We start from the raw sequence: 96284 nt of genomic DNA, 5'->3' as shown, positions 1-96284 counted from the left end.
AACTCGAAGGAGCTTGTCAATACATTTTGTAAAATTTAAACGTTTCACTTGATTCGTTCCTAATACAACCATATACGGTGCCAGTAAAAAGGAAACGTCGTTTTCCATAACCCCCTTTAAAACAACGCCTCCTTCTATCGAGAGCTATCGGCAAAGCATAAAAGATGCACCGTATCTTTATAAGTAACTATACAATACATAAATATAAACGTCACGCCAATTTCAGAAGGAATCATACCATTCACATCAGCCCCAATATCACACTATGAGAAAAAAGGCCACCAACTGCGCAGCTCATACCTATAATATGAAGTAGTTGCCCCAATCATTCCGCAAGAAGACCCTCTCATTCGTAATGAGAGGGTCTTAGATTTAGAGCATGTTAGTATTCTCAAGCCCAAATTAGAATCCTGTTCTGCTGAATATCAAGATTCTTTTAGATAGAAGATTCACTGCCTCTAACAACTATATCGAAAGTCGACCTTAGGCAATAGATGCTGTATATTAACTAATCCATATGCTGGCCGCCATTGATATCAATTTCTTCACCGGTAATATAAGATGCTTCCTTAGAGGCCAGGAATACAATAGTATCCGCTACTTCTTGAGTTTCTCCCGGACGCCCTACGGGAATGCCATCAATGATTTTCTGCGCTTGTTCCTGAGGCAAAGATTTCCAGATTTCGGTATTAATGAGGCCGGGGCAAACACAATTGATAGTAATCCCATATTTGCAAATTTCGCGGGACAAATTTTTAGAAAAAGCTAACACCCCCGCTTTAGAGGCCGAATAATGGGCTCCCCCAAAAATTCCACCACCACGTTTGGCTGAAACAGAAGAAAGGTTTACAATCCGACCATAACCGGCCTCCATCATAGGTTTCATGCAGGCTTGGGTGCACAGGAAAAGGCCAAACATATTGACATTAAAAATCCGTTTCATATCATCTAATGTCATATCTTCCACGGTAACCTTCTGAGATATCCCGGCATTGTTAATAAGAACATCAATCCGACCATACTTGTTCATAACTCGTTCAACCATTTGATCAACCGATTCTTTGCTGGTCACATCGAGTAAAATACCTTCCGCTTTTCCGCCCTCATCTACAATGATTTTAACGGTCTCATCGACGCCCACTTTGTTAATATCCGCAATAATAACGGTGCCGCCCTGTCGAGCAAATGTTTTTGCGATAACTCGTCCAATACCTTTTGGCGAACCGGCCCCCGTAACAATAACAACTTGATCCTGAAAATCTAACATAATAACCGCCTCCAATTATAGGATAAAAAACTCACTATATTATGATTAACCAGCCATCATCATTAATGATATGTCGTGGTTACACTGTGTTTATCATTCAATTCATTTTCACGCAAGACATCATATTTTTTTGATTCCTGCTCCTCACGATATTCATTATCACGCAAGGCTTTCCCGGTTTGTTTTACACAAACCATAATAATGATAGAACTGATAACCATGCAACCAGCTAAAAATAAGATTCCCGCATTAAAGACTCCTGTCGCCATGCTGATATAGCCCATTACATAAGGCCCCATAAATCCGCCCAGATTGCCGACACTGTTAATCAAGGCAATGCCTGCCGCAGCAGCAGGCCCCGATAAGTAGGCCGGCGGAATGGCCCAGAAAGGTGAATAAGCGCCATAAGCCCCTGCCAATGCAATAGCATATACGAGCAATCCCAAAACGAGATTCGATTGTGCAGCATAGAGGCTGACAGCCATCCCGACCGCAGAAATAATTAGACAAACAGCAACATGATACCGACGTTCATCCGTTTTATCGGAATGCAGCCCATTCAAATACATAACGATGGCCGCAAATAAATACATGGCCCCAATGATCCAACCGATTGCCGTCGTACTGAGAGACTTTGACATCTCCTGAACCAACATCGGCAAAAACATCACAATACCGTAGTAGCCACACATCCAAGTGAAATAACCGACAGCCAGGACCAACACGTCTCTCTCTTTAAGTGCAGCTAAGAACGACATCGATTTCTTAGACGCTTTTATTTGTTGCTCTTCCCGGATTACGCCCAGAAGCCAGTGTTTTTCATCAGCGTTTAGCCATTTCGCATCCTCAATCCGGTCATCTAAGTAAAAGAAAACGATAATCCCCAAAATTATAGATGGAATTGCCTCTAAAATGAACAGGGATTGCCATCCATGTAGTCCTAAAAAACTTGCCTGCAGCAGATACGTTGAAATCGGAGATCCAAAAGCGCTTGCACACGGAATTGCGATCATAAAACCGGCAATAGCCTTTGCATGATGCTTGGTTTGAAACCAAGTGCTCAAATACCAAGCCATGCAAGGGAAGAAACTCGCTTCACAAACGCCTAGGAAAAATCGAACAACGTAAAATTGAACATCCGTAGTAACAAAGGCAGTCAGGCACGATACCAACCCCCATGAAACCATAATTCGGGAAATCCATCGGCGGGCACCGAACTTGGTCATGAGCGCACCGCCGGGAACTTCTAACAAAAAATAACCCAAGAAGAAAATCCCTGCACCAAACCCAAACACGGCGCTGGAAAACCCCAAATCAGAGTTCATCTGCAAGGCTGCAAACCCAATATTTACACGGTCAAGTATCGAAATAGCAAAGCAGATGAATAAAAAGGGAATAAGTCTCCTCGTTACTTTCTTTACAGTACTCCTCTCAATAGCCGTTGTATCCATAATATCTCCTTTAAAAGCAACCTACTTCACAAAACCTTTAGCCTTTTCTACAATATTTTCGACAGTAATCCCATTTTTAGCCAATAGGCGTTCATAGGGTGCTGATTCGCCGAATTGATCGCGGATGCCAATCCGTTCTACTCTGCCTTTGCCCATTTCAGCAGCCACTTCACAGACAGCACTGCCTAATCCGTTAAAAATATTATGGTCTTCTACGGTAATAATGTTGCCTATATTTTCAAGGCAATCTTTCACCGCTGCTACATCAAGAGGCTTGATCGTATGCATATCAAGGACCTTTGCTGAAATTCCTTCACGAGCCAACTCTTCAGCCGCCAAAATCGCCAATCGAACGGTATCTCCATTAGCAATAATAGCTACGTCAGTTCCCTCCTGGACCAGATGCGCCTTGCCAATTTCAAAGGTAGTATCTTCATCATAGATTACCGGAATGGCGTCACGAGTAAAGCGAATATAACAAGGACCGTACATTTCAGCCACAGCGGCTGTCAATTTTTTTGCTGAAACATAGTCAGCCGGCATAACGATGGTCATATTGGGAATCGTACGCAATACCCCCATATCTTCAATGGCTTGATGACTGGCTCCATCGTTAGCCGGTGTCACGCCGCCGTGTGAGCAGGCAATTTTAACATTCAAATTAGGATAGCAAATTTCTTGCCGTATCATTTCGCACATTCTCAAAGATCCGAATACTGCATAAGTTACTACGAAGGGAATTTTGCCGGTCGTTGCCAATCCTGCCGCAACACCGGCGGCATTTTGTTCAGCAATGCCAACGTTTACATGTTGTTTGGGATAGGCCTTGCCAAAAGTTGTAGATTTGCAGGACTTTGCAATATCAGCGTCAACAACATAAATATCCTTATTATCTCTTCCCAGTGCAACAATTTCTTCACCAAAACCTTCTCGAGTCGCTTTCTTTCCCATGTCCATCATGATTCCATACCCCCTTCGAGTTCTTCCATCGCTTGTTTGTATTCTTCATCATTAGGTGCTACACCATGCCATTTGCAACTGTTTTCCATGTAGGAAATGCCTTTGCCTTTGACCGTATGAGCAAAAATGCAATGGGGCTTCTTATTTTTACGCATACGGATCAAATCTAAGGTATGCACAATTTGTTCCATATTATTACCATCAATTTCATAGACATCAAAACCGAAAGCTTCAAACTTCTTACCAAGATCGATATTCGGCATGACTTCATCTGTCGTTCCATCGATTTGAAGATTATTATTGTCAATAAATACAATCAAGTTATCTAATTCATACTTATGAGCCGTTTGGCACGCTTCCCAAATTTCCCCTTCTTGGCATTCACCGTCTCCAACAGCTACAAAAACGCGATAATCTTTATTTTCGTTCTTGCCGGCAATCGCCATTCCAACAGCACAAGCCAATCCCTGTCCCAGAGATCCCGTAGAAATGTCAATTCCCGGGCATTTTTTCATATCCGGATGGCCCTGCAATTTGGACCCTTCTTTACGGAGCGTATGTAAATCTTCTTCGGGAAAATACCCCAAAGTCCCTAAGGCAGCATATTGAATCGGGCAGACATGTCCTTTAGAAAGTACGAAGCGGTCACGATCTGGCCATTTAGGATTTTTCGGATCGATATTCATTTCCCGAAAATAACATGCGGTTACGAAATCAGCGACCGATAAAGCTCCGCCGGGGTGACCTGACTGTGCTTCATAAATCATCCTTACGGCCTTTTTCCGCAAATCAACGGCTGTACGTTCTAACTCCTTTACGCTTGTGTTCTTCATAATTAATCACCTCTTATAAAATTTCTCATGGTTTTTCATCCAACGATCAACGTAGGACCTTTCTTATGCTGTAATAATATCACCGCAATTACAATTTGTCAATACAATTATTCAATTTTAGAAAAAGGCGAAATCATCGATGATACGGCCGACAGGCAGTAACAACTACCCGTCTAAGGCGCCTTCGTCATAGAAATAGCTTTTCCGAATAATACTTTCCGCATTGTCAATATCTTTATTTTTAATAGCGTTCAGCATTTCAACATGGGTTCGATACACTTCTTCCGAACCTTTTTTAGACCGCAGCATATGGGTAAGCGTCTTGTATCGTAAAGAAGTGGTCAACAGCCTTGTTACATGACATATTTTTCCAAACAATGAATTGTGAGTAATAAGTGCCAAGGTTTCATGAAAGGCATCATCGGCTGATAAAACGCCATCAAAATCATTTGCAGATAATTTCTTTTTTAAATCTTCCAAACGCGCTTCCAATAACTTGATATCTTCAGGTGACGCTTTCTCAATGGCCAATCGCAGCATACCAAAATCATTCCATTCACGCAATTCCATCAAGGAATCCATAGATTCTGCATCATCCAAAATAATTCCATATAACAAAGGATCAATCATTCCATCGGTAAATCCATTCGTCACAAAAGTGCCTTCCGGTCTTCTGATCTCTAAAACGCCAAACGAAATGAGAATCTTAATAGCCTCCCGCACAGAATTTCTAGCAGCCCCAAACGTAGCCGCCAATTCCTTCTCTGTCGGGATTTTATCTCCGGGCTGCAATTCCTTATTAATTAATGCCTGTGTCAATCGATCAACGACTTGTTGTACGACAGACTTCGTATTGATTGGTTTTAAATACTTTTGTGTTTCTTCCACCATAATAAACAGCTCCTATAAACAAGTTCAGTTTTCAAGCAATCTTGCAAAATAAAAGGTATCTCATCTCCCAAAAAGAAAAGCCATGATTAAATGTTCATTGTTCTACCGTCTGTTTTTCGTTTTATTATACTATATTTCCTATAAATTAGACAATGTGTCATATTTCACGGAATAACCCTCTGTCGTTTTACATATCTAAAAGCCGATCCCCTCACCGTCAGAAAAATATCTCACTATGAGAAAAAAAGTGTTGACAACAGGGTATCACATGACTATAATATAAGAGTACTTGCCACTATAGCTCAGCTGGCAGAGCATCTCATTCGTAATGAGAGGGTCGTAGGTTCGAATCCTATTAGTGGCTCCAGTAAAATCAAGGCTTCCGAGAAATCGGAAGCCTTTTTTCTTTGTATCTGACGGTATTTGGTGGCCCTATTTAGAAATAATCAGCGCCGTTTATTTGTATAAAAAAGCATTGTGTCAAATCTTGGGATGTCTTATTTATTACAGGGGATTCCCTGGGTCTCCCGCTAAAAAGCCCTCAACGGGCGTTTAAAGGGTCAGACATTTCACAGCCTAAGTAGGAAAATCTCCCCTATGAAATCACTCATTATGGGCTTCATAGCGCTCCAGTCCGGGGTAGTCTTCGTCATAGTACAAATCCCAGGCGTTGTCGTAGGGACGAATCTTTCGAGCATCCTTTCGAATATCCTCCAAGTCGTATGGCTGTCCTGATTTTCTGGCCTGCTGCCACGAGATCTGATTTAGGACTATCTTCCTCAGTTCATCGTCGAGGACATCCTTATAGGTTATAACGACGTTCTGGATCCGATTCATTCCCTCCGGCAACACGCCGGGAAAGAGGCCGCCTTTATAGACAGTCCTCATACCATAGAGGCAGTCTAAGGTCAGTGTCAAGGCTTCCTCCGAGGTCCTGACGGGAATTTCGGGAAAGACCGGTCCTTTATCTCCGGCGAGGATGATCGTTTCATACAGCGGGCAGTCCATGACAGCTAATTCTTCCCGCTGAGCCAAATACAAGAGGGCGTTTCGCCGCTGCGGAACTTCGGCAAGGCTTATATCCTTCTCCTGTAAATAGCGGCCAATCAGGTATTTCTCAATGTTTTTGATGTCATCCATGGCGTTCTCCTTTTCATTATGAAGCATAATCACATGGGTTCATACTACAGAACCCGGTCCTGCGTTCAAAAAACGGCGCAGGGATATAAAATATCCATCGATAACAGCAAAAAATGGGGTTGATTCACATCCCCATTCCAACACCCACACAAAATATCTTTTCCCTTATCAGTTAGTAGTATCTTACCATACGCTCATTGCAAATGCAAAGAACTGCTCGCTCTGATAGGTTCGACGATGCCGCATCTGCATGGCTGCCTCAAAACAGCATGCAGATTATCGTTTCGAAAGCCTGCCAACGGAACAGGATATTCCAATAAAAAATTTCCGAGCAATCTTTTTCAGGTTACTCGGAAATAAACTACTGCCCTTTGGCCGCTATAACGGCCTATATATGTTACACCTTGTGAATTCAGCGAGTCATGAAACCTCCGCTTCCCTTACAGTAAGTCCACGCTGACTTTTACGACTACTTTTCGAACGGTCATCGATTTTCCCGATGCGCAGGCAGGGCGGTGGACATCTTCCGGGAAGAAGATACTGAAACAGCCAGGTCTAGCTTCGACGAAACCTTCATTTTCGACTTCTTTATAGAAAATTAAATCGCGTTCATCATCTCGTTCTGCCACTTCATAGTTTCCGGTATCCGGTGTAAACCCCAGTTTTTCCTTCCCGGAAGCCAAGAACTGAACGTCGATGTATTTTTCGTGTACTTCCGGGCGCTGTTTTTCAGCGGGCTTCGTTTCGGTATCAAAGACTTGTGCATAGATGTCTTTCCCTTTAATTTCATAGACCCCCGGTTCCATGGTTGTAAAATCATGGCTTTTTAAATACTCAAGAGCCTCTTCAATGGCACTCGGAAAGACGATACTTCGGTTGTTTGCATAAAGAGATGAAAAGATCATAACATACCCCTCCCAGGAATAATTAATATAAATGCTTGATTCATGTATAAACGGCGATGTTCCATCGCATGAACCCTTTTAACCCAAAACAAAATACCCAGGTATTTCATTTCGATGCTCCCTTTGAACCCTAGTATACATAGATTTTAGCGTCCTATCAATATAGAATCAGATCCGTCGCATAAAAAACAGAGCAGACGAAATCGTCTGCTCTGTTTTCATATTTGAGAAACTTACGATTTTTATCGTAACGATAAAAATCCAGTCTTACAAAGTCGCGACGGGATTCGAAGTCCCTTTCTGCCACCCTGACCACCGAGGATCCGGTTATGAATCAAAGGTTTCCAAGATTTTCTCTATTGTTTCAACATTGTCGATTTTCCCGGCAGCCTTGTTTAAATGACAGCAAACTTGCAGATTCTTTTGAATGAATTCCCGCTCCGTCATTGGGTCTTTAAAGTAGTGTTGATACATATAGGAAACGTTGCACACCTTCGGCCTCGTCGCATAAATGGTGCAGCGATTCGTTCTTTTATCGAGATACAGGCAGACGCCGTCGGCATCTGTGCTCGAAGCTAATTGGGGAACTTCTCCGGCATGGCGGCAGCATTCGCCGCACCGGATACAGGGAAAATTCATTCTGGCTGCCATGACCTTAATTCCGGTAATTTGGCCTTCGCTCCGTCGATAATCCGCAAAGCCCTCTCATCGACGGCTCCGTCTTTAGTAATTATGGCAGTCCGGACAATCGGTACAATCGCTTGGAAAGTCGCCATACCGGCGGCAACGTTTTGTTTGACATCCACCGGATAGCTCCGATAATCGGTTCCGTATTCTCGGATTCCCCAGTCCATCTCCTCCGTCAAAGACGATAAGAGAGGCCTTAACTTATGGAGCATGTCCGTATACATCTGAGCCACATCACGGATTTTATAACAGCCATCTCTTAAAACTGCCAACTCTTCAGCAATTTCACGAGCCTTGGCCAAATTGCTGCGAGCATTATCTAAGTTAGCCGACGCCTTGGAACTTAACGTAAAGCCTAAAACGGCCAAGGCCGGACCTGCCACAAGGCCGCCTAAGACCATGGTTCCCCCGGCAATGCCGAGACCGCCGGCAGCCAGTGTCCCGCCGCCTAAGAAAGCTAAGGTCGCATTGGTAGCAGCCGCTCCGCTTAAGCTGGCAATGGCCGTCCCCGTAGACGCCGCACCAAAAGACATGACGCCGCCATAGGCACCAAAGGCCGTTAATGCCCCGGCCGCCGAACCTTTGAGGGCTCCGGATGCCATAGAAAATGCAATGGTTTCCAATTTTTTCATTTCAACATACGCTTCTTCATTCCATTCCAGCTGCCCACCAAAATCGACGGAAAAAGAATCGTCTATATGATGTATCTTATTGAACGTCTCTCTAAATTCGGAACACTCATTCGTTAAGGTATCCGCGCGCTCTTTGCCTAATATGGTAACGGATTCATTCGCCGTCCGACGAGCTCTATCGGCAGCCCCTTTGGCATCGTCGTAAATCTTCCGGGCTTTCTCGTTTACATCCTGCGCTTGATCATTCTTCTGTTTGGCACCAACGGCCTTTACAACGCCGGTAACGCCGGCAGCCACACCAAGGCCAAGACCAATTAAAACAGGGATAGGCATAGTCAGTTCCTCCTTCATCAAAATTTAAAGGGTTCCGGATTGTTCATCAACCGGTCAAATTCTTCAAATGAATCAAATTTAGTTTCTCCGCCAAATTTACGCGTAATCGTATTGGCTCCGGCCATAAAGCCATCGATATCTCCGATTCCCATGGACATCTTCATATCGGCAAAGGCAGCATCAAAGGTATTTCGATATTCCGCAAGGTGTCTATCGGCAATTTCGTTGATTTCTTGGCGGTATTGTCGTATGGCTGCAATCGCTTCCTCGCATTCACGCTCTATCCGGATTCGTTCTTCCCTGGCAAGTTTGGCTTCTTTTAAGGCTGCCATCAATTCCCCATAGCAAGCACTGGCTAGTGAATAGCCGACCATGCCGCCGACGAGCCCGCCCACAAGCGGGATAGGAATCAACAGCTGACCTGCTGTCGCATACGCCGCCGAGGATGAAATAGCAAAACCATTTTTCCCCATCTCTTGAAGGCATTCCGCTCCTGTAATCCTGCCGTTCATCCATTGCCAGATCGTATCGGCCGAGGTGACTGCCGTTGAGACAACCTGGGCCGGTAAATTCGTTCTCGACAAGGTCCGAACAAAGGACTGGCTGGCATTGCGCATGACAGCAATGGCCGCCGTACTGCCATAGGCCGTCACATAAGCGCTCCCAGCAGCTTTTCCCGTCGTCAGAGCCGTATCTTTCAGGGCTTCTGACGGGCTTTTATTGCCTCTTACTACCTCAATCATATTTTTCAGACCGCTGATGGTTCCACCGATACCGGCCCCATATTTAGCCGCATTGACGCCTGCATCATGACTCAGGCGGTGAATATCCTTGGCCGTAGACAGGCGGGGATTCTTCCGCGCTTCCATAGCATCTGCCTGAGAGACACGGGATTTTTTCAAGTTCTGCCGAGTCCGTTTCAAGTCATCGATCTGCGCCTGTTTTTGTTTCGCAACGGCCATTTTTCCCTGACGTTTAGCCGCTTCTACCTGTTTATTCAAATCGGCAACATTTTTGTCGATTTCCCGGCAAACGCCATCGTAGAAATCAGACGGTACCTCCATGGTTACATTGGCATCGCGATATTTTTTATATTTCCCGGACATCAGCTTATCCAAGCATTCTTTCGGATTCTTTCCGACGAACTTCATCTGCGAACCCGACCCGGGTATTATATTTCCCTTTGCATCCACCTCTACATGGTCATACAAAGGATCGTTTACCCGACCGATATCGTCGGTCCGCACTTTTCGTGACCCATCTTTCTTGAGGATTCGATCGGCATTTTCCCGAGCCGTCTCCTTTACCTCTGCAGAAAAGCCGGCCTGCTGTTTGAGATTCTGTTCCTTATACTGCGGATTTACCTTACTCTTAGAAATATCCTTTAGCCCTCGTTTAAGGGCTATTCCTGTTTCATGGTCAAATCCTTCATAAGCTACCATGTGTTCCTTGCCGGCGGCACCATGGAGGAGTATATCCTCAGCCATTCCCGCATTGGTAATCCCTGAAATAGCCGTATCGATCTTCAATTTTTTAGTTGATTTGTCTTCTTTGGACTTCTTTTTCTTCTGCATACGTCTACCTCTGTGCGTTACAGCTAGCGCATAATGACCTCATGTACTTCCTGATAGATATGCGCCAGATCCTGTACCAGTGTCATCATCCGCTCCATATCGACAGGTGAAACCGATAAAAAGGCAGCGGCCTGTTCCATCAAAACTCGTTCATCTTCGGCGTATTCTGAGTCGGCAAAGGCAATGCCCAGCAACTCAAACAGGAGCATCTTCTTTTTCGTTATATCGAGATTTTGGAATTTTGCAAGTTCCGCCACAAAGTCGACGACTTCAGCCTTAGTGATATCCGCTTCTACTTCCGTTTGATACAACTGAAATTTTTCTCTTTCGTCGTCTTTGACTTCATGGTCGGCATACATCATCGTATATGCCAAATTCAAAAAGATTGCCTGTTCTTCCTTGCTGAATTGTCCCAAAAACATGGTCGCTTCCTCCTTTTGATAATCCTCATAAAGAACATAAAATCATAATGCTTTCATTGAAAGAACCAAAAGAAATACCTGACGTCCCAATAACGGCGGACAGGCGATATAAAAAGCAGACTAAAAAGTGAATACTATTTATCTTATATTATATCAGAAATCAGGTTAACCCCCAACATCGCCGCTGGAAAAGACGAGGCATGGTATCTCGCGAAGGAATCGATCTATGTAAACAGATTTACACGAGCAAAGAAAGTCAAGTCGATGAGTCACGCTCGCAAATAACCGTCTATAGGCGAAAAATTTCGTCGTAAGGAAGCCTCGGCGCAAAAATATCATGCAGTAACGGTTTCTGTCACGAAACAGGTAAACAAAAATCGCCTCCCCATAGATAGGAAAAGCGATGTCGTATTTTTCTTGTCGATAAATAAATTAAATTCACAGACTGGAAGCAGTACCGATTTTTTTCGCGCCAAAACTATAGCAAAGCCATCTCAAGCAGAAAACCTTTACCATTTCTCCGCATCAAAGGGGATAATCGGTGTCGGGTTATCCCCGTGGTCCCCAATCATTTTTTCCATCCAAATGACATCATACCACCGGCCGAATTTATAGCCGCTGTGATGAAAGTGAGCGATCTGGTCATAGCCTAAGCGCTGATGAAAAGAAAGGCTGTCATTGGTCAAATACGGGTCTTTCGGATCCTTTGCAATGGCGATGCAGGTGTTGATGTTCAGAATTCCCATCTCTTTCAACACTGCTTCCAAGGCTTCATAGAGCGGGCGGCCGATTCCGGACCGTCTGGCATCTTTATCGATGTATATCGTCGCTTCAACGGACCAGGCATAGGCCTCCCGACTATAAAATTCATGGGCATAGGCATAACCGACTACCTTGCCGTCTTTTTCTGCCACCAAGTACGGATACCGGGCAAGGATCGTTTTTCGCCGACGTTCCATTTCCCGGGCGTCCGGAGCCTGATACTCAAAGGTAATGGCCGTCTGGTTTACATAATAGGCGTAAATCCGTGCCAGGTCCGCTGCATCTTCTTTCCGGGCAGTACGAATCCTTACTTCCTGACTCATCTTAACCATCATTTCCTTTCACTTCTTTTGTTTCCCTTAGCCTCAAAAACAGATTCCTTAAAAGGACATCTGTCCTTTGGAAATCGATAAAACATAGTATAGCACAATCGGAATCGCCCGTCCATAAACAGCCTGAATCGCCGGCCGCCGCAGTAAAGAATAAAATAGGAGCCATCTGACAGTGCAGATATCCTGCCTGTCAAACGGCTCCTGATCAAGTCGATATACACCGGTACTACGCAAAAAGCTTCTTCCACCACGGTCGGTTATTGGTTTCCGTCAGCTCCTGACGCAGTCTGTCGCGTTCTGCCTCAACGGAAGACAGTTTTTCCTGAAGCTGTTTTTGCTCTTCTTCAATAGCCTGACCTTCTTTTTTCAGTCGGTCTACTTCTCCCTGAAGCGCTTCTGCCTGATCTTTATTTTGCTGCCCCTCTAGGGCCTTGACTTTCACTTCGGACAATTCATGCTGCTTGGCAATGAGATTTTGCTGCAGGCTGATGACCTGCTGCTGGGCCGTATTGAGATCCTGCTGGGTTTTGAGCAGCAAGATACGGAGGTTATGGGACTCTTGCTGCGCATTGGACACCTTTTCGCTTTCCAATTCCGTAATCGTCGCCTGGTCGTGAAGCCCGCGCAATTGGTCTAAAACGCGGACAGCTTCGGTATCAAAAGACCATTCGCCCTTCTGTATCGTAGCATGTTCTTCCCCATCGTGGTTAATTTCGTCTAAATGTTTCTTGACGAACTGAATGATGCCCTGACGGGTCTTGATATTGTAGCGGTCCATTAAATCCTTTGTTGTAATCACGTATCTTCTCTCCTCGCATTTACTACAGTCATTTTCGATTTACCAAGCTCATGATTTTAAGAAATAAAGGGCTCAACCATGCCAATCAGCACAATGAAAACGCATCTAAATTCCTTTCTTTTAGTTTACACCATCTTATTAAATAATGCAACTCTCACAAGCAAATTTGTCATAAATGAGGAGATTCTGCAAGGGGTGACCGCCTTCCAACGCGCTAAAGGTAAACGTCTTTAAATGGAAAGCTGTACAAAATTTTGGCCAAAACGCAGATATTCACCTTGAGGAAGTTTGTAAGCCCGCGAAATGGAAGCCCCATCGGTCGGAACCGTCGGCGTCGATTCCCAGCCATACGCCTTGGCATAGGCCGCCGCCGTATCTGCAGCCCCCAGTCCCGACTGCTCGAATTTCAAATCACTGCCGTCGTAAATCCGTACGCCAATGACGATGCCGGCTCGAAGGTAAACGTCCATGTGGTGACTGCCGAAGATAAGGCGTGACGTATCCTGATCAGGTACAGTGCTGTCAGCCTGTCCGTAAGCAGCTTCCAAGTCGGATTGGGTCATCCCTAAGTAAACGCCGCCAATGGATTCGTAGTGATCGCCATGGATAGATCTCCGCAGTGGCGTCGTATTGTCCATGATGAGATATTGGTGAGACTTATGACCCATCAAGTCCAGGCTCATGACCCGATCCCCGGCCTGTTCACGAATGGTAAACTTCCCTTTACGAGGATAGCCGTCGGTGTAGTCTTCGATATCTGTAACGGCAGAACCGTTGATGGCGGCGCCTTCGACAGTCAGTACTAAATCGCCTTTGGTATTATACCAGTCTCCGGCAGCCGGTGCCAGCCAATCGGCGACAGTCTGATTCGGCTGAGCCTGGGTTGTCGAAGCGACGGTCACCTGCGGTTCGGCCGCTGGAACAGCCGCCTCTTCGGCAGCACAAACGGCTGATAAACTCATCGTCATCAGCGCACACAGAACCATGTTTTTTGCTATTTTTTTCATGCTAAATCGCTCCCTTTGTTGACTTCTTGCAGCCCCTTATTATACGCTTCTTCCTAGAGGAAAACAATAGTTCCCACGCCTGTTTATCCTTGTTTACGAAGCACTTCCATTCCCGGCGTTCAAACTTCGTAAACAACGGCAAGGATGTTTACAACATCCCTCCATCAAAATTATACTTAATCGGTCAGCTTTTCATTGACATAAAGAGGCGCATCTTTTATAATAAATAAATTGCAGTCTATCTTGTAGTCAGGAACGAAAGAGGAGCAATTAATGAATATACTGGATTTGATCTTAATAGCCATCGGCTTGTCGATGGATGCTTTTGCTGTATCCATCTGTAAGGGCTTATCCCTTCGCAACGTCAAATGGCATCATATGATTATTGTCGGTTTATGGTTTGGTGGATTTCAGGCATTGATGCCTTCCATCGGCTATATTTTGGGCAGCTTTTTTATTGAATTAATCGACGCCTACGACCATTGGGTTACCTTCATTCTCCTGAGCGCAATCGGTCTTAATATGATTAAAGAGTCTCGTGAAGCGAGTGGCAGCTGCAACCCGTCCCTCCAACCATATACTATGCTGATGCTGGCCATTGCAACGAGTATCGATGCCTTAGCCGTCGGCGTCACCTTCGCCTTCATGAATATACAGGTGATTCCCTCGGTTACAATCATCGGGGTCACGACCTTTCTGCTCTCTGCCATTGGCATAAGGGCCGGCGGATTATTTGGGAACCACTATAAGAGCAAAGCCGAACTTGTCGGCGGCGTCGTTCTCATCCTTATTGGGTTAAAGATTCTCCTCCAAGGTCTGGGCCTCTTCTAAAAGAAGTATTGGCATATATTCCGGCCTAACATCGTTATCAAAGCACAGCAGTGATCGTCTCTGCTGTGTTTTTTTATATCTTAATTGTCAACTTTAATAACACAAATAATGATTGACAATTAAATTTTGACCTCGTATAATCATAACTATCGTGAACCAAATCACAAGTGCTCAGGTTTACAATTATCCAAAAAGGAGTGGTTTCATGTCTTCATCAGCCTTGTCTGCACGCCGCTGTACTACGCGGGACTTGGTTCTATTCGCCTTATTTACAGCCTTGATTGCCATTGGGGCCTTTATCCGAATTCCCGTGCCTTTCTGTCCCTTTACCCTGCAATTATTGTTCACAACACTAGCCGGATCCATCTTAGGCGGTCGTCGCGGTGCCGCTTCCGTCGGCGTCTATGTTCTCTTAGGCTTAGTCGGTCTGCCGGTCTTTACGTCAGGCGGCGGCCCGTCTTACATCTTCCAACCGACCTTCGGCTATCTCCTGGGCTTCATCGGCGGAGCCGGATTGACGGGATATTTGGCTCACCAAAGTGCCCACCCGTCCTTGAAGGATCTCCTCATGGCTAATTTCGCCGGCCTGGTCGTCATTTACACCGCCGGCATGGCTTACTTGACGATGATAAACAACCTCTACCTGGGAACCCCCATCAGCCTGTGGACCTTATTCGTTTACTGTTTCTTATTACCCATTCCCGGCGACATCTTTTTATGTATTGTCGCGGCCTTTCTGACCCGTCAAATACAGCGAAGCCTGCCTCGTTAGAAAGGAGTTAATTCACCATGAGTAAAGGATTATTTATTACCGGAACCGGTACAGATATCGGCAAGACCTATGTAACGGCCCTCTTAGTCAAGACGCTGCGTCAACACGGCTACGACGTCGGTTACTACAAAGCCGCCATCAGTGGAGCCCCGACCGTCGCCGACAGTGACGCCGGTTTCGTCAATAAAACGGCCGACATCGGAGAAGATTCGGAGCTTCTCTTATCCTACCTCTACAGCCATGCCGTATCGCCCCATTTAGCCGCCCGTTGGGAAAAGCGCCCCATTGAAAAAGAAGTTATTCTCCGCGACTGGCAAAAGGTAACGGACCGTTATCCCTACGTCACCGTCGAAGGGAGCGGCGGCATTATCTGTCCCCTTCGAGACGATGAACAGGCCTTTTTCCAGTTAGAAGACGTCATTCACTGGCTGAACCTGCCGTCCCTCATCGTCTGCCCCGCCGGCCTCGGTACCATTAACGGAGCCGTCCTGACGGCCTTCTATATGAAAGCAAAACAGCTCCCGGTCCAAGGCTTCATCGTAAACCACTATACGGGAAGCTCCATGGAAAAAGACAATATCCGCATGATTGAAAAGTTAAGCCAAAAACCGGTATTGGCCGTTGTCGCCGATAATGACGAAATCATCGACGCCGATGCCGGGCAGTTGATTCAGTTATACCAGTGAGGAGGATGTTTACATGAATTTACTTGAAGCCGATTTAAAATATATCTGGCACCCGGCCCAGCAGATGAAAGATGCCGAAGTATTCCCACCCGTCGTCATCGACCATGGTAAGGGCTGTTATCTCTACGATACAAACGGCAAAGAATATATCGATATCATCAGTTCCTGGTGGTGCAATCTCTTAGGACACAGCAATGAAGAAATCAACGACGCCATCAAGGATCAGCTCGACAAATTGGAACACGTTATCTTTGCCAACTTCTCCCATCGTCCGGCCATCGAACTGTGTCAAACCCTGCTGCCCTTGCTGCCCAAAGGCCTGACTCATTTCAACTTTACTGACAATGGATCCTCGTCGGTCGAATGTGCTTTGAAAATGGCCTTCCAATACCAGTACCAGAAGGGACATCCGAAACGGCAGCGCTTTATGTGTTTGTCCGAATCCTACCATGGCGAAACAATCGGCGCCTTGTCCGTAGGCAGCATGGACCTCTATGCTCAAATGTATAAGCCAATGATGATGCATAACATTCACTTCGATGGCCTCGACTGCTATCGCTGTCCCTATGGCAAAACTCGCGAGAACTGCGATTGTGAATGCTTTATCGGTGCCGAAAAAGCTTTTGCCGCCTATGGAAAGGAAACAGCCGCCCTCATCGTCGAACCGATTCTGCAGGGAGCTGCCGGCATGCGTATCTATCCGCCGGAATATTTACGGCGCCTGCGCAAACTCTGTGACCAGTACGGCGTCCTCCTCATCGACGACGAAGTCGCCGCCGGCTTTGGTCGAACGGGAAAGATGTTTGCCATCGAGCACGCCGGCATCAGCCCCGATATTCTCTGTACGTCCAAAGGGCTTACCGGCGGTTATCTGCCCATGTCTCTGACGATTACGACCGACGCCGTTTACCAAGCCTTTTACGGGGATTTCAACACCCATAAGGCCTTCGTTCACAGTCACACCTACGCCGGCAACCCCTTAGCCTGCCGTGCCGCTCTGGCCGTCCTAAAAATCATGGAGCGAGACGACATACTAAAAAAAGCTGCCGAGAAAAGCATCTACCTTCATGAAAAGCTAGATGCTGCTCTCGGCAGCCATCACAACGTCGGCGAAATTCGCCACATTGGCCTGATCAACGCTATTGAATTAGTAGAAGACAGAGCAAGTAAACGCCCGTTCAATCCGGAAAAACGCTTAGGCTGGCACATTTTCCGCAAAGCCATGGATTTGGGATTAGTCCTGCGCCCTATTGGCGACATCCTTTACTTTAATCCACCCTTGACCATCGAAAAAGAAACCATGGACGAAGCCGTCCGTCGCTGTGCACAAGCTGTTCACGCCGTATTGGGTGACGATTAAGCCGTCAGGGCCGCATCTAACGCCGCCTTTACATGAGCTTTAATTTCATCGTAAGACTGGCCCGGCTGGGCTTCATACAGTTTTTCAGTACCGATGAACATAGACGGTACGTAATAGTAGGAATGGCCTTTTACCGCTTCGGGATTTTCCGTTTCTTCATACCAGTCAACGGTAACCTTGCGGTATTCCGGATTTTCTTCAATCAATTCAGCAAGGGCTTCTTTAGCACCTTTACAGTACGGGCAGCTATGTAAGTAAAAAGCAGTAATATTTTTCAAGATAATCCGCTCCTTTCAGGGAAATAATCAAAGGTCATGAGAATGATGGTGGCCTTCATGATGACCATGGTGACCGCCTTCGTGGCCATGATGGCCACAGGACGGGTTGGGGTTAAACTCCAAGGTTCCGGCCAACAAGGCTTTGACAGCTTCATCAGCACTGCCTGAAACGCCGCCATACAATTGGATGGAAGCATCGGCCAGAGCCTTTCTGGCACCGTCACCGATTCCTCCGGCAATGACCGTCGTGACGCCCAAAGACGTTAAAAAGGATACCAGTGCACCGTGGCCTTGACCTTCCGTATCGACGATACGAGTTTCGACCAGGCGCCCATCTTCAACATCATACAGTTTAAACTGTGAGGAATGGCCGAAATGCTGGTATACATCACCATGTTCATAGGTAACAGCTATCTTCATCATATCAGATTCTCCTTAAATACGCCATAACTTGACGAATTTTTTATATTTCTATTTTCAACATATGTCATCAATCTTTTCCTAAGTATATGACATATGTCAGTATTTGTCAACAAAAACAAAAGGCTGTGAAGAAAGGATTCACCCTCTCTTCACAGCCTTTTGCATTAGCCGCGGGAAATGACGACCGTCGGTGTTTTATCGCCTTTTACAGAATACATATTATAGACGTAATCCGGAGTTAAACTGCCATTTAAGTGGAATAAAGAATAGGCGTTAGCCGCGTTTACGTACACGACATCACTCTTTACATAGCCCGGCGCAATCCCATAAGGACTGGTCAGAATGCCTTGCTGCGGATTCCAGCGCAAATCCAGGTCAAGGGCTGTCGCAACGGCTACAGACGGCAAATAGATTTGATCGTTTTTGCCAAGAGCTCGTTTAGACAGTTTCGTTCCATTAACCACCAAGTCATAGGCTTTGGCAACGTAGGTCACATTGCCGTCAGAACGATTTATTTTATCCGAAATCTCTTTGAATTCAGCAAAGTCTTCTACGACATAGCCGGCCAGGGCTTTCTTTACCTGCGCTACACTTAAGGCCTGCCAGCCGTAGCCGTCCGGGTAGACGTAGTAGGATACGGCGTGATCAGGACTGACATCGATGACCAAGCGGTCATAATATACCGTAACCGGCGTCCCGATCGATACGTATTGATACAGGTCTTCCACGTCGGGCTCCTTCATACGGATGCAGCCATTCGAGACGTAGCCGCCGATAGAACCGGGATTGTTCGTCCCGTGGATTCCGTAATTGCCATGAAACCCGATCCAGCGATATCCAATCGGGTTATCCGGGCCGGATGCGATTTGGATGCTCGTATCGTCAGGATCGATCCAGGTCGGATTCACCTCTTTATTCTGTACCTTATAAAAACCCGTCGGCGTCGGTGTCGACGTCCGGCCTACCCCGACAGGATACATTTTGATTTTTGTATCGCCTTCATAAAGGGTCAGTATGCGGCTGGCTATATTGACGCCGATTTTTTTCTCCGTCGATTTTTTAACAGCCTTTTCGGCCTTCGGTTGAGCCTTGGAAGCAGCCTGGGTCACCGTCTTCTGCGAAGACGTATTTGAAGTCTGTGGTGCAGCCGCCGGTTTTATTTCAACCTTCACCGCAAAAGGAGGCGGTGCCGTTTTGAGTTCTTCCGCATGTACCCAGGCCGCGCCTGTACTCAAAGCAAAGGCACAGGTTAAGGCCACCATTTTCTTCAGCAAAAAAATCCCTCGCTTTCAGGTAAAACGAATTTACTTTCATTTACAGTTGTTTAATTACCATCCATATCCTCTTCCCGGCCGCAGCCATTCAAGATCAAATTGAGCAGGACGGCCGTGATACTCCCCAAAGTAATCCCGCTGTGGAGAACGATATTGGCCCACGACGGGAAGCTGTGGAAGAAATTCGGCGCCGTCAGGGTAATCATGCTGACGCCGATACTGACGGCAACAATCATCAAGTTGTAGGTGCCGTCAAACTCGACCTTGCTCAGTGCTCGGATGCCGCTGGCAATGACCATGCCGAACATGGCAACGCCGGCGCCGCCTAAGACGGAATTCGGAATCGATGCTACGACGGCAGCCATCTTCGGAAAGAGACCTAAGGCAATGAGAATGATGCCGGAAGCGGCGACGACGAAGCGGCTCTTGACGCGGGTAACGGCAATCAAACCGACGTTTTGGGCAAAGGCCGTATACGGGAAGCTGTTCAAGATACCGCCGATGACCGTCGACAAGCCGTCAGCCCGAAGGCAGCGCGACAAGCGGTCACGTCCGATAGGAGTGCCTACGATCGACCCGATAGCGATGCAGTCGCCCGTCGTTTCTACCATAGTGACGATCATGACGACCATCATCGATAAGATGGAGCCGATGTCAAAGGTCGGAAGGCCAAAGGAAAAGGGCGTAACCAGACCAAACCAGGAAGCGTTTCCGACTTCCGAAAAATCAGCCTGTCCTAACGCCATGGCAATAATCGTACCGCCGATAAGGCCTAACAAGACGGATACGTTGCTCAAAAATCCTTTGCCGCCGCGATAAATGGCAATGATAATAACCAAAGTAATGAAAGCGAGGAATAAATTCATCGGCGAGGCAAAATCAGGCGCCTTTGGATTCCCACCGCCCATCCAGTTTACAGCGACAGGCAGAAGGGTAATCCCAATAATCGTAATGATAGTCCCCGTAACAACGGGCGGGAAAAATCGAATGAATCGGCTAAAAAACGGAGCAATCAAGAAAGTAAACAAACCGGCAATGATGATGGCCCCATAAATCGCCGTAATGCCGTGTTCGGCCCCGATAAGGATCATCGGTGTGACCGAGGCAAAGGTAACGCCTTGAATCATGGGAATGCGCGCCCCGACTTTCCAAAAACCCAGAGTCTGGATCAAGGTCGCAATCCCGCAGGAAAACAAATCAGCATTGATCAGGTGGACCAATTCCATCGGCGACAGGTGCAAAGCCTGGGCTACAATGATAGGTACGGCAACGGCACCGGCATACATCGCCAGGACGTGCTGCAGCCCATAAGCAAACAGTTGGCCAGTCGGCAGCATTTCGTCGACGGGATGAATCTGTGCGGTTCGTTCTTCATTCATTTGTAAAAGTCACCTCATGTTCAGAATAAATCAGCACCATCGCGAGCCGTATTCCACGACTGTATATGGCAGTACCGTTATAAAATAATAGCAATGACTCCATTATACCATCGCCGCAAAAAAATCAAAGCGCATCATTATATTTTACCTATTCTTTACATATTCTTTGCAAAATACTGATATATCCCTTATATAATGTTTTTCATGTCTGTATAGGAGGAATAACTATGTTCAGTATCAGCAATAAGCACGAAGAATTCTTCGATTATCTCGTAGCCAATGCCCAAAATTTCCATCGCGGCGCCGTCATTGCCAACGAAGTTATGCAAGACGTTTCCACGATTTCACTCCACTTAAAAGAAATCGTAAAATTAGAACATGAATCATCCAAAACCAATCAAGATATCATCTTCAAGTTGTCCCGCGTTTTCATCACACCAATCGACCGCGAAGATTTCTATAAATTGACCTGCCAGCTCGAAAACAGCATCGACTCTCTTCAGGGAGCTTTAATGCGTACCAGCATGTACCACGTTACCACAGCTCCGGAGGCTGCCGTAGCCATGACCGAGCAGCTGGTCCTCATGGGGGAAGAAATGAATAAGATTTTCTCCCTCTTAAAAGACATCGACCGCAACCAAGCTAACCTCATGCGCCATGCCGAACGCTTAAACCGACTGGAATCGGAAATCGACCATCTTTACAGACAGGAAATTTCCCGCCTGTTCAGCGGTGAAGAAAAAGACCTGCTCAACGTCATCCGCTGGAAAGACATCCTGGGGACGCTGGAAGAAGCTTCGGACAACGTCGAAGCCCTGGCAAATACCGTTAAAGAGGTGACCATGAAGTATGCTTGATACGTCGCTTATTATCATGGTCGTCATCCTGGCCCTTGTTTTTGACTTTATCAATGGTTTCCACGATACGGCCAACGCCATTGCCACCTGCGTATCGACGCGAGCCATTCGGCCCGGCATCGCCATCATCGGCACTGCGATTTTAAACTTCCTCGGCGCCATGATTTCGACGGGCGTCGCCAAGACGATTGGCGGAGATATCGTCGTTTCGCCGACCTTAATCAATGAAATGATCATCATTGCCAGCCTCGTAGGCGCTATTATCTGGAATCTTCTTACTTGGTGGGTCGGCATGCCGTCCAGCTCATCGCACGCCCTCATCGGAGGCATGATCGGTGCCATCATGGTTTCTGCCGGAGCAGCGGCCCTCAACGGCTTCGGGATTTTAAAAATCGTCTTATCCCTCATCATCTCGCCGATATCGGCCATCATTACGGGCTTCATCATCATGAAGATCATCTTCATGGTCTGCCATTCCTTTAAACCGGCCAAAGTAAACCTGGTTGCCAACCGGCTGCAAGTCGTATCAGCGGCCCTGATGGCCTTTTCTCACGGTTCCAATGACGCCCAGAAATCGATGGGTATCATCACCCTGGCACTGGTATCCGGCGGTTTTATCACCAGCCTGGAAGTCCCTGACCTGGTAAAATTCCTCTGCGCCCTGGCCATGGCCTTGGGGACGAGTGTCGGCGGCTGGAAAATCATCCGCACCGTCGGCGGCAAGATTTTTAAAATGCACCCCGTCCACGGCTTTGCCGCTGACTTAAACTCAGCTGTCGTCATCTTCTCAGCAACCTTGCTGCACCTGCCCGTATCGACGACGCACGTCGTTTCCGGCTCCATCATGGGCGTCGGGTCGGCCCAGCGAGTTAAAGCCGTCCACTGGAGCGTCGCCCGTCAGATGGTCACGGCCTGGGTCATGACCATCCCCTGCACAGCTGTCATGGGTGCCTTATCCTACTTCATCCTGCAGCACCTGTTTTTCTAAGAGTTTTCTTGTCCTTATTTTATGACTTGGATCTGATCTTTCACGTCCCGTTCGATTTTTTCCCGATGAGGCGCTGCATACAGGCCGGGCATACCGCCGGTATGGAGCAAGATGACTTGGCGTCCCAACTTGATTTTCTTTTCCTTAATCATCGACAGGACACCGGCAAACATCTTCCCCGTATAGCAGGGATCGAGCAAAATGCCTTCATGACGGGCCATGGTATAAATGGCTTCCCGAATCCTCGGTTCCGGCTCATTGTAGCCCTTGCCGACATATCCCGTTTCGACGTGGAAGTCACCTTCAAAATTAAATCCGTATTCTTCTTTGGCCTGCGTAAAGTAGGCCTTTAATTTTTCCATATCAAAGGGCATGACGGCAATGCCGATCAGCTTTAAATCAGATTCAATCGATTTAAGCCCGCAATACAGTCCAAGATAGGTCCCCATACTGCCGACGGGAACGTAGACCGTAGCCCCGCTGATTTGCTGTTCTTTAGCCTGGGCATCGAGCTCGCGAGCGCAGTCCATATAACCGAGAAGGCCCGTCGTATCGCTGCCGCCCATGGGGATGAAGTAAACTTGTTCACCCTTCTTTACTTCGGCTTCGATGACCTTTTTGGCCGTTTCTTCCAATTGAACATCTTTGTCGCGGCCATCATCGCGCTTCAAAACGACGCGGGCCCCAAAGATACCATCTAAGAATAAATTGCCGCTCAATTCAGCTTCGGGCTCTCCGACGGTGACGATGATGCAGTGCAGACCGAATTTGGCCGCTATAGCCGCTGTCAACCGGCCGTGGTTGGTCTGGGGTGCTCCGACGGTAACGATGGTCGTGGCCTGAGCATTCAAAGCTTCAATCATCAAATACTCTAATTTGCGCAGCTTGTTACCGCCGCCGCCAAAGGGCGTTAAATCATCGCGTTTAATGTATATTTCGCGAAATAACTCCTGTGACAAGCCGGATAAATACTGGAGCGGCGTCGGTGCCGTGTCTAACAAGGAAAGTTTTGGTTTCATCGGTTTCATTGGGGAATAATACCTCCTTTTGTTTTCTCCATCCTATCATATTTTAGACGAGAAGAAAAGAAATGCCCTTTACCAGGCAGCCACGGTCCCATCTGCCCGAGGCTCCGTTCCCCCGGCCAGCACGCCCGCTTCACTGCGCCAAATAATCTGCCCCCGGCCATAGGTCTGAATATCGCCTTTGACGACGATATCATGGCCCCGTGCCCGCAGTCCGTCGATGACATCCTGCGGCATATCCGGCTCGACTTCAATCGTTTTGCCGCCGACCCACTGCCAACGAGGCGCATCAAGGGCCGCCTGGGGGTTAAGGTGGTAGTCAATGGTATTCAGCAAGACTTGCAGCTGTCCCTGGGGCTGCATAAAGGCTCCCATGACACCGAAAGGACCGACAGCCTTCCCATCTTTCGTCAAGAAGCCGGGAATGATCGTGTGGTACGATTTTTTTCTCGGGCCGAGACAGTTGTCACTGGCTGTGTCCATGGAGAAATTATGCCCTCTGTCATTGAGAGAAATACCGCGACCCGGAATGACGATGCCCGAACCGAAGCCATTGTAATTGCTTTGGATGAAAGACACCATATTTCCGTCACTGTCAGCACTGCACAAGTAAACGGTACCGCCGGAGTTTACATCGATGGCCTCCGGCATCAAGGCTTGGTCGCGAATGATTCTTCGACGCTTTTCGGCATACGAATCAGACAACCAGTCGGAAACGGCCGTCTTCATAAACCGCGGATCGGCAATGTACTTTCTTCCGTCGACAAAAGCCAATTTCATGGCTTCAATCTGACGGTGAATCGATTCGGCATTGTCTCGTTGTTTATCAAAAGTAAACCCCTTTACAATATTGAGTGCCATGAGGACGACTAATCCGTGTCCGTTGGGCGGGATTTCCCATACATCATAGCCCCGATATTCGGTGTGAATCGGATCTACCCACTGGGGGCGGTATTCCGACAAATCAGCGTCGCGAAGAAGGCCGCCTGTTTCGATGGACCAGCGAACTATATCTTGAGCCAGTTCGCCTTCATAAAGGGAGCGGCAATGACTGTCGCGCAGGAGTTCCAACGAGTTCGCAAGGTCCGGCAGGGTCAGGATATCTCCTGCTTGGAGCGTCCTTCCTTGGGGAAAGAAGGTATCAAACAAGGGGCGAAAAAGCGGATCCTCCCGATAATCTCGAAAGGCGTCGGCACTGTAAGCCAGCATGGCGGCCAAATTAGGCATGACCACAAACCCTTCCCGAGCATAGGTGATGGCCGGTTCAAATAATTCATTAAACGGGAGTTTACCGAACCGGCGATGCACTTCGGCCCACGTCGCAGGCGCTCCGGGCACCATGACCGGGTACCAGCCGCGCAGGGGCATTTCCTCATATCCTTCAGTGACTAATCGGTCTCGCGTCAGGGCTGCCGGAGACCAACCACTGCCATTGATACCGTACAACTGCCCATCCATCCAAAGGAGGGCAAAGGCATCGCTCCCCAAACCATTGCTGGTCGGTTCCAAAACGGTCAGGCAAATGGCCGTCGCCAAAGCTGCATCAACGGCGTTCCCCCCTCGTTTCAACATATCGAGGCCGGCCTGGGCAGCCAAATGCTGAGACGTGCAGACCATGCCCCGGCGGCCGTAAACTACCTCTCGATGAGATCCATAAGGGTAGACAGTACCATCAAAATTCATAAGACCTTACTCCTTTTCTAAAAAATACTAAGCGGAAACCCATCTAAAGAAAGACTTCGACAAAATTCAGACAAATCCTTGTCCGCCACCTTCACGAACGGCTTTTTTCTCGTTATAATAGTAATTGCATCATGCATTTCGAGAAGAATTTACAAGGTAAGGAGTAGAAGCAAGTTGAAACGGTGTATGTTAATCATCAACCCTACAGCAGGGCGTGAGAGAGCAAAATACCACAAAGAAAATTTAAGACGCCAGTTGGAGAGCATGTTCGACGACGTGGAATTACGAGAAACAGAGCAGGCAGGAGACGCCACCCTATGGGCAAAGGAAGCTGCCCTGATCGGATTCGATGCCGTCTTCTCTATGGGCGGTGACGGAACCCTCAACGAAACGATAAACGGACTGGCCCAGGCCAATAAACCGATCGACTTCGGATTTATTCCCTTGGGAACCATCAACGACTTGGCCAGGGCCTTAAACATCCCCCTCCACCCGGAAGTCGCTATTGATATCCTGCCGCGCTGCAAGACCGTCAAAGTCGATATTGCAAAAGCCAATGACCGCTACTTCATCAATACCATTGCCACCGGAATCATGCCCGAAGCCGTGGGCCACGTATCCATCGAGCAGAAGACCCGCCTCGGCCCGTTGGCTTATTTTCTGACCGGCATCAAAGCCATGCAGGCCCATGAAACATCTTTATTTAAAATCACGACGCCGGAAGGTTCCTCCGTCTACCGATCGCCCCTCATCGTCGCCATGCTGACCAACTCTGTCGGCAGCTTCCGCAATCTGGCACCCCAGGCGCGAGTCGATGACGGAAAGATTTGGCTGGGAATCTTTAAAGATTTCAACTACCTGGATTTAATCAAGGTCATTCCGGAATTTTTATCCGGACAGCCCCTGACCTCGGAATTGATGACCTTAAAAGCCTTGGAAGAAGTTCGCATTGAACTTCTGAGCGATCATCCCCTTTCAACCAATATGGACGGAGATTCGGGCCCGTCTTTTCCCCTCGATATTAAGGTTCTTCCATCCTTCTTATCGGTCTACGTTCCGGAGTAAACAAGCAAAAAAAGGAGTTTACATGTTTCTAAAAGGAAATTTTCTCTATACCCCATCGCTAGCAGAATTCATCATCCTTGAAAATCAATATATCCAAGTCGAAGACGGTAAGGTCCTGGGATTTTTCCAAGACCTTCCGGCTCATGCAGCCCCTTCATCGGTCGTCGATTACGGCAAGGACATCATCATCCCGGCCTTTATCGACCTCCACATCCATGCGCCGCAGTACATCAACCGCGGCTTGGGCTTTGACGAAGAGCTCCTGCCTTGGCTGGAAAACTATACCTTCCCCACGGAAGGCCGCTTTTCCGACACGGACTTTGCTGCCCGTGTTTACCGTGCCTTCTTGGCGCGTTTAAAAGCCGAAGGGACGCTATGTTTTTCGGCCTTTGCCACCATTCATAAGGAGGCCACCTGGGACCTCATGCGCATTGCCGAAGATATGGGTTTAAAAGGCTACGTCGGGAAAGTAAACATGGACCAGAACAGCCCGGACTACCTCTTAGAAGATACAGAACGCTCGTTAGCCGATACAGAAGAACTCGTTCTCCGCAGCCGCGAAGAATTAGACCGCATTCGCTTCATCGCGACGCCGCGATTCGTCCCGTCGACGACAGAAAAGCTGATGACCGGCCTCGGCCGCCTCTGCGAAACATACAATCTTCCCGTCCAGTCCCATTTGTCAGAAAACCGTCACGAAGTCGCCTGGGTCAAAGAGCTCCACCCGGACCTGCCGTCGTACACTGCCGTTTACGATGCTTTTGGGCTGCTTCGCCCACATAAAACGCTGATGGCTCATGCCATCTATCTGTCTGACGAAGAAAAGCGTTTACTCAAAGAAAAAGACGTTTACTTAACGCACTGCGCTCAGTCCAATGCCAATCTGACCAGCGGCATCATGCCCCTTCGCGAAAATTTAACCAAGGGCCTCACCTGCACCATCGCCAGTGACGTCGCCGCCGGCCATACCCCGGCCATGAACAAGCAAATCGCCTTGAGCCTCGAAATTTCAAAGCTCTATGCACTGAATCATCCGTCAGAAAAAGCCCTCACCATCGGTGAAGGCTTGTACTTGGCCACGAAGGGCCCCGGCCGTTTTTATGGAAATACAGGCAGTTTCGAAACAGGCTTCAATTTTGACGCCTTAGTCATCCACATGGACGATGATATCGAAGGACTGGAACGGACCCCCTTTGAAAAGCTTCAGCAATTCATTTACGACGGTGACGACCGCAACATCGTCGCCCGTTATGTAAACGGAAAGAAAATTTAATCGCAAAAAAAAGACTGTCGCTCAGCGACAGTCTTTTATATTATTCAGCCGTGTACGGCAAGAGTGCGATAGCACGTGCGCGTTTGATAGCAACAGTCAGTTTACGCTGATGTTTAGCGCAAACGCCGGAAATACGGCGCGGCAAGATTTTACCGCGTTCTGTTGTGAAACGGCGAAGCTTTGCAGTATCTTTGTAATCGATCAGTTCAGCATGATCAACGCAGAAGCTGCATACTTTTCTTCTCGGTTTTCTCGAGCGATCTCTTCTCATGTATAGTTTCCTCCTTCAAGAATTAGAAGGGGCGTGTCTGACCTTTTAGAATGGGATTTCTTCATCTGTGCTGGAGCCCATGCTGTCAAAGCCGGCACCGGCAGCAGCCGGTTTCGGCTGCGCTACACTGGCAGACTGTGCCGGAGCAGCAGCTTGCTGATGTTCTGATCCCATTGTCTGGGCAACAAAGTCGCAAACGACTTCCGTGCGATACCGTTTCTGACCATCCTGGCCGTCATAAGAACGGACCGAGATACGGCCTTGAACGAAGACACGGCTGCCTTTGGTCAAGTTATTGCCACAGTTTTCCGCCAAATTACCCCAAGCAACACAAGGAATAAAATCAGTTAATTCCCGCGGTTCTGAACTGCCGGTCGGAACATACGACCGCGTGCAGGCAACGGTAAACATAGCGACAGCCCGTCCGGTCTTCGTAAAACGGATTTCCGGGTCCCGAGCCAGATTCCCTAATAATTGTACTGAGTTCATACCTTTGCGCCTCCGGTTATTCGTCGATCTTGACGATCAAGTGTTTCAGAATAGTATCGTGGATCTTGATGACACGGTCGATTTCTTTGATGACTTCAGGTTCGCCTTCAAAGTTAATCAAAACGTAGTAGCCATCAGCCTGTTTCTTAACAGGGTATGCCAGATGGCGTTTCCCCCAACGATCTACCTTTTCGATACTGCAGCCGTTCTTGGTAAGAAGGTTCGATACCAATTCAACGATGGGATCTACTTCTGCTTCTTCGACCGGTCGTGCAATAAACATGACTTCGTACTTGTTCACGAAATCACCTCCTCTTTTGGACATATGACCCTTCCCGAAGAAGGGTTAGGAGCTTGACACAAATCAAGCTTTTTAATTATATCACAGACCTATACGGAATGCAAGAAAAAAAGACAGCCTTTCCGCCGTCAAAAGCAGGAAAGACTGTCTTCAGTTACATTTATTTAAAGTAGTTTACGCCGGATGTGAAGATGGGTTGGAGCTTATTGCCGTCAATGTTTTTAAAGACATCGTCGGCGCTGAACCGTTCCGTATGAGCCATCTTGCCGAGGACACGACCGTCGGGACTGGTAATGCCTTCCACGGCCAGAACCGATTGATTCGGGTTGTATTCGCTTTCATAAGAAGCTTTGCCGGAAAGGTCGACGTACTGCGTTGCAATCTGACCCTTGGCGGCGAGTTCACGAATCTGTTCCGGCGTCGCAATAAAGCGGCCTTCCCCATGGGAAATAGCGACGGTGTGAATATCACCGGCTTTACAGCTGCTGAACCAAGGGCTCATGACCGAAACGACTTTAGTGTCGACCATGCGGGACAGGTGACGGCCGATGGAGTTGTACGTCAAGGTCGGGCTGTCGGCCTTCAAAGGCTGAATCTTGCCATAGGGCAGGAGACCGAGCTTAATCAGAGCCTGGAAGCCGTTGCAGATGCCGAGGGCTAAGCCATCGCGCTGATACAAGAGACTTTCAAGGGCTTCGGACAGGGCCGGATTCCGGAACAAGGTGGCAATGAACTTGCCCGAACCTTCCGGTTCGTCACCGGCACTGAAGCCGCCGGGGAACATGATGATCTGTGCCTTGGCCATGCGTTTTGCCATTTCTTCAATCGATTCGGCCAGGTCCTGCGGCGTGTTATTGCGAAGGACCATGACATCTGTCGTTGCGCCGGCCCGTTCAAAGGCAGCTGCCGAGTCATATTCGCAGTTCGTTCCCGGGCAAACGGGAATAAAGACGTGCGGAGCGCCAAAGGCTTCACTGCGGCGAGGACCATAGGTGGTAAACAAGGGCAGTTCGGCGTCGCCTTGGCCATCCTTATCTTTAATCGGGAAAATCTGATTCAGCGTTTTTTCCCAAGCTTCCTGAAGGTCACTCAAGGCAATCGTTACGCCGTCGGCCGTGATATTTGCCGACGTGGTCGTCTTGCCGACCAGGCTGACCTGCTCGCGTTTACTCCATGCGGCAGCCGTCGCACTGTCGGTTTCAACCAAGAGGGCGCCGTAACGGAGGTTAAACAGTTCCTGTACATCAAAGTCTGCATCGACGTCGAAGCCGATTCGGTTGCCAAAGGCCATCTGAGCCACAGCAGCTGCGATGCCGCCTTGACCGACGGCATGCATGGCTTTGACCCTACCGTCGATGACGGCTTGATGGAGGAAGTCACAATGCTGTTTAAAGGTATCGAAGTCCGGCATCCCTTCGCCGTCACGCGGCAAATCGAAGAGGAGGACGGCATCGTCAGCAGCCTTAAATTCCGGCGATACGATATGATCGGTATGTTCCGGTGCAATGGCGAAAGAGACGAGGGTCGGCGGAACGGTGAGGTGTTCAAAGGTACCGCTCATGCTGTCCTTACCGCCGATGGCGGCGACTTCCATGACCTGCTGAGCGACGAAGGCACCGAGGAGGGCGCTGACCGGCTGCCCCCAGGCCGTTTCATTTTTGCCCAGGCTCTGGAAGAATTCCTGCATCGTAAGGTATACTTTCTTACGGTCGCCGCCGAGGGCAACGAGTTTAGCAATGGACTGGATGACGGCATAGAGAGCACCGTGGAAGGGGCTCCAAATAGCGAGGTCCGGATCGTAGCCGTGGGTGAAAATGCTGGCCGTCGTCGTATTCCCGTATTCTACGGGAATCTTAGCGACCATCCCTTCGACCGGCGTCTTCTGATATTTACCGCCGAAAGGCATGAGGACCGTGCGAGCCCCGATGGTGCTGTCAAAGCGTTCGGCCAGGCCTTGTTCGGAGGCGATGTTCAAGGTTCCCATCGTATCGAGCCAGGTCTTAGCGACGTCTTTTACATCCGGTGCCTTGAAGAAATCCTTATCTTCCGGTGCCGTGACCAAAGCCTTGCGCCGCTGAGTAACGCCGTTGGTATCGAGGAAAGCCCGAGTAATATTGACGACGTTCTGATCGCGCCAGTGCATGACCAGCCGCTTGGTATCGGTAGCCACGGCGACAATCGTCGCTTCCAGATTTTCTTCAGCAGCATATTTCATGAATTTATCGACATTTTCCGGGGCTACGACGACGGCCATTCGTTCCTGAGATTCAGAAATAGCCAATTCCGTTCCGTCGAGGCCTTCGTATTTTTTGGGAACTTTATCGAGGTTGATGTCGAGGCCGTCCGTCAATTCGCCGATAGCGACGGAAACGCCGCCGGCGCCAAAGTCATTGCAGCGCTTGATAAGCGTCGTGACTTCCTGGCGGCGGAACATGCGCTGAATCTTTCGTTCAGTCAGGGCGTTCCCTTTTTGGACTTCAGCACCGCACGTTTCCAAGGATTCAACGGTATGTTTCTTGGAAGAACCCGTGGCACCGCCGCAGCCGTCACGGCCGGTCTTGCCGCCGAGGAGGATGATGATATCACCGGGAAGAGGTTCTTCACGAACGACGTTCTTCCGCGGAGCTGCACCGAGGACGGCGCCGATTTCCATACGTTTGGCGACGAATCCCGGGTTGTAGTATTCCTTGACTTCACCCGTAGCCAAGCCGATCTGATTGCCATACGAGCTATATCCCTTGGCAGCGCCTGTCGTCAGTTTGCGCTGCGGCAGTTTGCCGACCAGTGTATCCTGGACAGCCTGACGAGGATCGCCGGCACCGGTTACGCGCATGGCCTGATAGACGTAGGAACGGCCGCTCAAGGGGTCGCGAATACAACCGCCAAGGCAGGTCGCAGCGCCGCCGAACGGTTCGATTTCAGTCGGGTGGTTATGGGTTTCGTTTTTAAATAAGAGCAGCCATTCTTCTTCGACGCCATCGACATCGACGGGAATAATGATCGTGCAGGCATTGATTTCTTCCGATTCATCGAGATTATCGAGTTTACCGGCAGCTTTCAATTCTTTGACGGCGATGGTGGCCATATCCATGAGGGTTTGAGGTTTCTTGCGGTTCAGGTTTTCCCGCGTCGTCTTATACGATTCATAAGCCCGCTGTATAGGAGCCGTAAAGGTTCCTTTTTCAAAAGAAACGTCCGTCAGTTCAGTCATGAACGTCGTATGACGGCAGTGGTCTGACCAGTACGTATCGATGACTCGGATTTCGGTAATCGTCGGATTCCGTTTTTCTTCGTCGCGAAAGTACGTCTGGACGAACTTCAAATCGTCGAAGCTCATAGCCAGGCCCATCTGCGCCGAAAGGTCGGTCAAGGCCGCATCATCCATGGAGATAAAGCCTTCGACAGTAGGGACGTCAGCCGGCTTTTCCCAAGCCAGTTCCAAAGAAGTCGCCGGTTCCAAAGAAGCTTCACGAGCTTCAACGGGGTTGATGCAGTAATTCTTGATTGCCGTAACATCGCTATCCGACAATTCGCCGGACAGGACGATAACCTGTGCCGTCCGAACGAGGCTGTCATTTTTCATGGTCAGCATCTGCAGGCACTGAACGGCTGAATCGGCACGCTGGTCATATTGACCGGGCAGGTATTCGACAGCCAGGACCGTATCGCCTTCACGAGTCGGCAGTGTATCGTAAACGGCATCGACAGGCGGTTCCGAGAAGATCATATTTTTAGCCGCTTCGAAAGCCGCATCATCGAGACCGGATACGTCGTAGCGGTGGAAAATGTGAATATCAGTTAACCCCTTTATCAACAAGTTTTCCTGTAAATCAGTGAGTAATCGCTTTGCCTCATCAGCAAAAATACCTTTCTTGGCAACATACAAACGTCGAATAGACTGCATGTCATAACCTCCCTCAAAGATAGATACTTATCAATAGACAACCTTAGTATACCCGTTTTAAATCCATAAGTAAACTTAGAATTTTGTTGACTTGCCTATGAAATCGTATTAGACTAGTACTATTATAGTAGACAAGGTTGACCATTTCTCATCACCAGGGAGGACTCGGAAGTAATGGAAGAATTGAAACAGCGAATTTTACAAGACGGTCTGGTTATTGACAATCGTATCTTAAAGATCGACAGCTTTTTGAATCAGCAAATCGACACGGCTCTTATCAATCATGTCGGCCAGGAATTTGCCCGCCGTTTCAAGGATGTTCACATCGACCGCATCATCACCATTGAATCTTCAGGCATTGCCGTCGCTTATGCGGCATCCCTTGCCATGAACAATTGCCCGGTCGTCTTTGCCCGCAAAAAAAAATCACTGCTCACCAAGGGTGAACAGTATACGGCAAAAATTTACTCTTATACGAAAGAAGAAGAGTACACGGCAACGGTCTGCAAAGACTATCTCCATGCAGGGGAATCGGTTCTCATCATCGACGACTTTTTGGCCAGCGGCGCCGCAGCCGTCGGTCTTACGCAGATTGCGGCTCAGGCCGGCTGCACCGTTAAAGGCATCGGCATCGTCGTCGAAAAGACCTTCCAGACCGGTCGGGAAACCCTTGAAAAAGCCGGTTTCCGTGTGGAATCCTTAGCCAGAATCGCCCGCTTTGAAAACAACACGCCCATCTTTGTCGAATAAGGAGACTTATCATGCGCGCTCAATTTTTTGACGGCTTCGATTTTGCCACCTTCAAACTCAGCATTGTCGCCATCGAAAAGGTCGACGACTTCTTTAATATCGAAGATTTCGGCCTTCATCCCATCATGTATAACGAAGCGTGCCTGCGCGGATATACAGCCGTCTTCGGATTTAACGACGAAAAAATGCTGACCCTTCATAAGTTATTGACCAACAACAACGGCATGGAGCCCCCGGCTATCGACGGCGTTCTGCCTGAAGCCTTTCATTCTCCGGCCGGCGACCTGAAATACGACCTCGAACACGTCATCGATTACAGCGGCTCCATCTTGATTGCCAACGGCTTCATCGACAAATACTTCGTCCCCTTTGGCTTCCAGCTCCCCCATGCCTTCCGCAAAATCTACGAGTTGACCTTCGATAAGGGCTTATTCGTAAAAGTACAGGACCGCTCCCAAGAAGCGCAGGAACTTCGCATCGAATACGAAGAACCCTTGCCGCCCAAGAAAAAAATGCAGATGAAATGGGGCAAATTGACTCGCAAGTCGGAAGAATACGGGTTCGACGACGAGACGATTGCCCAGTATATGGATTTAAGCTACGACACAAAGTATTTATTCGGCCGCGAATAACGGCGAATCATATCGCTTCCGAAGTCGGGCCATAGCACTTGTAAATTTCACAGGCATCGACGCAGCGGTTGCAGCGAAGGCACTTGGTCATGTCGACACGAGGCCGTTCAACCCCGTCGGCACAGGTTTCCATGGACAAGGCGTCGTACGGACAGATACTGATGCAGCAGCCGCAGCCTTCACACTCTTTCCGATTAAAATAATCGGGAGACACCAATTCATCAATATGGGTTTTACTCATGTTCATTCCCCCTTATTATATACAGTCCTATTATATCAAATATGACCGAATAAAACCGTTGCAAAAACAACAAGCCCTCAAAGGCAGCCATGCACTGGCAGCTTTTGAGGGCTTTCTTATGGTTAAAATCACATTGATAATCTGAAGCCTTCATAAAAACACGCACGCCATTGAAGACTAAACGTCGTGTAAATGTCTTTACATCAGATCATCTGGGTGCATTTTTCCGGCGTAAAGACCATGACGCGATTGGCAAAATCGCACTTGTCGTGCATTTCTTCAAAAAGCGGCCCTGACGACAAGAATTCAGACGTCCCGATGAGTAGGAAGCCGGCGCCCATTCCTAAAAATCACCTTCCGGTCAACTTAGAGGTCTTAGGCGAGACTTTAAACGACCTGGTAACCCCATAAAAAACGCCTGCCTTACGTCTTCTGTAAGGCAGGCACGTTTATTTTCAGTTTACATCATTCAATTATTTGTCGAGTTTTCCCAAGGCCTTGGCTACGATGCGGGTCAAGAGGGCGACCGTGTCGAGTTCCACCGATTCGTCGGCACTATGGATGTCGTGGGTCGTCGGCCCGACGGAAATGATATCGAGGTCTTGATTCATGGAGAACAGATATCCCGTTTCAAGGCCGCCGTGCATGGCTTCAATGCGAGGATCTCTGCCGGCTTCTTCACGATACACGTCGGCAAACAAGGGAACCAGTTTACTCTTGGGATTTTCGGCCCAAGCCGGTTCCGGCGTAGCCAAGTCAATAGTGCAGCCTGTAAGCTCTGCAAAAACGGGCAGGGTCAGGGCAAATTCACGTAAACGGCCGTCAGACGAGGCCCGCGGGAAGTACTGAATGGCGACGACGTCTTCTTCCGTGCGAATCGTCCCGATATTAGCCGACAAATCCGGCAGTTTGGGCAGCATCTGATTCATGGCAAAGACGCCGCAGTGGAGGATGTTGAGCAGGTTTACGACGGCTTTGGTATCGTCTTCAGAGAATGCCTTAGCCGGTACATCGGCTGCCGTTACGACGAAGTGAGCCTTCGATTCCACACTGCCGTAAACTTCAGCGATCTGGGCCTGTTCTTCCTGAACCGCCTGTTTAATGGACGATTCGGCTTGTTCGTCAGCCGTTACAATGACAGCCGATGCCTGGGAAGGAATGGCATTGGCAGCAACGCCGCCTTCAATAGAAGCCAGTGTATAAGCGATACCGGCCTGTGCGATTCGGCGCAGGGCTAAACTCAAGGCTTTGATGGCGTTACTCTTACCGCGATTGATGGTTTCGCCGGAATGGCCGCCGACAAAGTCTTTGGCTTCAATGGTAAACGCCTGTTTACCTTTCGGTGCCTGCCAATGGATGGGGCGGTTGAAGTGGGTATGGACGCTGCCGGCCGAACCGACGCCGAGCATGCCGATATCTTCAGAGTCACAGTTGATGATATACTTTACATCCTGAACGTGTTTCGGGTCCAAATTCATAGCCCCGGTCATTCCCGTTTCTTCATCAATCGTAAAGATGAGACGAAGCGGTCCGTGCTGAATGTCCTGCTGAATGAGGTACAGCGACAGGGCTACGGCAATGCCGTCATCGGCGCCGAGGCTGGTACCGTCGGCACGGAGGATATTGCCTTCACGGACTAATTTTATTTCACTCGTCAAGGGGTCGAAGTCGACGCCCGGTTTGGCGACGCAGACCATATCCATATGGCCCTGAAGGACCGTAATCGGCCAAGATTCACAGCCTTTGCTGGCCGGAACATTAGCAACGATATTGTAAACGTCATCTTGAATGACGTCGGTAACGCCTAATTCACGAAGGCGGCTTACGATGTAATCGCTGACGGCTTTTTCATGATGAGACGGACGCGGATGTTTGGCGAGTCCTTTAAATTCGGCAATAATGCCTTCAATAATTTCATTATCATGCATAGTATAACGCTCCCTTCAAAAGTAGCTTTCTACTTGTGTAATCGCTTTTTATTATACCACGGCGGCCCTTTTCAAGCTACAATTCCATAATGTAGAATATAAATTGCGAAAAAGTAATTATACAAGCTAATTTCCGTGTCCAGTGTACATTTTGATATATGACAAATGCACAAAAAATGAGTATAATATAATTGTTATTGTGTTAGTACATTTTTGTACTCATTAATTCTTATTTGGGAGGTTTTTCTATGAAACCACAATCAAACTTGACTGTGAACTACCCAAGTATGCCGGAATTAACCGCCCGCGGGATGATTCTCGGGGCCCTGATCACCGTTATCTTCACGGCATCCAACGTATACTTGGGCTTAAAAGTCGGTCTGACGTTCTCCTCGTCCATTCCGGCTGCAGTCATCTCCATGGCAATCCTGCGCATGTTCAAAGATTCCAACATTTTGGAAAACAACATGGTACAGACGCAGGCATCAGCTGCCGGCACCTTATCTGCAATCATTTTCATTCTGCCGGGCTTGCTCATGTTGGGATACTGGCAAGGATTCCCCTTCATGGAAACGTTACTGCTCTGCGCCTGCGGCGGTTCTCTCGGGGTCTTATTTACGATTCCCCTCCGCCGTGCCATGGTCGTCAACAGCGACCTGCCTTATCCGGAAGGCCGAGCTGCTGCTGAAATCTTAAAAGTCGGCAGTGAAATCCGCAAAGAAGAAGCGGCCGGAGAAACGGGAACTAAAAAGGAAACGGGCATGAAAGACATCGTCGGCGGTACTGCCCTGGCCGGCCTGTTCAGCATTTGCTCCAACGGCTTCCACGTCCTCTCCTCGGAATTCAGCTACTGGCTCCACTTCGGCAAAGCCGTCACCCAGATTCCGCTCGGTTTTTCAACAGCCCTTCTCGGCGCCGGCTACCTCATCGGCATCACCAGCGGTATCGCTATCTTAGTCGGTACCCTCTTGTCCTGGTACGTCTTCGTTCCCTATCTGACTTCGATGCTGACGCCGGCTGAAGGCCAATCGGCAGCTGCTTTTGCCCAGACAATTTGGGCTCAGAAAGTCCGCTTCATCGGTGCCGGTTGTATCGGTATCGCCGCTGTCTGGACCTTAATCCGCTTGGCCAAACCGGTCGTCGACGGCATTAAAATGTCGATCGACGCCCTTCGCGCCAACGACACGGAAGAAAAGAAGCAGCTCCACCACACGGATATCGATATGACGCCGAAATCGGTCGGCCTCGTATTCCTGGCTATCCTTATCGGGCTGTTCATCACCTTCTATAACTTCGTAAGCAACGCCGGTCTTTCCTTATCGGTCACCCTCATGTTTATCGTCATCGGCATCTTAGTCGCCATCCTCATGGGCTTCTTCGTCGCCGCTGCCTGCGGGTACATGGCCGGTTTGATTGGCACGTCCGCCAGCCCAATCTCCGGTATCGGCATTCTCGGCATCATCATCTCGTCCTTGGTCGTCCTCGGCCTCGGCTCTTCAGCCGGTGTCTTTGAAACCCTCCAGGGAACCCAGTTTGCAACGGCATTGGCTATCTTCATCACCAGTGTTATCGTCAGCATCGCTGCGATCTCCAACGATAACCTGCAGGACCTCAAGACCGGCTACATCGTCGGTGCTACACCGTGGAAACAGCAGGTCGCCCTCATCTTGGGCTCTATCGTCGGCGCTATCGCCATCGCTCCGGTCCTGAACCTCTTGTATCAGGCTTACGGCTTTACGGGTGCACTGCCCCGTGCCGGCATGGATCCGACTCAGGCCCTGGCAGCTCCGCAAGCAACCTTGATGACGACCATTGCCCAAGGTATCTTCAGCGCCAGCCTCGACTGGAATTACATTCTCTTCGGCGTCGGCGTCGGCATCGTTGCCATCATCATCGATTTACTGTTAACGAAAAACACGAAAGCCCTGGCCTTACCGCCCCTGGCAATCGGTATGGGCATTTACTTACCGCCTACCCTTGAAATTCCTTTGGTCATCGGCTCCGTTATGGGCTACTTCGTCAATCGTTCCTTGAAAGCTCGTGCCGCTCGCCGCAGCCCGGGCCATGAAGAAGAAGATGTCGAAGCCTGCAACCACCGCGGCGTCCTCTTTGCTTCCGGCCTCATCGTCGGCGAAAGCCTCATGGGCGTCATCATCGCCCTGCTCATCGTCATCGCTGTCACCTCCGGCGGCAGCGAAACCCCCTTGGCTTTGGTTGGCAAAGACTTCCAGTCGACAGCCGATATCCTCGGCCTCATCGCCTTCATTGCCATGATCGTCATCTTCATCCGTCACATCTTCATCACCAAGTTCACTCCGGAAAACGGTTCGAACAAGTAATTAAGATATACGGTGTATTAAATTTCTGTTAGAAATTAAAAAAGTTTTTCTAAAAAAATCCTCGCTTCGATTATCGTCTTCGCAGCGAGGACTTTTTTTGTATATTTTTGAGCAATCGCGTATAATAAAAGCAAGCATTCCAACCCATTATTGATTCACCAGAAGGAGGTCCTTTCTTTGCACTTTCCCAAACTTGATAAACAGTCCTTAACCGAAGGCATCATCATTCCCGAAATGATAAAAGTCCGGCAAAGCTTCCCGTCACAGAACCTGGCCGATCCCATTGGCCAATTAAAGGAGCAGCTCTACTCTCTCGATGAGACAACCATTAGATCCTTGGAGGGAAAACGCATCGGCATTACAGCCGGAAGCCGCGGCCTCCCGCATTATAAAGAGCTTATGAAGGTCCTCTGCGATCAGCTCAAGGACTGGAAGGCAACCCCCTTTGTCTTCCCCGCCATGGGCAGTCATGCCGGAGCCACGGCAGAAGGCCAAAAAGCCCATCTGGCCCAATTCGGAATCAACGAGGAGTACCTCGGCGTCCCGGTATTATCGACCATGGACGTCGTCACCGTTGCCACCTTGGACGATGGCTTTCCGATTTACTGCGACAAGAATGCCTATGAAGCCGACGGCATCATTTTATTTAACAAGATTAAACCTCACACCCACTTTAAATACGAGCACGAATCGGGTCTCTTGAAGATGATTTGTATCGGCTGCGGGAAACACAAAGGGGCTTCGGCCTTCCACGGACGCGGTTACGATACCTTTGGCCCCAACTTGGAACGGGTAGCCAAGGTATTCTTAAACAAGGTAAACGTCGTCTTTTCCGTCGGCATGGTTCAGAGTCCCAGCGACGACATCGCCGCCTTGGAAGTCATCCCTACGGATAAATTTTTCGAACGAGACGCCGCCCTGCAGGCCCTGGCAAAAGAACAAATGCCGCGCTTAAAGCTGCCTCACATCGATGTCCTGATCGTCGATGAAATCGGCAAGGAAATCAGCGGCACCGGGATGGATCCCAACATCACCGGGCGGACAGAACGATTCAGCCAAGAAGAAGCCTTTCGTTCACTGGCTCCGGACATCGAACGAATCGTCATCCTCGACATTACCGATGCCTCTCACGGAAACGGCTCGGGCTGCGGTATGGCTGACATCGTCAGTTACCGTTTTGTCAACAAGATGGATTTTGCCTCTGTTTACACCAATTGCATTACAGCCAAATCATTCCGCATGGCCTTGCTGCCTCTTTACGGCAATAGCGACAAAGATGCCATCGAAATGGCCATGGCCCATGCCTTTCTGACGGATCCCAATAAAGCCAAGGTCGTGCGCATTAAGAATACCCTGAAGCTGGAAGAAATCGAGTGCTCCACCTCCTGCCTGGAAGATATCGAAGGCCGGTCCGATATGACCGTCATCTCCAAGCCGTTTACTTGGACGTTTAACGAAGAAGACAATTTATGGTAACCAAAAAGCATTGCCCCAAGTCCATTCTGAGGCAATGCTTTTTGTTTAAACTATCTTATTATAACCCTTTATGGCCTACTTTATCCATCCAGGCGAAGAGTTCTGCCAGGTCATAATCACCGCCATGGCCTTGTCCCCAAGGAGAAGCAAAGTCTACTTCATAGCCGGCCTGATGCAGCCTAAGTGCAAGGACAGCCGGAACGGCAATAGCCGTATCCCGATCGGCCTCGCCGTGACGAATACGCCAATATTTAGCCGTCTGAACATGGGACTTGCCGATATAGTTCAAAGGATTGAGCAGCTTTACGATGGCCTTATCCGCCGTCGTTGCCGTCGTCAGAGAATGGCTTTCCCCATAGTCGGTAAAGTGCTGTTTATCGATCGATGCCGTCCCGAATTCCTGATTTTCTCCGGAGCTCAAGTCCAAAGCATCGAAAGCCGGAGCCGCCTTTAACCGCGTGACGTCACGAGCATAACCGGCTAAATCCATATCGACAACCTTTCCGTCTTTAATCGTCAGCCACGATTTAGAAGATAAATCGATTCCTTGGTCCAGCGCCGTTTGAGCAGATGCCATGTAAATCGATTTAATGTATTCTGCAAAGGATCCCTGTCCATTTTCATCAAGGGTCAAGGCATTTCCGTCTTTATCGACAAGGTGCAGTCCGTTAATGTAATCGGGGTAGGCAGCTTTCAACTCTTTAGAAACCTGCTGCTGGGCCGCCGTCATCTCAGTCCCTGTCGTCGCCTCCATAGGCGCATTATCAGGGCGATTCATAACAGCTGAGGGAACCTTGGCAGCTCCCTCCGATTCTTTAGGAGCATCCCCCGGTGCCATAGGAGGCATCATACCGCCCTTACTCTGGTGATAGGTGTTTACCCCATTAAACATCCATTCATAAGCCATATCAGCGTGGTCGAGGTCGGTAATGGGGCAGTAAACGCTGGAAGCATAAATATCATCCCGTTCATTGGCAGCACCAAGGGCCTTTAAATACGGTTCATAATCGGAACTGTTCCCCGTCGCACCCATAAGGGAAGACAAGGCACCGCCGGCACTGGTCCCATTGGAGATGATTTTTTCCGTATCACCGGGTAAACGGCCGGCATTATGGCGTACGTAGCGGACGGCAGCCTTCATGTCGACGATGAGTGCCGGCGCTTTACCGGTATAGGTTCCATCAGTACCTTGACTGGTCCGTCCCCGCGCTCCGGGAGCGGCCACGACATAACCCTTAGACAAGGCGGTAAGAATAGCGTTGGCACCACCGGTCATGCGATCCTTTTCCGATGGGGTCCCCGGTTCGCCCGGCATATAGCCGCCGACAGTGTTAGGCATAAAAATTGGCGCCGTTTTAGCCGTATAGCCGTTGATTGTCTTCCCCTTAAAATAACCTTCAGGGACGTAAATATTCATCGATTGGTAGGTCGTATCGACAGGATGAGCTACGTAAACGCGGTTTTCATAGGCTCGAAAAGCCACTTTCTTGCCGTCGACAGTCATCGTCTTCTTTTCGTATTTTGTCGTATCCAGATTGAGGCTGTAAACAGCATTGACAGAGGACTCGGCCTTAGCCCGGGTCGCCGAAGCCGTCGCATCTACCGACACCGGCGATGTCATGGTTCCATCGGCAGCAAAAACCGTCCCGCCGGTCATCAACAAGCAGAAAACTGCCGCCATTACCTTGGTATGCTTCATATGCAAGACCACCTTTCTCGAATCATTTTGAGTTTCACTCTCGCTATTCCTCAGTATAGCATAGAAATGTCTCTTTATGGTGGCAATTTGTTCTATATTATTCACAAAAATCGTCGGCGCACAAAAAAACTGTGCATCGGGTAAAGCCCAAATGCACAGTCTCCTTTCATCGTCTCAACAACACACGCAGCAAATACGTAAATATATGCCAGTCATAGAGGAGTCTGTCGGCCAGTTGTGAACATCGTTTACTCCGGTAAACGGCATAACCGGAGCCGGCCCCTAATACGAATCCGCCGAGAACATCGCTGACGTAATGAAGGCGGCAGAGGACACGAGAAACGCCTAAACTGACGGACAAGGCCAAGGCCGGAAGCCCCCAAAGGTTTCGTCGTAAAAGCAGCATAACGGCGACGGCCATACTATTCATAGCATGGTTGCTGGGAAAAGAGGCATTGGCCTTATGTTTAACTAAAGCAGCTCCTTTACCGCTAGCAAAAGGCCTCGGCCGATACCACAATTTGCCAATGAACCACGAAACAGATGAGGCGAGAATGACCGAAAACAAGCAATAAAGCAGCGTTTTCCGTTCTTTCCGTTGTTCCTTCTCGTTTTTAGGGCGAAACCAGGCCCCCAAGCCATAGAGGATAAACAGGCCGTGACCAAAGCGAGTAAACCACGATAAAGGACGAAGCCACAGATTATGGCGAGCCAGAAGAAATAGGATGAGTCGAACCATGTTGCCCTCCCTTTACCAAATCAACATTGCTTGTCAATAGCCTTTGCCATCGTCCCGGCCATATCCGCCAGCGAAATGCGGCGCATTTGCTCTTCCATCGCCTGCTGTACCTGACTCAACTTATCGTCGAGGCTGAGGTGGATGGTTTTACCGACAGGGCATTGGGGACTGGGGTGCTCATGAAAATGAAACAGAGAATCGCTGGGAATGCAGTCAACGGCATGGTAAACGTCGTATAAACTGATGTTCTCCAAGGGCTTTTTCAAGGTAGCCCCTCCAGCTCCTCGCTTGACGTCAATAAATTCGGCCGCCTTTAACTGGGTAAGCAGGTTCCGAATAATGACCGGATTGGTACCGACACTGGAAGCAATGAAACTGCTGGTCACTTTTTCGGTCTTTTCAAAATATGCAATGCACAGCAAGGTGTGGACAGCCATCGTAAGGCGACTGGAAATCTGCATCCTTAAAGAGCCCCCACTTCACGGAGAATGGCCAAAGAAGGCGTGCAGGCCGGGCAGTCACAGAACTTAGCCCCACTGGCTTTAAGATCTTTGGCATGATCCAAGAGCTGAGCAGCAGCATCTGCCCCCAAAACCTTCGCAGCCGTATCCGATCCGGCAAAGCCGAGGAGTTCATCAATTGTCGATACACCTTGCTTCAAGGCTTCCACATAGGCCGGAGTCGCTGCCTCTTTATCAGCAGCATCAAGCCATTCCTGGGCCGCTTTTTTCAGAGTCGGGTTACAGCTGGGTGCTGCCACTAATTCCTGCGTTTTCACAACCATAAAGTCGATGAGTTTCTTATCCATAATAATACCTCCTAATAAAACAGTACATTCATCGGTTATAACCAATAGGATTACAACTAAATCATAGTTTATTTCAAAAGTAATGTCAATGATTACAATATAGTCGACTTAACCCCCGTCAATTACAAATAAATCAGATTAAATTTATTTACTATTATTTAAATTTAGATAATCAGCTTCATTAAGCCATTTGTTATGTAAACAAAAGTGGGATTTAAACTAATTTCGGCAGGTGTAAACGTCTATAAAAAATTTGTGTTGCCACGAGATTGTCCCAGTCCAGCGCTAAAACACGAAAAACGACGAATTACCAGAAGCAAGAATTCGGATCCGGAAAGAGGGGCCGATCATTTCGGAGCTCGCAAAAATCGAAATACTGCGGAAAAAGTCCGAAAAGGACGTGGATGACCGCGCGACTGACACACGGGGCATCGAGGAAGGTTTTAATGGGGTCAGCGCCGCATAAAAGCGGTTGCAACGTCTTTCAAGGTTGTCGCCCCCGGCATGACGGCAACGTGGCAGCGGTTGCAAAGTTTAATCATAACTATATCGAGGCAGGCGAGGCAAAGACCGAATCAGAGGCCGCAAGGTCGCTCCATAGCTCTTTAGGCGATAAAGGAAGCTTTCGCTAAAAGTATCATTGCCTCAAGAAGAAAAAAGCCTCGGAGACGAATCTCCGAGGCTTTTCGTATGTTTAACAGGAATATAGGTTTAAGCGCGTACGGCTTTGACGGCAGCGATGAACTTCTTGGCCGTTTCCGTGATTTCAGCAGCCGTTTTGCCGCCACCGGTCAAGGCTCCGCCGGCACCGACAGCGACGCAGCCGGCCTTAATCCATTCACCGGCGTTGTCGACGTTAACGCCGCCCGTCGGCATGAGCGGTGCCTGCGGCAAGGGGCCGTGAATGGCTTTAATGGCCTTCATACCGACAACTTCACCCGGGAAGATCTTGACGACGTCAGCGCCGCATTCAAGGGCTGTTACGACGTCTTTCAAGGTCGTCGTCCCCGGCATGACGGCTACGCGGTAGCGGTTGCACAGTTTAATCGTTTCGACGTCGAGGGCCGGCGATACGACAAATTGTGCTCCTTCGAGGATGGCAATACGAGCCGTGACGGCATCGAGAACCGTACCGGCACCGATGACGACATCGGGATTATCGGCATATTTTTTCGAAAGTTCGCGGATAGCTTCGTGGGCCTGGGGCGTCGTAAAGGCCAATTCAATGGCCGTGACGCCGCCTTTAATGCAAGCTTCCGACATGGCAACGGCTTCTTCCGGATTGTTGCCGCGAATGACGGCGACGACACCGATTTCTTTGATTTTATTGACGACTTCTATCTTATCCATTGTGTAAACTCCTCTCACACTCTCAAAAAAATATCGCTATACGATTCATTATGAATGGCTGGCCTGGAAGGCTTCCAACTTTTCTCTCGTCGGCAGACCTTCATTATCTCCGGCTACCTAAATGGCCATAGCCCCGATAGCAGCCCCTCTGCGAGCGGCATCTTCCAACGTCAGCCCATCGAGAAGGCCGCTGGTAAAGCCGACGGCAAAGCCGTCTCCGGCACCGACCGTATCGACGATGTGTTTCACGTGATAGCTCGGAACGTACAATTCTTCCTGTTCCGTCCGAACATAGGTCCCGTTGCTGCCGCCAAGCTTGATGACGACCGTCTGGACGCCGCGCTGCAGGTAATACTGGGCAATATCCTGTTCGCTTTCCCGACCGGTCAGGATCCGGCCTTCACCGAGGCCCGGCATGACGATATCGGCATACTGGGCAGCATCATTGATGACCCGGGCCATGGCTTCTTCTGATTTCCAGAGCATCGGCCGCAGATTGGGGTCGAAGGAAATGCGTACGCCCTTGCTGTGGGCCCGCATCATGAGTGTATAAATCGTTTCCCGGCACGATTCCGACAAGGCCAGGGGGATACCCGTCACATGAAGGTGATCGACGCCGGCCCAATCGATCCCGGCTAAATCAGCCGGCTGAAAATGAGAGAATGCCGTATGTTTGCGGATATTGGCAACGAAAGGATCGCCTTCGACGACCTTTTCCTTCATTTGGAAGCCGGTCATATGATCATCGTCAGTCCAGACGTACTGTTCACGGATATTATTTTCTTTCAGGAAATTGACGATGCAGCAGCCAAAAGGATCGATACCGACCTTGGAGATATACGATACGTTGTTTCCCAAACGAGCCATGCCGACGGCATAGTTCAATTCAGCCCCGCAGACGTGGCGGGAAAAATGTTCGACCGATTCCAAGGGCCCCTTTTCTTCAGCGATGAGCAAGCCCATCGCTTCACCAATAGTAAGCACATTCTTCATTTTGATTCCTCCATGAGATAAGACGGGACTGTCGCAGCAGACAGTCCCCGGTTACTTAGTTTTACAATTGTTTCTTTATTTTATCAATCATATCTTCATAGGCTGCATCTGTCAAGTAAACGCGATCGGGATTCATGACAAAGGTGCTGTTCCATTCGAATTCATCTTTATACTTCGGAACTAAGTGGATATGCAAATGGTGTCCCGAATCGGCATAAGCCCCATAGTTCACTTTGTCCGGATGAAAAGCGGCGTGAATCGCTTTCGAAGCCCGTGCGACATCGGCAAAGAAAGCATTTCTTTCTTCATCCGTAAGTTCCGTCATTTCGCTGACATGATCTTTATAAGCGACGATGCAGCGGCCGGGATGGCTCTGTTCTTTGAATAAGACTAACATACTGACCGATAAATCGCAGACGTAAATGCCAAACTTAGCCAGCGGTTCGCCTTTGACGCAGTAGCCGCAATTCTGATCTTTCATGTGAAAGCCTCCTTATTCGATGATACCATGTTCCCATTTACCATTATTCAAGTCTTCAGCGATTTTCTTGAACTTATCGTCCGTCAATCCGTAGAAGAAGTACAGGATAATGGCTGCAATCCCAAGGGCAACGCCGGGATACAAGGTCATAGCAGCTTTGATACCCAAGAGGGTCATTTCGCTCTGTACGGCATTGGCAACATAACCCGTCATTACCAGAATACCGGAACTTACGACAGCGGCCAGAGCCTGAGCGATTTTACGGGAGAAGTTGAAAGCGGCATAGGTGATACCTTCTTTACGAATACCGTTATGCCATTCACTGTAGTCGATGACGTCGGAGACAAAGGCCCAGGTAACACCATTAGGAATAGCCAAGGCAACGTAGCCGATGGTAACCAAAACGATGAACGAGTAAATGTTGGTCGGGATGACGAAGTTGAGAAGGTCTGCAGCGCAGCCGATAAGCAAGCCGCCGATAGCCGTTTTCTTCTTACCGAATCTCTTAACCAGTTTCGGAATGAGCAGGATCCCAACAACGGAGCAGCCCATCATGATGCCGTTTACAATCGGCTGGAAACCCATGTACCCCAGGTTATACTGGCAGAAGAAAATCATCATCTGGTTGTTGGTATTCATGGCCGAAATGGTAAACAAGGTCATTAAAATGATGCATAAGAGCGGTTTATTGGTAAATACGAGTTTAACATAGTCGGAAGCTTTTGCTTTCTGTTCATTGGCCGTATTACGCTTAACAGGGACATGTTCACGGCAGTTAAAATAGCAGATAGCAAAGCCGATGACGCCGACGATGGACATGACAGCCGCGGCGATAAAGAAGCCGTGGTGCGGCGAAGCGAACATCATGACGATCGGTACGAAAGCCATGCCGGTAATGAGCTGAGCCCCGATAGAACCGGCCTGACGCGTCGTAGCCATCTGACTTCGTTCTTCAACGTCTCGGGTCATAACACTGGCCAGGGAGGAATAGGGGATATTAGTAAACGAGTAAACGAGGCCCCAAGCCATGTAAGCACCGTAAGCAAAGATAATTTTACCTGTCGCAGATATTTCCGGCATGGTAAAGGTAATGACCGTCAAGATAGCCAGGATGACGGCAGAAAACATCATGACCGGACGGAATTTACCGCGAGGACCGATGTTTTTACGGCCATCGATAACGGAACCGGCGATCGGGTCCATAAAGGCATCAAAGATTTTGGTAAAGGCGAAAATACCGGCAACAGCCGCAGCCGGGATCGTACAAACGTCGATCCAGTATTTCGTCAAATAAGCCTGTCCGAGGTCAAACATAAAGCCATTGCCAAAATCACCAAATCCATAACAAATCTTTTCACGCCAGGACAGTTTTACATGGCCGTCTTGGGCGGATTTCCCTTCAACCGGAGCATTGGGCTTCGGCAAGGTTCCTTCTTGTGTGCTCATTGCACTCCCTCCTTATAAGGTAACACCGTTTTTAAATATAGCCAGTTCGTGTTTATCAAGCGCTTCCGATTTCGCAAAAACACGTCCCGACGCCACATCGAGGATGTATTGGAACAGGCGGTCGGCCGCAGCTTCCCGCGATTCGCCTTCAGCAATCGTACCGGCATTAAAATCGATCCAGTTCTTTTTGAATCCCGCAAGTTTACTGTTGCTGGAAATCTTGATCGTCGGTACCGGGCAGGCAAAGGGTGTTCCCCGTCCCGTCGTAAACAAGACCATGTGGGCACCGGCAGCTGCTAAAGCATTGGCCGCTACCAGGTCGTTGCCCGGAGCCTGCAAGAGGTTCAGGCCTTTCTTGGAAACCCGGTCGCCGTAGGAAAGGACGTCTTCGACCAGGGCCTGACCGCCTTTCTGTACGCAGCCCAGGGACTTATCTTCCAGCGTCGTAATCCCGCCGGCTTTATTGCCCGGTGATGGGTTTTCATTGATCTTTTCGCCGTAATTCATGAAATATTCTTTAAAGTTGTTTACCAGGGCTACGGTCTTATCGAAGACTTCCTCATTCCGAGCCCGGTTCATGAGCAGCGTTTCTGCACCGAACATTTCCGGCACTTCCGTCAGGATCGACGTGCCGCCGGCAGCGATGAGCCGATTCGAGATTTCACCGACCAAAGGATTGGCCGTGATGCCCGAAAAACCGTCGGATCCGCCGCACTTCAGGCCGATCGTAAGCAGGGAGGCATCGCACGGTTCCCGGTGGGATTTAGCAGCATAGCTGCACAGTTCTTTGACGATTTCCGTGCCGGCTTCAATTTCATCTTCTACGTCCTGGCAGATAAGGAACTTGACCCGGTCCGGATCGTAGTCACCGATGACATCCTTCATCAAACTGATTTGGTTGTTTTCACAGCCCAGACCCAGCACCAAAACGGCTCCGGCGTTCGGATTGTGAATAAGGCCACTTAATACTTTCTGCGTATGGAGCTGGTCGTCACCGAGCTGGGAGCAGCCATGAGGATGGCTGTACGAATAGATGCCGTCAATGTTTTCCGTCTTATAGACCTGGGCGGCATTTTCAATGGCCCGGGCAATGTTGTTGACGCAGCCGACAGTCGGGATGATCCAAACTTCATTGCGGATACCGGCCTGGCCATCGGTCCGTTTATATCCGAGGAATTCGTATTTTTTTTCACTTTCCAAAGGCGGGCGCTGGGCCTTTTCCGGTTCGTAGGTGTAATCCAGGAGGTCGCCCAGTTTACTTTGGACGTTGTGGGTGTGTACCCAGGAGCCCTGGGGGATATCCATCTTTGCAGTCCCGATGGGGAAGCCGTATTTTACGACATCTTCGCCTTTTTTAATCTCTTTAATGGCTATCTTATGGCCTGCCGGGATGTCCTGGCAGACGGTAAAGGTTTGACTGCCGACGGTAACGCTGCTGCCCTTGGCAACAGCGTCAACAGCGACGGCTACATTATCATCAGCGTGTATCTGAAATACGTTCATCATAATCTCCTTATGCAGTCAATTCGGTAAGATGAGCTTTGACGCCTACCTCAGCCATGCGGTCCATATGGGCCGTTACGGCATCCGTAAGGCCGTCAACAGCATTCAGATCTTCGCCCCACCAATCGGCCTGTCCGAGGACGGCTTTGACATAATCGGCTGTAGCAAGGGCTGCATGATCTTTAATGAAAGCTAATTTATCTTCATCATCGTGAATTTCATAGGTATTGCCGGCCCGGGACCCGATGAGGCATTGGTCGCCGGCTTCCGTCGTCCGGTAGAAGGCCAGTAGAGCCGCCAAAGAATAAGTCAGGAACTTCGGCAGTTTTCCCGTCGCTGCCAAACTGTCCTTAAAGGTCGGCAGGATCCGGGCTCTCCACTTCGAGATGGAGTTCAGGGAAATAGCCAAAAGTGCGTGTTTTACGAAGGGATTTTCAAACCGTTCGTAGACGGCCCGGGCAAAGGCAACGGCCTTTTCTTCCGGTAAATCAACGGTCGGTACGATTTCATCGAAGACCGTCTGGTCCAGCGATTTGCGGATAATCGGATCTTCCATGCACTGGCCTACATAGTCGAGACCGGCAAGGTAAGCGCCGAGGACCATCGACGTATGAGCGCCATTGAGGATGCGAACTTTCTGTTCCTTGAAGGCCTGGATGTTATCCGTGAATTCAACGTGGAATTTACTCGAGTTTAACGGCAGACGGTCACCTAAGGTCGAGTCGCCGATAACCCATAAAGAGAAAGGTTCAGCCTGGTCGAGGAGAGCGTCTTCATAGCCCAGTTCAGCCTGGATCTTATCAATGGAATCTTCCGGGTACCCTACGACGATGCGGTCGACGAGAGTGTCAACGAAGCGGCAGCTCTGGGCAAGCCAGCTCAGGAAGCCTTGTTCCAGGCCCCAATTTTCTGCGTATTTGGTGACGCAGTCCTGAAGGAGTTTACCGTTATTATCGTTCAATTCCGTCGGCAGCATGATGAGGCCTTTATCTGAAGCCCCCTTATAGAAGGTATACCGTTCATAGAGGAACTTGGTCAGTTTAGCCGGGAAGGTCGTCGGCGGGCAGGCTTCGAATTTGTCGGCAGCGTCAAAGACAATGCCGGCTTCCGTCGTATTGGATACGACGAATTCGAGGGCATCTTCATGAGCCAGATCCATGAAGGCGTCGTATTCATCACGAGCGCTGATTACAGTCTTCACCGACGTAATGACTCGGTTTTCTTTGCAGACTTTCCCATGCTGCTGGCCTCTCAAGCATACCGTGTATATGTCATTTTGCTTGGAATAACGGTCGGTCTTGCCCGAGCGGGGCATGACGACAGATACGCTGCCGTCAAAACCGTTTTCCTCATTGGCTACGTCGACAGCATAGTCGACAAAGGCGCGGAGGAAATTACCTTCTCCAAACTGTAAGATCCGTACAGGATGCTGTTGTTTCTGATGGAATTCACTTACATTTTTCATCGTTTACCCTCGTTTACATCTGAAATTGAAAATAGTTAGCTGCGTTGTTAAAGCTGATCTCTTCGACTAACTGGCGAAGTGCGTCTTCATCGTTCGGATATTCACCGTTTTCAACAAGATTACCGATCCAGTTGCAGAGAATGCGGCGATAATATTCATGGCGTGCGTAGGACAAGAAGGAGCGGGAGTCCGTCAGCATACCCAAGATGTTGCCAAAGACAGATTCATCGGCAATACCGGTCATCTGGTCGATCATGCCCTGTTTCGTATCATTGAACCACCAGGGAGCGCCTTGCTGAATCTTGCCGCGAACGCCGTCACCCTGGAAAGCGCCGATAATCGTAGCAATCATGGCATTGTCATTAGGGTTGCCCGAGTAAAGGATTGTCTTCGGTAAAATATGGAGTTCATTGAGGTGGTCTAAGAGGGCAATAAGGCCTTTGCAGCAGTTGCCTTCGGCAATGCTGTCATAACCCGTATCAGGGCCGAGTTTACGATACATTTCCGAGTTGAGGTCGCGAAGGGTTGCAAAATGGATCTGCATAGCCCATCCGCGTTTGTGATATTCACCGGCAAGGTAGGTCAGAACAGCTGTCTTATAGGCTTCCATTTCTTCTTTGCTGACAGCTTCGCCGTTCAAAGCTTTGGTCATGATGGCATCGATCGTCTTTTCATCGGCTTCACGGCAGAAAACATATTCTAAGGCGTGGTCCGTAGCGCGGCAGCCCATTTCTTCAAAGAAGGCGATTCGTTTATCCATGGCTTGGCGAAGGTCGGCAAAATTCTTGATATCTACGCCGGCAGCTTTGCCGAGGCGAGTCATGTAATCTGCGTAGCCGTCTTTATCGACGTTCATCAGTTTGTCCGGACGCATAGCCGGATATACCTTAGCGCTGCAAGTCTTTTCATCTCTCAATTTTTTATGCCATTTCAAATCGTCGGCCGGATCATCGGTCGTGCAGATAACTTTGACGTTGGACTGTTCAATCAAGCCCTGGACGCCCATACCTTTTTCCTGAAGCTTTGCATTGCAGCGGTTGAAAATATCTTCAGCATTCTTTTCCGTCAGCGGTTCGGTAATTCCGAAATAGCGCTGTAATTCTAAGTGACTCCAATGGTAAAGAGGGTTACCGATCGAACGAGAAAGCGCTTTCGCATATTCCACAAATTTTTCCAAGTCTGTCGACGTTTCACCGGTGACTTTTTCTTCGGGAGTACCGTTGGCACGGATGATACGCCATTTGTAATGGTCACCGCCGAGCCATACTTCGGTAATGCTGCGGAAGTGGTGATCTTCAGCGATTTCTTGCGGAGAGATGTGACAGTGATAGTCGATAATCGGCATCTTTGCTGCATAATCATGGAATAAATGCTTTGCCGTATCTGTTTCCAGTAAGAAATCCTTGTCCATAAATTGTTTCATTATTATATGTCTCCTTCCAATACCCGGCGTCGAATGCTGTCGGTCAACTGAAAATTTATTGTAAGCTCTTACACTTATCTTTACCGAAAGGATATCATAGCATGCCTACAGTGTCAATGACGTATGATTTTTCTGTATGGTTTTTGAAAAAAATTAAGTTTTCCAATGCTTTTTTATCATGCATTCCGTATTCGCCTTCCAAAATCAATATCTTTTGTTTTAAATTCAAACAGGTTATCTATGTTCATTCCGGTTAAGCTCTTACACATTTTATCCATATCCCTATTGATTTATTAAGAAAGAAATGTGTTATAATGTAAGTACCCCAGATTTTTACATAAAGAGGATCGATTGCTATGAATATCACGATTTACGACATCGCGCAAAAATGCCATGTTTCCATCGCCACGGTTTCCCGCGTCCTCAACGGCAGCAGCCGAGTCAGCGAAAAAACACGGGCCAAGGTACTTCAGGTGATGAAAGAAATGGGTTATAAGCCCAACCCCTTTGCCCGCGGATTGGGCCTGGATTCCATGAAAATCATCGGCGTCATCTGTACCGACGTCGCCGATATCTTCTATGCCCATGCCGTGTCCCTTTTGGAAGACGGCCTCAGGCAGCATCACTTTGATGTCATGCTGTCCAACACCGGCAGCGATAACGGCCATAACGGCAAGTATATCTCCGACATGGCAGGAAAACACGTCGATGCCATCATCACCATCGGCACGCCTTTTTCATCGGAGTCGGATGTGAGGCTGCTCTGTGAAACGGCCCGTCAAATCCCGGTCATCACCATCAACAGTGACTACCATCAGCCCCGTATGTACAGCGTCGTCTGTAACGAAAAAGACGGCATGAAAGATGTCGTCGCAGCCTTGGCCAAGAAGGGCTGTAAACATATCCTCTATATCTATAATTCGCTCACCTACAGCGGCCGCCATAAGTTGGACGGCTTTCGCCTGGGAATCAAAGATTTACAGCTGCCTCATCGCACTGAGTTGATTCAACAGATCCCCAAAACCCTTACGGATACAGAAGCTTTGATTGACCGCTTAGTCGCTGAACACATCGACTTCGACGCCATCATTACAGCCGATGACATCTTTGCCGTCGGGGCACAGCGAGCAGCCCTGCGCCACGGACTAAACATCCCCGTCGTCGGCTGTAACAACTCAATCCTCGCCGAATGCGCTACACCGACCCTCACCAGCTTGGACAATAAACTGACAAACTTATGCGCCGCCGCCGTCAACATCGTAACCGAACTAACCACCAAGGGGGCTGACGCCGTCCCCATTCGAACCGAGTTCAATGCCGAACTCATTGAACGTGAAAGTTTCAGAACATAAAAAATTCCGTATACTCAAGTATACGGAATTTTTTTATCCGAAGTATTCGGGATATTCTTTTTTCAATACCGCTACGTCGACCATGACCTTGTTGATGTGCTTGGTCATCATGTCTTGAGCGGCTTTTACATTTTTATCGAATACGGCCTGTACAATAATCTTATGCTGTTCATAGAGGAGCTCCATTTGCTCGGCTGCATAGCCATCGCTGATATTTAAAACACGAGCCCGGGCATAGTCGAGGTTTGAGTCTTGGACTACTTGCCAGATATGGGGCTTACCGCAGCCTTCATAGAGCAGCGAGTGCAAGGTATTGTCACTCTTAAAAAAACTTTCGGCATTGCCGTTGGCTACGAATTTGCCCTGCTCAAAGATACAAAACTCCAACTTCGTCCGCCAAGGATCCAAAAACTCCCGGCAAGCCAATTCTACAATCGCTCGTTCTAAAGTCACCCTAAAAAAGCGAAATTCAGCCAACTGTCCAGTATGGATTTTTGATACAAAAGTTCCTCGCTGGGGCAATACTTCCAGCAGCCCCTTTTGCGCCAGTCGGATAAAGGCTTCGCGAACCGGCGTCCGGCTCACCTGCAAAATCCCGGATAGCTCCTGTTCAGACATGGCCGTTCCCGGCGGCAGTTTCAAAGTCATTATATTTTGGTACAACACGCGGTAAGCATATTCCCGCACCGTTTCCTGAGGCTCTTTTTCAATCAAAATCAACTTATCCATAGCCACTCCATCATTCCTAACATCTATATTTCCCCATTCTCAAATTCATCTTACCATAAATCCATCAGAAATAGTATAGGCTAATTAAAAATGGAAAGGCATTCTATACGGTTTCCCAACAATACATTTTCTAAGATAAATAGGTTTAACATTATTCACCTGTGATAAATGGCGTTATTATGCTATTAAAATTTATTTCGTAAGCTTGTTTAAACAATCTTCGTAAATCAGTAAATCATGCGCCTACGGAGAAATTTTGCCCGTTCAGTTTGACGTCTCTGTGAGATAAGCCGAGACTGTCAAAACATACAGTCCCGGCACCTTTTGTGCTTATAGGTATTTCAGTATGCGGCCAATCATCACATCCGGAGCAGCACGTCCCGCAAAGGCTTCGAGATTCATAACAAAAATACGATTCCCTTCAAACTCGTGCTTCTGCTTCGGAACAAAGATGATCTGCCAAGCAAACGTAGCCGGAAAGCCGCCTTGACCTAAGAGCCGAGATGTTCAGATATCCGTGTACATCTTACTATCAGATAAATAAAGTCAAGAGGAATACGACGGCCAAACCACTCGTAGAGTTTACCAGTTCCAATAAGCCCCATGTCTTAAAGGTTTGTCCCATAGTCAAATTAAAGGTTTCCTTCATCATCCAAAAAGCAGCATCATTCGGCATAGTGATCGTATTACTCCCAACGGCCGTGGCCAACATGAGCAGCGTCGGATTGACATTAAACACCGGAATTAACGGCGCAACAATCCCGGCTGCCGTAATAGCAGCTACCGCACCTTGTCCCGTAGCCCAGCGAATGATTACGGTAATGACGTAGGCTAAAATCAACGGGGATATAGAGGTACCGGCAGCCGCAGCGGCAATATGCTGGCCAACCCCGGCATCTACAATAACTTGTTTTAAAACGCCGCCTGCACCAATAATCATGATAACCGAAGAGATCCCTTTCATGGCAGACGTAATGGTAACCGATGTTTCAGAAATCGTGCGCCCGGCACGGATACCAAAAACATACATGGCCACAAGGACAGCCACCAACAAGCTGATATTCGGGCTTCCTAAAAATCCAAAGGCCTTAAAAATAAAGGTATCATTGGCGACAAAATGACGAATAATGGTATTCCCAATCATAAATACAGCCGGCAGCAAGGGAACCAGTAAGCATACCCCAAAGGAAGGAAGTCGGTAGTCACGAAGGGCTGTTTCATTAATATTCCCCAAATTCGGCGCGGCTAATTTATCTAACCCGCTCAAAAAACGGGGTAAAATGATGCCGGCACAAATAACCGAAGGGACGACGACAACGATCCCCAAGAGATAAACCATCCCGCTGTCGGCACCAAAGGCATCCACTAAGGCTACCGGACCGGGCTGGGGCGGAAAAACACTATGCCCTTGAGCAACACCAGCTAATACGGGAATAATCAAATACATATAAGGAATCTTAGCTTCCCTGGCAATACTGACAACTAAGGGAACAACAACCATGAAACCGACTTCAAAGAACATCGAAATCCCAAAGATGACCCCGACAAGCATAACCCCCCATTTCAAGGTTCGCAGCCCGCAACTAGCGACCATCTTATCGGCAATTTTTTTAGAGGCCCCGCAATCGGTCATTAACTGACCTAAGGCGGCACCGAGGACGACAATCAGACCGACACCGCCAAAGGTGCTGCCGGCCCCCTTGGTGATGGTTTGAACCAAATCATTCGGATCCATACCTTCCATAAAGGCAACGAAAATGGCAACCAGCAACAAGGCCAGCATGCTGTGGACATTCAGTTTTACGGTCATAAATAAAAGTAACCCAATCGCGACGATTACCCATATAACAGGTAGAATATGTTCCATGATAAACCCTCCAAATACTATTTCGTTATATATCTCTTCAATGTATTCCGTACTGCACCCGGCCCGGCAATGAGTTCTTGGAAATAAGCTTCAATTTTTTCACCAAGGCCGACTTCATAAAGGTCACTGCCAAAAATATCTGAATTAGAAAGAATCGGTTTTAACTTTCCTTTTGCAGACGAAACGTCTCCCAACACGACACCCTGCAAAAAGGCCTGCAGATCCTGGAGCAGCGGATCGGGACTAAGTTCAAAGACATTTCCCCGATCATCGACGCCCAGCAGATAGCGGCACCAACCGGCGATGGCTAAGGGGATATATTCCAAGGTCTTGGCCTTATCTCCGTAAGCTTTGATCGTTTCGCCAAAGCGAACGCCCACCTTTTGTGACGTGTCCGCCGCGATACGCTGCGGCGTATCCGGAACGTTAGGATTGGGAAGGCGTTTCTCCAACAATTCAGTGATAAACGCTTTCGGGTTGATAACCCCCGGGTCAACGACGACCTTAAGGCCTTCATCATAGCCGATTCGTTCAATCAACCGCGTAAGTTCCGCATCTTTCATTTCGTCGGCAACTAAGGTATAGCCAAGCAAACAACCGTAAACGGCCAATGTCGTATGCAAGGGGTTCAAACAAGTGCCGACCTTCATGCGTTCAACTTTATTAACCGTTTCTCGATCCGTAAAAATAACGCCAACTTTTTCTAATGCCGGCCGGCCATTGGGGAAGTCATCTTCTACTACTAAATATTGAGCGGCTTCCGCATTGACAACCGCCGCGTACTGACTACTCCCTGCCGAAATCACTCGATTGTTCTTAAATTCACATTCTTGCAGATGCTTTTGAACGGTTTCCGAATACGAGGGAACAATTTTATCAATCATGCTGTAGGGGTAGGAGATTTTTTCGTCTATATAGGTAAGAAAATCTTCTTCCACTAATTCATGTTTCACCCATTCATCGGCAAAAGTATGAATTACCTTTTTAATAACGTCCCCATTATGGGAGCAATTGTCCAGGCTCAAGAAGGCCAGGGGATACCCTCCATGCTTATATCTGGCATACGTCAGGGCCGCTAAATTCCCCATCCCGCTTTCCGTGGATTCAGGTCCGTTGGCGAGATCATGGGCTACATCCGGAAAATAATTGCCATTATAATCCGTCAGTTTATATCCCTTTTCGGTAATCGTGAAGCTGACAATTTGAAGGGATGGTGCCGTAAAAATAGCCTGCATCCGTTCCCAATCGGCCTGTCGTGACCGTGTACAAGCCAACGATTCCACAATATTCCCGATAATCTTCTTATCAAATCGGCCATCTTGATGCATGGTTACGGCCACACTTACATTATCATAAGGGCGATACACGGAATCAATAACGGCCATATTATGCGTCGTAGTTACAATAATACCGGTACTTTCTTCGCCCATTTCGATTAATTGCTGCTGTAACGGTGCCACAAAGGCCCTGAAAATATTGCCGCCGCCGACATGAAGCCAGGTAGGATGACCGATTGTTTCTTTCGTTACCCGGCTGTCATCGAATGAATATAATTGAAAGCCCTTTTCTTCCCATTTTTCCTTATCCGTCAGGAAGCTCCGGCGATTTAAATAAAGCATCGATAAAACCTCCTTTATACCTCTGCGCACGCGCAGTTAATGGAATCCCATAAACAGTAAATAGAATTGGCTCCGACGATGCCTTCCATACCCGGAAGTCGATCTCTTGGCTGTAATGTAAGCTTGTCCTTCGTTTCTCCGTATCCACGGAATATCTTTTTCATACGTCAACCCCTCCAAAAAATAAACTGAGATAATTTTCTTGTTCTTATTGTCTTTTCGGTCATCTTCATTTTTATCGTGATTACATCCTACCATTCTAGTACTTTATTTTCAATAAATTTGACTAAAATGAATAAATAAGAAGGATGAAATGATTTTTTAGTACATCATTTTGCTTGCTTCGCATAAAATATTTTCCCTTCTTTTCGCTTTAATTTTGAAAATTTATGAATAAAAAATTATAAAAAGGCTCAATTCAGCCGTTTTTATTGTATATAAAAACATTTATTTATTTTCTACACAAAAAATAGTTCAGTATAATCAATAAATTCCCATCTGTTTCCAACGATCCAAAAAGATATGATGAATTTTACCTATTTCCGTGATTTCAGCATCCACTTTACCATCAGCCGTATCTCATCATCGCCGTTGTCAACATTGCTCTCGCCCGCAAGCCTGCGTGAGTGGCCGTAGACGGCTTTGACGGCCTTATGCCTTCCCACGTGCAAAAGAAGAGTCTTATACTGTCAGAGCCTCTATCAGAGGCCGTAACAGGTCGTTCATGGCTCTTTCGGAGGTAAAGAAGAAGCCGCCGCCAAAAGTATCCTTGTCTCAAAGAACCGAAAAGCCTCGAAGACGAATCTTCGAGGCTTTTCGCATGTTTAACAAGGATATCGTTTTAAGCGCGTACGGCTTTGACGGCAGAGATGAATTTCTTGGCCGTTTCCGTAATTTCATCTGCCGTCTTACCGCCGCCCGTCAAGGCTCCGCCGGCACCGACAGCTACGCAGCCGGCCTTGATCCATTCTCCGGCGTTGTCGACGTTAACGCCGCCCGTCGGCATGAGTGGGGCCTGCGGCAAGGGGCCGTGGATGGCTTTAATAGCCTTCATGCCTACAACTTCACCCGGGAAGATTTTAATGACGTCAGCACCGCATTCAAGGGCTGTTACGACGTCTTTCAAGGTCGTCGTCCCCGGCATGACGGCTACGCGGTAGCGGTTGCACAGTTTGATCGTTTCGACGTCGAGGGCCGGCGACACGATGAATTCTGCTCCCTCGAGGATAGCAATGCGGGCCGTGACCGCGTCGAGGACCGTGCCGGCACCGATGACGACGTCGGGATTATCGGCATATTTCTTAGCCAGTTCCCGAATGGCTTCATGAGCCCGTGGCGTCGTGAATGCCAATTCAATGGCCGTGACGCCGCCTTTAATGCAGGCTTCCGACATGGCAACGGCTTCTTCCGGGTTGTTGCCGCGAATGACAGCGACGACACCGATTTCTTTAATTTTATTGACGACTTCGATTTTGTCCATGGTGTAAACTCCTCTCACACGCTCAAAAAGATATCTCTATACGACTATTACGAATGGCTTTGCTGAAATGCTTCCAATTTTTCTCTCGTCGGCAGGCCTTCATTATCTCCGGCTACCTGAATGGCCATAGCCCCGATAGCAGCCCCTCTGCGAGCGGCATCTTCCAGGCTCAAGCCATCGAGAAGGCCGCTGGTAAAGCCGACGGCAAAGCCGTCTCCGGCACCGACCGTATCGACAATGTGTTTCACATGATAGCTGGAGACGTACAATTCTTCCTCCGCCGTCCGAACATAGGTACCGTTGCTGCCGCCGAGTTTGATGACGACGGTCTGGACGCCCCGTTCCAGGTAATACCGGGCAATGTCCTGCTCACTTTCCCGACCGGTCAGGATACGTCCTTCACCGAGGCCCGGCATGACGACATCAGCATATTGAGCGGCATCGTTGATGACCCGGACCATGGCTTCCTCTGATTTCCACAGCATAGGCCGCAGGTTAGGGTCGAAGGAAATGCGCACGCCCTTGCTGTGAGCCCGCATCATGAGGGTATAAACCGTTTCCCGGCACGATTGCGACAAGGCCAGGGGGATTCCCGTCACATGAAGGTAATCGACGCCGGACCAGTCGATACCGGCTAAGTCAGCCGGCTGAAAATGAGAGAATGCCGTATGCTTGCGGATATTGGCTACGAAAGGATCGCCTTCGACGACCTTTTCCTTCATCTGGAATCCCGTCATATGGTCGTCATCGGTCCAGACATACTGTTCGTGGATGTTATTTTCTTTCAGAAAATTGACGATGCAGCGGCCAAAGGGATCGATCCCGACCTTGGAGATATACGATACGTTGTTTCCCAAACGAGCCATGCCGACAGCATAATTCAGTTCCGCCCCGCAGACGTGGCGGGAAAAATGTTCGACCGATTCCAAGGGACCCGTTTCTTCGGCGATGAGAAGCCCCATCGCTTCACCAATAGTAAGCACATTCTTCATATTGATTCCTCCATGAGATAAAAGGGGACTGTCACAGCAGACAGTCCCTGATTACTTGTTTTTATAGGTATTTCTTTATTTTGTCAATCATCTCTTCATAGGCTGCATCTGTCAAGTAAACGCGGTCAGGGTTCATGACAAAGGTGCTGTTCCATTCAAACTCATCTTTATACTTGGGCACTAAGTGGACATGCAAGTGATGTCCCGTATCGGCATAAGCCCCATAGTTCACTTTGTCCGGATGAAAAGCGGCGTGAATCGCTTTCGAAGCCCGCGCAACGTCAGCAAAGAAAGCATTTCTTTCTTCATCCGTAAGTTCCGTCATTTCGCTTACATGATTTTTATAAGCGACGATGCAGCGACCGGGATGGCTCTGCTCCTTGAATAAAACCAACATACTGACCGATAAATCGCAAACGCAGATTCCAAACTTAGCCAGCGGTTCACCTTTAACGCAATATCCGCAATTTTCATCTATCATTTATATCACTCCAAATCAGATAAACAGAGATAAGACTAATACGACAGCCAAACCACTAACAGAGTTGACCAATTCCAACAGTCCCCATGTCTTAAAGGTTTGTCCCATTGTCAAATTGAAGGTTTCCTTCATCATCCAAAAAGCGGCATCATTCGGCATGGTAATCGTATTGCTGCCAACAGCCGTGGCCAGCATGAGCAGCGTCGGATTAACATTAAAAACAGGAATTAAAGGAGCAACAATACCGGCAGCTGTAATAGCAGAAACGGCCCCCTGTCCAGTAGCCCAGCGAATAATTACAGTGATTATAAATGCTAACAGTAACGGTGATACAGAGGTACCGGCAACAGAAGCTGCAATATGCTGCCCGACACCGGCATCTACAATGACCTGTTTAAAAACGCCACCGGCACCAATAATCATTACAACCGTGGAAATCCCTTTAATAGCAGAGGTAATAGTCTCAGACGTTTCAGTAATAGTACGACCTGCACGAATACCAAAAACATACATAGCAACCAAAACAGCAACCAGTAAGCTGACATTCGGACTGCCTAAAAATTCAAAGACTCTGAAAACAAGACTGTCTTTGACAATAAAATTAGAAATAATAGTATGTCCGATCATAAAAACAGCCGGCAATAAGGGGATCAGTAAGCAGACTCCAAAGGATGGAAGTTTAAAATCATGAAGTGCTGTTTCGTCAATATTACCAAGTTTTGGAGCTGCTAATGTATCTAAGCCTTTCAAAAAGCGAGGTAAAATAAGGCCGGCACAAATAACAGAAGGAATAACTACAACAAGCCCTAAGAGATAAACCATCCCACTGTCGGCACCAAAAGCATCGACCAAGGCTACCGGACCGGGTTGGGGCGGAAATACACTATGCGCTTGGGCCACACCGGCCAGAACAGGGATAATTAAATACATATAAGGAATTTTAGCTTCCCTGGCGATACTGACAACCAAGGGAACAACAACCATAAACCCTACTTCAAAGAACATTGAAATCCCAAAGATAATACCAACAAACATAACGCCCCACCGCAATGTCCTTGCTCCGCAGTGAGCTACAATTGTATCGGCAATTTTTTTAGATGCCCCGCAATCGGTCATTAACTGACCCAAAGCAGCACCAAGGACAATAATAAGACCGACGCCCCCCAGAGTACTCCCCGCACCCTTAGTTATTGTTTTAACTAATGATACAGAGTCCATCCCTTCCATAAAGGCAACGAAAATCGCAATAAGCAGCAAAGCAATCATGCTGTGAACCTTCATTTTCACAGTCATAAATAACAGTAAAACAATGGCTACGATTACCCATAAGACGGGCATAATATTTTCCATAATACTCCCTCCAAACATTATTTTGTTACATATTTTCTTAGTGTATCGCGTACAGCATGTGGCCCGGCAATGAGCTCTTCGAAATAAGTTTCAATTTTTTCACCAAGGCCGACTTCATAAAGGTCACTGCCAAAAATATCTGAATTAGAAAGAATCGGTTTTAACTTTCCTTTCGAAGACGAAATGTCTCCCAACACCACCCCCTGCAAAAAGGCCTGCAGATCCTTGAGAAGCGGATCAGGACTAAGTTTAAATGCATTTCCACGGTCATCGACGCCCAACAGATAACGGCACCAACCGGCGATGGCTAAGGGGATATATTCCAAGGTCTTGGCCTTATCGCCATAAGCTTTAATCGTTTCGCCAAATCGAATGCCCACTTTTTGTGACGTGTCCGTCGCGATGCGCTGCGGCGTATCCGGAACGTTAGGATTGGGAAGCCGTTTGGCCAATAATTCAGTAATAAACGCTTTCGGATCGATAACCCCCGGGTTAACTACGACTTTAAGACCTTCATCATAGCCGATTCGTTCAATCAACCCTTTCAATTCCGCGTCTTCCATTTCATCGGCAATCAATGTATATCCGAGAAGGCACCCGTAAACAGCTAATGTCGTATGCAGGGGATTCAAACAAGTTCCGACCTTCATGCGTTCAACTTTATTAACCGTTTCTCGATTCGTGAAAATAACGCCAACCTTGTCTAATGCCGGCCGGCCATTGGGGAAATCATCTTCTATCACTAAATATTGAGCTTCTTCTGCATTGACAAAGGCTGTATATTTGCTATTTCCGGCCGAAATAATCTGAGTGTCCTCAAATTCACATTCTTGCAGATATTTTTGTACCTTGTCAGAATATGAGGGAACAATTTTATCAATCATGCTGTATGGGTAGGAGATTTTTTCGTCTATATAGGTAAGAAAATCTTCTTCCACTAATGCATGTTTCACCCATTCATCGGCAAAGGTATGAATTACCTTTTTAATAACGTCCCCGTTATGGGAGCAATTGTCCAAGCTCAAGAAGGCCATGGGATACTCTCCATGCTTATATCTGGCATACGTCAGGGCCGCTAAATTCCCCATCCCGCTTTCCGTGGATTCAGGTCCGTTGGCGAGATCATGGGCTACATCCGGAAAATAATTGCCATTATAATCCATCAGTTTATATCCTTTTTCGGTAATCGTGAAGCTGACAATTTGAAGGGATGGTGCCGTAAAAATAGCCTGCATCCGTTCCCAATCGGCCTGTCGTGACCGTGTACAAGCCACCGATTCCACAATATTCCCGATAATCTTCTTATCAAATCGGCCATCTTGATGCATGGTTACGGCCACACTTACATTATCATAAGGGCGATACACCGAATCAATAACGGCCATATTATGAGTTGTAGTTACAATAATGCCGGTGCTTTCTTCTCCCGTTTCGATTAATTGCTGCTGTAACGGTGCGATAAAGGCTCTGAAAATATTTCCTCCGCCTACATGAAGCCACGTCGGATGATTACTGGTTTCCTCCGCTATCTGACGATCATTAAAGGAATATAATTGAAAGCCTTTTTTCTCCCATTTTTCCTTGTCTCTTATAAAACTCTGGCGCTCTAAATGGAGCATGAATAAAACCTCCTTTACAACTGTCCGCATGTACGGTTAATCGCATCCCACAAGCCACAGAGATAGTTAGCCCCAAGTGCACGATCATATAAACCATAGCCCGGACGACCGTCTTCGCCCCAAATCATACGGCCGTGGTCAGGACGGACGGGGCCTTCAAAACCGATATCGTAAGCAGCTTTCATAATTTCATACATATCTAAGTTCCCAATCTGGGATTTATGGGCTACTTCATTGAACACCCACGGTTCATGGACCTGGATGTTGCGGACATGAAGGAAGTTTATGCGGCCCATTTTACCGAATTTACGAATGATGTGAGGAATATCGTTTTGACGGTTCGAGCCGAGAGAGCCCGTGCAAATCGTAAATCCGTTACTTTCGCTGTCGACCATCTTGGCAATCTTCATGAGGTCACTTTCGTTTTTGACGATGCGGGGCAGTCCAAAAACAGAAATGGGGGGATCGTCGGGATGAATCGCCATTTTGATTCCCACTTCTTCAGCAACGGGAACAATGGCTTTCAGGAAATATTCGAGATTTTTGCGCAGACCGTCTTCATCCATGCCCTGGTACTGTTCAATCAGGTGGGACAGTTCTTTCAACCGTTCCGGTTCCCATCCGGGAAGGACAAAACCATTCGTATTATCAAGGATTTCCCGAGTCATGTCTTCCGGCGTCTTACCGGCAATGAGATGGTAGTCATAAGCGAGAACCGTCGAGCCGTCATACAAGGGTTTAGCAAGTTCCGTCCGAGTCCAGTCAAAGACAGGCATGAAATTGTAGCATACCATTTCGATACCGGCCTTGGCAGCATTGCGAAGGGACGTAATATAATTTTCGATGTACTGGTCGCGGCTCGGCAGGCCTAATTTAATGTCTTCATGGACATTGATGCTTTCCAAATCTTTGAATACTAAGTTGTTGGCTTCCGCCTGTTGCTTGATATGCATCAACGGTTCAACCGGCCACACTTCACCGACAGGAATATCAAATAAGGCACCGACGATACCATCCATGCCTGGAATTTGATCGATCTGCTGCAGTGTAATTTTGTCATCTTTCTCTCCGTACCAACGGAATGTCATTCTCATAGGTTAATTCCTCCCAATTTATAACTTAATAATAAATTTTTTATTTTTATTGCGTTTTTGTTTATCTCTTTTGCATTTACATACTACCATACTAGTATTTTATTTTCAACAAAAAGAAGAATAGTTGATTAAGACGAATAGGGCGGCAAATATACATGATTTTTGCGCAACTATCGACTATGACGATTCCAAACACCTTACACGCTGCAAAATTATTATGACCAACTGTGCCAAGAAGGTTAACGGAACCTAATCGACCTAAAAAAACACTCTTCTAAATGATATAAGAGTATTCCTATATCGATTCAGAAGAGCGCGCTTATGATCAATAATATCTTATTTGTTTCGTACTGACTTGACAGCGACAATGAATTTCTTCGCCGTTTCCGTAATTTCATCGGCCGTCTTACCGCCGCCCGTCAAGGCTCCGCCGGCACCGACAGCTACGCAGCCTGCTTTAATCCATTCACCGGCGTTGTCGACGTTAACGCCGCCCGTCGGCATGAGCGGTGCCTGCGGCAAGGGACCGTGGATGGCTTTAATAGCCTTCATGCCTACGACTTCTCCCGGGAAGATCTTAATGACGTCAGCACCGCATTCAAGGGCTGTTACGACGTCTTTCAAGGTCGTCGTTCCCGGCATAACGGCCACGCGGTAGCGGTTGCACAGCTTGATCGTTTCGACGTCTAGGGCCGGCGACACGATGAACGCTGCTCCTTCGAGGATGGCAATGCGGGCCGTAACGGCATCGAGTACCGTGCCGGCACCGATGATGACATCGGGATTATCGGCATATTTCTTCGCCAATTCCCGAATAGCTTCATGAGCCCGCGGCGTCGTAAAGGCCAACTCAATGGCCGTGACACCGCCTTTGATGCAGGCTTCCGACATGGCAATAGCTTCTTCCGGATTGTTGCCGCGGATGACGGCAACGACACCGATTTCTTTAATTTTATTGACGACTTCTATCTTGTCCATCTGGATGAACTCCTTTCACACACACGAATCGATTACGAATGGCTGGCCTGGAAGGCTTCCAACTTTTCTCTCGTCGGCAGGCCTTCGTTATCTCCGGCTACCTGAATAGCCATGGCCCCGATAGCGGCGCCCCTGCGGGCAGCATCTTCCAAATTCAAGCCGTCCAGAAGGCCACTGGTAAAACCGACGGCAAAGCCGTCACCGGCACCGACAGTGTCGACGATGTGCTTGACGTGATAACTGGGGACGTACAATTCTTCCTTTTCCGTCCGAATATAGGTACCGTCACTGCCGCCGAGTTTGATGACAACGGTCTGGACGCCTCGCTGGAGATAATACCGGGCGATGTCCTGTTCGCTTTCCCGACCGGTCAGAATCCGGCCTTCACCGAGGCCCGGCATGACGATATCGGCGTACTGGGCAGCATCGTTGATGACCCGAGCCATGGCTTCCTCTGATTTCCAGAGCATGGGCCGCAGGTTAGGGTCGAAGGAAATGCGCACACCCTTACTGTGGGCCCGCATCATAAGCGTATAAATCGTTTCCCGGCACGATTGCGACAAGGCCAGGGGGATTCCCGTCACATGAAGGTGATCGACGCCGGACCAGTCGATACCGGCTAAGTCAGCCGGTTGAAAATGAGAGAATGCCGTATGCTTGCGGATATTGGCCACGAACGGATCTCCTTCGGCAACTTTTTCTTTCATCTGGAATCCCGTCATATGGTCATCATCGGTCCATACATACTGTTCGTGAATATTATTTTCTTTCAGAAAATTGACGATGCAGCGGCCAAAGGGATCGATCCCGACCTTGGAGATATACGATACATTATTTCCCAAACGAGCCATACCGACGGCATAGTTCAGTTCAGCCCCACAGACGTGGCGGGAAAAATGTTCGACCGATTCCAACGGCCCCGTTTCGTCCGCGATGAGAAGGCCCATGGCCTCGCCAATAGTAAGCACATTCTTCATGTTAATTCCTCCATAATATAAAACGGGACTGTCGCAGCAGACAGTCCCGTTACCGATTTTCCAATTCAACCTACACTGGTCAGGCTGCTGCCAAGATATACAGGAAAAGCTATTTCTTGACTAAAAGGGAAAACATCACAAAACTATTTTACTAAATATCCCCCATCGACAGGAATAATCGCACCACCTAAGTAATCACTGGCATGTGAACATAAGAATAAGCAAGGGCCTTTCATGTCATCGCCGGTACCCCAACGATGTGCCGGAATGCGTTCTGTAATCTGAAGGTAGCGAGGATTATTTTTATCAAGAAGGGCTTCATTCATCTCAGTGGCCATATACCCGGGAGCGATAGAGTTTACATTAATACCTCTGCCAATCCAATCATTGCTCAGCTCTTTTGTTAATTGAGCAATTCCGCCCTTTGCCGCAGAATAAGCCGGTACGGTCTGTCCCCCGAAGAAGGAGGCCATAGACGCAACCGTAACAATTTTACCGTAACCTTTATTCAACATGATCTTTCCGGCTTCCCGGCAAAGGATAAACACCGAATTCAGGTTGACACTGATTACTTCATCCCATTCTTCTATGGGGAATACTTCTGCACTATGCCGCCTTTGAATCCCGTGTGAGGTGACCAAAATATCCAGATCTCCACCGAGAGCCTTTACACCTTCATTAAAAACACGATATACTTCATCGCGAATCGCCAAATTTCCCTTAACGCCATGGCATTTAAATCCTCTGTCCTGAAAGTCTTTACTTACGGAAAAAACCTTATCTGAGGTGCCGACAATGACAACTTCCGCTCCAGCCTCCAGAAGGCCTTCGGCCATGCCATATCCAAGACCTCGTGTGCCTCCGGTTACAATAGCTTTTTTACCACTTACATCAAAAATATTATCGACAGAAAGATTCATTGTAAATACCTCCCCCATTATTCATCAAACAAAATTACCATTTTTTTAACAGACGGATCAGGATTTTCTATTTTATCAAAAACTTCTTGAATCTGGCTGAATGGAATGTAGTTGGTAGCAATTCCTTTCAAGTTAAATTCGCCATTTTCCATTCGTTTAATCGTAGGTTCGAACTGATAGCAAGACATCCGTGTTCCGATAATATCTAATTCTCGCTGATTAATCATCGCTTGGGAGATTTGTTCAGGATCTGTAACAAACCCCAGCGGTACGACCCGGCCGGCGTTGCAGACAATTCCGGGCTCCATAATCATCGTTAAAGATCCGGGGAAGCAGGCCGAATCGAAAGCAATGGTTACCCCATGACCATCGGTCAACTCATGAATCCGTTGTTTCAAATCTTCTTGCTTCGTATTAATAACAAAATCGGCGCCATATTCCTTTGCCCGTTCTAAAGAGCTGTCGCTGATATCGGCACAAATAATTTTTTTGACGCCCTTAGCCTTACATGTCTGTAAAATAATGGCACCAATTGTCCCCGTCCCCAAGATAAGAACGGTATCGTCCGATACGACACGCCCTCTTTGCGTGCAATGTGCTCCAATGGCAAAAGGTTCTACCAAAGCCGCATCTTTCCAAGGAACATCGGCACTTATGGGGTATACTTCATCTGCTGGAACAATGAGATATTCTCTCCAGCCGCCATCATATCCTGAGCCGCGAACCAACACGTTTTCGCAGACGTTTTTACGATGAATACGGCACTGGTAGCACGTTCCGCATGTATGAATTAAATCGACAATGATATGGTCTCCCGGTTTGACATTCGTAACCTTAGAACCGACAGCAGCTACAATCCCTGCATTTTCGTGGCCGGGAATGCGTGGATAAGATGCGCATGGGTTTGACCCATTATAAATATGGAAGTCACTGCCGCAAACACCGGCCGCTTTCATTTGAACTAAGACATCATAATCGCCTTTAACTTCCGGGCGAGGCACAGTCCGTACCTCATAAGTATGTGCACCAGTAACAACGACTTCTTTCATCATATCTGACATGATTATTCCTCCCTTTAACGATAAAAATCACTATATGAATAATTCTTATTTACTTCATCAGCTCAAGAATCCCGATTGACAGCGCCGGGAAAAAGGCAAATAAGAATGCACAGACAATTTCAACAGCCACAAACGGTATTAATCGTCTTGCCACTTTAGCTACCGGTTCCCCGCTAAGACCGCAAGAAACAAACATGGTAGTCCCAAAGGGCGGCGTTGCTTGCCCCATGGCTAACAAAAATACAAAAAGTAAACCAAATTGAACGGGATCGACGCCAAATTTAATCGCAATTGGGGCTAAGATTGGGCCTAAAATCAAGTTAGTAGCCCCTACCTCCAAGAACATCCCGCAAATGGTCAGCAAGATGATAATTAACACCAAGAATACCGACGCATTGCTAGCAACGGCCATAAACCCTTTAGTTACTAAGACCGGAATATGATAGAAGGTGACAATAAAGCCAAACATCTGCGCCGTAACGACGAGGAAAATAATATTCGCTGTCGTAACCGCAGTCTGCCGCACAACATCAAAAATCTGAGCTCCCGTAATTTCCCGATAAATTCCCAAGCAGACAAAGAATCCATAAAATACAGCCACAACCGCACTTTCCGTCGGAGTAAAGATTCCGCCATAAATGCCTCCCAAGATAACCAGCGGCATTAAGAGTGCCCAGATAGCGTCGCGGAATGACAATAAAAAACGTTTGAAAGAAAAGCTGTCGTTGCAGGGGAAATTACATTTCTTGGCTTTAATATATGCATATACACAAAGGAAAAAGCCGCAAATGATTCCTGGCACAATCCCTGCCATCAAAAGTTTCGCTACCGATGTATTCGTAATATTGCCATAAATAACAAATACTGTAGAGGGCGGAATGACAATGCCTAAGGTACCTCCAATGGCTTGGCAAGCTGCGGAATAATCTTTAGGGTAATTTCGTTTAACCATTTCCGGATACATGATTCCTCCAATAGCGGCAGTTGTTGCAACAGAGGAACCGGAAATAGCTGCAAAGAAAGCACAGGCAACAATAGATACTAATGAAATACCCCCGGAAATCCATCCGACAAGAGAATCAGCAAAGGAAACCAGCCGTCCAGATAATCCGCCTTTAGCCATAATATCTCCGGCTAAAAAGAAAGCCGGTAATGCCAACATCGCAAAGTTGTCGCATCCTGTGAATATCTTTTGTGTAATCATGGCTAACGACAAATTGGGATCCAGCAAAATAGCACTGATACAAGCCCCACCCAGTGCCCAAGTAATAGGCAATCCAATTGCCATTAATCCGACTAATACTACAAGAAGAGCTATTGCAGATAACTCCATAATCTTTCGCCTCCTTATCCTTTATTGACAGACTGCACATCTTCTTTACCATGCTTAAAACACCGTTCTTTCATCTGGAATAAGATAGACAAGACCGTCAATCCAAACCCGAGAGAAACGATTCCGTACATTATATTCATCGGCAGACGTAGGGCCGGACTCATCTGGTATCCGCCGATTTCGATCATTCCGAAGCTACTGTAGAAAAAGACACTGGCAATAATAAAGGCTAATATTTGTCGAATAAATTCCAGCCTTTGTTTGTTCTTTTCAGAAAGAGCGTTATCAATCAAATCGATACTGACAAATTGATTTTTTGTGATAGCAACATTAACCCCAAGGAGGGTCAGCGCTACATAGAGATATCGTGACGCTTCTTCTGACCAGGGAATACTGTAAAAGACAACATATCGGGTTACCGTTTGTATAAATACAATGCTCATGATCAGGATCAAAATGACCGCATTTAAGCACATAACCCACTCTTGGATGCGTTCAAACCAATTCCCGCTGCTCTTCATCCCTATTCCCCCTCTTTAATATCGACAGCCGTTTGTTTAATACGATTTAAGGTATCTGTAAACGCGCCGCTAAACTCTTCGCGTACGCCTTGGGTAGCCGCAATAAACTGTTCCTTATTGGGATACGTAATTGTCATGCCTTTTGAAGCCAAGGTATCTAAGGCTTCTTTATCCATCTGTCGACTTAAACGTCGTTCATCTAAATTAGCCCGATTCATGCATTCTGTAATGAGCTGTTGATCCTCAGGGGTAAGACCTTCCCAAGTCTGAGGCGACATAATCAAAAATACAGTAGAGTATACATGCTGTGTAATAGCCATGTTTTTATTTACTTCTACAACGTTATTTTTGTCAATGACCGTCGGCGGATTTTCCTGTCCGTCCAAGGCCCCTTGCTGAAGGCCTGTATAAGCATCGCCCCAGGACATCGGTACAGGATCGGCCCCTAAGGCCTTCCAAAGCTCTTGATGAATTTTATTTTCCATAACACGAACTCTCAATCCATAGACATCGTCTACATTGACTACAGGCCGCTTAGAATTTGTCAAATCCCGGAACCCTGATTCCCAAATCCCAAGTCCGTGCAGTTTAACAGAAGACAATCGCTGAAGAAAGTCATTTCCGATGGGACCTAAAAACACAGCGTCTGCATGTTTTTCACTTTCAATCGTATAGGGAAGGTCAAAGACGGCAATTTCCGGAATAAAATTAGCCAATACACTTTGATTAACCACAGCAATATCTAAATTTCCTAATTCACAGGCTTCTATATTATCTCGTTCGCTGCCCAATTGGCCATTATGAAATACGCTAATCTGTATGCGCCCGTTACTTTTATCGTAAACATCTTTTGCAAATATTTCTAAGCTCTTACCAATAGCACCATCAGAAGCTGAGGCCTGAGCCAATCTCAAATGGGCTACGCCATCTGCATCGTACACACTCTTATTCCCCCACAGCCGGCGGACAGCAAGAGCGTGCCCAATAAAAGCAGCCCCATCAGAATTCTCCGCATTATATTCATCTCCTTTTAGTCTTATATTTTATTATGGAAGTTGTAAAGCTCCATCGATTTTTCTGGTCTGTGTCCACTGGACAATTTCATTACTGCAAGGATATTTAGCGGCTTCCTCTTCATTAATATCGACCCCTAATCCGGGCTGATCGTTAGGATAGACATATCCATTGCGGAATTCAGGCAGCCCTGGGAATACCTCCAATAGCGCACCATGAGGACCTTTAACATCTTGGATAACTACATTAGGCGGTTCAATGCCGGACCATTCTTGAACACCGAAATTAGGTGCCGCTAAATCAATATGAACATTAGCCGCATGGGCAATCGGCGTCATATCTCCCGGGCCATGCCAAGCCGTCTTGACTCCGAATTGCTCTGCAAAAACAGCTAATTTTCGAGCCGGAGTAATCCCGCCAATTTGACTGAGGTGGACGCGAATATAATCAATTAACTGCTCTGTAATCAAATCCCTCCATTCAGCAGGATTATTGAATAATTCCCCTTCTGCCAAGGGAGTCGTAGAACTCGAACGAATCTTTCTGAACCATTCAATTTGGTCTAAAGGCAGTACATCTTCTACAAAGAAGAGGCGATACGGCTCTAATTCTTTAACGAAGCCCATAGCTTCTGTCGGACTGATGCGTTCATGGACATCATGAATGAGTTCAATATCAAAGCCCAATTTTGAACGAATCCCATCAAACAACTTTAAGGTATCTTTAATATACTGCTGACTATCTAAATAAATCCCCGGATAAGCCCCTTCTGGAGAATCAGCTACTCCCTTAGGCTGCCAGGTACCGCCATATCCCCCGCATTGACACCGAATGTGCTTGATTCCCATTTCCTGAAATCTCTGAATATTTTCACACAATTCTTCTAACGTTCTTCCGTCTGCATGCCGATATACTGGAACCCCTTTACGAATACGCCCTCCGAAGAGCTGATATAAGGGCAATCCGGCAAGTTTACCTTTTATGTCCCACAAAGCCATATCAATACCCGAAATAGCATTGTTCTCAATGGGACCATTTCTCCAATACCCATTCTGATGCATTAACTGCCATAATTCTTCAATATCTTGGGGGTCTCGTCCGACTAACAAGGGCTTTATATATTCTTCAATCAGACACTTTACGGCTTTTACCCGATAAGCAAAGGTTGCACACCCGACGCCATATAATCCGTCTTGGTTGGTCATCACTTTTACTGCCGCCAGATTAATCCCTTCCGGAGCCGTCAATATTACACGGACATCAGTAATTTTTAAGCTCATCAATACTCCTCCTAACACACTTGTATAATTAAATTCATATCTTTAAACGATAATTACCTAAATATTCCGCTCGCTCAACTTGTATGTCGTCATACAAGTTGAGCGAGAATAAACTACCTCCTCCCTTATCGCTTTTTTGACATAATATTCGGTAACTGATCCATGGCATGCTGCATATGTTCTTCCATCCACATCTTAGCTTCGTTAGAATCTTTATTTCTCATTGAATTTAAAATCTTAGTATGGTAATAGACACCATCTTTGTAACCAAAAAGAAGATTCAGTTGTTGGCTGGAACGGAGGGTCTGTCCTAAAATACTTTGCAAAGCACTTTTGATGAGAACATTCCCCGAAGCACGGCTAATTTCTAGGTGAAATTGCATATCCGCCTGAACAAAGGCATTAGGCTCGTTACTTTTCTTCTTCATCGTTTCCAAGATGTTCTGCAATTTATCTAATTGAGTCTTGCTAATACGCGCTGCGGCCAAAGATGCACTGCCACTCTCTATAATCTTCCGAAATTCCAAGACCTTCAGAATATCGTTATAGTCACTCTGAGTCAGTGTATGAATGGTATTCACGACGCCACGCACATCATTATTTTTTACAAAGGTGCCTCGGCCATGTTGCCTTTCCAAAATATTCAAAGCAATGCATTGCTGTATCGCAGTTCTTACACTGGATCGACTGACATCCATCATTTTCGTTAACTCATTTTCTGAGGGAATTTTAGATCCGATAGGCCAAGTCCCGTTTTCAATATTTTCTTGTAAAAAAGAAAAAACTTGTTGTGATATATTTGTCTTTTTAATAATAGGCATAGCAATCTCCCAAATAGAATAACTTGTATGACGTCTTTCAAGTTGACTTGATTGTATCATTCAATATGTAAAAATTCAATAGCAAAATAAACAAAAATGCATCGCTTGATAAAAAAGAATAATTTTATATCAAGCGATGCATTTCATTCAATAATACTTAGAGAACGACGTTTTTCTGATTTCCGGCAAGATAAGCGTCGATATTATCAAAGACGATAACCGCCCGCTTAGCCATCGATTCAGCCGTCGCAAAGGCTACGTGCGGCGTGACGATGGTATTCTTTGAATGGAGGAGGGGATGATCGGTGTCGAGGGGCGGTTCTTTTTCAAAGACGTCGATGCCGGCACCGGCGATTTTACCACTGTTGAGGGCGTCGGCTAAGTCCTTTGAGACGACAACCGGACCGCGAGCTTCATTGATAAGGAAGGCTGTCGGCTTCATATAAGACAGGGTTTCTGCGTTAATCATGCCCTTAGACTGTTCCGTTACCGGGCAATGAAGGCTGACGATGTCAGACTGAGCCATCAGTTCTTTCAACGGCAAATACTTGATCAATTCCGTATCTTCTTTATGGGAGAAACCGTTGTAAGCGATGACCTTAGCACCGAAGGCATGGACCAATTCGGCTACGCGATGACCGATATGACCGGTCCCGATAAGACCGACGGTTTTCCCTTCCAATTCGTTGCCGACAAGCCCTGCTTTCGTGCCTCCGGCCCGGCAGGCTGCGTCGACTTGAGGAACGCGGCGCAGTAAATCAAGCATCATGGCAATGGTCAGTTCTGCAACGGCAACGGTCGAATAGCCCGATGCGTTGCTGACTTTGATGCCTCTGGCCTTGGCAGCGTCGAGAGCTACGTGATCGACGCCGGTAAAGGCGACATCGATATATTTTAAATTCGGGCAGGCGTTGATGACCTCTGCCTTAAGGGGCATATTGGCAATAATGAGGATATCGGCATCTTTTGCTTCTTCGATTTGGACAGCGACGTCATCATTTCTTTCATAGGCTGCAAATTCATAGCCCTTTTCCGTAAGCGGTTTTACATAAGAGTCAAGTAAATCCTGACTGATACCTAACGATTCTAATAAGACGATTTTCATGTTAAAAAGCTCCTTTCAGGATAGTAATCACTGTCTTAATTATACGCAGATAGTAGGGATTTGTAATCCTCTATGGGAAATAAGCATATAAAATGTAATGCTATACAAAAAACAGATAGCATACATCAAAAATAAGGAAAAAAATACTGCCGGCAATCGTGAAGGACTGCCAACAGTAAATTATAGCTGTTTTAATTTTAAATTCGTTTCCCACAACAATTCTTCCATCGACGAAGCGCCTACGGCTTCGGCCGCTTTTAAGACGATGTGAGCACAGGCTCTGGCATCATCAAGGGCTTGATGGTGCTGGAAAGAATAGCCCAGATAACCGGCAACCGTATCGAGTTTATGGTTGGGCAGATCCGGCCACACGCGGCGCGATATTTCTACCGTGCAGGCATACGAAGCCTGTGGTTTTTCTAAATGGTAATACTTCAGGAGACTGCGCAGGACGCGCGTATCAAAAACGGCGTAATGAGCCACCAAAATCCGCCCTTCTAAATGGGTTCGGATATTCCCCCACAAGGCATCGAATTTCGGTTTATGGGCGACTTGTTCCGGCTGAATCCCGTGAATTTCAATGTTTCCCGGGTCGAATACCATAAAGGGAGGCCGAATCAGCGTATAGCCCTGGCGGACACACTGATCGTCATTCATGGTGACCGCCGCCAAGGAGCAGGCACTGTTGGCGTATTTATTGGCCGTTTCAAAATCAAATGCCGTAAAATCAAGCATACGATACCATCCTTTTGACAAAAATCTAAAATCTACTTACAATAAAATCTGCATTCTGATTACGTTATCTGTACGAGGTATTTCTATGACCAGTGAACAATATACCTTTGCGGCTCAGGACCGGACATTTTCCGTAACGGTCGTCCGCAAAAAAGTAAAGAATATCAATCTCCATATCCGAAATGACGGGAATCTATTTATTTCAGCCTCGCCCCGTGTGCCCTGGGAGTATATCGAAGCCTTCTTACAAAAAAAGAGCGACCTTATCTGCCGAGCCGTCCAAAAGATGCAGGAACAGCAGCAAAATTCTCCCTTCCTGACACTGAGTGACGGCGAAACCCTCTTGATTACAGGCAATCCTTACCTTCTCGACGTCAGACTGGGCCTTCGCAATTCCATCCGGCGAAACCAGGACACGGTGTTTATGGAGCTCAAGGAAGATACGCCGCAGACGAGGCAGAAACTGTATCATCAGCTTTTGCAGCGCATTGGAGCGCCCCTTTTTTCAGACAGTCTCCAACGAATGCTGCCCTTATTTAAAGAATATAACCTCAAAGAACCGGTCCTCAAACAACGAATCATGCGTTCTCGCTGGGGCTCGTGCATGCCCCTAAAAGGCATCGTGACCATGAACACCTACTTGGTCATTATGCCGGAAGCCATCATTGACCACGTCATGCTCCATGAGCTCTGCCACTTCATCCACCCCAACCATTCCCGCCATTTTTATGACGTCATGACCGTCCGCATGCCGGACTGGAAGGAGCGCCGCAAGGCCATGAACCGCTATCTGCCCTACTGCATCTGATAATCAGGTGGAATCGTCGCTGCAAGTTCCGGCTCGCCGTCTTTGAAAGTCAGGATGAACACATCTTTAATCGCATCGTGATTGGCGTCAAGGGAAATCGTCCCGGTCGCCCCTTGGTAGTCAATCGTCTTGACCAATTCTTTAGCGACCTCTGTCGGATCCCCGGACTGACAGCGTGAAATGGCGGCTGCCGTCATCATAAAGGCATCGTAGCCAAGGGCTGCATAGCCATCGGGCCAAACGCCGTATTTTTCATAATAGGCTTGAGAGAACTGACGAGCAGCCTCACTCGACTCGTTTCCGGCATAGTGATCGGTATAATAAAGATTCGTCAGATATTGAGGCTCAATATCCCTTTCCATTTTAAGGCTGTTCCAGCCGTCAGGCCCCAACAACGGCACGGAGATTCCTTGACTTCTCAATACTTTAATAGCCGGAATCGTCCAATCGTCGTATCCCGGCAGATAAATGACATCGACGCCGTCGGCTTTTAATTCAGATACAACCTGAACGAGTTCTCCCGGATCCGATACAGCTCGAAAGATAGGGACCTCGCCTCCGCCGGCAAGAAAAGCGCTGCGAAAGTATTCTGCCAGTCCTTGCGCATACATCTTATCAGGATAGTAAAAGACAGCCGCCCTGCCGGCATGAAGGTTATGGCGGGCATAATCTACCATAGCCCGACCTTGAGAGGCGTCGATAAAGGCTGCTCGGAACATGTATTGATAGACTTCATTGGCCCGAATATCGACAGTAATATCGGGCTGTGTCCCGGCCGGACTGATAAGGGGAATCTTAACGGCTTCCACATTTGGAATGACGGCTCTCGTACAGTCGGTTATATCAGGACCGATGATAGCCGACACGTGTCGTACGTTCAGCTGCTGAATCGCAGCCACGGCATCTTCGGGCTTTCCGTGATTATCTACCGATACCAGCTGTACCGGTTTGCCCAGCAGGCCGCCGCGTTCATTGACAATATCCTTCGCCAATTCGATGCCTCGTTCGGTTGACGCCGAATAGGACATCCCTTTTCCGCTCAGAGCCAGATTGGTTCCGATGAGAACGCCTGTATACTGGCGAATAAAGGTACATCCGCCCAACAAAAAGGCAGACAAAAAGACAAATAGGACAAGGAACTGAACATTTTTTTTCATGAAAGTCCTCCTTCCTCATTTGAAAAAAAGTCTGCCAAAGTTTTTTATCAAGGCAAAAACAGCAAGGGGTTCGTCGGCGATCCATTGACCCGGACCTCATAGTGGACGTGAGGTCCCGTACTCCGGCCGGTGCTGCCGGCCAGTGAAATAATAGATCCGGCTTGGACTTCCTGTCCGACTGTAACGAGGAGCATGGAATTATGACCATAGCGGGTAACAAAACCGTTTCCATGATCGATTTCAACCAAGTTACCGTAGCCATCGACCCAGCCGGCCATGGTAACCTTGCCGGCTGCCGTTGCCCGAACGGGGACACCGTAGTCAACGCCGATATCGATCCCTTCATGGAAGCCGGAACCACCGCCAATAGGATTCCCTCGATACCCGAATTCAGACGTAACGGTCCCTGTGACCGGCCAAATAGACGGCACGGTAGATGCGCTGTTGGGACTGCCTGAATTGCCGCCGACCTGGTACATACGGCTGTTTTGCTGCATCTGCAATACTTGTTGACCGGCCGTATCGCTAAGGACGGTCTTTAAGGTGATAAAGCTGATAATACGGGCATTGCTGCGCGTTTCCAAACGAGAGGTGGCCAATAACAGGTCATTGTAGCTGGCATTCGAAAGGTCCGGAGATTTCTTCTGTCCCCCTGCTACGCCACCGTCACCTTTTGGGCTGTCACCAGCCCCCGATCCCTTGACCATTTGCCGCAGTTCCTGGTCGAGTGCATCCATTTTATCCATTTTTTCTTGGAGCGATGTCGTCTTATCCCGCATCAGCTCCAGCTGCTGTTCATGCAGCATTTCTTGGTCTTTAGCCTGTTGGAGCGAAACGAATTCATAGATACCGATGCCGACAGCAATTACAATGAAAATTGCTGTCGCGACTCCGATGCGAATGAATTTTTTATACTGCTCCGGCGTTACCACCAATGGTTCGGTCCGGTCAACCTGCAAAGAGGCAGGCCACCAAGCCGGCATCTTCGTCGGCTTTACTCGCTGCCACCAATTTTGCAGGGCCTTCATCCATGGATAGTCCTTAAGTTGGAACTTCACCTTTTTCCCCTCTTTATTCTTCCGTATCCTTCTGAATAGCCTGCATGTCACCGCTGTAATTCAAAGCGTTGTCCAGGCTTTCTTTTTCTTCTTCACTCATGCCATAAAGACACTTTCCGTCAACAATTGGTTTTGCAAAAATACGGGATTCATTGCGGCCATACACACTGGAAAGACAGAATCCGTCATTTTTCCCATCGAGAACCGTAAAGGCAAAGCTTAAATTATTGCCGATATTGTCAAAGGCATTGTATTTTACGAAACCGATTTTACGGAAACAGTGGTTCTGTACAGCCATGATATCTTTTTGTGTCTGATGAATCAAATCCAGGGTCCCCTGCAGATTGTGCAGCTTTTCAACATCATCCCGCAGTTTCGCTTCGACGCTGGTTCCCGTTTCATCCTGCATAAAAAAGGTATACTTCGTTTCTAATTTTTTGATTTTCCAGTGTAAAAAGGCAATATAGACGAGCAAAATCAATAAAAGCAAACCGCCTATACCGGCAAGCGCCATCGCAGCAACCTGCATGTCAACATTAAACATTTTGTTCCTCCCGTAGATATACCAATAGATTATATATGAAACGAAGAAAAGGTCGACCGCTCACGGCCGTCGTTTTCTTCGGTGAGTATCGACATCAGTCGTTCAAACTCCGCTTCTGATGAAAATGAAATTTCAATTTTTCCTCGTCCCGGTCCGGGCCGCATCTGAATAGAAACATCCGTTCCCAAAGCCATCTTCAGCTTATCCTGTAAGAGTGCCAGATGGGCATCGGGCTCCGGTTTCGGACCGTTCTCAGCCAGTAGTCGCCGTACAAAAGCTTCGGCCTTTCGGGCGGACAACTCGTATTTCAAGATGTAAAGGGCTGCTTCGCACTGCTGTTTCTCCGTCGGAAGCTGCAATAAGGGACGGGTCTGTCCCATAGACAGTTTGCCTTCGACAATCAAACTTTTAATCGCTTCCGGCAGCTGCAGCAGCCGGACCATATTGGCGACATGAGAGCGACTTTTTCCAACTTTCTGCGCCGTCTGCTCTTGGGTCAGACCAAACTCAGTCATCAAGCGATCATAAGCCAGACCTTCTTCAATCGCATCCAAGTCTTCGCGCTGCAAATTTTCAATAAGCGCGATTTCAGCGGCTTCTGCCATGGTATACCGACGAATAATCGCCGGAATCAGTTTCAGCCCGCATCGCCTGGCCGCCCGCAGCCTTCGCTCTCCGGCAATGAGTTCGTACTGACCGGGTCCTGACTTTTGGACGACAATGGGCTGAACCAAACCATGCTGGCGGATAGACTCGGCTAAGGCCTCTAAAGCCGCTTCATCAAAGGAGCGACGCGGCTGCCTGGGGTTGGGTACAATACATTCGACAGCAATGTCAGTGATTCCTTCCTTTTTCGCAGAATGACCGTCGCCTGCCACCATGGCCACCTCATTTCTCTCGTAATTATTTTTAGGTCTATATTATAGTATATAGTCTATCACTCATTTAATCAAATATTTATTCTCTCATCTTTTCTCCAATTTTATGAAAGTTATATGATATAATAAGGAAAAAAATACCTCATTCAGAAAGGATGTAACATATGCCACTATTTACAGATCCCTTAAAGGAAATAGACGCTGCCAGCGTCAAAGAATATGCCCAGCAGCGCGGCGCTCAAGAGCTGTCCGATGATATTGTAAACGAAGCCTGCCAACGCGTCATGGAACTGGCAAAACCACAGGCCTCGTGCCAGCAGTGCTTCTACGATAATACGTCGCACATGGTACTCTGCGACAGTCCTTTTACCGTCAACAGCCAGGCAGCCCGTCAGCTCATCGAGGATTCGGCCATCGTCTTAATGTATGCCGTCACCCTCGGCGAAACCGTGGAACAAGCCATCGACAAGCTGTTCATGGATAAAGAAATCACCCGAGGCTTAGCCCTCGATTCGGCCGCAGCCGTTGCCACGGCTAACTACACCAAGCAGCTCGTCGATACTCTCGATGAAGCCAGTGCCGATAAAGGTTATAAAGCCGTATGGGCCATGAGCCCCGGTACCGGTGACTGGCCGGCCGGTCAGACAGCCAATATCGCTCAAGCCGTTCATGCCGAACAGATTGGTGTCTCCCTTCTTCCCAGCGGTATGCTCATGCCCCGTAAAACAGTCGCCGGTATGATTGGCCTTAACTTTGCCGAAGGCGGATGCAGCACTTGCGGCGGTTCCTGCGGCGGCTGCGCCATGGCCGGTCACTGCGGAGAATAAATTATAACACCGTCAGTCTCCATAACTTGAATATCTATGTTAAAGGACCTGCCATGTAAATGGCAGGTCCTTTTTGTTATGGTATAATTCAGTTACTTAAAAAATGGTTTTAAGAATGATGGTCTGATTGCGGTTCGGACCGACAGAGACGATTCCCAGAGGTACGCCGACGAGTTCGCTGATCCGTTCCACATAATGACGGGCTGCTTCCGGCAGTTCATCATAGGATTTGCAGTTTGAAATCGACGTCTTCCAACCCGGCATATCTTCATAAATCGGTTCGACGTTTTCAAGGACATCGAGGCTGGCCGGATATTCTTTCAGCTGCTGGCCCTTGTATTTATAGCCCGTGCAGATTTTAATCGTATCCAAGTCGTCGAGGATGTCGAGGCGGGTAATAGCCAAATAATCGAGGCTGTTCAACATGGCTGCGTATTTTACAACAGCCGTATCGAGCCATCCGCAGCGGCGGGGACGGCCGGTAACGGTACCGAATTCGTGACCCGTATTGCGCAGATAATCACCGATTTCGTTGAGCTGTTCCGCCGGGAACGGACCGGCACCGACACGAGTCGTATAGGCTTTTACGACACCGACGATATTTTCCATGCGGCGCGGACCGACACCGGAACCGGTGCAGGCACCGCCGGCCGTCGGATTCGAGCTGGTAACGAAAGGATATGTACCATGGTCTAAATCAAGCATAGCTGCCTGAGCCCCTTCAAAGAGGACCTTCTTACCTTCACTGACGTAGAGGTTAGCCGAGTAGTTCGTATCCTTTACATACTGGCGGATTTGGTCGGCATAGCCGAGGTATTCCTGGAGTACTTCATCGTAATCGAAGCCCTGGCAGCCGTAATATTTTTCAAAGAGACGATTTTTCAATTCCATATTGCTACGCAATTTTTCCGCAAAAACATCGCGGTCCATGAGATCGCCAATGCGAATGCCGACACGGTTGATTTTATCGGCATAGCAGGGGCCGATACCATTTTTCGTCGTGCCGATTTTAGCATCGCCCTTGAGCTTTTCATCTTCTTCATCAATACGGACATGGTACGGCATAATGACGTGTGCCCGCGTAGAAATTTCCAGCTTACTGATAGTTACGCCTTTTGAAGTCATGCTTTCAATTTCTTCGAGGAGGACTTTCGGGTTAACAACGACACCGCTGCCGATGATACAAGTTTTTTCGGAAAAGAGGATTCCCGACGGCAAGAGGCGCAGTGCAAAGGACTTATCGTCAACGACGACCGTATGGCCGGCATTATTCCCACCTTGGGAGCGGATGACGACGTCGGCTTTTTGGGCCAAATAATCTACGATTTTACCTTTTCCTTCGTCGCCCCACTGGGTTCCGATTACCATTGCTGTAGCCATGTATTCAACATCCCTTCATGAATTGCAAAATTAACAAACACTTACATTATACCATAGGCCTTATAGTTATGCTACTAAAAAGGCAATAGCTTTTACCCCTTTTTTACGATGTCAGCTTGAATAAAAAAAATTTTCCCTCGGGCTCCCTATAAAAATAAAAAAGAAACATTTCGATACAGACTTGATAAAACAACTCATTGGCTTATTTCAACAAATATTGTATAATATGGAAATACCAAAGAAAAAACTGAAATTCAATTTTTATTACCAAGGAGAGATTTTTACTATGTTATTTGATACCTGTCGCATCGGCCGTATTGAAACGAACTGCCGTATTATCCGTTCTGCTACGTTTGAAGGAATGGGAAGGTACGGTGTGCCGACAGAAAATCTGACCAAAATGTATGAAAAATTGGCAGACGGCGGTGCCGGTATCATCATTACCGGTATGATGGCTACCAATAAAATGGAACCGCGGCAGCACTGCCAGATTCGAATTGACGATGACCAGTGCATCGAACCCCTTGCCAAGGTTACCCAGCACGTCCACGACCACGGCAGTAAAGTCGTCGCTCAGCTCGTCGTCATGGGATCGGCCATCCTCCTGCCGGAAGTTCCCGAAGGGGAAGAACGCATCATCTTCAGTCCCAGCGGCGTTACCGAAAAGGTCGCCAAATGGACCCAAGAATCGAAGGCCTTGACAATCGATCAGATTCATAAACTGATTGAAGCCGTTGCCCGGGCAGCCAAACGAGCCCAAGAAGCCGGCTTCGACGGCGTCCAGTTCCATGGGGCTCACGGTTATTTGGCCAGCAAATTCTTGTCCCCCCACTTTAACACCCGTACCGATGAATACGGCGGCAGCTTAGAAAACCGGGCCCGCTTCCTCTTAGAAGCCATTGCGGCTATGAGAAAATCCGTCGGTCCGGACTACCCCATTTGGGTCAAGCTGAACTGTGCCGACTTCATGAAAGACGGCAGCCTGACCTTTGAAGAAAGCAAACAGGTCATGACCTGGCTTGCTGAAGAAGGTGTCGATGCCATCGAAGTCAGCGGCGGCAATACATCGTCCCTTCCGCGCAAAGGGCCGATCCGGGCCATTAAGCGCACGAAGGAACCGATGTATTTTAAAAACTATGCTGCCGAGGCCGCTTCCTTATTAAAAGGTAAAGTCGATATCGGCGTCGTCGGCGGCTTCCGCAGTGCCGAAGAAATGGAACAGGCCCTTAGTGAAACGGATTTGGCCTTTATTTCCATGAGCCGCCCCTTCCTGCGTCAGCCGGATCTTCCCAAACGGTGGCGCGAAGGCGATACCGAGCCGTCCTTATGCATTTCCTGTTCGCGCTGCTTCGGCGCTGAAAACGTCGACTGCATCTTCAATAAGCGGGAAAAAGAAAATCAAGAAGTCTGAGATTCTATACTGAAATAAAGAGATTCGCTACGTGTTGATTTTGTACGCATGGAAGAGGAGGGCTGGTCATGACGCTTATCGCCATTGCCGTCATACTATTCAGCACGATCCTGCTCATTTTATGTCTGCCTGTCACTTATGAAATCAAAGTCCATATCGGCCCGCCCTTCCACTTGACCTTCAGTGCCGGTTGGGGACGGCAGCTGATTCGAAAATCCTGGTCCTATACCGTAGGTGAAGAATTTAAGGATGAACTCTATATCCTCGGAAAAAAGGACAGCCTGCCCTCGGAAAAAGAGTCAACCCCGATGGAAGAATCCCGGGAAAAACCGCCTCCAGCCCCATCTGAGGAAATCCGAAAAACAGCAGATGAGACGCTTCCGCCTATGGAAGATATCGAAAAAGAAGTCGAAAAGGCTGTTAAAAAAGAGGTTGAAAAAGAACCTGACAAGGAAGCCGGCAAGGACCCTCCTGAAAAGAAGAAGGACAGCCTCGGAGAGTTGATTCCCCTCATCGTCAACACCGACTTCTTGGCCGCTCTTTTCACTTGGCTGTCCCGCCTCATCGGCCACGGTCAAATTCGTCACCTGTCCTTATGCGGAATCCTAGGCCTTCCGGCTCCGCATAAAACCGGTTTCTTAGCCGGCGCACTATACGCCTATTGTCCCGGAAATCTCGAAAATCTTCACTTCAACTTTTTGGAAGAACAATATGACTGCACCGCCTACGCTTCAGGTCGCCTCTATCCGGCAATGCTCCTCTTGTTCACCTTGATGTTTGCCTTGTCGCGACCTGTACGCCATATAATAATTCATTGGTTTGCTGTGAATAAGGAGACGCGCTATGGATAACTCGAATATCAAAAACAATTTAGAGCAAATTTTTGAAAGTTTCAGAGAAATGATCAAAGTCGAAACCGTCGTCGGCCAGGCAGTCCACATCGGCGATGCCATCTTGGTTCCTTTCGTCGACGTCACCTTCGGTTTTGGTACCGGCGGACTGAACGGTAAGACCGACAGCGGCCGCGACAGTATCGGCAGCGGCGGTGGAGCCAGACTCGAACCGGCAGCTATCCTGGTCATCAAAGGCGACCGCGTCGAAATGTTCTCCATCAAAAAAGGCGGCTATCAGGCCTCGGCCTTTGAAAAGCTCATCGCCATGGCACCGGAAATCATCGACAAGATGAAGAAGGATAAATATATTTATATCCACGACGATGCAGAAGATGAATCCCCTGAAAAAGAGGAAAAATAAGCTTAGCTCTTTTGCTCATTATTGTAATTCTTAACTAAATTTGTTATAATATAATAATAATCATATTTAGTATTTGAACCGCACCGCGGTATAGGAGGAATAAATTATGAAATTAAAAAAACAATTGGCATCTCTCGCCGTTATGGGTATGATGAGTCTTGCAGCTGCATCGTCAGCCTTTGCTGCCGGTGTCGGTTACGTTAATTTCGACGCCCTCGTTCAAGCGCACAAAGACTTCCCGAAAGTCAGCGCTCAGATGCAATCGGCTATTAAAGACGCTAACGACAAGTTCTCTAAACAGGCCCCGAAACTGAAGACCGATCAGGAAAGACAGAACCTCGGCCGTGAATTGGCACAGAACCTCAGCCAGCTCGAAACGAAACTCGTCGTTCCGATTGAAAAAGACGTCGTTTCTAAAGTCGAACAGGTCCGTAAAGAAAAAGGCCTCGACAGCATCGTCGCTCAGGGCGCTATCATCGCCGGTGCTGAAAATGCTACCGACGAAACGGATGCCGTCAAAGCCTTGTTAAAATAAAATCATCGATTTTCCAAAGACTGTCACCTTCGTGGCAGTCTTTTTTTGTGCCTTCTTCGTGCCTATAGAAGCTATAACAAAGCCTTTTTCCAACCTTTTTGTAAAAATATATCAAAATCCCACACTCGCTCTTGACATATACCCCCATTGGGTATATTATAACAATGTACCCCAAGGGGGTATCTAAGGAGGGAACCAATACTATGGAAGAAAAAGATGTCTGTCCCTGCTGCAATTCTGAAAAACATAAGTACCGCAGCAAAGAGGGCAAAGAATATAAATCTCTCGTATCGCGGCTGAACCGTATCGAAGGCCAGGTCCGAGGCGTGAGAAACATGTTGGAAGACGACCGCTACTGTATCGATATCCTGACTCAAGTCAGTGCCATCCAATCGGCATTGAATGCCTTTAATAAAGAGCTCTTAGGTCAGCATATCAAAAGCTGCGTCGTCGATGATATTCGCGATGGCAAAGACGAAGTCGTCGATGAACTCGTCGGAGCCTTGCAAAAACTCATGAAATAAAGGAGTGAGCCTAGTGAAACACGAAAAATTTACCATTACCGGCATGAGCTGCTCTGCCTGCTCAACGCGTGTTGAAAAAGCAGTCAATAAGCTGGACGGCATCGATAAAGCCAGCGTCAACCTCTTGACCAACAGCATGCAGGCCGACTACGACGAAAACGTCGTCAGCCAGCAAGATATCATCAAAGCCGTCGTCGATGCCGGCTACGGTGCCAGCCCGGCAGATACGGGAAGTTCCGCCTCATCCGGAGCGCCGCAGAAGAGCGCCTCCGATTTAGCAAAAGAAGAAATGAAGTCCATGAAGCAGCGTCTCATCGGATCCATCATCTTCTTGATCCCGGTCATGTACATTTCGATGTATCATATGTTTAATGAATGGTTCGGCCTTCCCATTCCGGACTTCATCCATTACGTATTCCATGGACCGCAAAATGCCATTACCTTTGCCTTTACCCAGTTCTTATTAATCCTTCCCATCCTGTACCTGAACCGCAAGTACTATATCAACGGTTTCCGCAACCTCTTTGAAGGGGCGCCGAACATGGACAGCCTGGTAGGTTTAGGCTCGATGGCTGCCGCCCTTTACGGTGTCTTCGCCATCTTCCGCATGAGCTGGGGCCTCGGCCACGGCGATTTAGCACTGGTCTCCCAGTACAGCATGAACCTGTACTTTGAATCGGCCGGCATGATCGTCACCCTCATCGATATCGGCAAGTACCTTGAAGCCCGCGCCAAAGGCAAGACCAGTACGGCCATCGAAAAACTGATGGACCTGGCACCGAAACAGGCGACGGTCCTTCGTAACGGAATCGAAACGGTCATTCCCGTCGAAGAATTAGTCGTCGGCGATGAAATCGTCATCCGCCCGGGCGAAAGCATCCCCGCTGACGGGATCATTTCGGAAGGCTCGACGAGCGTCGACGAATCGGCCATTACCGGTGAAAGCATTCCTGTCGAAAAACAGGCCGGCGACAAAGTTACGTCGGCTACGATCAATAAAACGGGCTTCATCCACATCAAAGCCCAGCGCGTCGGCTCCGACACGACCATCAGCCAAATCATCAAACTCGTCGACGAAGCCAGTGCCAGCAAGGCTCCTATTGCCAAACTGGCCGACACCATTTCCGGTTACTTCGTACCGGCCGTCATCGCCATCGCTCTAGTAACCGGTATCGTATGGTACTTCGTCTTAGGCTTCAGCGCTGAATTCGCCTTCTCGACAGCCATTGCCGTCCTGGTTATTTCCTGCCCCTGCGCCCTGGGCCTGGCAACGCCAGTAGCCATCATGGTCGGTACCGGTAAAGGTGCTGAAAATGGGATTCTCATCAAGTCCGGTGAAGCTTTAGAAACGGCCCATGCCATCGATACCGTCGTCATGGATAAAACCGGTACTATTACCGAAGGCCGCCCGAAAGTTACCGACATCATCGCCCTTAAGGGCAATGATGACCAATTAGTCACCCTTGCTGCCGCCCTCGAAAAAGGCAGTGAACACCCCTTGGCCGAAGCTATCAATACCTATGCCGCCGATCACAGCCTCACAGGGAAAACCGCCAGTGATTTTAAGGCTCTCTTCGGCCGCGGTGTCCAAGCCGTCATCGACGGGAAAACCTATTACGCCGGCAACATCCGCCTCATGGATGAAGTCCACATCGATACGACAGCCATTACGGCACCCCTCAACACCCTGGCCGACGACGGCAAGACGCCGCTCCTCTTCGCCAATGAAAAAGAAATCATCGGCATCATCGCCGTCGCTGACGTCGAAAAAGAAACGAGTGCCGAAGCCATCGAAGCCTTTGCCAAGATGGGCATCAACGTCGTCATGCTGACCGGGGACAACCAGCGCACGGCTGAAGCCATCCGCCAGCACCTCCACATTCCTCAGGTCATCGCCGGTGTCCTGCCTCAGGATAAAGAAAAACACATTGCCGCCCTCCAGGCGAAAGGCCATAAAGTCGCCATGATCGGCGACGGCATAAACGACGCTCCGGCCCTTGCTAAAGCCGATTTGGGCATGGCCATCGGTGCCGGCACAGACGTCGCCATCGAAAGCGCTGACGCCGTCCTCATGCGCAGCGACCTTCTCGACGCCGTCAGCGCCATCCGCCTCAGTAAAGCCGTCATCAAGAACATTAAGGAAAACCTGTTCTGGGCGTTCTTCTACAACGTCATCTGCATTCCCTTGGCCGCCGGCCTCCTCTATCCGGCCTTCGGCATCCGCCTGAGCCCCATGATCGGCGCCGCAGCCATGAGTCTCTCAAGCTTTACCGTCTGCATGAACGCCCTGCGCCTGCGTTTCTTCCAAACGACGCACAGCTCCCGTGTTTCACGTGAAACACGTATCGATAAATCCCAGCCTGCTGTTACCGCCGCTGAATCAAAAGCGGTCGAAGCAGCCACAACCTCCGTTTCCGCAGATAAAACTGCTGAAGATACAGGAAAAGTTTCTAACGAACCTAAGAAAGGAAATGATGAAACGATGGAAAAAACACTGAAAATCGAAGGCATGATGTGCCAACACTGCCAGAATCACGTACATGAAGCATTGTCCGCTATGGACGGCGTCACCGCTGTTACGGTTGACTTGGAAGGTAAAAAAGCCGACGTCACCCTCAGCAAAGATATTCCCATGGAAGATTTTGCTAAGGTCATTGCCGACGCAGGCTATGAATTAGTAAAATAATCGAACAATAGGAAAGGGCTCATCCGATTTTTCGGATGAGCCCTTTTTCTGCTTAACAGACTTAATATTTGTTCTAGATCTCTGCCTTAAGGGGGAGAATAAAGGTAAAGGTCGTTCCCTTGCCGACCGTACTGTCAGCCCAGATGTTGCCGCCGTGACTGCGGATAAACTGCTGTGCCAAAGCGAGGCCGATGCCGCTTCCGCCACTTTTTCGATTCCGTGACTGCTCACTGCGATAGAAGTATTGAAAAATATGATTCAAATCTTCCGGAGCAATCCCCTTTCCCGTATCGGCAACCTGTACCTGGACATAAGGTTTCCCCTCTACGGCAACCTTCATGGTTGAAACGGTAATCGTACAGCCCTTGTCGATATAGCGGATGGCATTGTTCAGTAAATTATAAATGACCTGATTGATGCGATCGACGTCGATGACAAGAGACGGCAGATCACGACTTAGGTTTTGTCGAACTGTCAGCGATTTTTCCTCACATAAGGGCTGAAGCATACTGACCGCCCGTTCTAACATCGTATTGATATCGGCCGGCTCCTTATGGAGGGTCAATTCATCGATTTCTGCCAAGGACAGGTCCCGCAGATCCTGAATAAGGCGACCCATGCGCACCGTTTCATCGGCCATAGACAAGAGTATTTTTTTATCTGTGGGAATAATATCATCGATCATGCCTTCCAAATTCCCCTGGAGAATGGCCAGAGGGGTCCGAAGCTCATGGGCAATATTAGCAAATAGCTGCCGCCTCATCTTGTCATTTCGCGCCAGTTCTTCCGACATCTCATTAAAGGACTCCGTCAGGACACCGACCTCATCGTGGCGTTCCACGGATACCGTTTGACCGTAACTTCCGGTCCTGATTTTTTGGACGGCACCGGTCAGGGTCGATAAGGGGCGCATGATTTCCCGGACGACAAAATAGCTGACAATAACACTGACGATAATCATGCCGATACCGACCCACAGCAAGGACTGGTGGACCGCTGAAATATAGGTGCTCTCTGCCGGCCCGTGCATCGATCCGTGCATACCGCTCATGCCCATGCCCATGCCGTTCTGGGCATTGCCCATCATATGAGACATATTGGTCAGGTATTGGGAAAAATGGTTATTCATCTGATTATTGACCAAAATGAGCAAGATAGCAATCGTCAAAAGCAGCAGAATGAAGACTAAGGCCGTCAGACGAATAACGATGCTGTCAGACCTCTTCATGGCTGCCTCCTACAAATTTATAGCCGATGCCGTACACGGTCAAGATATACGTAGGTTCGGCCGGATTGGGCTCCAGCTTTTTACGCAGGTTGCGGATGTGCGTATCGATAGTCCGTTCATAGCCCTCAAAGCTGTAGCCGCCCTGTATCTTATCCATGAGCTGCATACGGCTGAAGACACGGTCCGGAGACGCTGACAACACGTCTAAGAGATTAAATTCCGTCGGCGTCAGTACGATAGGCTGCCCCTTTCGAAGAACAGTGAACTTCTCTTTATCGATGACCAAATCGCGAATCATGTACGACGTCGGCTGCTGCAGGACCTCGCCGCGAGTGCGGCGCAGCAGACTGTAAACGCGAGCGATGATTTCCTTGACGTGAAAAGGCTTGGTCACATAGTCATCACCGCCGATATTAAGCCCTACCAAACGGTCCGTTTCATCATCTTTTGCCGACAGAAAAATAATCGGTATATCACTGAACTGCCGCGTCCTACGGCAGACTTCAAACCCATCCATGCCGGGCATCATCAAATCGAGCAGCATGATCTGCGGCTTTTGGTTCCGCAAAATATTCAAGGCCTCCAAGCCGTCATGAGCGATGTACACGACAAACCGCTCCTCTTCAAAATAGGATCGGAGCAAGGCACAAAGCTTTTCATCGTCATCGACGATGAGAATGGAATTGGTACGCAAAAAGGCTCACCTCCAAAAATTTCTTTGTTTCTATTGTACCATATGGCCTCTATAGGAGCGACCCCATCAAAAAAAGACTGCCTCCGAAGAAGCAGTCCATTCTTATGATTGAAAATACACGAAATCTTATTTATTCGAATCCATCTGATCGTGACTCATCTGGTCATGACCCATCTGATCGTGGTTCATCTGACCATTGTTCATCTGGTCGTGATTCATCTGGTCATGGTTCATCTGGCTGTGATCCATAGGCATATTCATGTCCATCTGCATGTTGTCATGCATCTGCATTTCCTGCTGCGTCGGAACGTAGCCGGCCAGTTTCGGATCTGCCATCCCAAAGACCATGGCCAAGTGGGTGAACAGAACGAAGAGAATCATGAGCACGATATGATTCTTGATCTTAGACGTAGAGTCCTGGTTCTTGAAGATAATCCCCAATTCCTGCAAGAGAATCAAAACGGCAGGAATGACGCCGAGGACGTAAGCCCAAATCGAAACCATGTCGATAGGACCGCGCCACTGAATGGTCGGTACGTAAGACGTGACGATGTATACCGTCGCAATGATGAAGAATACCCCGAGAATAATGCCGCAGACGTGGCTCAGGCTGTCCCATTTTTCGCTGCGATGATCCTTATACAGCAAGGAAAAGGCACCCGATGCCAAAATCGTTTCAGCCAATACCATCGGTACCAGCATGAAGAGAATCAAAAACCACGGTGAATGAAGCGACAAGAGCTCCATGTAATGAGTCATTACCATATTAACTTCCCCCTTTTAAAACAAATGATTATCTCTGATAGCCATGGTGGCCCATGTACGGGCCATGGCAATAGCCGTCGTCGTAGCCAGCGCCATTGTCACTGTAGTAGCCATTGCCGTGACAGTAATAACCATTGTTGTAATAAGAAGAATCATTCTGGTCTGAATATGAATTGGCTGCAAAAGCAGAGAATCCTGCCATAACGGAAAGAGCAGCTACGATAAGCAGTACCTTCTTTTTCATAGATATAACCTCCTAAAGAAAATCATCATCATTTCTATGGTTAGAGTATACCAAAATGGTGCGAAAAAGATATGGAGGAAATGTCAAGAAAATATAAAGATTTACTATTTTAAGATGATATTGTCGATGAGGCGGGTCTTACCGATGCGGACGGCAATGGCCAACAGGCTTTCGTCGGAAACCGTTTGGATCGGTTCCAAGCCGGGGAAGGAAAAGAGGTCGACATAATCGATGGAGGCCATCGGTTCGGCTTCAATTTCGGCCGTAACAATGGCTTTCAGCTTTTCTACATCTTTTTCGCCGCCGTCATAAGCCGTCTTGGCTTTTCTCAGGCTGCGCGAGAGGACCAGGGCTGCTTCTTTTTCAGTGTCGGACATATAAGCATTGCGCGAACTCCGAGCCAGACCGCTGTCTTCACGGACGATGGGGACCATGTTGATATGGACGGGCAGATTGAGGTCACTGACGAAACGGCGGACGACGACGACCTGCTGGGCATCTTTTTGGCCAAAGAAAGCTTCGTCGGCGCCGGTAATATTGATCAGCTTAGTGACGACCGTTGCCACACCGCGGAAATGGATGGGCCGCTGGGCACCGCAGAGCTTATGGGTAATATCGCCGTCGACATTGACGTAGGTGCAGTAACCCTTGGGGTACATTTCCGACGGTTCCGGATGGAAGACGGCATCGACGCCGCCGCTTTCCAGTTTCCGGCAGTCTTCTTCAAAGCGGCGCGGATAGGCATCGTAGTCTTCGTTGGGGCCGAACTGGGTCGGATTGACGAAGACCGAAGCGACGACGACGTCACAGGCGGCTTTTGCCGTCCGCATCAGCGTCAGATGGCCTTCATGGAGGGCACCCATAGTCGGGACCAGGCCGATGACCTTGCCGGCCTTCTTTTGTTCACGGGAAAATGCCTGCATTTCTTTGACAGTACGGAAAATTTTCATGATCATAAACTCCTTTATAAAAATAGATTATGCCGCATGGGCTGTCGATTCTTTAACACCGACGCCATCACCCTTTTCATCGCGGCGAGAGAAGTAGTTGGCAATGAGGGATCCGGAAATATTGTGCCAGACACTGAAAATAGCACCGGGAATAGCCGCTGCCGGATTGAAGTACAAAACAGCCAAGGACGCTGCCATTCCGGAATTTTGCATGCCCACTTCGATAGCGACGGTCCGGGATTTTTTCGAATCTAGGCGGAACAGTTTGGCCATGAGGTAGCCGAGGGTCAGTCCGAAGACGTTGTGCAGGACGACGATGACCGCCATGAGCAGACCGACATCGAAAAGGCGAGATGCACTGAGGGATACGACGCAGCCTACGAGAATGACGATGGTGACGACGGAGACGACGGGCATGGCCGGAAGAATCCGTTCGACGCCGCGGGCAAAGAAATGGTTAACCCCTAAGCCGAGCAGCACCGGAACCAGGACCATCTGGACAATGGAAATCATCATCGACAAGAAAGAAACATGAATCCATGCGCCCGCCAAAAGCCAAGTCAAAGCCGGCGTAACGATGGGGGCCAACAAGGTCGTCGCCATCGTCATCGATACCGACAGGGCTACGTCGCCCTTAGCTAAGTAGGAAATAACATTCGATGCCGTCCCACCCGGGCAGGTACCTACCAAGATGACGCCAATGGCCAGTTCCGGCGGCAGAGCAAACAACCGCACCAAGGCCCAAGCCACGAAAGGCATGATCAGGAACTGAGCAAAGATGCCGATGAAAACTTCCCAAGGCCGTTTAAAAACGGTCTTAAAGTCCTCTACGGTCAAGGTCATGCCCATGCCGAACATGACGATGCCCAAGAGCCAGCCAACATAAGGGGCGGCCCATTTCAGGGTCCAAGGGCACAAGGCTCCGACAACGCCGATGAGGACGACGAAGACGGCCATATTACGGACTAGAAAATCACAACACTTTTTCAATAAATTTATACCTCCTGTCTTAGTTTCGGGGCAAAAGGACATAAAAAAATACCTTTCAGCTCGGACTGAAAGGTATGGGTATCTGCAACCGTCACTTAGCACAGGCACATATCGTGAAAAAACACAGATATGGCTTTACGGCCATAACATGATGAGCAATCCTTCCTGTCTCGGTCTGAATCAGATCCAAGCAGACAATGAATCGATAGTAGACATAAAAAAAGTATAACTCACATTGCGTGATGCTATCTTTTGCCTCGGCCGTATCATACCATATTTATGCGCCTCATGCAATGGTCCCTGCAAAATCGGAAAAAAAGAGTCCCTTCATCGATAAAATCCTTGTATTTTTCATCATTTTATCCTATAATATTACCAATTCTTGTCACATGTTGTTCCCTTGTAAGGAACCAATGTTGCAAAATATCAAAAAAAGGAGCTACAAGGAACATGTCGATTCAACTTGCTATTGTCATCTTATACATCATCTTATTATTTGCCATTTCCATGTACGTCAAACATCGGGCCAGTCAAAACCCGACGGAATATCTCTTTGCCGGCCGTAAGTTTTCCACCGGCCTGGTCGCCGTCAGCATTACCGGCATGGCCGTCGGCGCAGCTTCCACCGTCGGCGTCGCCGAAAGTGCCGTCAAAGTCGGCCTAGCTGCCGGTTGGTACAACGCCGCCTGGGCCATCGGGGCCATCGTCATGGGCTTCGTCGCCGCCGGCAAATACCGGTCTCTGAACTGTACGACCATTCCCGAACTCTTTGAACGGAGCTACGATAAAAAAGCCCGCATCATCAGCGTCATCGGCTTGTCTCTCATCATGCTCTGCATCACGTCCCTGCAGTACGTCGCCGGCGGCTCCATCCTGCACGCCCTCATGCCGGATATCTTTTCCATGCAGGGCGGCATGATTACCAGCGCCATCGTCTTCGTCGGCATCACGGCCATCGGAGGCCTGTGGTCGTCGGGCCTGTCCAATATCTTAAGCGTTACCGTCATTTACCTTGGCATCATCTATTCCCTGATTCGCATCCTCATCCGCGACGGCGGCATCAGCGGCATCAACGCAGCGCTTCCGGCAGCGGACTTCAACTGGTTCTCTCCCATGGGCGGCCTGTCCTTCGCCGTCCTCATGGGCTGGATCATCGTCATGACCACCCAAGCTATCACGGCCCAAGGGCCGGTACAGATTGCCTGCGGCGCCAAAAGCGCCAAGGAAGCCCGAAAAGGATTCATTCTCGGCGGCCTGCTGATTTTCCCTATCGGCTTCTTATCGGCCATCTTAGGCCTGGCTGCCAAGGCCCAGTTCCCCGATATCAATCCGACCCTGGCCCTGCCGCAGATTATCATGAGCCTCGATCCTTTCTCTTCCGGGATGACCTTAGCCGCCCTTTGGGCCGCTGACGTATCGACGGCCTGCACCATCCTCCTCGGCGCCGGCACGCTCATCTCTCAGGACGTGTTTAAACGTTTTATCAAGCCGAATATGTCGGACATGACCTACGTCAAAGCCAACCGCCTGATCATCGTCATCATTGGCGCCATCACCCTGCTGATGGCCTTCTATGCCGTCGGCATCGTAAAGGTTATGCTCATTGGCCTGAGCCTTACGACAGCCTTTACCTTGGTATTCCTGTGCACCCTCTTCGCCCCGTCCCTGTGCCGTAAAAACACGGCCTTTTGGACGACTTTGGTTGGCATCGCCGGCCTCATTCTCTGGCAGTTATGCCCGGCTGTCCGCCTGCTGCCCCATGTCATCTACTTTGAATGGGTCATCTGTATCATCACCTTGCTGATTGTCCGCCTCGTCGATAAGACACCCATCAAAATGCCTGAACTGAAAAGTTAAATGACATATCCTGCAAAAACGCACGGTATCCACGAAAAAGAGAGATCGTCATCCACTCGGTGACAATCTCTCTTTTTTTATCGGCTGTACCCGTTGAAAAATCCTGCTCGGATTATAAGAACACATAGGTCTCCCTCAGTCAGTCCGCTGATTGTAATCACATTTTTGACACTGACGCATCGTATGCTCATTATCCTCCCGATGATAGGCGCCGGACCATTTGCAGATACTTTGAAGTATAGGAACCGATGAGTACCCCTTGGCCGTCAATCCGTATTCAACACGAGGCGGAATTTCATAAAACTGATGCCGTTCGATCATGTCGTTATTCATCAATTCTTTTAAGGTCGCTGCCAAGACGGCATCAGTAATATTCGCCATTTCCCTGCGGATAGCGCTGTATCGCAGTCTTTCGTTTTCAGCTAACACACAGATTATCCTCGATTTCCATTTACCGCCAAAAACAGACAGTCCATATTCTAAAGGACATCGGATATCCTTTTCTAATTTAGGCTTATACACCGTTCACGCCACCTTTCTTGATGCTGATTTTATTATAGTAGCTCCCTTTTCTCCCTTCAAGTTACTATTAAAATGAATAGTGACTTATAAATTTGCTTATATCTTCTCCCGGCCGAGTAAGAAAGCTATAATGAAGAAGAGCTCACAGAAAACCGAAAAGGAGGAACATACTATGAACGTAAAAGCTTATTTAGAAATTACCATGAAAATCGATGCCGCCAATCGACCGGCTGCCACCAAAGTATATACGGACTACCGCCAGCCCTTCCTGACGACTATTGAAGGAGCCTTGACCAAAGAACTGCTCATCCGCGATGAAGACGTACAGGTACTCCACGGTTTTGACAGTGCCGAACACGCCCAGGCTTATCTTTCCAGCGACCTCTTCAAAAACGACGTCTTCGTCGGCCTTCAGCCCCTGTGGACAGGAGATCCGGAAGTAAAGATTTATACCCTTGCATAGTTTCGCGAAAATCAAAAAATACCGGTATCATAAAATGAACTGCTACCCGTCAAG

General features: G+C 48.2%; 93 protein-coding genes and 1 tRNA gene. 24 read left to right on the top strand and 70 right to left on the bottom strand.

Annotation, left to right across the window (positions count from 1 at the left end; translation table 11 throughout):
- Window positions 1-508: 508 nt before the first annotated feature.
- The 5 genes from A0U42_RS03575 to A0U42_RS03555 form a co-directional block, all read right to left on the bottom strand.
- Window positions 509-1267 (bottom strand): SDR family NAD(P)-dependent oxidoreductase, encoded by a 759-nt coding sequence (locus A0U42_RS03575; protein WP_065359899.1) that lies wholly within the window; start codon window positions 1265-1267, stop codon window positions 509-511.
- A gap of 62 nt (window positions 1268-1329) precedes the next feature.
- Entirely contained in the window at window positions 1330-2718 is a 1389-nt protein-coding gene (locus A0U42_RS03570) for an MFS transporter (protein WP_065359898.1), read from the bottom strand.
- Between the two features lie 21 nt (window positions 2719-2739).
- Window positions 2740-3678, bottom strand: coding sequence for a transketolase family protein (locus A0U42_RS03565; RefSeq protein ID WP_218055518.1), 939 nt, complete (start codon window positions 3676-3678; stop codon window positions 2740-2742).
- A complete protein-coding gene (locus tag A0U42_RS03560) occupies window positions 3675-4511 on the bottom strand; it encodes a transketolase (RefSeq protein WP_065359897.1) in 837 nt (278 codons plus the stop codon). The genes A0U42_RS03565 and A0U42_RS03560 overlap by 4 nt, the downstream gene beginning before the upstream one ends.
- A 165-nt stretch (window positions 4512-4676) precedes the next feature.
- Entirely contained in the window at window positions 4677-5402 is a 726-nt protein-coding gene (locus A0U42_RS03555) for a FadR/GntR family transcriptional regulator (protein ID WP_065359896.1), read from the bottom strand.
- Window positions 5403-5693: 291 nt separating this feature from the next.
- Here A0U42_RS03555 and A0U42_RS03550 point away from each other — a divergent pair.
- A tRNA-Thr gene (locus A0U42_RS03550) sits at window positions 5694-5769 on the top strand.
- Between the two features lie 236 nt (window positions 5770-6005).
- On the opposite strand, the gene A0U42_RS03545 is transcribed toward A0U42_RS03550, so the two are convergent.
- The 9 genes from A0U42_RS03545 to A0U42_RS03505 all read right to left on the bottom strand — a co-directional run bounded on the left by A0U42_RS03545 (window position 6006) and on the right by A0U42_RS03505 (window position 13995).
- Window positions 6006-6542 carry a hypothetical protein gene (locus tag A0U42_RS03545; protein WP_065359895.1) on the bottom strand — a complete coding sequence of 179 codons (537 nt, stop codon included), beginning with the start codon at window positions 6540-6542 and terminating at the stop codon, window positions 6006-6008.
- Window positions 6543-6982: 440 nt separating this feature from the next.
- Window positions 6983-7447 (bottom strand): YhcH/YjgK/YiaL family protein, encoded by a 465-nt coding sequence (locus A0U42_RS03540; RefSeq protein WP_065359894.1) that lies wholly within the window; start codon window positions 7445-7447, stop codon window positions 6983-6985.
- Window positions 7448-7774: 327 nt separating this feature from the next.
- On the bottom strand, window positions 7775-8098 hold the full coding sequence (locus A0U42_RS03535) for a YkgJ family cysteine cluster protein (protein ID WP_065359893.1): 324 nt from the start codon (window positions 8096-8098) through the stop codon (window positions 7775-7777).
- Window positions 8083-9099: a hypothetical protein gene (locus tag A0U42_RS03530; protein WP_065359892.1), complete on the bottom strand. Its 1017-nt coding sequence runs from the start codon at window positions 9097-9099 to the stop codon at window positions 8083-8085. Before A0U42_RS03530 ends, A0U42_RS03535 begins: the two co-directional genes overlap by 16 nt.
- Before the next feature lie 17 nt (window positions 9100-9116).
- The gene (locus A0U42_RS03525) at window positions 9117-10673 is read right to left on the bottom strand and encodes a hypothetical protein (protein ID WP_065359891.1); all 1557 of its coding nucleotides are present in this window, start codon (window positions 10671-10673) and stop codon (window positions 9117-9119) included.
- A 23-nt stretch (window positions 10674-10696) separates the two neighbouring features.
- A complete protein-coding gene (locus tag A0U42_RS03520; protein WP_065359890.1) occupies window positions 10697-11095 on the bottom strand; it encodes a TerB family tellurite resistance protein in 399 nt (132 codons plus the stop codon).
- Between the two features lie 509 nt (window positions 11096-11604).
- Window positions 11605-12192, bottom strand: a complete 588-nt coding sequence (locus A0U42_RS03515) for a GNAT family N-acetyltransferase (RefSeq protein WP_255304094.1) — start codon at window positions 12190-12192, stop codon at window positions 11605-11607.
- 223 nt (window positions 12193-12415) lie between these two features.
- The gene (locus tag A0U42_RS03510) at window positions 12416-12988 is read right to left on the bottom strand and encodes a kinesin (protein ID WP_225068669.1); all 573 of its coding nucleotides are present in this window, start codon (window positions 12986-12988) and stop codon (window positions 12416-12418) included.
- 230 nt (window positions 12989-13218) lie between these two features.
- Complete coding sequence (locus A0U42_RS03505; RefSeq protein ID WP_065359889.1) at window positions 13219-13995, bottom strand: hypothetical protein; 777 nt, start codon at window positions 13993-13995, stop codon at window positions 13219-13221.
- A gap of 273 nt (window positions 13996-14268) precedes the next feature.
- Between A0U42_RS03505 and A0U42_RS03500 the strand changes: the two genes are divergently transcribed.
- The 4 genes from A0U42_RS03500 to bioA all read left to right on the top strand — a co-directional run bounded on the left by A0U42_RS03500 (window position 14269) and on the right by bioA (window position 17644).
- Window positions 14269-14826, top strand: a complete 558-nt coding sequence (locus A0U42_RS03500) for a manganese efflux pump MntP family protein (RefSeq protein ID WP_065359888.1) — start codon at window positions 14269-14271, stop codon at window positions 14824-14826.
- A 205-nt stretch (window positions 14827-15031) separates the two neighbouring features.
- A complete protein-coding gene (locus A0U42_RS03495; protein ID WP_065359887.1) occupies window positions 15032-15598 on the top strand; it encodes a biotin transporter BioY in 567 nt (188 codons plus the stop codon).
- Between the two features lie 17 nt (window positions 15599-15615).
- A complete protein-coding gene (gene bioD, locus A0U42_RS03490; RefSeq protein ID WP_065359886.1) occupies window positions 15616-16284 on the top strand; it encodes a dethiobiotin synthase in 669 nt (222 codons plus the stop codon).
- Between the two features lie 13 nt (window positions 16285-16297).
- Complete coding sequence (bioA, locus tag A0U42_RS03485; protein WP_065359885.1) at window positions 16298-17644, top strand: adenosylmethionine--8-amino-7-oxononanoate transaminase; 1347 nt, start codon at window positions 16298-16300, stop codon at window positions 17642-17644.
- Here bioA and A0U42_RS03480 read toward each other — a convergent pair.
- The 4 genes from A0U42_RS03480 to A0U42_RS03465 all read right to left on the bottom strand — a co-directional run bounded on the left by A0U42_RS03480 (window position 17641) and on the right by A0U42_RS03465 (window position 20998).
- Window positions 17641-17922, bottom strand: coding sequence for a glutaredoxin (locus tag A0U42_RS03480; protein ID WP_044503346.1), 282 nt, complete (start codon window positions 17920-17922; stop codon window positions 17641-17643). The genes bioA and A0U42_RS03480 overlap by 4 nt on opposite strands.
- A gap of 27 nt (window positions 17923-17949) precedes the next feature.
- On the bottom strand, window positions 17950-18345 hold the full coding sequence (locus A0U42_RS03475; protein WP_065359884.1) for a NifB/NifX family molybdenum-iron cluster-binding protein: 396 nt from the start codon (window positions 18343-18345) through the stop codon (window positions 17950-17952).
- Window positions 18346-18509: 164 nt separating this feature from the next.
- On the bottom strand, window positions 18510-19619 hold the full coding sequence (locus tag A0U42_RS03470) for a L,D-transpeptidase (RefSeq protein ID WP_255304093.1): 1110 nt from the start codon (window positions 19617-19619) through the stop codon (window positions 18510-18512).
- 50 nt (window positions 19620-19669) lie between these two features.
- A complete protein-coding gene (locus tag A0U42_RS03465) occupies window positions 19670-20998 on the bottom strand; it encodes a nucleobase:cation symporter-2 family protein (RefSeq protein ID WP_065359883.1) in 1329 nt (442 codons plus the stop codon).
- Window positions 20999-21225: 227 nt separating this feature from the next.
- Between A0U42_RS03465 and A0U42_RS03460 the strand changes: the two genes are divergently transcribed.
- Window positions 21226-21855, top strand: coding sequence for a DUF47 domain-containing protein (locus A0U42_RS03460; RefSeq protein WP_065359882.1), 630 nt, complete (start codon window positions 21226-21228; stop codon window positions 21853-21855).
- Entirely contained in the window at window positions 21848-22843 is a 996-nt protein-coding gene (locus A0U42_RS03455; protein ID WP_065359881.1) for an inorganic phosphate transporter, read from the top strand. The genes A0U42_RS03460 and A0U42_RS03455 overlap by 8 nt, the downstream gene beginning before the upstream one ends.
- 14 nt (window positions 22844-22857) lie before the next feature.
- On the opposite strand, the gene A0U42_RS03450 is transcribed toward A0U42_RS03455, so the two are convergent.
- Both A0U42_RS03450 and A0U42_RS03445 read right to left on the bottom strand, forming a co-directional pair.
- Window positions 22858-23871 carry a 1-aminocyclopropane-1-carboxylate deaminase/D-cysteine desulfhydrase gene (locus tag A0U42_RS03450; RefSeq protein ID WP_255304092.1) on the bottom strand — a complete coding sequence of 338 codons (1014 nt, stop codon included), beginning with the start codon at window positions 23869-23871 and terminating at the stop codon, window positions 22858-22860.
- Between the two features lie 69 nt (window positions 23872-23940).
- Window positions 23941-25551, bottom strand: coding sequence for a gamma-glutamyltransferase family protein (locus A0U42_RS03445; protein ID WP_065359880.1), 1611 nt, complete (start codon window positions 25549-25551; stop codon window positions 23941-23943).
- A gap of 186 nt (window positions 25552-25737) precedes the next feature.
- On the opposite strand from A0U42_RS03445, the gene A0U42_RS03440 reads away from it, so the two are divergent.
- Both A0U42_RS03440 and A0U42_RS03435 read left to right on the top strand, forming a co-directional pair.
- Window positions 25738-26616: a diacylglycerol kinase family protein gene (locus A0U42_RS03440; RefSeq protein ID WP_081651683.1), complete on the top strand. Its 879-nt coding sequence runs from the start codon at window positions 25738-25740 to the stop codon at window positions 26614-26616.
- Window positions 26617-26638: 22 nt separating this feature from the next.
- Window positions 26639-27889 carry an amidohydrolase family protein gene (locus tag A0U42_RS03435; protein WP_065359879.1) on the top strand — a complete coding sequence of 417 codons (1251 nt, stop codon included), beginning with the start codon at window positions 26639-26641 and terminating at the stop codon, window positions 27887-27889.
- A 40-nt stretch (window positions 27890-27929) separates the two neighbouring features.
- Here the strand turns inward: A0U42_RS03435 and rpsR are convergent, their stop codons facing one another.
- The 4 genes from rpsR to A0U42_RS03415 all read right to left on the bottom strand — a co-directional run bounded on the left by rpsR (window position 27930) and on the right by A0U42_RS03415 (window position 32854).
- Window positions 27930-28160, bottom strand: coding sequence for a 30S ribosomal protein S18 (gene rpsR / locus A0U42_RS03430; protein ID WP_044503354.1), 231 nt, complete (start codon window positions 28158-28160; stop codon window positions 27930-27932).
- Window positions 28161-28205: 45 nt separating this feature from the next.
- Entirely contained in the window at window positions 28206-28649 is a 444-nt protein-coding gene (locus A0U42_RS03425; protein WP_065359878.1) for a single-stranded DNA-binding protein, read from the bottom strand.
- A 16-nt stretch (window positions 28650-28665) separates the two neighbouring features.
- A complete protein-coding gene (gene rpsF, locus A0U42_RS03420; RefSeq protein ID WP_044503356.1) occupies window positions 28666-28950 on the bottom strand; it encodes a 30S ribosomal protein S6 in 285 nt (94 codons plus the stop codon).
- A 160-nt stretch (window positions 28951-29110) separates the two neighbouring features.
- Window positions 29111-32854, bottom strand: a complete 3744-nt coding sequence (locus tag A0U42_RS03415) for a phosphoribosylformylglycinamidine synthase (RefSeq protein ID WP_065359877.1) — start codon at window positions 32852-32854, stop codon at window positions 29111-29113.
- Between the two features lie 174 nt (window positions 32855-33028).
- Between A0U42_RS03415 and A0U42_RS03410 the strand changes: the two genes are divergently transcribed.
- Window positions 33029-33604, top strand: coding sequence for a xanthine phosphoribosyltransferase (locus tag A0U42_RS03410; RefSeq protein ID WP_065359876.1), 576 nt, complete (start codon window positions 33029-33031; stop codon window positions 33602-33604).
- An 11-nt stretch (window positions 33605-33615) separates the two neighbouring features.
- A complete protein-coding gene (locus tag A0U42_RS03405) occupies window positions 33616-34236 on the top strand; it encodes a hypothetical protein (RefSeq protein ID WP_065359875.1) in 621 nt (206 codons plus the stop codon).
- A gap of 7 nt (window positions 34237-34243) precedes the next feature.
- Here A0U42_RS03405 and A0U42_RS03400 read toward each other — a convergent pair whose 3' ends face one another.
- From A0U42_RS03400 to pepD, 3 genes are all read right to left on the bottom strand, one after another.
- The gene (locus A0U42_RS03400; protein ID WP_044503360.1) at window positions 34244-34477 is read right to left on the bottom strand and encodes a 4Fe-4S binding protein; all 234 of its coding nucleotides are present in this window, start codon (window positions 34475-34477) and stop codon (window positions 34244-34246) included.
- Window positions 34478-34680: 203 nt separating this feature from the next.
- Window positions 34681-34818: a hypothetical protein gene (locus A0U42_RS11625; RefSeq protein WP_176698842.1), complete on the bottom strand. Its 138-nt coding sequence runs from the start codon at window positions 34816-34818 to the stop codon at window positions 34681-34683.
- A 132-nt stretch (window positions 34819-34950) separates the two neighbouring features.
- Window positions 34951-36405, bottom strand: coding sequence for a beta-Ala-His dipeptidase (gene pepD, locus A0U42_RS03395; protein WP_065359874.1), 1455 nt, complete (start codon window positions 36403-36405; stop codon window positions 34951-34953).
- 248 nt (window positions 36406-36653) lie between these two features.
- Here pepD and A0U42_RS03390 point away from each other — a divergent pair, with 248 nt between their 5' ends.
- Together A0U42_RS03390 and A0U42_RS03385 are read left to right on the top strand one after the other, a co-directional pair.
- Window positions 36654-38744 carry an OPT family oligopeptide transporter gene (locus A0U42_RS03390; RefSeq protein WP_065359873.1) on the top strand — a complete coding sequence of 697 codons (2091 nt, stop codon included), beginning with the start codon at window positions 36654-36656 and terminating at the stop codon, window positions 38742-38744.
- 177 nt (window positions 38745-38921) lie between these two features.
- Window positions 38922-40220, top strand: coding sequence for a lactate racemase domain-containing protein (locus tag A0U42_RS03385; protein ID WP_065359872.1), 1299 nt, complete (start codon window positions 38922-38924; stop codon window positions 40218-40220).
- Between the two features lie 58 nt (window positions 40221-40278).
- On the opposite strand, the gene A0U42_RS03380 is transcribed toward A0U42_RS03385, so the two are convergent.
- The 11 genes from A0U42_RS03380 to uxaC form a co-directional block, all read right to left on the bottom strand.
- Entirely contained in the window at window positions 40279-41919 is a 1641-nt protein-coding gene (locus tag A0U42_RS03380; RefSeq protein WP_065359871.1) for a subtype B tannase, read from the bottom strand.
- 166 nt (window positions 41920-42085) lie between these two features.
- Complete coding sequence (locus tag A0U42_RS11440) at window positions 42086-42658, bottom strand: phosphatase PAP2 family protein (RefSeq protein WP_083122253.1); 573 nt, start codon at window positions 42656-42658, stop codon at window positions 42086-42088.
- A gap of 20 nt (window positions 42659-42678) precedes the next feature.
- On the bottom strand, window positions 42679-43119 hold the full coding sequence (locus tag A0U42_RS03370; protein WP_044503366.1) for an Rrf2 family transcriptional regulator: 441 nt from the start codon (window positions 43117-43119) through the stop codon (window positions 42679-42681).
- 2 nt (window positions 43120-43121) lie between these two features.
- A complete protein-coding gene (locus tag A0U42_RS03365; RefSeq protein WP_065359870.1) occupies window positions 43122-43466 on the bottom strand; it encodes a molecular chaperone Hsp90 in 345 nt (114 codons plus the stop codon).
- Window positions 43467-44177: 711 nt separating this feature from the next.
- Window positions 44178-44816: a bifunctional 2-keto-4-hydroxyglutarate aldolase/2-keto-3-deoxy-6-phosphogluconate aldolase gene (locus A0U42_RS03355; RefSeq protein WP_065359868.1), complete on the bottom strand. Its 639-nt coding sequence runs from the start codon at window positions 44814-44816 to the stop codon at window positions 44178-44180.
- Between the two features lie 117 nt (window positions 44817-44933).
- Window positions 44934-45809 carry a sugar kinase gene (locus tag A0U42_RS03350; RefSeq protein WP_083122249.1) on the bottom strand — a complete coding sequence of 292 codons (876 nt, stop codon included), beginning with the start codon at window positions 45807-45809 and terminating at the stop codon, window positions 44934-44936.
- 61 nt (window positions 45810-45870) lie between these two features.
- Window positions 45871-46290 (bottom strand): HIT family protein, encoded by a 420-nt coding sequence (locus tag A0U42_RS03345; protein WP_065359867.1) that lies wholly within the window; start codon window positions 46288-46290, stop codon window positions 45871-45873.
- Window positions 46291-46302: 12 nt separating this feature from the next.
- Window positions 46303-47736 carry a glycoside-pentoside-hexuronide (GPH):cation symporter gene (locus tag A0U42_RS03340; RefSeq protein WP_065359866.1) on the bottom strand — a complete coding sequence of 478 codons (1434 nt, stop codon included), beginning with the start codon at window positions 47734-47736 and terminating at the stop codon, window positions 46303-46305.
- 12 nt (window positions 47737-47748) lie between these two features.
- Complete coding sequence (locus A0U42_RS03335; protein ID WP_065359865.1) at window positions 47749-49242, bottom strand: UxaA family hydrolase; 1494 nt, start codon at window positions 49240-49242, stop codon at window positions 47749-47751.
- Window positions 49243-49249: 7 nt separating this feature from the next.
- Window positions 49250-50704 carry a tagaturonate reductase gene (locus A0U42_RS03330; protein ID WP_065359864.1) on the bottom strand — a complete coding sequence of 485 codons (1455 nt, stop codon included), beginning with the start codon at window positions 50702-50704 and terminating at the stop codon, window positions 49250-49252.
- A 13-nt stretch (window positions 50705-50717) separates the two neighbouring features.
- Window positions 50718-52127, bottom strand: a complete 1410-nt coding sequence (gene uxaC / locus A0U42_RS03325) for a glucuronate isomerase (RefSeq protein ID WP_065359863.1) — start codon at window positions 52125-52127, stop codon at window positions 50718-50720.
- A gap of 356 nt (window positions 52128-52483) precedes the next feature.
- On the opposite strand from uxaC, the gene A0U42_RS03320 reads away from it, so the two are divergent.
- Window positions 52484-53479: a LacI family DNA-binding transcriptional regulator gene (locus tag A0U42_RS03320; RefSeq protein ID WP_083122241.1), complete on the top strand. Its 996-nt coding sequence runs from the start codon at window positions 52484-52486 to the stop codon at window positions 53477-53479.
- A gap of 33 nt (window positions 53480-53512) precedes the next feature.
- Here A0U42_RS03320 and A0U42_RS03315 read toward each other — a convergent pair whose 3' ends face one another.
- The 20 genes from A0U42_RS03315 to A0U42_RS03220 form a co-directional block, all read right to left on the bottom strand.
- Window positions 53513-54208 carry a GntR family transcriptional regulator gene (locus A0U42_RS03315; RefSeq protein ID WP_044503450.1) on the bottom strand — a complete coding sequence of 232 codons (696 nt, stop codon included), beginning with the start codon at window positions 54206-54208 and terminating at the stop codon, window positions 53513-53515.
- 532 nt (window positions 54209-54740) lie between these two features.
- Window positions 54741-56075, bottom strand: coding sequence for a gluconate:H+ symporter (locus A0U42_RS03310; protein WP_044503376.1), 1335 nt, complete (start codon window positions 56073-56075; stop codon window positions 54741-54743).
- 17 nt (window positions 56076-56092) lie between these two features.
- Window positions 56093-57694, bottom strand: a complete 1602-nt coding sequence (locus A0U42_RS03305) for a mannitol dehydrogenase family protein (RefSeq protein WP_065359862.1) — start codon at window positions 57692-57694, stop codon at window positions 56093-56095.
- A gap of 841 nt (window positions 57695-58535) precedes the next feature.
- Window positions 58536-59174, bottom strand: a complete 639-nt coding sequence (locus A0U42_RS03300; RefSeq protein WP_065359861.1) for a bifunctional 2-keto-4-hydroxyglutarate aldolase/2-keto-3-deoxy-6-phosphogluconate aldolase — start codon at window positions 59172-59174, stop codon at window positions 58536-58538.
- Window positions 59175-59221: 47 nt separating this feature from the next.
- A complete protein-coding gene (locus tag A0U42_RS03295) occupies window positions 59222-60166 on the bottom strand; it encodes a sugar kinase (RefSeq protein WP_065359860.1) in 945 nt (314 codons plus the stop codon).
- A gap of 61 nt (window positions 60167-60227) precedes the next feature.
- Entirely contained in the window at window positions 60228-60647 is a 420-nt protein-coding gene (locus A0U42_RS03290; protein WP_083122238.1) for an HIT family protein, read from the bottom strand.
- Between the two features lie 15 nt (window positions 60648-60662).
- On the bottom strand, window positions 60663-61997 hold the full coding sequence (locus A0U42_RS03285; RefSeq protein WP_065359859.1) for a gluconate:H+ symporter: 1335 nt from the start codon (window positions 61995-61997) through the stop codon (window positions 60663-60665).
- Window positions 61998-62014: 17 nt separating this feature from the next.
- Window positions 62015-63616, bottom strand: a complete 1602-nt coding sequence (locus A0U42_RS03280; protein WP_065359858.1) for a mannitol dehydrogenase family protein — start codon at window positions 63614-63616, stop codon at window positions 62015-62017.
- 14 nt (window positions 63617-63630) lie between these two features.
- Window positions 63631-64710 carry a mannonate dehydratase gene (gene uxuA / locus A0U42_RS03275; protein ID WP_065359857.1) on the bottom strand — a complete coding sequence of 360 codons (1080 nt, stop codon included), beginning with the start codon at window positions 64708-64710 and terminating at the stop codon, window positions 63631-63633.
- Window positions 64711-65046: 336 nt separating this feature from the next.
- Window positions 65047-65688, bottom strand: a complete 642-nt coding sequence (locus A0U42_RS03270) for a bifunctional 2-keto-4-hydroxyglutarate aldolase/2-keto-3-deoxy-6-phosphogluconate aldolase (RefSeq protein WP_065359856.1) — start codon at window positions 65686-65688, stop codon at window positions 65047-65049.
- 32 nt (window positions 65689-65720) lie between these two features.
- On the bottom strand, window positions 65721-66665 hold the full coding sequence (locus A0U42_RS03265; RefSeq protein ID WP_065359855.1) for a sugar kinase: 945 nt from the start codon (window positions 66663-66665) through the stop codon (window positions 65721-65723).
- Window positions 66666-66808: 143 nt separating this feature from the next.
- A complete protein-coding gene (locus A0U42_RS03260) occupies window positions 66809-67585 on the bottom strand; it encodes an SDR family oxidoreductase (protein ID WP_065359854.1) in 777 nt (258 codons plus the stop codon).
- Between the two features lie 17 nt (window positions 67586-67602).
- A complete protein-coding gene (locus tag A0U42_RS03255) occupies window positions 67603-68646 on the bottom strand; it encodes an alcohol dehydrogenase catalytic domain-containing protein (RefSeq protein ID WP_065359853.1) in 1044 nt (347 codons plus the stop codon).
- Between the two features lie 49 nt (window positions 68647-68695).
- Window positions 68696-69979: a TRAP transporter large permease gene (locus A0U42_RS03250; protein WP_065359852.1), complete on the bottom strand. Its 1284-nt coding sequence runs from the start codon at window positions 69977-69979 to the stop codon at window positions 68696-68698.
- A 14-nt stretch (window positions 69980-69993) separates the two neighbouring features.
- Window positions 69994-70500 (bottom strand): TRAP transporter small permease, encoded by a 507-nt coding sequence (locus tag A0U42_RS03245; RefSeq protein WP_065359851.1) that lies wholly within the window; start codon window positions 70498-70500, stop codon window positions 69994-69996.
- Between the two features lie 2 nt (window positions 70501-70502).
- Window positions 70503-71441, bottom strand: a complete 939-nt coding sequence (locus A0U42_RS03240; RefSeq protein ID WP_218055517.1) for a TRAP transporter substrate-binding protein — start codon at window positions 71439-71441, stop codon at window positions 70503-70505.
- A 105-nt stretch (window positions 71442-71546) separates the two neighbouring features.
- Window positions 71547-72794 carry an enolase C-terminal domain-like protein gene (locus tag A0U42_RS03235; RefSeq protein ID WP_065359850.1) on the bottom strand — a complete coding sequence of 416 codons (1248 nt, stop codon included), beginning with the start codon at window positions 72792-72794 and terminating at the stop codon, window positions 71547-71549.
- Between the two features lie 125 nt (window positions 72795-72919).
- On the bottom strand, window positions 72920-73615 hold the full coding sequence (locus A0U42_RS03230; RefSeq protein ID WP_065359849.1) for a FadR/GntR family transcriptional regulator: 696 nt from the start codon (window positions 73613-73615) through the stop codon (window positions 72920-72922).
- Between the two features lie 157 nt (window positions 73616-73772).
- Window positions 73773-74720: a 2-hydroxyacid dehydrogenase gene (locus tag A0U42_RS03225; RefSeq protein WP_065359848.1), complete on the bottom strand. Its 948-nt coding sequence runs from the start codon at window positions 74718-74720 to the stop codon at window positions 73773-73775.
- A gap of 180 nt (window positions 74721-74900) precedes the next feature.
- Window positions 74901-75455 carry a 3'-5' exonuclease gene (locus A0U42_RS03220; RefSeq protein WP_044503384.1) on the bottom strand — a complete coding sequence of 185 codons (555 nt, stop codon included), beginning with the start codon at window positions 75453-75455 and terminating at the stop codon, window positions 74901-74903.
- A gap of 85 nt (window positions 75456-75540) precedes the next feature.
- Here A0U42_RS03220 and A0U42_RS03215 point away from each other — a divergent pair, with 85 nt between their 5' ends.
- On the top strand, window positions 75541-76263 hold the full coding sequence (locus tag A0U42_RS03215; protein WP_065359847.1) for a M48 family metallopeptidase: 723 nt from the start codon (window positions 75541-75543) through the stop codon (window positions 76261-76263).
- On the opposite strand, the gene A0U42_RS03210 is transcribed toward A0U42_RS03215, so the two are convergent.
- Genes A0U42_RS03210 through A0U42_RS03195 form a run of 4 tightly spaced genes read right to left on the bottom strand, consistent with a single transcriptional unit; the run spans window position 76251 to window position 79903 of the window.
- Entirely contained in the window at window positions 76251-77420 is a 1170-nt protein-coding gene (locus A0U42_RS03210; RefSeq protein ID WP_083122231.1) for an ABC transporter substrate-binding protein, read from the bottom strand. The two genes, A0U42_RS03215 and A0U42_RS03210, sit on opposite strands and share 13 nt — an antisense overlap.
- Window positions 77421-77467: 47 nt before the next feature.
- Window positions 77468-78478, bottom strand: a complete 1011-nt coding sequence (locus A0U42_RS03205; RefSeq protein ID WP_044503386.1) for a M23 family metallopeptidase — start codon at window positions 78476-78478, stop codon at window positions 77468-77470.
- 13 nt (window positions 78479-78491) lie between these two features.
- A complete protein-coding gene (locus A0U42_RS03200) occupies window positions 78492-79022 on the bottom strand; it encodes a DUF4446 family protein (protein WP_065359846.1) in 531 nt (176 codons plus the stop codon).
- Window positions 79023-79051: 29 nt separating this feature from the next.
- Window positions 79052-79903, bottom strand: a complete 852-nt coding sequence (locus tag A0U42_RS03195; RefSeq protein WP_065359845.1) for a ParB/RepB/Spo0J family partition protein — start codon at window positions 79901-79903, stop codon at window positions 79052-79054.
- A 161-nt stretch (window positions 79904-80064) separates the two neighbouring features.
- Between A0U42_RS03195 and A0U42_RS03190 the strand changes: the two genes are divergently transcribed.
- A complete protein-coding gene (locus tag A0U42_RS03190; RefSeq protein WP_065359844.1) occupies window positions 80065-80727 on the top strand; it encodes a hypothetical protein in 663 nt (220 codons plus the stop codon).
- Between the two features lie 96 nt (window positions 80728-80823).
- Here the strand turns inward: A0U42_RS03190 and A0U42_RS03185 are convergent, their stop codons facing one another.
- Entirely contained in the window at window positions 80824-82107 is a 1284-nt protein-coding gene (locus A0U42_RS03185; protein WP_065359843.1) for an adenylosuccinate synthase, read from the bottom strand.
- A gap of 286 nt (window positions 82108-82393) precedes the next feature.
- Between A0U42_RS03185 and A0U42_RS03180 the strand changes: the two genes are divergently transcribed.
- From A0U42_RS03180 to A0U42_RS03155, 6 genes are all read left to right on the top strand, one after another.
- The gene (locus A0U42_RS03180) at window positions 82394-83518 is read left to right on the top strand and encodes an NADH:flavin oxidoreductase (RefSeq protein ID WP_065359842.1); all 1125 of its coding nucleotides are present in this window, start codon (window positions 82394-82396) and stop codon (window positions 83516-83518) included.
- Between the two features lie 68 nt (window positions 83519-83586).
- Window positions 83587-84369: a hypothetical protein gene (locus A0U42_RS03175; RefSeq protein WP_065359841.1), complete on the top strand. Its 783-nt coding sequence runs from the start codon at window positions 83587-83589 to the stop codon at window positions 84367-84369.
- On the top strand, window positions 84362-84772 hold the full coding sequence (locus A0U42_RS03170) for a GerW family sporulation protein (RefSeq protein ID WP_065359840.1): 411 nt from the start codon (window positions 84362-84364) through the stop codon (window positions 84770-84772). Before A0U42_RS03175 ends, A0U42_RS03170 begins: the two co-directional genes overlap by 8 nt.
- Before the next feature lie 106 nt (window positions 84773-84878).
- Window positions 84879-85307 carry an OmpH family outer membrane protein gene (locus A0U42_RS03165; RefSeq protein WP_044503394.1) on the top strand — a complete coding sequence of 143 codons (429 nt, stop codon included), beginning with the start codon at window positions 84879-84881 and terminating at the stop codon, window positions 85305-85307.
- A gap of 203 nt (window positions 85308-85510) precedes the next feature.
- Window positions 85511-85831, top strand: coding sequence for a metal-sensing transcriptional repressor (locus A0U42_RS03160; RefSeq protein ID WP_065359839.1), 321 nt, complete (start codon window positions 85511-85513; stop codon window positions 85829-85831).
- Window positions 85832-85844: 13 nt separating this feature from the next.
- Window positions 85845-88517 carry a heavy metal translocating P-type ATPase gene (locus tag A0U42_RS03155; RefSeq protein ID WP_065359838.1) on the top strand — a complete coding sequence of 891 codons (2673 nt, stop codon included), beginning with the start codon at window positions 85845-85847 and terminating at the stop codon, window positions 88515-88517.
- 73 nt (window positions 88518-88590) lie between these two features.
- On the opposite strand, the gene A0U42_RS03150 is transcribed toward A0U42_RS03155, so the two are convergent.
- The 6 genes from A0U42_RS03150 to A0U42_RS03125 form a co-directional block, all read right to left on the bottom strand.
- Complete coding sequence (locus A0U42_RS03150; RefSeq protein WP_065359837.1) at window positions 88591-89745, bottom strand: cell wall metabolism sensor histidine kinase WalK; 1155 nt, start codon at window positions 89743-89745, stop codon at window positions 88591-88593.
- Window positions 89732-90439 (bottom strand): response regulator transcription factor, encoded by a 708-nt coding sequence (locus A0U42_RS03145; RefSeq protein WP_065359836.1) that lies wholly within the window; start codon window positions 90437-90439, stop codon window positions 89732-89734. The genes A0U42_RS03150 and A0U42_RS03145 overlap by 14 nt, the downstream gene beginning before the upstream one ends.
- Window positions 90440-90565: 126 nt before the next feature.
- The gene (locus tag A0U42_RS03140; protein ID WP_065359835.1) at window positions 90566-91204 is read right to left on the bottom strand and encodes a DUF6803 family protein; all 639 of its coding nucleotides are present in this window, start codon (window positions 91202-91204) and stop codon (window positions 90566-90568) included.
- A 28-nt stretch (window positions 91205-91232) separates the two neighbouring features.
- A complete protein-coding gene (locus tag A0U42_RS03135) occupies window positions 91233-91448 on the bottom strand; it encodes a hypothetical protein (RefSeq protein ID WP_065359834.1) in 216 nt (71 codons plus the stop codon).
- A gap of 104 nt (window positions 91449-91552) precedes the next feature.
- Complete coding sequence (panC, locus tag A0U42_RS03130; protein WP_065359833.1) at window positions 91553-92398, bottom strand: pantoate--beta-alanine ligase; 846 nt, start codon at window positions 92396-92398, stop codon at window positions 91553-91555.
- Window positions 92399-92425: 27 nt separating this feature from the next.
- The gene (locus A0U42_RS03125; RefSeq protein ID WP_083122228.1) at window positions 92426-93388 is read right to left on the bottom strand and encodes a bile acid:sodium symporter family protein; all 963 of its coding nucleotides are present in this window, start codon (window positions 93386-93388) and stop codon (window positions 92426-92428) included.
- A gap of 450 nt (window positions 93389-93838) precedes the next feature.
- Between A0U42_RS03125 and A0U42_RS03120 the strand changes: the two genes are divergently transcribed.
- Window positions 93839-95245 carry a sodium:solute symporter family protein gene (locus tag A0U42_RS03120; protein ID WP_065359831.1) on the top strand — a complete coding sequence of 469 codons (1407 nt, stop codon included), beginning with the start codon at window positions 93839-93841 and terminating at the stop codon, window positions 95243-95245.
- A gap of 135 nt (window positions 95246-95380) precedes the next feature.
- Here A0U42_RS03120 and A0U42_RS03115 read toward each other — a convergent pair whose 3' ends face one another.
- Complete coding sequence (locus A0U42_RS03115; protein ID WP_065359830.1) at window positions 95381-95767, bottom strand: helix-turn-helix domain-containing protein; 387 nt, start codon at window positions 95765-95767, stop codon at window positions 95381-95383.
- A 172-nt stretch (window positions 95768-95939) separates the two neighbouring features.
- Here A0U42_RS03115 and A0U42_RS03110 point away from each other — a divergent pair, with 172 nt between their 5' ends.
- Window positions 95940-96230 (top strand): hypothetical protein, encoded by a 291-nt coding sequence (locus A0U42_RS03110; RefSeq protein WP_065359829.1) that lies wholly within the window; start codon window positions 95940-95942, stop codon window positions 96228-96230.
- Window positions 96231-96284 lie beyond the last annotated feature (54 nt).

The organism is Megasphaera sp. DISK 18 (assembly GCF_001682955.1).
Lineage (GTDB): Bacteria > Bacillota > Negativicutes > Veillonellales > Megasphaeraceae > Megasphaera > Megasphaera massiliensis.
This window is presented reverse-complemented; position numbering and strand designations above follow the sequence as displayed.

Bases quoted from the DNA above. Each gene is read 5' to 3' on its own strand.
- A0U42_RS03575 (WP_065359899.1), bottom strand. From the start codon at position 1,267: ATGTTAGATTTTCAGGATCAAGTTGTTATTGTTACGGGGGCCGGTTCG.
- A0U42_RS03570 (WP_065359898.1), bottom strand. From the start codon at position 2,718: ATGGATACAACGGCTATTGAGAGGAGTACTGTAAAGAAAGTAACGAGG.
- A0U42_RS03565 (WP_218055518.1), bottom strand. From the start codon at position 3,678: ATGATGGACATGGGAAAGAAAGCGACTCGAGAAGGTTTTGGTGAAGAA.
- A0U42_RS03560 (WP_065359897.1), bottom strand. From the start codon at position 4,511: ATGAAGAACACAAGCGTAAAGGAGTTAGAACGTACAGCCGTTGATTTG.
- A0U42_RS03555 (WP_065359896.1), bottom strand. From the start codon at position 5,402: ATGGTGGAAGAAACACAAAAGTATTTAAAACCAATCAATACGAAGTCT.
- A0U42_RS03545 (WP_065359895.1), bottom strand. From the start codon at position 6,542: ATGGATGACATCAAAAACATTGAGAAATACCTGATTGGCCGCTATTTA.
- A0U42_RS03540 (WP_065359894.1), bottom strand. From the start codon at position 7,447: ATGATCTTTTCATCTCTTTATGCAAACAACCGAAGTATCGTCTTTCCG.
- A0U42_RS03535 (WP_065359893.1), bottom strand. From the start codon at position 8,098: ATGGCAGCCAGAATGAATTTTCCCTGTATCCGGTGCGGCGAATGCTGC.
- A0U42_RS03530 (WP_065359892.1), bottom strand. From the start codon at position 9,099: ATGCCTATCCCTGTTTTAATTGGTCTTGGCCTTGGTGTGGCTGCCGGC.
- A0U42_RS03525 (WP_065359891.1), bottom strand. From the start codon at position 10,673: ATGCAGAAGAAAAAGAAGTCCAAAGAAGACAAATCAACTAAAAAATTG.
- A0U42_RS03520 (WP_065359890.1), bottom strand. From the start codon at position 11,095: ATGTTTTTGGGACAATTCAGCAAGGAAGAACAGGCAATCTTTTTGAAT.
- A0U42_RS03515 (WP_255304094.1), bottom strand. From the start codon at position 12,192: ATGATGGTTAAGATGAGTCAGGAAGTAAGGATTCGTACTGCCCGGAAA.
- A0U42_RS03505 (WP_065359889.1), bottom strand. From the start codon at position 13,995: ATGAAAAAAATAGCAAAAAACATGGTTCTGTGTGCGCTGATGACGATG.
- A0U42_RS03500 (WP_065359888.1), top strand. From the start codon at position 14,269: ATGAATATACTGGATTTGATCTTAATAGCCATCGGCTTGTCGATGGAT.
- A0U42_RS03495 (WP_065359887.1), top strand. From the start codon at position 15,032: ATGTCTTCATCAGCCTTGTCTGCACGCCGCTGTACTACGCGGGACTTG.
- bioD (WP_065359886.1), top strand. From the start codon at position 15,616: ATGAGTAAAGGATTATTTATTACCGGAACCGGTACAGATATCGGCAAG.
- bioA (WP_065359885.1), top strand. From the start codon at position 16,298: ATGAATTTACTTGAAGCCGATTTAAAATATATCTGGCACCCGGCCCAG.
- A0U42_RS03475 (WP_065359884.1), bottom strand. From the start codon at position 18,345: ATGATGAAGATAGCTGTTACCTATGAACATGGTGATGTATACCAGCAT.
- A0U42_RS03465 (WP_065359883.1), bottom strand. From the start codon at position 20,998: ATGAATGAAGAACGAACCGCACAGATTCATCCCGTCGACGAAATGCTG.
- A0U42_RS03460 (WP_065359882.1), top strand. From the start codon at position 21,226: ATGTTCAGTATCAGCAATAAGCACGAAGAATTCTTCGATTATCTCGTA.
- A0U42_RS03455 (WP_065359881.1), top strand. From the start codon at position 21,848: ATGCTTGATACGTCGCTTATTATCATGGTCGTCATCCTGGCCCTTGTT.
- A0U42_RS03450 (WP_255304092.1), bottom strand. From the start codon at position 23,871: ATGAAACCGATGAAACCAAAACTTTCCTTGTTAGACACGGCACCGACG.
- A0U42_RS03445 (WP_065359880.1), bottom strand. From the start codon at position 25,551: ATGAATTTTGATGGTACTGTCTACCCTTATGGATCTCATCGAGAGGTA.
- A0U42_RS03440 (WP_081651683.1), top strand. From the start codon at position 25,738: ATGTTAATCATCAACCCTACAGCAGGGCGTGAGAGAGCAAAATACCAC.
- A0U42_RS03435 (WP_065359879.1), top strand. From the start codon at position 26,639: ATGTTTCTAAAAGGAAATTTTCTCTATACCCCATCGCTAGCAGAATTC.
- rpsR (WP_044503354.1), bottom strand. From the start codon at position 28,160: ATGAGAAGAGATCGCTCGAGAAAACCGAGAAGAAAAGTATGCAGCTTC.
- A0U42_RS03425 (WP_065359878.1), bottom strand. From the start codon at position 28,649: ATGAACTCAGTACAATTATTAGGGAATCTGGCTCGGGACCCGGAAATC.
- A0U42_RS03415 (WP_065359877.1), bottom strand. From the start codon at position 32,854: ATGCAGTCTATTCGACGTTTGTATGTTGCCAAGAAAGGTATTTTTGCT.
- A0U42_RS03410 (WP_065359876.1), top strand. From the start codon at position 33,029: ATGGAAGAATTGAAACAGCGAATTTTACAAGACGGTCTGGTTATTGAC.
- A0U42_RS03405 (WP_065359875.1), top strand. From the start codon at position 33,616: ATGCGCGCTCAATTTTTTGACGGCTTCGATTTTGCCACCTTCAAACTC.
- A0U42_RS03400 (WP_044503360.1), bottom strand. From the start codon at position 34,477: ATGAGTAAAACCCATATTGATGAATTGGTGTCTCCCGATTATTTTAAT.
- A0U42_RS11625 (WP_176698842.1), bottom strand. From the start codon at position 34,818: ATGGGCGCCGGCTTCCTACTCATCGGGACGTCTGAATTCTTGTCGTCA.
- pepD (WP_065359874.1), bottom strand. From the start codon at position 36,405: ATGCATGATAATGAAATTATTGAAGGCATTATTGCCGAATTTAAAGGA.
- A0U42_RS03390 (WP_065359873.1), top strand. From the start codon at position 36,654: ATGAAACCACAATCAAACTTGACTGTGAACTACCCAAGTATGCCGGAA.
- A0U42_RS03380 (WP_065359871.1), bottom strand. From the start codon at position 41,919: ATGAAGCATACCAAGGTAATGGCGGCAGTTTTCTGCTTGTTGATGACC.
- A0U42_RS11440 (WP_083122253.1), bottom strand. From the start codon at position 42,658: ATGGTTCGACTCATCCTATTTCTTCTGGCTCGCCATAATCTGTGGCTT.
- A0U42_RS03370 (WP_044503366.1), bottom strand. From the start codon at position 43,119: ATGCAGATTTCCAGTCGCCTTACGATGGCTGTCCACACCTTGCTGTGC.
- A0U42_RS03365 (WP_065359870.1), bottom strand. From the start codon at position 43,466: ATGGATAAGAAACTCATCGACTTTATGGTTGTGAAAACGCAGGAATTA.
- A0U42_RS03355 (WP_065359868.1), bottom strand. From the start codon at position 44,816: ATGGATAAGATAGAAGTCGTCAATAAAATCAAAGAAATCGGTGTCGTC.
- A0U42_RS03350 (WP_083122249.1), bottom strand. From the start codon at position 45,809: ATGAAGAATGTGCTTACTATTGGTGAAGCGATGGGCTTGCTCATCGCT.
- A0U42_RS03345 (WP_065359867.1), bottom strand. From the start codon at position 46,290: ATGAAAGATCAGAATTGCGGCTACTGCGTCAAAGGCGAACCGCTGGCT.
- A0U42_RS03340 (WP_065359866.1), bottom strand. From the start codon at position 47,736: ATGAGCACACAAGAAGGAACCTTGCCGAAGCCCAATGCTCCGGTTGAA.
- A0U42_RS03335 (WP_065359865.1), bottom strand. From the start codon at position 49,242: ATGATGAACGTATTTCAGATACACGCTGATGATAATGTAGCCGTCGCT.
- A0U42_RS03330 (WP_065359864.1), bottom strand. From the start codon at position 50,704: ATGAAAAATGTAAGTGAATTCCATCAGAAACAACAGCATCCTGTACGG.
- uxaC (WP_065359863.1), bottom strand. From the start codon at position 52,127: ATGAAACAATTTATGGACAAGGATTTCTTACTGGAAACAGATACGGCA.
- A0U42_RS03320 (WP_083122241.1), top strand. From the start codon at position 52,484: ATGAATATCACGATTTACGACATCGCGCAAAAATGCCATGTTTCCATC.
- A0U42_RS03315 (WP_044503450.1), bottom strand. From the start codon at position 54,208: ATGGATAAGTTGATTTTGATTGAAAAAGAGCCTCAGGAAACGGTGCGG.
- A0U42_RS03310 (WP_044503376.1), bottom strand. From the start codon at position 56,075: ATGGAACATATTCTACCTGTTATATGGGTAATCGTCGCGATTGGGTTA.
- A0U42_RS03305 (WP_065359862.1), bottom strand. From the start codon at position 57,694: ATGCTTTATTTAAATCGCCGGAGCTTCCTGACGGATAAGGAAAAATGG.
- A0U42_RS03300 (WP_065359861.1), bottom strand. From the start codon at position 59,174: ATGGACAAAATCGAAGTCGTCAATAAAATTAAAGAAATCGGTGTCGTC.
- A0U42_RS03295 (WP_065359860.1), bottom strand. From the start codon at position 60,166: ATGAAGAATGTGCTTACTATTGGTGAAGCGATGGGGCTTCTCATCGCC.
- A0U42_RS03290 (WP_083122238.1), bottom strand. From the start codon at position 60,647: ATGATAGATGAAAATTGCGGATATTGCGTTAAAGGTGAACCGCTGGCT.
- A0U42_RS03285 (WP_065359859.1), bottom strand. From the start codon at position 61,997: ATGGAAAATATTATGCCCGTCTTATGGGTAATCGTAGCCATTGTTTTA.
- A0U42_RS03280 (WP_065359858.1), bottom strand. From the start codon at position 63,616: ATGCTCCATTTAGAGCGCCAGAGTTTTATAAGAGACAAGGAAAAATGG.
- uxuA (WP_065359857.1), bottom strand. From the start codon at position 64,710: ATGAGAATGACATTCCGTTGGTACGGAGAGAAAGATGACAAAATTACA.
- A0U42_RS03270 (WP_065359856.1), bottom strand. From the start codon at position 65,688: ATGGACAAGATAGAAGTCGTCAATAAAATTAAAGAAATCGGTGTCGTT.
- A0U42_RS03265 (WP_065359855.1), bottom strand. From the start codon at position 66,665: ATGAAGAATGTGCTTACTATTGGCGAGGCCATGGGCCTTCTCATCGCG.
- A0U42_RS03260 (WP_065359854.1), bottom strand. From the start codon at position 67,585: ATGAATCTTTCTGTCGATAATATTTTTGATGTAAGTGGTAAAAAAGCT.
- A0U42_RS03255 (WP_065359853.1), bottom strand. From the start codon at position 68,646: ATGTCAGATATGATGAAAGAAGTCGTTGTTACTGGTGCACATACTTAT.
- A0U42_RS03250 (WP_065359852.1), bottom strand. From the start codon at position 69,979: ATGGAGTTATCTGCAATAGCTCTTCTTGTAGTATTAGTCGGATTAATG.
- A0U42_RS03245 (WP_065359851.1), bottom strand. From the start codon at position 70,500: ATGAAGAGCAGCGGGAATTGGTTTGAACGCATCCAAGAGTGGGTTATG.
- A0U42_RS03235 (WP_065359850.1), bottom strand. From the start codon at position 72,794: ATGAGCTTAAAAATTACTGATGTCCGTGTAATATTGACGGCTCCGGAA.
- A0U42_RS03230 (WP_065359849.1), bottom strand. From the start codon at position 73,615: ATGCCTATTATTAAAAAGACAAATATATCACAACAAGTTTTTTCTTTT.
- A0U42_RS03225 (WP_065359848.1), bottom strand. From the start codon at position 74,720: ATGAAAATCGTCTTATTAGAATCGTTAGGTATCAGTCAGGATTTACTT.
- A0U42_RS03220 (WP_044503384.1), bottom strand. From the start codon at position 75,455: ATGCTTGATTTTACGGCATTTGATTTTGAAACGGCCAATAAATACGCC.
- A0U42_RS03215 (WP_065359847.1), top strand. From the start codon at position 75,541: ATGACCAGTGAACAATATACCTTTGCGGCTCAGGACCGGACATTTTCC.
- A0U42_RS03210 (WP_083122231.1), bottom strand. From the start codon at position 77,420: ATGAAAAAAAATGTTCAGTTCCTTGTCCTATTTGTCTTTTTGTCTGCC.
- A0U42_RS03200 (WP_065359846.1), bottom strand. From the start codon at position 79,022: ATGTTTAATGTTGACATGCAGGTTGCTGCGATGGCGCTTGCCGGTATA.
- A0U42_RS03195 (WP_065359845.1), bottom strand. From the start codon at position 79,903: ATGGTGGCAGGCGACGGTCATTCTGCGAAAAAGGAAGGAATCACTGAC.
- A0U42_RS03190 (WP_065359844.1), top strand. From the start codon at position 80,065: ATGCCACTATTTACAGATCCCTTAAAGGAAATAGACGCTGCCAGCGTC.
- A0U42_RS03185 (WP_065359843.1), bottom strand. From the start codon at position 82,107: ATGGCTACAGCAATGGTAATCGGAACCCAGTGGGGCGACGAAGGAAAA.
- A0U42_RS03180 (WP_065359842.1), top strand. From the start codon at position 82,394: ATGTTATTTGATACCTGTCGCATCGGCCGTATTGAAACGAACTGCCGT.
- A0U42_RS03175 (WP_065359841.1), top strand. From the start codon at position 83,587: ATGACGCTTATCGCCATTGCCGTCATACTATTCAGCACGATCCTGCTC.
- A0U42_RS03170 (WP_065359840.1), top strand. From the start codon at position 84,362: ATGGATAACTCGAATATCAAAAACAATTTAGAGCAAATTTTTGAAAGT.
- A0U42_RS03165 (WP_044503394.1), top strand. From the start codon at position 84,879: ATGAAATTAAAAAAACAATTGGCATCTCTCGCCGTTATGGGTATGATG.
- A0U42_RS03160 (WP_065359839.1), top strand. From the start codon at position 85,511: ATGGAAGAAAAAGATGTCTGTCCCTGCTGCAATTCTGAAAAACATAAG.
- A0U42_RS03150 (WP_065359837.1), bottom strand. From the start codon at position 89,745: ATGAAGAGGTCTGACAGCATCGTTATTCGTCTGACGGCCTTAGTCTTC.
- A0U42_RS03140 (WP_065359835.1), bottom strand. From the start codon at position 91,204: ATGGTAATGACTCATTACATGGAGCTCTTGTCGCTTCATTCACCGTGG.
- A0U42_RS03135 (WP_065359834.1), bottom strand. From the start codon at position 91,448: ATGAAAAAGAAGGTACTGCTTATCGTAGCTGCTCTTTCCGTTATGGCA.
- panC (WP_065359833.1), bottom strand. From the start codon at position 92,398: ATGAAAATTTTCCGTACTGTCAAAGAAATGCAGGCATTTTCCCGTGAA.
- A0U42_RS03120 (WP_065359831.1), top strand. From the start codon at position 93,839: ATGTCGATTCAACTTGCTATTGTCATCTTATACATCATCTTATTATTT.
- A0U42_RS03110 (WP_065359829.1), top strand. From the start codon at position 95,940: ATGAACGTAAAAGCTTATTTAGAAATTACCATGAAAATCGATGCCGCC.